At 35.0% G+C, this 112,322-nt stretch carries 104 protein-coding genes, 4 tRNA genes, 1 pseudogene and 1 riboswitch (1 of these 110 running past the window's edge); of the genes and pseudogenes, 33 read left to right on the forward strand and 76 right to left on the reverse strand.

Annotated elements, in window-relative coordinates:
• Window positions 1-173 precede the first annotated feature (173 nt).
• The 3 genes from MHB70_RS25295 to gerQ all read left to right on the forward strand — a co-directional run bounded on the left by MHB70_RS25295 (window position 174) and on the right by gerQ (window position 2,652).
• Complete coding sequence (locus tag MHB70_RS25295) at window positions 174-1,445, forward strand: serine hydrolase (RefSeq protein ID WP_000722859.1); 1,272 nt, start codon at window positions 174-176, stop codon at window positions 1,443-1,445.
• Between the two features lie 328 nt (window positions 1,446-1,773).
• Window positions 1,774-2,196, forward strand: a complete 423-nt coding sequence (gene cwlJ / locus MHB70_RS25300; protein WP_000538166.1) for a cell wall hydrolase CwlJ — start codon at window positions 1,774-1,776, stop codon at window positions 2,194-2,196.
• Between the two features lie 27 nt (window positions 2,197-2,223).
• Window positions 2,224-2,652, forward strand: coding sequence for a spore coat protein GerQ (gene gerQ, locus MHB70_RS25305; protein WP_000068641.1), 429 nt, complete (start codon window positions 2,224-2,226; stop codon window positions 2,650-2,652).
• A gap of 32 nt (window positions 2,653-2,684) precedes the next feature.
• Here the strand turns inward: gerQ and MHB70_RS25310 are convergent, their stop codons facing one another.
• The 3 genes from MHB70_RS25310 to MHB70_RS25320 all read right to left on the reverse strand — a co-directional run bounded on the left by MHB70_RS25310 (window position 2,685) and on the right by MHB70_RS25320 (window position 4,413).
• A complete protein-coding gene (locus MHB70_RS25310) occupies window positions 2,685-3,053 on the reverse strand; it encodes a DUF423 domain-containing protein (RefSeq protein ID WP_000688311.1) in 369 nt (122 codons plus the stop codon).
• A gap of 64 nt (window positions 3,054-3,117) precedes the next feature.
• Complete coding sequence (locus MHB70_RS25315; protein WP_001167342.1) at window positions 3,118-3,414, reverse strand: YwdI family protein; 297 nt, start codon at window positions 3,412-3,414, stop codon at window positions 3,118-3,120.
• A 6-nt stretch (window positions 3,415-3,420) separates the two neighbouring features.
• Window positions 3,421-4,413: a potassium channel family protein gene (locus MHB70_RS25320; protein ID WP_000994012.1), complete on the reverse strand. Its 993-nt coding sequence runs from the start codon at window positions 4,411-4,413 to the stop codon at window positions 3,421-3,423.
• A gap of 95 nt (window positions 4,414-4,508) precedes the next feature.
• Between MHB70_RS25320 and MHB70_RS25325 the strand changes: the two genes are divergently transcribed.
• From MHB70_RS25325 to MHB70_RS25335, 3 genes are all read left to right on the forward strand, one after another.
• The gene (locus MHB70_RS25325; protein ID WP_000847016.1) at window positions 4,509-5,792 is read left to right on the forward strand and encodes a purine/pyrimidine permease; all 1,284 of its coding nucleotides are present in this window, start codon (window positions 4,509-4,511) and stop codon (window positions 5,790-5,792) included.
• A 228-nt stretch (window positions 5,793-6,020) separates the two neighbouring features.
• Window positions 6,021-6,842: a Cof-type HAD-IIB family hydrolase gene (locus MHB70_RS25330; RefSeq protein ID WP_061529428.1), complete on the forward strand. Its 822-nt coding sequence runs from the start codon at window positions 6,021-6,023 to the stop codon at window positions 6,840-6,842.
• 211 nt (window positions 6,843-7,053) lie between these two features.
• Window positions 7,054-7,347, forward strand: coding sequence for a DUF3817 domain-containing protein (locus tag MHB70_RS25335; RefSeq protein WP_000953396.1), 294 nt, complete (start codon window positions 7,054-7,056; stop codon window positions 7,345-7,347).
• Window positions 7,348-7,456: 109 nt separating this feature from the next.
• Here MHB70_RS25335 and MHB70_RS25340 read toward each other — a convergent pair whose 3' ends face one another.
• The 5 genes from MHB70_RS25340 to MHB70_RS25360 are packed head-to-tail and all read right to left on the reverse strand — an operon-like array spanning window position 7,457 to window position 11,922.
• The gene (locus MHB70_RS25340) at window positions 7,457-8,134 is read right to left on the reverse strand and encodes a uracil-DNA glycosylase (protein WP_000432532.1); all 678 of its coding nucleotides are present in this window, start codon (window positions 8,132-8,134) and stop codon (window positions 7,457-7,459) included.
• A gap of 19 nt (window positions 8,135-8,153) precedes the next feature.
• A complete protein-coding gene (locus tag MHB70_RS25345) occupies window positions 8,154-9,146 on the reverse strand; it encodes an ABC transporter permease subunit (protein ID WP_061529427.1) in 993 nt (330 codons plus the stop codon).
• The gene (locus MHB70_RS25350; RefSeq protein ID WP_000207726.1) at window positions 9,139-10,056 is read right to left on the reverse strand and encodes an ABC transporter ATP-binding protein; all 918 of its coding nucleotides are present in this window, start codon (window positions 10,054-10,056) and stop codon (window positions 9,139-9,141) included. Before MHB70_RS25350 ends, MHB70_RS25345 begins: the two co-directional genes overlap by 8 nt.
• Complete coding sequence (locus MHB70_RS25355) at window positions 10,053-10,934, reverse strand: SGNH/GDSL hydrolase family protein (RefSeq protein ID WP_154698690.1); 882 nt, start codon at window positions 10,932-10,934, stop codon at window positions 10,053-10,055. Before MHB70_RS25355 ends, MHB70_RS25350 begins: the two co-directional genes overlap by 4 nt.
• Window positions 10,935-10,944: 10 nt before the next feature.
• On the reverse strand, window positions 10,945-11,922 hold the full coding sequence (locus tag MHB70_RS25360; RefSeq protein ID WP_000181953.1) for a LacI family DNA-binding transcriptional regulator: 978 nt from the start codon (window positions 11,920-11,922) through the stop codon (window positions 10,945-10,947).
• 98 nt (window positions 11,923-12,020) lie between these two features.
• Here MHB70_RS25360 and MHB70_RS25365 point away from each other — a divergent pair, with 98 nt between their 5' ends.
• Entirely contained in the window at window positions 12,021-12,647 is a 627-nt protein-coding gene (locus tag MHB70_RS25365) for a YczE/YyaS/YitT family protein (RefSeq protein ID WP_000943407.1), read from the forward strand.
• A 170-nt stretch (window positions 12,648-12,817) separates the two neighbouring features.
• On the opposite strand, the gene MHB70_RS25370 is transcribed toward MHB70_RS25365, so the two are convergent.
• The 3 genes from MHB70_RS25370 to MHB70_RS25380 form a co-directional block, all read right to left on the reverse strand.
• Window positions 12,818-14,113, reverse strand: coding sequence for a homoserine dehydrogenase (locus MHB70_RS25370; RefSeq protein ID WP_000659113.1), 1,296 nt, complete (start codon window positions 14,111-14,113; stop codon window positions 12,818-12,820).
• A 141-nt stretch (window positions 14,114-14,254) separates the two neighbouring features.
• Window positions 14,255-15,160 carry a homoserine O-acetyltransferase MetA gene (gene metA, locus MHB70_RS25375; RefSeq protein WP_061529425.1) on the reverse strand — a complete coding sequence of 302 codons (906 nt, stop codon included), beginning with the start codon at window positions 15,158-15,160 and terminating at the stop codon, window positions 14,255-14,257.
• Window positions 15,144-16,442: a bifunctional O-acetylhomoserine aminocarboxypropyltransferase/cysteine synthase gene (locus MHB70_RS25380; RefSeq protein WP_000504768.1), complete on the reverse strand. Its 1,299-nt coding sequence runs from the start codon at window positions 16,440-16,442 to the stop codon at window positions 15,144-15,146. Before MHB70_RS25380 ends, metA begins: the two co-directional genes overlap by 17 nt.
• A 92-nt stretch (window positions 16,443-16,534) precedes the next feature.
• Window positions 16,535-16,639, reverse strand: a riboswitch (SAM riboswitch).
• 312 nt (window positions 16,640-16,951) lie between these two features.
• Between MHB70_RS25380 and MHB70_RS25385 the strand changes: the two genes are divergently transcribed.
• Window positions 16,952-18,181, forward strand: coding sequence for a chloride channel protein (locus MHB70_RS25385; protein WP_061529424.1), 1,230 nt, complete (start codon window positions 16,952-16,954; stop codon window positions 18,179-18,181).
• A gap of 43 nt (window positions 18,182-18,224) precedes the next feature.
• Here MHB70_RS25385 and MHB70_RS25390 read toward each other — a convergent pair whose 3' ends face one another.
• The gene (locus MHB70_RS25390; RefSeq protein ID WP_061529423.1) at window positions 18,225-18,920 is read right to left on the reverse strand and encodes a YjjG family noncanonical pyrimidine nucleotidase; all 696 of its coding nucleotides are present in this window, start codon (window positions 18,918-18,920) and stop codon (window positions 18,225-18,227) included.
• 106 nt (window positions 18,921-19,026) lie between these two features.
• On the opposite strand from MHB70_RS25390, the gene MHB70_RS25395 reads away from it, so the two are divergent.
• Complete coding sequence (locus tag MHB70_RS25395) at window positions 19,027-19,698, forward strand: transcriptional regulator YeiL (protein WP_000868705.1); 672 nt, start codon at window positions 19,027-19,029, stop codon at window positions 19,696-19,698.
• Window positions 19,699-19,757: 59 nt separating this feature from the next.
• Here the strand turns inward: MHB70_RS25395 and MHB70_RS25400 are convergent, their stop codons facing one another.
• The 3 genes from MHB70_RS25400 to MHB70_RS25410 form a co-directional block, all read right to left on the reverse strand.
• Window positions 19,758-20,384, reverse strand: coding sequence for an FMN-dependent NADH-azoreductase (locus MHB70_RS25400; RefSeq protein WP_000246728.1), 627 nt, complete (start codon window positions 20,382-20,384; stop codon window positions 19,758-19,760).
• A 191-nt stretch (window positions 20,385-20,575) separates the two neighbouring features.
• Complete coding sequence (locus tag MHB70_RS25405; protein WP_000695807.1) at window positions 20,576-21,223, reverse strand: response regulator; 648 nt, start codon at window positions 21,221-21,223, stop codon at window positions 20,576-20,578.
• 20 nt (window positions 21,224-21,243) lie between these two features.
• Window positions 21,244-22,815, reverse strand: coding sequence for a GAF domain-containing sensor histidine kinase (locus tag MHB70_RS25410; RefSeq protein WP_000488134.1), 1,572 nt, complete (start codon window positions 22,813-22,815; stop codon window positions 21,244-21,246).
• A 134-nt stretch (window positions 22,816-22,949) separates the two neighbouring features.
• On the opposite strand from MHB70_RS25410, the gene pdxK reads away from it, so the two are divergent.
• Entirely contained in the window at window positions 22,950-23,774 is an 825-nt protein-coding gene (gene pdxK, locus MHB70_RS25415; protein WP_000174255.1) for a pyridoxine/pyridoxal/pyridoxamine kinase, read from the forward strand.
• A gap of 87 nt (window positions 23,775-23,861) precedes the next feature.
• Here pdxK and MHB70_RS25420 read toward each other — a convergent pair whose 3' ends face one another.
• From MHB70_RS25420 to MHB70_RS25455, 8 genes are all read right to left on the reverse strand, one after another.
• Window positions 23,862-24,917 (reverse strand): diguanylate cyclase, encoded by a 1,056-nt coding sequence (locus MHB70_RS25420; RefSeq protein WP_000942910.1) that lies wholly within the window; start codon window positions 24,915-24,917, stop codon window positions 23,862-23,864.
• A gap of 147 nt (window positions 24,918-25,064) precedes the next feature.
• The gene (locus MHB70_RS25425) at window positions 25,065-25,268 is read right to left on the reverse strand and encodes a YbdD/YjiX family protein (protein ID WP_000914411.1); all 204 of its coding nucleotides are present in this window, start codon (window positions 25,266-25,268) and stop codon (window positions 25,065-25,067) included.
• A complete protein-coding gene (gene cstA / locus MHB70_RS25430) occupies window positions 25,261-27,336 on the reverse strand; it encodes a carbon starvation protein CstA (protein ID WP_000854304.1) in 2,076 nt (691 codons plus the stop codon). The genes MHB70_RS25425 and cstA overlap by 8 nt, the downstream gene beginning before the upstream one ends.
• A gap of 122 nt (window positions 27,337-27,458) precedes the next feature.
• Window positions 27,459-28,175, reverse strand: a complete 717-nt coding sequence (locus tag MHB70_RS25435) for a LytR/AlgR family response regulator transcription factor (RefSeq protein WP_000698261.1) — start codon at window positions 28,173-28,175, stop codon at window positions 27,459-27,461.
• Between the two features lie 141 nt (window positions 28,176-28,316).
• Window positions 28,317-29,516 (reverse strand): MFS transporter, encoded by a 1,200-nt coding sequence (locus MHB70_RS25440; protein ID WP_000521084.1) that lies wholly within the window; start codon window positions 29,514-29,516, stop codon window positions 28,317-28,319.
• A gap of 151 nt (window positions 29,517-29,667) precedes the next feature.
• Window positions 29,668-30,408 (reverse strand): WecB/TagA/CpsF family glycosyltransferase, encoded by a 741-nt coding sequence (locus MHB70_RS25445; protein ID WP_000290755.1) that lies wholly within the window; start codon window positions 30,406-30,408, stop codon window positions 29,668-29,670.
• Window positions 30,409-30,423: 15 nt separating this feature from the next.
• Window positions 30,424-31,524, reverse strand: coding sequence for a glycosyltransferase family 4 protein (locus tag MHB70_RS25450; RefSeq protein WP_000865929.1), 1,101 nt, complete (start codon window positions 31,522-31,524; stop codon window positions 30,424-30,426).
• A 77-nt stretch (window positions 31,525-31,601) separates the two neighbouring features.
• Entirely contained in the window at window positions 31,602-33,020 is a 1,419-nt protein-coding gene (locus MHB70_RS25455) for an O-antigen ligase family protein (protein WP_000943143.1), read from the reverse strand.
• A gap of 271 nt (window positions 33,021-33,291) precedes the next feature.
• Here MHB70_RS25455 and MHB70_RS25460 point away from each other — a divergent pair, with 271 nt between their 5' ends.
• The 3 genes and pseudogenes from MHB70_RS25460 to MHB70_RS31190 all read left to right on the forward strand — a co-directional run bounded on the left by MHB70_RS25460 (window position 33,292) and on the right by MHB70_RS31190 (window position 35,355).
• Entirely contained in the window at window positions 33,292-33,924 is a 633-nt protein-coding gene (locus MHB70_RS25460; RefSeq protein WP_000924369.1) for a trimeric intracellular cation channel family protein, read from the forward strand.
• Between the two features lie 249 nt (window positions 33,925-34,173).
• Window positions 34,174-34,551, forward strand: a pseudogene (locus MHB70_RS31185) (protoglobin family protein); the annotation flags it as partial.
• Window positions 34,549-35,355: a methyl-accepting chemotaxis protein gene (locus MHB70_RS31190; RefSeq protein WP_370512683.1), complete on the forward strand. Its 807-nt coding sequence runs from the start codon at window positions 34,549-34,551 to the stop codon at window positions 35,353-35,355. The pseudogene MHB70_RS31185 and the gene MHB70_RS31190, both read left to right, overlap by 3 nt.
• 69 nt (window positions 35,356-35,424) lie before the next feature.
• On the opposite strand, the gene MHB70_RS25470 is transcribed toward MHB70_RS31190, so the two are convergent.
• A complete protein-coding gene (locus MHB70_RS25470; protein ID WP_061529422.1) occupies window positions 35,425-36,738 on the reverse strand; it encodes an ArnT family glycosyltransferase in 1,314 nt (437 codons plus the stop codon).
• A gap of 321 nt (window positions 36,739-37,059) precedes the next feature.
• On the opposite strand from MHB70_RS25470, the gene MHB70_RS25475 reads away from it, so the two are divergent.
• From MHB70_RS25475 to MHB70_RS25485, 3 genes are all read left to right on the forward strand, one after another.
• A complete protein-coding gene (locus MHB70_RS25475; protein ID WP_000412115.1) occupies window positions 37,060-37,572 on the forward strand; it encodes an acyl-CoA thioesterase in 513 nt (170 codons plus the stop codon).
• A gap of 451 nt (window positions 37,573-38,023) precedes the next feature.
• Window positions 38,024-39,478, forward strand: coding sequence for an oligosaccharide flippase family protein (locus MHB70_RS25480; protein ID WP_002040054.1), 1,455 nt, complete (start codon window positions 38,024-38,026; stop codon window positions 39,476-39,478).
• A gap of 27 nt (window positions 39,479-39,505) precedes the next feature.
• Window positions 39,506-40,327 (forward strand): glycosyltransferase family 2 protein, encoded by an 822-nt coding sequence (locus tag MHB70_RS25485; protein ID WP_000672689.1) that lies wholly within the window; start codon window positions 39,506-39,508, stop codon window positions 40,325-40,327.
• A 47-nt stretch (window positions 40,328-40,374) separates the two neighbouring features.
• Here MHB70_RS25485 and MHB70_RS25490 read toward each other — a convergent pair whose 3' ends face one another.
• Window positions 40,375-41,310: an SDR family NAD(P)-dependent oxidoreductase gene (locus MHB70_RS25490; protein WP_080451789.1), complete on the reverse strand. Its 936-nt coding sequence runs from the start codon at window positions 41,308-41,310 to the stop codon at window positions 40,375-40,377.
• A gap of 56 nt (window positions 41,311-41,366) precedes the next feature.
• Window positions 41,367-41,939 (reverse strand): TetR/AcrR family transcriptional regulator, encoded by a 573-nt coding sequence (locus MHB70_RS25495; protein WP_000075002.1) that lies wholly within the window; start codon window positions 41,937-41,939, stop codon window positions 41,367-41,369.
• Window positions 41,940-42,108: 169 nt separating this feature from the next.
• Between MHB70_RS25495 and MHB70_RS25500 the strand changes: the two genes are divergently transcribed.
• A complete protein-coding gene (locus MHB70_RS25500; RefSeq protein ID WP_000055387.1) occupies window positions 42,109-43,662 on the forward strand; it encodes an ABC-F family ATP-binding cassette domain-containing protein in 1,554 nt (517 codons plus the stop codon).
• A 194-nt stretch (window positions 43,663-43,856) separates the two neighbouring features.
• Here the strand turns inward: MHB70_RS25500 and MHB70_RS25505 are convergent, their stop codons facing one another.
• Window positions 43,857-45,296, reverse strand: a complete 1,440-nt coding sequence (locus MHB70_RS25505; RefSeq protein WP_000439393.1) for a glycosyltransferase family 39 protein — start codon at window positions 45,294-45,296, stop codon at window positions 43,857-43,859.
• A gap of 379 nt (window positions 45,297-45,675) precedes the next feature.
• Between MHB70_RS25505 and MHB70_RS25510 the strand changes: the two genes are divergently transcribed.
• Together MHB70_RS25510 and MHB70_RS25515 are read left to right on the forward strand one after the other, a co-directional pair.
• Window positions 45,676-46,059 carry a GtrA family protein gene (locus tag MHB70_RS25510; protein WP_000413274.1) on the forward strand — a complete coding sequence of 128 codons (384 nt, stop codon included), beginning with the start codon at window positions 45,676-45,678 and terminating at the stop codon, window positions 46,057-46,059.
• Between the two features lie 36 nt (window positions 46,060-46,095).
• Window positions 46,096-47,067 (forward strand): glycosyltransferase family 2 protein, encoded by a 972-nt coding sequence (locus MHB70_RS25515; RefSeq protein ID WP_000413116.1) that lies wholly within the window; start codon window positions 46,096-46,098, stop codon window positions 47,065-47,067.
• Between the two features lie 30 nt (window positions 47,068-47,097).
• On the opposite strand, the gene MHB70_RS25520 is transcribed toward MHB70_RS25515, so the two are convergent.
• Window positions 47,098-47,970, reverse strand: coding sequence for a TetR/AcrR family transcriptional regulator (locus tag MHB70_RS25520; protein ID WP_000659604.1), 873 nt, complete (start codon window positions 47,968-47,970; stop codon window positions 47,098-47,100).
• 152 nt (window positions 47,971-48,122) lie between these two features.
• Between MHB70_RS25520 and MHB70_RS25525 the strand changes: the two genes are divergently transcribed.
• A complete protein-coding gene (locus MHB70_RS25525; RefSeq protein WP_001033536.1) occupies window positions 48,123-51,239 on the forward strand; it encodes an efflux RND transporter permease subunit in 3,117 nt (1,038 codons plus the stop codon).
• Between the two features lie 28 nt (window positions 51,240-51,267).
• Here the strand turns inward: MHB70_RS25525 and msrB are convergent, their stop codons facing one another.
• The 6 genes from msrB to lytS form a co-directional block, all read right to left on the reverse strand.
• Window positions 51,268-52,233, reverse strand: a complete 966-nt coding sequence (gene msrB, locus MHB70_RS25530) for a peptide-methionine (R)-S-oxide reductase MsrB (RefSeq protein WP_000290143.1) — start codon at window positions 52,231-52,233, stop codon at window positions 51,268-51,270.
• 91 nt (window positions 52,234-52,324) lie between these two features.
• Window positions 52,325-53,368, reverse strand: coding sequence for an AI-2E family transporter (locus MHB70_RS25535; RefSeq protein WP_001166022.1), 1,044 nt, complete (start codon window positions 53,366-53,368; stop codon window positions 52,325-52,327).
• 317 nt (window positions 53,369-53,685) lie between these two features.
• Window positions 53,686-54,378: an antiholin-like protein LrgB gene (gene lrgB / locus MHB70_RS25540; RefSeq protein ID WP_000168869.1), complete on the reverse strand. Its 693-nt coding sequence runs from the start codon at window positions 54,376-54,378 to the stop codon at window positions 53,686-53,688.
• Between the two features lie 34 nt (window positions 54,379-54,412).
• Window positions 54,413-54,844 (reverse strand): antiholin-like murein hydrolase modulator LrgA, encoded by a 432-nt coding sequence (lrgA, locus tag MHB70_RS25545; RefSeq protein WP_000104898.1) that lies wholly within the window; start codon window positions 54,842-54,844, stop codon window positions 54,413-54,415.
• A gap of 132 nt (window positions 54,845-54,976) precedes the next feature.
• On the reverse strand, window positions 54,977-55,717 hold the full coding sequence (locus MHB70_RS25550; protein ID WP_061529419.1) for a LytR/AlgR family response regulator transcription factor: 741 nt from the start codon (window positions 55,715-55,717) through the stop codon (window positions 54,977-54,979).
• A complete protein-coding gene (gene lytS, locus MHB70_RS25555; protein ID WP_000933602.1) occupies window positions 55,695-57,464 on the reverse strand; it encodes a two-component system sensor histidine kinase LytS in 1,770 nt (589 codons plus the stop codon). Before lytS ends, MHB70_RS25550 begins: the two co-directional genes overlap by 23 nt.
• 327 nt (window positions 57,465-57,791) lie before the next feature.
• Between lytS and MHB70_RS25560 the strand changes: the two genes are divergently transcribed.
• Complete coding sequence (locus tag MHB70_RS25560; RefSeq protein ID WP_001028012.1) at window positions 57,792-59,087, forward strand: MFS transporter; 1,296 nt, start codon at window positions 57,792-57,794, stop codon at window positions 59,085-59,087.
• Window positions 59,088-59,146: 59 nt separating this feature from the next.
• Here MHB70_RS25560 and MHB70_RS25565 read toward each other — a convergent pair whose 3' ends face one another.
• Both MHB70_RS25565 and MHB70_RS25570 read right to left on the reverse strand, forming a co-directional pair.
• Complete coding sequence (locus tag MHB70_RS25565) at window positions 59,147-60,715, reverse strand: BCCT family transporter (protein ID WP_061529418.1); 1,569 nt, start codon at window positions 60,713-60,715, stop codon at window positions 59,147-59,149.
• Between the two features lie 365 nt (window positions 60,716-61,080).
• Window positions 61,081-62,151, reverse strand: coding sequence for a nitric oxide synthase oxygenase (locus MHB70_RS25570; protein ID WP_000047638.1), 1,071 nt, complete (start codon window positions 62,149-62,151; stop codon window positions 61,081-61,083).
• Window positions 62,152-62,366: 215 nt separating this feature from the next.
• On the opposite strand from MHB70_RS25570, the gene sodA reads away from it, so the two are divergent.
• Window positions 62,367-62,993, forward strand: coding sequence for a superoxide dismutase [Mn] (gene sodA / locus MHB70_RS25575; protein WP_000094062.1), 627 nt, complete (start codon window positions 62,367-62,369; stop codon window positions 62,991-62,993).
• 88 nt (window positions 62,994-63,081) lie between these two features.
• Here sodA and MHB70_RS25580 read toward each other — a convergent pair whose 3' ends face one another.
• A complete protein-coding gene (locus MHB70_RS25580; protein ID WP_000847857.1) occupies window positions 63,082-63,975 on the reverse strand; it encodes an NAD-dependent epimerase/dehydratase family protein in 894 nt (297 codons plus the stop codon).
• A 94-nt stretch (window positions 63,976-64,069) separates the two neighbouring features.
• Window positions 64,070-64,660, reverse strand: a complete 591-nt coding sequence (locus MHB70_RS25585; protein ID WP_000542573.1) for an AmiS/UreI family transporter — start codon at window positions 64,658-64,660, stop codon at window positions 64,070-64,072.
• Window positions 64,661-65,032: 372 nt separating this feature from the next.
• Between MHB70_RS25585 and MHB70_RS25590 the strand changes: the two genes are divergently transcribed.
• Complete coding sequence (locus MHB70_RS25590; protein ID WP_001128273.1) at window positions 65,033-65,434, forward strand: hypothetical protein; 402 nt, start codon at window positions 65,033-65,035, stop codon at window positions 65,432-65,434.
• Between the two features lie 167 nt (window positions 65,435-65,601).
• Here the strand turns inward: MHB70_RS25590 and galE are convergent, their stop codons facing one another.
• Together galE and trhA are read right to left on the reverse strand one after the other, a co-directional pair.
• Window positions 65,602-66,618, reverse strand: a complete 1,017-nt coding sequence (galE, locus tag MHB70_RS25595; protein WP_061529417.1) for a UDP-glucose 4-epimerase GalE — start codon at window positions 66,616-66,618, stop codon at window positions 65,602-65,604.
• Window positions 66,619-66,839: 221 nt separating this feature from the next.
• On the reverse strand, window positions 66,840-67,487 hold the full coding sequence (trhA, locus tag MHB70_RS25600) for a PAQR family membrane homeostasis protein TrhA (RefSeq protein WP_000995370.1): 648 nt from the start codon (window positions 67,485-67,487) through the stop codon (window positions 66,840-66,842).
• Window positions 67,488-67,651: 164 nt separating this feature from the next.
• Between trhA and MHB70_RS25605 the strand changes: the two genes are divergently transcribed.
• Entirely contained in the window at window positions 67,652-68,212 is a 561-nt protein-coding gene (locus tag MHB70_RS25605) for a DUF1836 domain-containing protein (protein WP_000427895.1), read from the forward strand.
• Between the two features lie 42 nt (window positions 68,213-68,254).
• On the opposite strand, the gene dbpA is transcribed toward MHB70_RS25605, so the two are convergent.
• Window positions 68,255-69,700: an ATP-dependent RNA helicase DbpA gene (dbpA, locus tag MHB70_RS25610; RefSeq protein WP_000037208.1), complete on the reverse strand. Its 1,446-nt coding sequence runs from the start codon at window positions 69,698-69,700 to the stop codon at window positions 68,255-68,257.
• A 188-nt stretch (window positions 69,701-69,888) separates the two neighbouring features.
• Window positions 69,889-70,920 (reverse strand): acyltransferase, encoded by a 1,032-nt coding sequence (locus MHB70_RS25615; RefSeq protein WP_000827026.1) that lies wholly within the window; start codon window positions 70,918-70,920, stop codon window positions 69,889-69,891.
• 240 nt (window positions 70,921-71,160) lie between these two features.
• Here MHB70_RS25615 and guaC point away from each other — a divergent pair, with 240 nt between their 5' ends.
• Complete coding sequence (gene guaC / locus MHB70_RS25620) at window positions 71,161-72,144, forward strand: GMP reductase (protein WP_000432439.1); 984 nt, start codon at window positions 71,161-71,163, stop codon at window positions 72,142-72,144.
• A 137-nt stretch (window positions 72,145-72,281) separates the two neighbouring features.
• On the forward strand, window positions 72,282-74,099 hold the full coding sequence (gene pepF / locus MHB70_RS25625; RefSeq protein WP_000800001.1) for an oligoendopeptidase F: 1,818 nt from the start codon (window positions 72,282-72,284) through the stop codon (window positions 74,097-74,099).
• Between the two features lie 41 nt (window positions 74,100-74,140).
• Here pepF and MHB70_RS25630 read toward each other — a convergent pair whose 3' ends face one another.
• The 24 genes from MHB70_RS25630 to MHB70_RS25745 all read right to left on the reverse strand — a co-directional run bounded on the left by MHB70_RS25630 (window position 74,141) and on the right by MHB70_RS25745 (window position 93,520).
• Entirely contained in the window at window positions 74,141-75,019 is an 879-nt protein-coding gene (locus tag MHB70_RS25630) for a radical SAM/SPASM domain-containing protein (protein WP_000713626.1), read from the reverse strand.
• A gap of 181 nt (window positions 75,020-75,200) precedes the next feature.
• A complete protein-coding gene (gene rlmH, locus MHB70_RS25635; RefSeq protein WP_001027003.1) occupies window positions 75,201-75,680 on the reverse strand; it encodes a 23S rRNA (pseudouridine(1915)-N(3))-methyltransferase RlmH in 480 nt (159 codons plus the stop codon).
• Between the two features lie 59 nt (window positions 75,681-75,739).
• Window positions 75,740-75,925: a CxxH/CxxC protein gene (locus MHB70_RS25640; RefSeq protein WP_001052826.1), complete on the reverse strand. Its 186-nt coding sequence runs from the start codon at window positions 75,923-75,925 to the stop codon at window positions 75,740-75,742.
• Between the two features lie 53 nt (window positions 75,926-75,978).
• Complete coding sequence (locus MHB70_RS25645; protein WP_061529416.1) at window positions 75,979-77,154, reverse strand: S1C family serine protease; 1,176 nt, start codon at window positions 77,152-77,154, stop codon at window positions 75,979-75,981.
• A gap of 63 nt (window positions 77,155-77,217) precedes the next feature.
• A complete protein-coding gene (locus MHB70_RS25650; protein WP_000061688.1) occupies window positions 77,218-78,012 on the reverse strand; it encodes an MBL fold metallo-hydrolase in 795 nt (264 codons plus the stop codon).
• Window positions 77,996-78,832: a two-component system regulatory protein YycI gene (locus MHB70_RS25655; RefSeq protein WP_000383715.1), complete on the reverse strand. Its 837-nt coding sequence runs from the start codon at window positions 78,830-78,832 to the stop codon at window positions 77,996-77,998. Before MHB70_RS25655 ends, MHB70_RS25650 begins: the two co-directional genes overlap by 17 nt.
• Window positions 78,813-80,159 carry a YycH family regulatory protein gene (locus tag MHB70_RS25660; protein ID WP_000061574.1) on the reverse strand — a complete coding sequence of 449 codons (1,347 nt, stop codon included), beginning with the start codon at window positions 80,157-80,159 and terminating at the stop codon, window positions 78,813-78,815. The genes MHB70_RS25655 and MHB70_RS25660 overlap by 20 nt, the downstream gene beginning before the upstream one ends.
• Window positions 80,156-81,997: a cell wall metabolism sensor histidine kinase WalK gene (gene walK / locus MHB70_RS25665; protein ID WP_000755358.1), complete on the reverse strand. Its 1,842-nt coding sequence runs from the start codon at window positions 81,995-81,997 to the stop codon at window positions 80,156-80,158. Before walK ends, MHB70_RS25660 begins: the two co-directional genes overlap by 4 nt.
• Before the next feature lie 3 nt (window positions 81,998-82,000).
• Window positions 82,001-82,708 carry a cell wall metabolism DNA-binding response regulator WalR gene (walR, locus tag MHB70_RS25670; protein ID WP_000971864.1) on the reverse strand — a complete coding sequence of 236 codons (708 nt, stop codon included), beginning with the start codon at window positions 82,706-82,708 and terminating at the stop codon, window positions 82,001-82,003.
• A gap of 283 nt (window positions 82,709-82,991) precedes the next feature.
• Window positions 82,992-83,064, reverse strand: a tRNA-Phe gene (locus MHB70_RS25675).
• A gap of 41 nt (window positions 83,065-83,105) precedes the next feature.
• Window positions 83,106-83,181: transfer RNA gene (locus tag MHB70_RS25680), tRNA-Asp, on the reverse strand.
• Window positions 83,182-83,202: 21 nt separating this feature from the next.
• Window positions 83,203-83,274, reverse strand: a tRNA-Glu gene (locus MHB70_RS25685).
• A gap of 13 nt (window positions 83,275-83,287) precedes the next feature.
• Window positions 83,288-83,363: transfer RNA gene (locus tag MHB70_RS25690), tRNA-Lys, on the reverse strand.
• A 140-nt stretch (window positions 83,364-83,503) separates the two neighbouring features.
• The gene (locus MHB70_RS25695) at window positions 83,504-84,793 is read right to left on the reverse strand and encodes an adenylosuccinate synthase (protein ID WP_000100232.1); all 1,290 of its coding nucleotides are present in this window, start codon (window positions 84,791-84,793) and stop codon (window positions 83,504-83,506) included.
• A gap of 216 nt (window positions 84,794-85,009) precedes the next feature.
• Complete coding sequence (gene dnaB, locus MHB70_RS25700) at window positions 85,010-86,359, reverse strand: replicative DNA helicase (protein WP_001286243.1); 1,350 nt, start codon at window positions 86,357-86,359, stop codon at window positions 85,010-85,012.
• A 27-nt stretch (window positions 86,360-86,386) separates the two neighbouring features.
• The gene (rplI, locus tag MHB70_RS25705) at window positions 86,387-86,833 is read right to left on the reverse strand and encodes a 50S ribosomal protein L9 (protein ID WP_000864222.1); all 447 of its coding nucleotides are present in this window, start codon (window positions 86,831-86,833) and stop codon (window positions 86,387-86,389) included.
• Window positions 86,830-88,803 (reverse strand): DHH family phosphoesterase, encoded by a 1,974-nt coding sequence (locus MHB70_RS25710; RefSeq protein WP_061529415.1) that lies wholly within the window; start codon window positions 88,801-88,803, stop codon window positions 86,830-86,832. The genes rplI and MHB70_RS25710 overlap by 4 nt, the downstream gene beginning before the upstream one ends.
• A 78-nt stretch (window positions 88,804-88,881) precedes the next feature.
• Window positions 88,882-89,817, reverse strand: a complete 936-nt coding sequence (locus MHB70_RS25715) for a YybS family protein (protein WP_000814850.1) — start codon at window positions 89,815-89,817, stop codon at window positions 88,882-88,884.
• Between the two features lie 80 nt (window positions 89,818-89,897).
• The gene (rpsR, locus tag MHB70_RS25720; RefSeq protein WP_000918874.1) at window positions 89,898-90,131 is read right to left on the reverse strand and encodes a 30S ribosomal protein S18; all 234 of its coding nucleotides are present in this window, start codon (window positions 90,129-90,131) and stop codon (window positions 89,898-89,900) included.
• 44 nt (window positions 90,132-90,175) lie between these two features.
• Window positions 90,176-90,697: a single-stranded DNA-binding protein gene (gene ssb, locus MHB70_RS25725; RefSeq protein ID WP_000981965.1), complete on the reverse strand. Its 522-nt coding sequence runs from the start codon at window positions 90,695-90,697 to the stop codon at window positions 90,176-90,178.
• A 26-nt stretch (window positions 90,698-90,723) separates the two neighbouring features.
• On the reverse strand, window positions 90,724-91,014 hold the full coding sequence (gene rpsF, locus MHB70_RS25730; RefSeq protein ID WP_001233781.1) for a 30S ribosomal protein S6: 291 nt from the start codon (window positions 91,012-91,014) through the stop codon (window positions 90,724-90,726).
• A gap of 191 nt (window positions 91,015-91,205) precedes the next feature.
• Complete coding sequence (gene ychF / locus MHB70_RS25735) at window positions 91,206-92,306, reverse strand: redox-regulated ATPase YchF (protein WP_000524664.1); 1,101 nt, start codon at window positions 92,304-92,306, stop codon at window positions 91,206-91,208.
• Between the two features lie 114 nt (window positions 92,307-92,420).
• Window positions 92,421-92,618, reverse strand: a complete 198-nt coding sequence (locus MHB70_RS25740; protein WP_000435485.1) for a DUF951 domain-containing protein — start codon at window positions 92,616-92,618, stop codon at window positions 92,421-92,423.
• Between the two features lie 20 nt (window positions 92,619-92,638).
• The gene (locus MHB70_RS25745; protein ID WP_000365117.1) at window positions 92,639-93,520 is read right to left on the reverse strand and encodes a mechanosensitive ion channel family protein; all 882 of its coding nucleotides are present in this window, start codon (window positions 93,518-93,520) and stop codon (window positions 92,639-92,641) included.
• Window positions 93,521-93,779: 259 nt separating this feature from the next.
• Here MHB70_RS25745 and yyaC point away from each other — a divergent pair, with 259 nt between their 5' ends.
• Window positions 93,780-94,376, forward strand: coding sequence for a spore protease YyaC (gene yyaC / locus MHB70_RS25750; RefSeq protein WP_001020736.1), 597 nt, complete (start codon window positions 93,780-93,782; stop codon window positions 94,374-94,376).
• A 20-nt stretch (window positions 94,377-94,396) separates the two neighbouring features.
• Here yyaC and spo0J read toward each other — a convergent pair whose 3' ends face one another.
• The 10 genes from spo0J to rpmH all read right to left on the reverse strand — a co-directional run bounded on the left by spo0J (window position 94,397) and on the right by rpmH (window position 103,440).
• Window positions 94,397-95,248, reverse strand: a complete 852-nt coding sequence (gene spo0J, locus MHB70_RS25755; protein WP_001051819.1) for a stage 0 sporulation protein Spo0J — start codon at window positions 95,246-95,248, stop codon at window positions 94,397-94,399.
• A complete protein-coding gene (gene soj, locus MHB70_RS25760) occupies window positions 95,241-96,002 on the reverse strand; it encodes a sporulation initiation inhibitor protein Soj (RefSeq protein ID WP_000516116.1) in 762 nt (253 codons plus the stop codon). Before soj ends, spo0J begins: the two co-directional genes overlap by 8 nt.
• 188 nt (window positions 96,003-96,190) lie before the next feature.
• The gene (noc, locus tag MHB70_RS25765) at window positions 96,191-97,063 is read right to left on the reverse strand and encodes a nucleoid occlusion protein (protein WP_000799019.1); all 873 of its coding nucleotides are present in this window, start codon (window positions 97,061-97,063) and stop codon (window positions 96,191-96,193) included.
• Between the two features lie 105 nt (window positions 97,064-97,168).
• Window positions 97,169-97,888 carry a 16S rRNA (guanine(527)-N(7))-methyltransferase RsmG gene (rsmG, locus tag MHB70_RS25770; RefSeq protein ID WP_001019628.1) on the reverse strand — a complete coding sequence of 240 codons (720 nt, stop codon included), beginning with the start codon at window positions 97,886-97,888 and terminating at the stop codon, window positions 97,169-97,171.
• A gap of 21 nt (window positions 97,889-97,909) precedes the next feature.
• Entirely contained in the window at window positions 97,910-99,799 is a 1,890-nt protein-coding gene (gene mnmG, locus MHB70_RS25775; RefSeq protein ID WP_000541048.1) for a tRNA uridine-5-carboxymethylaminomethyl(34) synthesis enzyme MnmG, read from the reverse strand.
• A 46-nt stretch (window positions 99,800-99,845) separates the two neighbouring features.
• Complete coding sequence (gene mnmE / locus MHB70_RS25780; RefSeq protein ID WP_000393771.1) at window positions 99,846-101,222, reverse strand: tRNA uridine-5-carboxymethylaminomethyl(34) synthesis GTPase MnmE; 1,377 nt, start codon at window positions 101,220-101,222, stop codon at window positions 99,846-99,848.
• A gap of 225 nt (window positions 101,223-101,447) precedes the next feature.
• The gene (gene jag, locus MHB70_RS25785; protein ID WP_000111507.1) at window positions 101,448-102,065 is read right to left on the reverse strand and encodes an RNA-binding cell elongation regulator Jag/EloR; all 618 of its coding nucleotides are present in this window, start codon (window positions 102,063-102,065) and stop codon (window positions 101,448-101,450) included.
• Entirely contained in the window at window positions 102,062-102,829 is a 768-nt protein-coding gene (gene spoIIIJ, locus MHB70_RS25790) for a YidC family membrane integrase SpoIIIJ (RefSeq protein ID WP_000727743.1), read from the reverse strand. Before spoIIIJ ends, jag begins: the two co-directional genes overlap by 4 nt.
• A gap of 52 nt (window positions 102,830-102,881) precedes the next feature.
• Window positions 102,882-103,229 (reverse strand): ribonuclease P protein component, encoded by a 348-nt coding sequence (gene rnpA / locus MHB70_RS25795; RefSeq protein ID WP_000728890.1) that lies wholly within the window; start codon window positions 103,227-103,229, stop codon window positions 102,882-102,884.
• Window positions 103,230-103,305: 76 nt separating this feature from the next.
• The gene (rpmH, locus tag MHB70_RS25800; RefSeq protein WP_000831901.1) at window positions 103,306-103,440 is read right to left on the reverse strand and encodes a 50S ribosomal protein L34; all 135 of its coding nucleotides are present in this window, start codon (window positions 103,438-103,440) and stop codon (window positions 103,306-103,308) included.
• A gap of 564 nt (window positions 103,441-104,004) precedes the next feature.
• On the opposite strand from rpmH, the gene dnaA reads away from it, so the two are divergent.
• From dnaA to gyrA, 6 genes are all read left to right on the forward strand, one after another.
• Window positions 104,005-105,345, forward strand: a complete 1,341-nt coding sequence (gene dnaA, locus MHB70_RS25805; RefSeq protein ID WP_000428014.1) for a chromosomal replication initiator protein DnaA — start codon at window positions 104,005-104,007, stop codon at window positions 105,343-105,345.
• Between the two features lie 178 nt (window positions 105,346-105,523).
• Window positions 105,524-106,669, forward strand: coding sequence for a DNA polymerase III subunit beta (gene dnaN, locus MHB70_RS25810; protein ID WP_001212897.1), 1,146 nt, complete (start codon window positions 105,524-105,526; stop codon window positions 106,667-106,669).
• A 127-nt stretch (window positions 106,670-106,796) separates the two neighbouring features.
• Window positions 106,797-107,009 carry a S4 domain-containing protein YaaA gene (gene yaaA, locus MHB70_RS25815; RefSeq protein ID WP_000821369.1) on the forward strand — a complete coding sequence of 71 codons (213 nt, stop codon included), beginning with the start codon at window positions 106,797-106,799 and terminating at the stop codon, window positions 107,007-107,009.
• Between the two features lie 12 nt (window positions 107,010-107,021).
• Window positions 107,022-108,149 (forward strand): DNA replication/repair protein RecF, encoded by a 1,128-nt coding sequence (recF, locus tag MHB70_RS25820; protein WP_000470741.1) that lies wholly within the window; start codon window positions 107,022-107,024, stop codon window positions 108,147-108,149.
• A gap of 39 nt (window positions 108,150-108,188) precedes the next feature.
• Window positions 108,189-110,111, forward strand: coding sequence for a DNA topoisomerase (ATP-hydrolyzing) subunit B (gyrB, locus tag MHB70_RS25825; RefSeq protein ID WP_000435980.1), 1,923 nt, complete (start codon window positions 108,189-108,191; stop codon window positions 110,109-110,111).
• An 88-nt stretch (window positions 110,112-110,199) separates the two neighbouring features.
• On the forward strand, window positions 110,200-112,322 hold the 5' portion of the coding sequence (gyrA, locus tag MHB70_RS25830; RefSeq protein ID WP_001282865.1) for a DNA gyrase subunit A. 349 nt of this gene lie beyond the right edge of the window; the window shows 2,123 of its 2,472 coding nt (coding positions 1-2,123); its start codon is at window positions 110,200-110,202; its stop codon lies off the right edge, out of view.

The following is a 112,322-nucleotide window of genomic DNA, read 5'->3' on the forward strand; positions in this document are numbered from 1 at the left end:
TTTTTATTATCCTCTATATTTCTCCTCAAAAAACTTCTTTTCTCCGCAAATTTGAACAAAAATCGACAAATTCTTTTCAAATTTCTTGTAAAATTGTAACCTTTTTATATATAAAATTATGCTAAAATGATACGAGCTATATGCTAAATACCGATGCGAAGGTGATAATCTATATGAAGAAAATCTTGTCTATTTTACTATTGCTTTTATTGTCAATTTCTTCCTTAGTAGTAACAACATCCCATGCGGAAGAAAAAATACATATTGAGGCAGCCGCTGCACTTCTATTTGATGCAGATACAGGAAAAATACTGCATGAGCAAAATCCAGATGAATTACTAGCTATCGCTAGTATGTCAAAATTAATTGTTGTTTATGCTGTTTTAGAGGCAATTAAAGAAGGGAAAATTACTTGGGATACAAAAGTAAATATTTCTGATTATGCTTATGAAGTCTCTCGTAATAACGAATTCTCTAACGTACCGTTTGAAAAAGGACGTCAATATACTGTAAAAGAATTATATCATTCTATCGTTATCTTCTCTGCGAATGGATCTAGTATTGCTTTAGCAGAACTTCTTGCAGGAAGCGAAAAAAACTTCTTAAATCTTGCAAATGACCATGCAAAAAAACTAGGGTTAAAGAAATATAAATTTGTAAACGCTACTGGGTTAAATAACGCTGATTTAAAAGGGAAACATCCTGAAGGAACTGATCCGAATGGAGAAAACTCCATGTCAGCTCGCGATATGGGTATTCTTTCAAAAACAATTATTACAAAGTATCCAGAAATGCTAGAGGATACAAAACAAAGATTTAGAAACTTCCCGGATAATCATCCGAAGCCAATTCGTATGGAAAACTGGAACTGGATGTTACCAGGTGCTGCTTTCGCTTATGAAGGGTCAGATGGTTTGAAAACAGGAAGTTCTGATACGGCTGGATATGGATTCACTATTACAGCAAAACGTGGTGATTTACGTCTTATTTCCGTTATTATTAAGACAAAATCAATGGACGAACGTTTCACAGAATCTCGTGCATTAATTGAATATGGATTTAATAGCTTCGAAAAACAAAAGCTGAAAATTGATAAAAATAATACAATCTCTGTAGTAAAAGGGAAAGCAGATCAAGTAACTGTTGCACCTGAAAAAGAAATAACAGTAATTGCGAAAAAGGGTGACAAGTCACCTTACAAAATTTCTACTGAAGCAGATAAGTCACTCGCTGAAGATGGACATTTAATTGCTCCTATTAAGAAAGATACAAAGGTGGGTTCCATCGTTTTAGAATCAACTGATAAATATGGTTTCTTAGATGGAAATAAGAGCATGAAGGTTGCTGCAAAAACGACAGAAGAAGTAGAAAAAGCAAATTGGTTCGTATTAACAATGCGTTCCGTTGGTGATTTCTTCTCAAACTTATGGTCCAAAATATTTTAATGATAAAAAGCTAGCACACGCTAGCTTTTTTATTTTCCTCTCTCAATGTAAAACTTCGTTTGGTTGTCATATCTGAGTCCTTTTCCTCATACGTATGAACTAGTAATTGTTCCACACTTCATCTAGAGATAAAGTGAAACTTTAATCAGTGGGGGTTTTGTTCATCCCCCACTGATTATTAGCCTTCACCAATCGAGCGTTTAGGGGCAGTTTGATCTCCCACCCACCTTCTTTGCTCCAGCCAAATTTCAAGGTGGGAGTCTTACTGCCCATTAATGCGGGATAAACCTCTTTCCAAAAGGTATTCCACAAAGAGAGGTGACACATAATGGGTGTTATTGCTTATAACGAAGAAGATGTAAAGTTATTAGCTAGACTGATGCGTGCTGAAGCCGAAGGAGAAGGGCAACAAGGAATGCTAATGGTCGGAAACGTTGGGGTAAATCGTGTCCGTGGAAATTGTTTAGATTTTAAAAGGATACGTAATTTACGTCAAATGGTTTATCAAAATCCTGGTGGTTTTGAGGCAACTCAAAAAGGATATTTTTATCAGCGAGCGAGGGAGCAAGATATCGCATTAGCAAGACGGACCATTCAAGGACAACGTTTTTGGCCCGCTAACTTTGCCTTATGGTTTTTTAGGCCTGAAGGTCCTTGTCCGCCAACTTGGTATGACCAACAAAATTCTGGTCGCTTTAAAAAGCACTGCTTCTTCCAGCCATCTGCCGGAGACTGTCCAAGCGTATATTAGGGAATGAAAATGAGGAGGGATTTTTGAATGGCACAGCAACAAAACCCGTACTATGGAACAGGTTTTTATCAACCATCAGGCACTTACGTACAACCGCAACAAATGACCGCGCAGCAACAGCAACAACAGCAAGCAATGCAACAACAAGCTGCTCAGGCTCAACTTGCAGTTTCTCAAGGGATGTTACCGCTCGAGCAATCATACATTGAAAACATTCTTCGCTTAAATAAAGGAAAGCAAGCTACAGTTGTAATGACTTATGAGCGTGGTAGCTCGCTCGGTACACAATCTTATACAGGGATTATCGAAGCGGCCGGACGTGATCATATCGTTATTAGTGAACCACAATCAGGGAAACGTTTTTTACTATTAATGATCTACTTAGATTATGTAGAATTCCCAGAAGAGATTACGTATTTACCTAGTCAACAAGCAACTTATGCTCCGAGACCATAAAAAAAAGCTGGCAAATGCCAGCTTTTGTTTTTTTATAACCCTTTTACTACTGCAGTTCCTACTAAAATCCACGCCACAATAAACGCTACACCACCAAGAGGTGTAATTGGACCAAAGAACTTAATACCTGTCGTACTTAGTGCGTAAAGACTACCTGAGAACATAATAATCCCAGCTACCATAAGCCAACCAGCAGTAGTTAAAAGTGATGATTGAATCTTATCCATCAATAGAGCAACTACGAATAGTCCACCTGCATGAAACATTTGATATGTAACACCTGTTTTCCAAACTTCTAACATTTTCGCAGAAATTTTATTTTCTAAACCATGTGCCCCAAAGGCTCCTAACGCAACAGATAGCCCCGCTGCAATACAACCTAGTAAAAAGAAAATTTTCATCTTAATTCCCCTTTTTTACTTTTATCATAAGCAATTTTTTCATATAAGCCAAACGATTTAATCCTTAAAAATCAAATAAAGAATTACCATTTGCCCCTTCTTCTTTTATATACACAGGTTCTCCAGAAACCGGTATAACTGGTTGAACTGGTTGAACTGTTGTTATAGGCTGCGATCTAATTACTTGCGATTGAATTTGCGGCTCTCTATACGTAGAAGATTCAACCTGTTCATCTAATAGTAAATCGCATAAAGCACGCACAACTAATAAATGATCTTTTGATTTTTGTCCTTCACTACTTTTTGCCTTTGCAATTTCATTCGCCATTTTATTTAAAATCTTATCGCTCGATATTTGCATTCCTTATCACCTCGTACTTTGTAGTTCTTTCTCAAATTGCCCCAGCTTCTCTACTGAACCAAATACTATTATCATATCATGTTCTTGCAATTTTTCCTGCCCCGTCGGATTATGTATAATATCCCCACTTCTCAAAATCGCTAAAATTGTTACATCAAATTGATTTCTCACATCACTCTCTAGTAACGATTTATTGACTAAGATAGAATCGTTTCCGACTGAAATTTCTTCAATTACAAATGATTGCTCTATTCCATACAGTACTGTATCAATATAATGAACTGTTAGCGGATTCGCAATACCTTTTGCAATATGAATTCCTGCCATACTAGATGGATTAATAACCTTATTTGCACCAGCACGCCTTAATTTTTCTTCGGTTTCTTGCTTTTCCGCTCTTGCTACAATTTTAATTGCATCGTTTAATCCTCTTGCCGTTAATGTAATAAATACATTTTCAGCATCATTTGCAACAATAGCAACTAAACCAGCCGCTTTTGAAATTCCAGCATGATGTAAAACTTGATCCTCCGTCGCATCTCCATGTATATACAAAAGCTTTTCCTTCTCTAATATGCTTTCATCTTTATCGACAACAACAAATGGAATTTTCTTTTCTTGCAATTCATGTACAACTTGAAGCCCCACTCTACCGCAACCACATACTATAATGTGATTTTGTAACTGTGCTATTTGTTTATCCATCTTCTTCCTCCGCACTGCATGAAATAAATTCCCTTCAATAATTATAGCTGCCACTACTCCAATTGCATATGTAACAATACCAACACCAACAGGAATAATAAGGAGCGCAAATACTTTCCCTGCTTGCGTTACAGGAACGGCATCTCCGTATCCAACAGTCAATACAGTAATCATCGTCATCCAAAATGCTTGAAACAAACTAATCTCTTCAATTGTCATAAATCCTAGTGTTCCTAAAATTACAACAAAGGTCATACATACAACAGCTATCCATAATTGCTTACGTGCATTCATATCGTGTTTCAACTCTTTTCTCTATCTACAATCTTTGCCAGTGGAAATAAAATACGTATATACTAGATACGGAATCTATGAAAGAGGTTGATATAATGAAGACATTTCTTTCCGCCTTACAATGGGCACTATTTATTTTAGCAGGAAGCCTTATTGTACCAATTAGTGTCGCAACTAGTTATGGTCTTGATGGCGCTGAAGCTATCGCATTCATACAAAGAACATTATTTGTTCTAGGCTTTGCTGGTCTCTTGCAAGCTATATTTGGGCATAAACTTCCTATTCAAGAAGGTCCTGCTGGCCTTTGGTGGGGAATTTTCTCCCTTTACGCAAGTTTAGGCGTCATATTATTTGGATCAAGCAATGAGACACTTAAAGTTCTTCAATATGCTTTCTTATTAAGCGGTATTATTTGCATTATTCTTAGCGTTTTTGGACTCATTGATAAACTAGTTCGCTACTTTACACCGACAGTTATTGGAACATATTTATTTCTTCTTGTCACGCAACTCAGTGGCTCCTTCTTAAAAGGAATGTTTGGTCTTGATGGACAACATACAGAAGTACAACCAAAAGTATTTATTCTTTCACTCATTGTTATTTTACTATCCTTTTTCGTTATGAAGCTACCTATTATTGGACAATATTCCGTTCTCTTCAGTATTGTCTGCGGCTGGATTTTATTTGCATGCTTCGGATTATCTAATCCTGTAACACCTGTAACAGACATAATCCGGCTTCCATCTCTATTCGTTTTCGGAATGCCTCGCGTTGAATGGAACATGGCAATTACAGTCATTTTCGTTACACTATTACTTCTAACAAATATGTTAGCAAGTATTCGTGTTGTACAAAAGGTTGTTTCTAAATACGAAACAGATGCAGCTCCAGATCGCTTTAAACAAGCTGGCATTATAACGGGAATAAATCAATTGCTAGGCGGTCTATTTTCAGCTATTGGACCTGTTGCTATTTCTGGATCAGCAGGATTTATTGCAACGACTAATATCTATAAACGCCTTCCATTTATATTAGGATCAAGCTTTATTATTGCCGTTAGTATATTCCCAAAGATCACTTCATTCTTTGCAGCAATCCCAGTTGCAGTTGGTTATGCCGCTATTTATCCTGTATTCGCAAGCATGATTGGCCTCGCCTTTCGAGAATACGAAACTGTCCAGGATAAAGAACGATTATTTAAAGTAGCCGGTCTTTCCATCTTTACAGGAGTCGGGGTTATGTTTGTTCCAGCAGGAGCATATTCCACACTTCCACCATTTCTAGCATCTTTTTTAAGTAACGGTCTCGTTCTTGGATCTGTAATGGCAATCTTGCTAGAAATACTATTTTCTCGTTCCACAGCAAAACAACTATCGTAAATTGGAAAACTTCCATTATTGCACTCTACCTTTAGAGTTGTTACGATAAAATCAAACTTTAATCATTGGGGTTTTATTCATCCCCAATGATTATTAACCAATATTATGAGCAACACACTCATAATAATTTATCTACTTCTTTTCAAAGAGGTTTGATGTCTTACTATTATTCCTCAACATCTTCATGAACATGTATTTTGATTTCAATTAAAGAAAGGAATTTTCTATATGACTTATAAAATGATTGTTTTAGATTTAGATGATACTTTATTACGTGATGACCATACTATTTCACCTCGTACGAAAGAAGCTTTAATGACTGCACAAGAGCAAGGGGTAAAGGTTGTACTTGCTTCTGGACGTCCAACGTTTGGTATGCGCAATGTAGCCAAAGAACTTCGTTTAGAAGAATACGGCAGTTTCATTCTATCTTTTAATGGTGCAAAAATTATTAACTGTAAAACAAACGAAGAAATCTTTAGTAGTACGCTATCTCCTGAAATCGTTCACAACCTATTTGAAATTAGTAAAACTGAAGATGTATGGATTCATACTTATATGGGCGATGATATCGTAACGGAAGAAAATAACCCTTATACTGAAATTGAGGGCGATATTACTGGTATGCCAATTGTTGTAGTAGATGACTTTAAAGCCGCAGTTAAAGAGCCGGTAGTAAAAGTATTAATGAATAAAGAGGCTGAACGTCTTGTTGAAGTTGAAAAGAAACTACAAAAACAACTAGAAGGCCAATTAAGCGTGATGCGTTCAAAACCATTCTTCTTAGAATTTACTGAATATGGTGTTACAAAAGGAACAAGCCTAAACCAACTCATCCAAAAACTTGGTATTAAACGCGAAGAAGTTATCGCAATGGGCGACAGCTATAACGACCAAGCGATGATTGAATTCGCAGGTCTTGGCGTTGCAATGGGTAATGCGCCAGATGATATTAAAGAAATTGCAAACTATGTAACAGATACAAATATGAACAATGGCGTTGCAAAAGTTGTAGAGAAATTCGTTTTAAAAACAGAAGTACTTATTTAATATTTTCATTCATAAAACCTATTTGAAGTCAAACACTTCAAATAGGTTTTTATTTAAATTCTCGTGCTTTTGTGACTATATTTTGAACTTTGCACTATTCTCGTAGTGTAAACTTTCTTTTTGTATATAATGAAACAAAATAGACTATTTTATTTTGAAAAAGAATACAAATTTACTATAAACAAGCATACGTTAAAGGAGGCTACTTTACATGTTATCTACACCAATCGGACGATTAAGAGCAATTGGACTAGTTGAAGGGATTTCTTTCCTATTACTATTATTTGTAGCAATGCCATTGAAATACTTCGCAGGATTTGCAACAGCTGTTAAAATTACAGGCATGGCTCATGGTGTTCTATTTATTCTATTCATCTTTGCAGTCATTCAAGTAACAATCGTACACCGTAAATCAATTTTATGGGCACTTGGGGCATTCGTTTCATCAGTTATCCCATTTGGTACTTTTGTACTAGATGCAAAATTAAAGAACGAGCAACAATGATAATAAAAAGGTAGTTAACGACTGTTAACTACCTTTTCTATTTACCCCGATTGGTGAGGGCTGATAATCAGTAGGGGGTGAACAAAACCCCACTGATTAAAGTTTCACTTTACAAATTTGGAATTTCCCAATCAATTTCTCTCTCATCCATATTAGCTAAAATCGTATTTACTTTAGAGTACGGCTTACTTCCAAAGAAACCACGTCTTGCTGACAATGGGCTTGGATGTACAGATTCGATAATATGATGATTTGGATTCGTAATTAACTTCTTCTTCGCCTGTGCATGGCGTCCCCACAATATGAAAATAACTGGTTTTTCACGTTCATTTAATAGCTCAATTACACGATCAGTGAAATACTCCCATCCTTTTCCTTTATGAGAATTTGCTTCACCTTGCCGAACTGTTAATACAGTATTTAATAATAAAACTCCTTGCTCTGCCCACTTTACTAAATAACCGTTATTTGGAATGTCATACCCATATTCATCTCGAAGTTCTTTATACATATTTAACAACGACGGTGGCGTTTTAATACCGGGTTGCACAGAAAAGCTTAAACCATGCGCTTGATCCGGTCCATGGTATGGATCTTGTCCTAAAATAACGACCTTTGTATTTTCATAACTTGTATACTCTAGAGCGTTAAAAATATCTTCTATCTTTGGATAAACAACATGTGTACTGTATTCTTCTTTCAAAAAATTAGCCAATTCGCGATAATATTCTTTCTCAAATTCTGGTGCCAATAACGGCCCCCAATCATTTTTTAAAACATTTTCCATACTGTCACTTCCTGTCTAATTAATTCAACATATCCTGTTTTGTAAATACTATGAACGAAATAATAAGGGAAACAACTGCCCAAACAGTTAAATTCATCAAAGAAAATCCCATCGATAAACCTTGTAATGCAGGTAATTTTCCTGATAAATAATCCGTTAATGATAGGTTCACACTAAAAATATATTTTGCGCCTTCCCAAGACGTTGCAAATGAACTTAAAATACCACCTGCAATTAATGCAGCTAACATAACACCCATACCAGCTGGTGTATTGCGAGTTAAAACAGAAACCATAAACGATATAGTTCCGACAACGATAGCAACAAACCAAGCTAATCCGTACGCCATTAAAATATATTGCCACTGCGGAATAAGATGTACAAAATTCGTATTTAACGTTTCCTTATCAATGACAAATCCAGTTAAAACAGGTAAATTCCATCCCGAGTACCCAAATACAAGCCCTGATAATATGTAAGCAAACAAACCTACAAGAAACAGTATGAGCGAAATGAAAAATAACATCGTCACGTATTTACTAAGTAGTATTTTCCAGCGCCGAATCGGCCGCGTAAGTAACATCTTCATCGTCCCATCACTTCGTTCTCCCGAAACGATATCAATAGCGACAATCATCACGAGAAGCGGAATAAACAATGTAATTCCTTGTTCAATAAATGCTCTGACAAAAGTCGGTGCACCCGGTGCCATCGGGTTAATATCATGATCTAAATAATATTGTTGTTGCTCAACTCTTACTTTTAACCAATCACGCCATTCTTCTGGCAACCTAGAATTGTTCAACCGGTTCTGGGAATCAACAATTTGCTGTTGTAATGAAACTTTCCAATCCTTTGTACCGAGTCTTTTTTGTGTCGTTTCTATTTCACGATACTGCGCATACACAAAAAGCGGGATCAAGATTGCTAAAATAAGCATGACAACAAAAATACGTTTCTTACGGTAAATCTTTTCTGATTCATTTAAAACTAGATTCGCAAATTCACGCATGCTGCTCACCCCTTGTGAGTTCAATAAATAAATCTTCTAGCGTAAATACAAGCTCCTTAACGCTATGCACATCTATCTCATTTTCTACAAAGTGTTTATTCCAACTACTTATAGATGCAATATCCATGCGGCATAGTAATCGCTCGCCTTCTACACTCACTTCTCTTACTTCCTCGGCCGCTTCTAGCATATCTTTCGCCTTAGAAATTGGTGTAACAATCCATTCTACACGATCACTTGCTGTTTTAATTAACTCTTCAACCTTGGCAACTGTTATCATTTTTCCTTTATGAATAATTGCAACACGATCACATATCATTTGTACTTCACTTAGCAAGTGACTTGAAATAAACACGCTCATATTTTCTTCTTTCACAAGCGTATGTATAAATTCTCTAAGTTCTCTAATCCCGGCTGGATCTAAACCATTCGTTGGCTCATCTAATATAAGCAACTTCGGATTCCCAAGGAGCGCCTGCGCAATTCCAAGGCGCTGTTTCATACCGAGTGAGTACGTTTTTACCTTGTCATGAATTCTTTCATCCAAATGAACCATTTGAGCAATTTCAATAATACGTTCATCTGATATATCACCTAACATACGAGCAAATTGCTTTAAATTTTCCCATCCTGTTAAATATGTATACAGTTCTGGGTTTTCAACGATACTCCCAATTTGACGCATCGCTTCTCTGAAATTTTCCTTAATTGAATAACCACCGATAGAAATCGTACCTTCTGTCGCCTTAATCAATCCGACTAACATTCGAATGGTAGTCGTCTTTCCAGCACCATTCGGTCCTAGGAACCCGAACACTTCTCCTTGCTTTACATCAAAGGAAATATTCTCTACAAGAGTCTTCTTTCCAATTACCTTCTTCAAGTCTCGCACGGAAAGTATCGTCGTCATTTTCCCCCTCCTTGTTCTAGTTTTAACTTACTCACAACATTTTGAACTAATCGTTCTGCCATATATGTGTACCCTACTTCATTCGGGTGAAAATGATCAGAGTATAATAAATCTTTTCCACGGTTTTGGAATAAATCAAATGTCGGTGTAATATATACATTTTTATCATTTAACGCTAACTTCTCTAAAGAAGCGTTCCAATCCACAACAATGTTTGAAGACCCTTTTAAATCTTCTACATCTTCAAAAGGATTATATAAACCTAGCCAAAAAATAGGGCTATCTGTATTTAATTTACGAATTTGTTCTATAATTTTCTTAGCTTCATTTTGGAACGTTTCCGTATCAGGACGGTATGTTTCTAAATCTATCTTTCCAAGCGATTCCCAGCCTGGAAATAAATCATTTCCGCCAATTGTTAAAACGATCACATCTGCTTGCTTAATTGAATATTGAGCACCGCTGCTTTCAATTTGTTTTAATAAATCAGGCATTTTCGCACCACTCACTGCCAAGTTAGTTAGTGCAACCTTTTGCTTATAATCTTTTTGTAAATCTTCTTTCATTCGTCCAATATAGCCAATGCCTTCTTTATCACCGACGCCGCGCGTTAACGAATCACCTAAACTAACGACTTGCAATGTTCCCGTTTTCTTTTTCTCTTTTGCTACTACATCCGTTTTCTTAATTAAACTTGAAGCTTTCGGATTTAATACATCATTTACACCTGAAACAAAGCCATATGCAAATAAACAAAAAGATGCAATTGTAATGAGTAGGATTACTTTTACTACTTTTGATCTCATGTCAAAACCCCTTTTAGCCCTCTTAGATTGTCCATAATTATACCAAACGAAATTTTGAAAAGCGATTTTCACACCTTCCCTATCACGTTGTTTCTCTATTTACTAACTTTGGTAATAACTCTATATGTTTCACATCTAATTTCTCTGCATTAATCTTTTCATATAATAATTCAAACGCTTTTATCCCGACATTTTTACTAGGATGGGAAATTGTTGTTATACCTAATATATCTGCTACCTCTTGATCGTCACATCCGATAATCGTCATATCTTCTGGAATTCGAATTCCTTGTTTTTTTGCTTCTGTTACCATTCCCGCTGCAATATGATTACAAGATACAAGAAACGCCGTCGGTTTTACAGACATACGAACCCATTCTCTGATTACGTTACGTCCATCTTCCACCGTAAAACACTCTTCAAATTTCCAAGTCTCTAACGGTGTTACGGTACTCTGTTGAAGCGAATCCGCATACGCCTTTTTTCGTCTTTGGCTATTAATGCTATTACTTCTTCCAATGCAATATCCAATACGTGTATGACCGACATCTATTAAGCTTTTCATCCCATGCGAAAATACTTTGTAGTAATCAATATGCACACTTGAAATGCATTTCGAATCTATTTCTTCACACATAACAATCGGGCCGAATTTCGTATATTCTTCAAGTTTCTCCTTACTATTGGCACGGGAACATATAATAACCCCATCAAGCTTTTTCATTTTTAACATATGTAAAATTTCTAGTTCTCTTTCTTCGCTGTAATTTGTCTGGCAAAGCATCATATTATAATTATTCTTTGCCGTTTCTTTTGATATCCCCTCAATAATAGCACTATAATATTGATCATTTACGTGTGGCAATAAAACACCAATTACATTCGTTTTTCCTTTCACTAAATGAATCGCGTTCACATTTTGCGTATAATTCAATTCCTCTATAATCGCTAAAATTTCTTTTCGTTTCTGTTCATTCACGTATGGATGATTATTTAGTACACGTGAAACGGTTGAAACCGATACCCCGGCAAGTTCAGCAATCTTTCTTATATTCGTCATCTCATTTTCCCCTTCCCCTCAAAAATTCTCACTTGACCTGGTAAGCTTTCCACAATATATCCTTTCCTAGCAAATACATTTAGAAAGGATATGCAACTATGCTTCGATTCAAATTAGAATATATATTTTTTATTGGCGGTTTACTCATTCTCGCCATCGGTATTAATATGATGACGACAATTACTTCCTTTGGACTTAGCCCTTACGATTCCTTCTTTATTGCACTATATCAAAATTTCGGGATAAGTATTGGTTTTTGGATTTTCATGATTAACTTTGCTTTTACACTTATCGTACTCTTTTGGAATAAAAAACAAATTACAATCGGCACAATTGTAACGATGATTCTTATTTCTCTTTTTGTTGACTGGATTGGTTCCATTACAATTATTATGGACGCTATCCGCTCTCTTCCAAAATATATAACACTTATTTGTGGAAATCTATTTGTCGGAGCTGGCATTGGCCTTTATGTCTCAACAAACCTTTGCGCAGCACCTCAAGAAGCTTTCGTTTTAACAGTTGCTGAGAAGAGAAAATGGACGTTTAGAAAAACAGAGATTTCATTGGCTTTTCTATTTTTAACATTAAGCTTCTTATTAGATGGACCCATCTATTTTGGAACAATTATCTTATCCTTTACAACAGGTTGGATCATTCAAGCATTTATTCAAATTGGTACGCAGATTTTAAATAAAAAAGAGCCTATTAAGCAAGCTGCTTAATAGGCTCTTTTTTATTTTATCCCGTTATTTGTGGGCAGTAAAACTTCCACCTCAAAGTCCAGCAAAGGCAAAGAAGTTAGGCGGGAGATAACTTCCCCTAAATGCCCGATTGGTGAAGACTAATGATCAACTTAGGATGGACACCCCGTTTCACTTTATGATAAGAGATACTACTTAGCATCCCCTTCAATTCGATAATTTGCTTTCACGCAATCAATTTCTTCATACCCTTGCAATGTATGTAGAATGTACTCGTAATCCGCAAGAGAAGCACGATGCGTTACAATTACAATTTCTGCTTTCCCTTTCTCTTCAAGCGGCATTTGAATAATTTTCTCAAAGCTAACTCCGCGCTCAGAGAACAATGAAGTAATTTTTGCAAATACACCAATTTCATCTTTTACATGCAGTCTTAAAAACTTTTTCACGACAATTTCGTCTGGCTCTTTTAATACTTTTTGATATTGCGGGACTACAGCACTATTTCCTGTTACCCCTAGTCTAATATTTTGCATCACAGCAACCAAATCCGAAACAACCGCTGTTGCTGTCGGTAAGCTTCCTGCTCCCGGCCCATAAAACATCGTTTCTCCTACCGCTTCACCGTACACATACACAGCATTATATTCATTTTGCACTGCCGCAAGAGGATGTGTATTGGGAAGTAAAGTCGGTTCAACTGTAACCTCTAATTTTTCGCCATCTCTCTTTGCAAGACCAATTAATTTAATTGTATAACCTAAGCTCTTACTATATTCAATATCTTCTTCTGTAATAGAAGTAATTCCTTTTACTTTCACATCTCCAAGCTCTACGTTTGTAGAGAAACCGAGAGTAGCTAAAATCGTCATTTTTCTTGCCGCGTCTAAACCTTCTACATCTGATGTTGGATCTGCTTCTGCAAATCCAAGTTGTTGGGCTTCTTTTAACACGTCGTTATATGCTCTCCCTTCATCTGACATTTTCGTCAAAATAAAATTTGTCGTTCCATTTACAATTCCCATTACTTTCGTAATAAGATCTGAAGAAAGTCCTTCTACGATGCTTCGCAAAATCGGGATTCCTCCAGCTACACTTGCTTCATAAAACAAATCAGCCTTATTATCCTTTGCTACTGCTAATAGTTCCGCTCCGTGTAACGCCATTAAATCTTTATTTGCAGTCACAACGTGCTTCCCACTTTGTAAAGCTTGTAAAATATATGCCTTTGCATCATCAATGCCACCCATCACTTCGATGACAACATCAATATTTGGATTATCTAAAATTTCATTTGCATTTTGTGTTAATAGAGTAGAAGGTACCTCTACCTCTCTCTCTTTCTCAATGTTTTGCACCAATACTTTCGTTACCTTCACTGGACAACCTACTTGGTGTATAAGTCGCTCTTGATGATCTGTAATAATACGAACTACACCGCTACCAACTGTCCCAAGACCTAATAGACCAACCTGAATTTCTTTCATAATACTGTCCACCCCTCAAAAATTGTGTTTAGATGAAATTATATGAGTAAAAAATCTGAAAAACAATGTATTTTGAACATTCGGAAAAATAAAGAGTAATCCTTACAAAGAAAACGTTGCCACGTGTTACACAATCTTTTTTTACAATACATAAGGGGTTTCTTGATACACGTAATAATTCAACCAATTAGAGAATAATAAATTCCCATGACTCCTCCACCTAACAAGCGGCTTTTCATCTGGATTATTATGTTTAAAATAATTTTTTGGCACGTCAATATTTAACCCTTTGTCACGATCTCGTTCATATTCTTGTTTTAACGTCTCACAACTATATTCACTATGTCCGAGGGCGAAAACTTGCCTTCCTTCTTGCCCAATAACAAGGTGAACACCAGCTTCTTCAGAGTTTGCTAACAACGTTAATTCTTTCCCCCCTCTAATATCACTCTCTCGTACTTCTGTATGACGGGAATGCGGGGCAAAAAACAACTCATCAAACCCCTGTAACAGTTTCACATGTTGCTCACAGACTTCATGTTCAAATACGCCGAACATTTTTTCCTTAAGGGGATACTTCGGAACGCCGTAATGATGATACAAACCAGCCTGTGCCCCCCAGCAAATATGAAGCGTGGATGTTACATTCGTTTTTGAATACTCCATAATACGTTTAAGCTCTTCCCAATAATCTACTTCTTCAAAAGAAAGAGTTTCAACTGGTGCTCCTGTAATAATGAGCCCATCAAATTTTTCATTTTCAATATCACGAAACGTTTTATAAAAGCTTGTTAAATGGTCCTGCGCTACATTACGAGACAGATGTGATTCCATATGAAGCAAATGAACATCTAATTGCAACGGTGTATTTCCAATTAATCGAAGTAATTGTGCCTCTGTGTCTTGCTTCGTTGGCATTAAATTTAATATAGCAATTTTCAATGCCCGAATATCTTGTGTTTCTGCTCGTTCCTTCGTCATTACAAAAATATTTTCTTTTTGCAATACTTTACGAGCTGGTAAGTCTTTATCAATTATGATCGGCATGTTGTTTGCCTCCGACTAATGCCGCTTCTAAATCTGCAATAATATCAGAAACATCTTCTATACCAACCGATAAACGAATTAAATCAGATGTAACACCAGCTAAACGCTGATCTTCAGCACTTAATTGTCTATGCGTCGTACTAGCAGGATGTATAACACAAGTTCTTGCATCAGCTACATGCGTTACGAGAGTCGCTAGTTTTACATTTGCGATAAATTCTTTTGCTGCTTCTAATCCACCTTTAATACCGAAAATTAAAACTCCACTAGCACCTTTTTTCAAATACTTTTGTGCTAACGAGTAATTTTCATTACTATCTAACCCCGGATAATTCACCCATTCAATACGTTCATGGTTAGCAAGCCACTTGGCAACTGCGAGAGCATTTTCGCTATGACGCTCCATTCGTAAATGCAGTGTTTCTAAGCCTATATTGCTAATATACGCATTGAATGGGCTCATACAATTTCCATAGTCTCTTAACAGCTGAACACGTGCTTTCACAATATAAGCTGCTGCCCCGAAGTTTTGAACATAGCTTACGCCGTGATAACTTGGATCTGGTTCAACAAGCTCAGGATATTTCCCTTTTGTCCAATCAAAATTTCCTCCGTCAATTACAATGCCACCTAAAGAGCTTGCATGCCCATCAATATATTTCGTCGTAGAATGAACAATAATATTTGCTCCATGTTCGAACGCTTGGCATAAATAAGGAGTCGCTAATGTGTTATCAACGATAAAAGGTACTTCCAGCTCCTTGGCTGCATCTGAAAATTCTTTGAAATTTAAAACGTTCATTGCTGGATTTCCTAACGATTCTGCATAGATGAGTTTCGTCTTATCATTAGCAAGTGCCACAATTTCATCTGCTGCTAAATTTGGATTAAAGAACGTAACATCAATGCCAAGCTTACGTAAACTTACTCCAAATAAATTAAACGTCCCCCCGTAAACTGTTGAAGAACAAAGAAGATGATCTCCACTACTACAAATATTTAAAACTGCTAGCATAATGGCTGCCTGCCCAGAAGCTGTTGCAACCGCTCCTACACCGCCTTCTAAATCTGATAACTTCTGCTCGAATGCAGCTAGAGTAGGATTGCCAATACGCGTATATATATATCCTTCTGCCTCTAAATTAAATAGTGCTGCTAAATCATCCGACGTATCGTATTTATACGTTGTACTTTGATAAAGCGGCAAAACACGTGGTTCACCATTCTTTGGTGTATAGCCACCTTGCACACAAATCGTTCCTTTTCCCCATGATTCTCCCATCTCTCATTCTCCTTTCTTTTATACAAAATAAAAAACTGCCCCTTTCCTGAAAATAAGAAAGGAGCAGTTTGAAAACACGCTCTAAAGGCTCTTTCTTATCTCTCAGGATTATTACCTGCAGGATTTGGCACAATTCCGTTATACGGCTGTTGCCAAGGTTTCATCGGGCCTGTCCCTCCACCTTTTCTTGATAAGACTATGCAATTACCGTTGATTTTATAGCAATAATTTCCTAATGTCAATCGATTTTTCCGAATGTTCTAAAATAAACGTTAACAGTTTTTATAGAAAGCAACAAAAGAAATATATTCCATTCTATTTCAAAAAAGACCTTTAAAAAACTCAAATCAATCTATAAAATTAAATAAGTAACTTAAACTATAAATTCAAAAAATCGCCCTACATGTTGAATAAGCAATCCTCTCAAAAAGATACTATACATATTCAATCCATTTCACACTAACATCTGCAACCTTTTCCTACTAAAACTTGCATAACGGAGGTATAACATGACAAATACAAAAGACATGCATTATATAATCGTCTTATATGGCATTCTTCTAGGATCCATAGTAGGCGCTACAGTCTGGCTATTTTTAGTTACGATAAATATCGGGATCCATTTTATTTGGGGTTATTTACCTAGCGTTTTCTCTTCCCCCCCTTATTACACCCTTTGCGTAACCACAATCGGCGGGATTCTTGTTGGTTTATCACAAAAATACTTTGGTACATATCCACGTCTTATGCCAGAGGTTATGGATGAATATAAAAAAACAGGTAGGATTGAATACCGTTTTGTCCATCAAGCTACTTTAACTGCGATTATTGTCTTAATATTTGGGGCTAGTCTCGGTCCAGAAGCCGCACTTGTTGGAATTATTGGCGGACTTTGCACATGGGTTGGTGATCGCTTTAAATTTGCTTTAAAGGGAATGAATGAACTAACAGAGGTTGGAATTGGTGCTACTTTAAGTGTCATTTTTAATGCACCATTATTCGGTTACTTGGCCCCAAATGAAAATGAGAGTGAGCAAATTAACGAATTTTCTAAAGGAAAAAAAGCAATAGTATACTTAACTACTACTTTTGCAGGTTTTTCTGTTTATTTACTACTGAGTAAACTCGATAATCGAGGATCCTTTATTGTTGATTTTGGAGAAGGTTCACTTTCTTTCAATGAATGGATCGCATTTCTCCCGCTTGCTAGTATTGGTGCTATAATTGGTTTCTTTTACTTCAAATTAGAATTCATATTAGAGAAGTTAATTCATCCTTTTACAAAGTACAAAATTACACTTGGAATTATCGGTGGTATTTTATTAGGAATTGTAGGCACTTTTCTTCCGTACACATTATTTTCAGGGGAACATCAATTAAAAGAATTAGTTGTTGAATGGGGGTATTTATCCTTTTGGATACTACTTCTTTCAGGAGTTTTAAAGCTATGCATTACTGCCGTTTGTTTAAATACGGGGTGGCGTGGTGGACATATTTTCCCAATTATATTTTCAGGGTCAAGTATTGGATACGCTATAGCTTCTATTCTTCCTATAGATCCAGTAGCATCTGTGGCCATCGTAACGACAGCGATTTCGAGCTATGCGTTACGAAAGCCAATAACTATAACTTTGCTATTACTTATGTTTTTCCCGCTTAATTTACTATTACCAATGCTCGGGGCAGCAGCGATTGGTAATGCATTTCCGCTTCCTAAACGGAACGAAACTACAAATTAATAAAAGTAGGCAGTAGGGACAAAAATTCCACTGCCTATTTTTGTTACACATGCCGCTTCAATAGAGCGTATAAATCTTCAAAACTATGCACTTCATATGTTGGCACAATCTCGCTATCATTTAATTTCTTTTCTGGATTAAACCAACAAGTATCAATTCCCGCTACATATCCACCTTTAATATCGGCGCTTAATGAATCCCCAATAATAAGCCCTTCCTCAGAAGCAAAGTTAGGAATCCGTTCAAAAACATAATCAAAATACTCTTTCATCGGCTTTTGAAAACCTGTATCTTCAGAAACAAAAATACCTTTAAACAATGAATGTAACCCTGCATTGCGTAAACGTTTATCTTGCGTCTTAGAAACGCCGTTTGTCACTATATATAAATCATACTCATTTTGAATTTGATTTATAAATTCAAATGCACCTTGTATGAGTTGATTTCCTTCTTCTAAGTAGCTACGGTAATTATTTTCGAATAATATCCCATCTACTTCTTCCCCGTACTCTTTGAATAAAATGGAAAACCGTGTATTTACAACTTCATCGCGGTTGATTTCGCCTTTTTCAAAAACATCCCAAAGACCTTTATTAACTTTTTTATAACGCGCTTCAGCCTCACTAGTTAGAGGAATCCCTTTCTCCTCAAAAAGCATACGTAATGCCACTTTCTCCGTCTTCTGGAAATCTAACAGTGTATCATCTACATCAAACAACAATGTTTTATATTTTTTCATAAACCCCTCACACTCTCTTTTCTACAAAAACAAATTTAAGTAAATCGTATCATTCTTTCTTGTAAAAATAATAGGCGATATCTCATACTAAATATGAGGTGAAAATATGAAAGTCAGCAAAAACAACGAAGAAATTTCTCATTACATGCAAACTTACAATCTCCACACTCTTTTTTCTTTTGATGTCTTACCGTATGCTGAGCTACATTCCTTTCAAAAGAAAGAAAAGATATGTACTGAAGGGGTTGATTTCCCTTATCTTTATTATTTAATTTCTGGGAAAGCAAAAATATATATGAGTCACAAAAACGGAAAGGTTTCATTAATTAACTTTATTCAAGCACCTTCGTTCATTGGAGAATTAGGATTAATTGGTGTAGAATCCTTTACTAAAGCAGTTGAGGTAATCGATGATTGTATTTGCTTAGCACTTCCTCTTAAAGATTGTCAGCATCTTTTATTGCAAGATGCTACCTTTTTACAGAAACTATGCAAATTCATTGGCGAAAAAACAATTGCCCGAACAGAAAGTTATGCAAAAAACAATAGTTATCCGTTCGAAAATCGATTAGCGGCGTTTATTCTATTAACAGAACAAAATAATTGCTATACCGAAAAACATACCGAAGCCTCAGAATACTTAAACGTCAGTTATCGTCACCTTTTATACGTATTAAACCAGTTTTGCCAGCAAAATTATTTAAAAAAAGAAGGCCGAACATATTATATACAAGATCGAAGTCAATTAGAAAAACTTGCTGATGAGTTAAAAATATAAAGAAACAGCATTAACGTTTATGTTAATGCTGTTTCTTTGAGTGGCGATTATAATTTCAATTAAAATTTGCTTGCTACTTTAGCTGCTTCTTCAAGACCCGCAGTAATGATTTCTTCTGCTTTATCTGGGAATTGGTTATGTCCTTCAATAACCACTGTTTCCATGTTTGTTGCACCGAAGAAGCCCATCATACTTGCTACATATTTAACAGCCATTTCTACTTCAGTCGCTGGACCTTCAGAATATACGCCACCGCGTGCGTTTAATAATGCGATTTTTTTATCTCCAATAAGTCCAACTGGACCTTCTGGTGTATATTTAAACGTTTTACCAGCACGGTTTAAATAATCAATATACGTGTGCAATACTGCTGGAATCGTTAAGTTCCATAATGGGAAACCGAAAACAACTTTATCAGCTTCTAAAAATTGATTTAAGTACTTATCAGCAACTGCTACTGCCTTTGCTTCCTCTTCCGTTAAATCAAATCCTTTACCTGCTTTGAATGTACCATTAATCATGTCTACGCCTACATATGGTAATTCTTCTTTATATAAATCAAGTTCTACTACTGTATCATTTGGATGTGCTTCTTTATAGTTTGCTAAAAATGCCTCATATAATTTCACACTAACTGCTTGTTCCGCTGGACGATTGTTTGCTTTTACGAATAAAACTGTTGCCATTATTTCTTCCTCCTAATACTCACTCTTACGTTGTTATATGTTTTTAAAAAAGGTATCCCTTGTAATTGTTGTTTTGTTGCTTACAAACATATTTTATCTTTATATCAAGACAATTTCGTCCTCACATAGACGTATTTTTCCATAAAAAAAGTCCACCTCCTAAAGGCGAACTAGGTCTTACGACTTTCGTCTTATACAATCCCATTTTTCACTGCATATAATGCTGCCTGCGTGCGATCAGATAAGTTTAATTTACTCAAAATACTACTTACATGTGCTTTAACCGTTTTTTCTGTAATAACTAAAACAGAGGCAATTTCTTTATTGCTCATCCCTTTTGCTAATAGTTGTAACACTTCGTTTTCTCTTGCTGTCAATACATCTACATGAACGAAATGTTCCTCTGCTCTCTCTTCTTGAGGCAATGTTTGAGAGATAAGGGCGCTCGCAATATCGGGATGTAATTGAATATTACCTTTATATGCGCTTCTAATAGCTTCAACAAGTTGATCCGGTTCTACATCTTTTAAAATATAACCACTTGCTCCTGCTTTTAATGCCGGTAAAACATGTGCCTGATCAGAAAAGCTAGTTAATACGATTACTTTCACATCTGGATATTCATTTTTTATACAAGCTGTCGCCTCAACGCCATCCATTTCAGGCATATATAAATCCATTAGTACAACATCAGGATTTGTTTCTCCTACTTTCACTAATGCTTCTTTCCCATTATTTGCTTCTCCAACTAACTCTAAATCTTCCTGTGTACTCAAGAAAAATGCTAACCCTTTTAAAACGACTGTATGATCATCAACTAACAATACTTTTATTTTCACAAACTTCCCTCATTTTCACATCATAATGGTACATTTACTTTTACGCTCGTTCGTTTCTTGCTACTTACAACTTTAATTGTTCCACTAACTAATTCTACTCTTTCACGCATCGTAGTCATACCGAGTGATTTTTTCTCTTTTATATCTTTTTCTACAAAGCCATTTCCTTGATCAACTATTTCTAATGATACATTTTTCTCAGTCACTGTAAAATAAACCGTCGCTTCTTTTACACCTGCATGCTTACTTACATTGTTTAACGCTTCTTGTCCAATGCGCCATAATGCCTCTTCTACCACACGAGGTAAGTCACGAACACCGGTAACTTGCTCCCTAATTTTCAATCCTAAGTTTTCACCGTACTGCTTTAGAGCAGGTAATAATCCTTTTTCTAATCCTGCCGGACGAAGCTGCCAAATTAATGTCCTCATTTCTTTTAATGCCCCTTGCGCTAGTTCACGCATGTCATGCAAAGATCGATCCACTTTTTCGTTTTGACCTTTTAAAACTGCCTCAGCACCTTTTGTCATAAAGGTTAATGAAAATAATTTCTGTGAAACAGAATCATGTAAATCTCTTGCTAATCGATTTCTTTCTTCCATTCGTACAAGTTCACGACGCTGCTCGTTTAATCTTAAATTCTCTATTATTAACGAAATATGATTCGATAGCGCTTGGATTACATCTATTGTATTCACATCAAATTCTCCATTATTTAAACTTACACATAAAACACCAAATACATGGCTTTGAATATGTATTGGCGTAGCAATAACAGCTCCATTTAGATGTACATTATGACCAATTTGACGTTTTAAAAGAACCGATTCACCTTTTACTAGCGCCTTCTTTGCCGCTTCTTTTACATCTTCTTGTAACTCTTCCTGACTAAAAGACGCTCGCAAAGATAATTCTTTTTCTTCTCTAATAAAAAACGCCACTTGATTCCATTGAAATACTTCACCTACGTGATTTACAACTTTTTCAGGTAATACATTAAACCTATGAATTGTTTTTAAATCTTGAATAAAACGTTCCAATTTCACATAATAATGTGCTCTTCGTTTTTCATTTTCATATAATTTCGTTCGTTTTAAAGCCGTCCCAATTTGGAAAGCAACGGATTGGAGCAATACTAATTCTTCTTCTGAAAAATGTGTTTTACCTGGACTCGCTACATTTAATAAGCCAAACTTTTCTCCTCCTGCTTTTAAAGGAACTGTAGCATGATGAAGAATTCCTTCTGTATCTCCCCAATTGTATTCAATTGCATTATTAATTCTTTTACATTCAATAATGTTAACAGCTCGTTCTAATTTCCCATCTACAAATCCACGTAAACACCAACATTCACCTTCACACATCGGGCGTTTGTTTTCATATGTCAGTGCCTCTGGTAACTGGTAATCGATCAACTTCGTATACTTCCCATTTTCATCCGCAAGAAAGATCCATCCTGTCGTCAAACCTGTTACACTTAGCAATTTTTCTAGCACCGCTTGCAATACATGATATGTATCATTTGATGTATTTAGTGTTTCTGCAATTTCTTTTAATATAACTAATTCATTTGTACGATTATCTCGAAACATGCTCAATCTCCTACATACAAGATTTTAAATCGCCTCTAAAGTAAATCATCTACTTTTCACTTTGTACTTATTCGTAACATTGATATAATGGTGAAAACATAGTTTTCATTATATCACTTGAGGGGGATTTCATAATGACATTAAATAAAGCACTTACTATCGCTGGTTCTGATACAAGTGGCGGTGCTGGTATACAAGCAGATTTAAAAACATTCCAAGAACTTGGCGTATATGGAATGACATCTCTTACGACGATCGTAACGATGGATCCACATAACGGTTGGGCACATAACGTATTCCCAATCCCAGCTTCTACATTAAAACCACAATTAGAAACAACAATTGAAGGTGTTGGCGTAGATGCTTTAAAAACGGGTATGCTTGGATCAGTAGAAATTATTGAAATGGTTGCAGAAACAATTGAAAAGCATAATTTCAAAAACGTAGTAGTTGATCCTGTTATGGTATGTAAAGGCGCAGATGAAGCATTACATCCTGAAACGAATGATTGCTTACGTGACGTTTTAGTTCCAAAAGCATTAGTTGTAACACCAAACTTATTTGAGGCTTACCAATTAAGCGGCGTGAAAATTAATTCTCTTGAGGACATGAAAGAAGCAGCGAAGAAAATCCACGCTTTAGGTGCTAAATACGTCCTAATTAAAGGCGGTAGTAAACTAGGTACAGAAACTGCAATCGACGTCCTATATGACGGAGAAACATTCGATCTTCTAGAATCAGAAAAAATTGATACTACCAACACACACGGCGCTGGTTGTACATATTCTGCTGCAATTACAGCAGAACTTGCAAAAGGAAAATCTGTGAAAGAAGCAGTAAAAACTGCTAAAGAATTTATCACAGCTGCTATTCGTTACTCATTCAAGATTAACGAATACGTAGGACCAACTCATCATGGTGCATATCGTAAATTCGTTGCACCGAAAGAGCTTGTCTAGCGTATAAATAAAAACACCCGCAGAGCTAATACGTTCCCTCTGTGGGTGTTTTTTTAATAAACTTTACATCTTCTGGTCATCTTACCTTTAAGATGCAGAATTGACCTGATTTCTACCATTTCTTTTTGAGTAATATAACGCGTCATCAGCCGCTTGAATAAGCTGTTCCTGTGATCCTTTATACTCTGAAATCCCTACCGACACTGTGATTTTTATTTTCGTTCCATCTAACAATTGAAATGAATGTTTTTCAACAGCTATACGGATTTGTTCCCCAAGATGAATACCATAAGATAGTCCCCTCTGCGGTATCAAAAGTGCAAATTCCTCTCCACCCTTTCGAAAAACCAAATCCGGAAATGTTGAAATTCCTCTTAAAATACACCCTATTTGTTTTAACACTTCGTCTCCTGCAGGATGCCCATACGTATCATTTACATACTTAAAGTGATCAATATCTATAAGTAGTAAACAAAGTGAATCATTTTCCATATGTTTATTACCAATATGATGATTCATCTCTAGATCAAACTGCCTTACGTTTCCTAAACCTGTCAATGCGTCTATCGTTGCGTATTGCTTCATCGTTTGAAATAGCTCATTGGATTGTAAAACATAGTTTGCACTTACGAATGTTATGTAGCCTGTAGTAATACTTGAAATTAAATACAGTACAACTACAGATATATCGTTAAATAATATATACATCGGTACTACTAAAATAGAAAGGCAGTATACGTGTAACCATATCAACTTTAACATAATGGAAATTTGCATTCTTGCAATAAAGATAACACCAATTCCACTTAATACAATTGTATAGCAAGCCAATTCAGAGGCTAAAGAGTACTCAGTAAAAACTATCCTTGTAATTAAAATCATAATAACTGTTATACTACTAGCTATCGGGCCTCCAACTATAATTGCTAAAATAACAGCTAGATAGCGTAGATCCAACATAATATCTTCAATATGTACACCAAAATGCATTAGTAATATACCTAATATTCCAGTAAAAATACCTACTACACATTTCTGCCAGAAAGAGAATCCTTCTTTTAATGGACTATCTCTTAAAAGCTGACCTCCAATAAAGATAAAGGAAAGAATGATTGTTGTGTTTACAAATAAATCCCTTAACATAAAATAATCTCCCTACTTTTTCGTCTATCCCTTTCCTTACTTTATTGTATACGAACTCCCTATAATTCCCAAAGCTTTTTATTTATTTTTGCTGTTCCACGTGAAACAGCAAAAAATAAAAAAGGACGAAGATTCGTCCCTTTTTTATTAACAACAACGTGATATCTTGCCGCCTTTCGCATTAAATCTAGCTTCTTGCGCCTCAGCGAAAAATTGCTTCTGACATACAATCTCTTCTTCTGGATGATGCTTTTTCATATGCTCCACATATGCTTCATAACTTGGTACCCCTACAAGTAAACTAATAAACTGTTTCCTTTTACCCCATACTTGCCGTAGTTTTTTAAGCATAATTCCTCGACTCACTTTCATCCCTAGGAATATATGGTGCCTCTTTTAACGGCATCGGCTTATTTCTTAATACTTGAATCCAAATTCGAATTGCAGAAATTAATACGGCGATTACAACTATCATAAAAATCCCACAAAGTGCAGCATCGATATAATCATTGAAAATAATTTGTTTCATTTGAGCGACATTTTTAGCTGGAGCTAACACTTTCCCCTCATCTAATGCTCCCTGAAACACCTTTGCATGAGATAGAAATCCTATTTTTGGATTTTCATGAAATAGCTTTTGATAACCAGCTGTCATTGTTACAATTAACAATCCGACAGTCGGGATAAGTGTCACCCAAACATACACCTTTTTCCCCATTTTGAATAAAATTGTCGTCCCAAGTAATAATGCAATACCCGCTAACATTTGGTTTGCAATACCGAACAATGGCCATAATGTATTAATTCCACCAAGTGGATCTATTACTCCTTGGTATAAGAAATATCCCCAACCTAATACACATAACGTTGTAGCTATTACATTCGCTAATGTAGAATCTGTTTTCGCAAACGGCTTATATACATGTCCTAAAATATCTTGAATCATAAAGCGACCGACACGCGTTCCTGCATCAATCGTTGTTAAAATAAATAGTGCTTCAAAAAGAATGGCAAAATGATACCAAAATGCCATCATTGCGGTCCCACCTATTACTTGTGAGAAAATATATGCCATACCTATCGCTAACGTTGGTGCGCCACCTGTACGTGATAAAATCGTTTGTTCTCCAACGTTTACAGCAAGATCTTTTAATTCATTTGGTGTAATAGCAAATCCCCATGAAGAAATAACTTGGGCCGCCTGAGATACATCCGTACCGATAAGTGCTGCCGGACTGTTAATTGCAAAATAAGTTCCTGGTGTTAATACACAAGCCGCAATCATAGCCATCGCTGCTACAAACGACTCCATCAACATTGCTCCATAACCGATTGGCTGTGCATGCCCCTCTTGCTCAATCATTTTTGGCGTCGTACCAGATGAAACAAGCGCATGGAATCCAGACACCGCCCCACAGGCAATCGTAATAAATAAGAACGGGAATAAGTTACCTGAGAAAACAGGGCCTGTTCCATCGATAAATTTTGAAACTGCTGGCATTTGTAAATCTGGTGCTACAATTAAAATACCGATTGCCAATCCAACAATTGTCCCTACTTTTAAAAATGTACTTAAATAATCACGCGGTGCCAAAAGCATCCAAACTGGTAATGCCGATGCAATAAATCCATATACGATAAGCATAATAGCAATTGTTTCACCACTAAACGTAAACATACTTGCAAGCGTTGGGTTTTCAGCTACATACTGACCTCCAATAAGAGATAGAATAAGTAGAATAATACCAATTACCGATCCTTCACCAACCCGGCCAGGTCTAATGTAGCGCATGTATACTCCCATTAAAATAGCGATAGGAATCGTTGCCGCTATCGTAAACATTCCCCAAGGGCTTCCGATAAGTGCCTTTACTACAACTAATGCTAATACTGCTAATAAAATAATCATAATGCCTAAAATACCTATCATGGCAATGAGCCCAGTCACAGGGCCTATCTCATCTTTAATCATTTCACCTAACGATTTACCATTACGTCTCATCGAAGCAAATAAAATTACAAAATCTTGTACAGCTCCAGCGACCACTACCCCGACAATAATCCAAATTGTCCCTGGTAAATATCCCATCTGTGCTGCCAAAATAGGTCCTACTAAAGGCCCTGCCCCAGCAATTGCTGCAAAGTGATGCCCGAATAATACCCACTTATTTGTCGGCACATAATCTTTTCCATCATTCAATGTATGGGCTGGCGTTTGCCGATTATTATCTAAATCAAAAACCTTTCTCGCTATAAATCTACTATAAAATCGATAAGCAACTGCATACACACATACTGCAGCTACTAAGAGCCACACAGCATTAATAGTTTCACCTTGTGATAAAGCTATTACACCAAAAGCACCTGCTCCTACTGCCGTAATAACCCCCCAAAGTAAAATCGACTTCAACGTCTTCACATACAATCCCCCCAATACTACTTCTTAGTGGAGATTGTACTAAATTTTCTGAATATTTAAGTTGAATCCTCCTTATCATGAAGGATTTTTAGTTTATCATGTTAAAATACTCTCATTACCTACTATAATTCAATTTTATTTCGAAGGCGCTTTACATAATTACGGCTGACTGGAATCGGTTGCTCATCATACCTGTCTAAATATAAATTATACGTGCCGTTATAATATGGTTTCAGTTCTTGTACATATGACATATTAATTAAATAGCTTTTATGCACACGTAAAAAATCATATACATTTAGTTTATTTTCCAATTCCTGAAGTGTATATGTTGAAATATACTGATTATTTGTTGTATAAATTGAAACCGTCTTATTCTCCTTATTTTTACTCACATATACAATATCTTCTGGGAAAACATATCTAATTCCCTCTTGACCTTCTATCGGTAGTTTTCGCAAATAACTCTTTGCTCTCTCTCCTTGCTCTTTACCCATTCTATATAAAAGAAATTGTAAATCTTCTTCACGAAATGGTCGTAATAAATAATAAAATGCTTGAAAACGAAATGCTGTAATGGATTCTTCTATATCCTCACCCATAAAAATAAATTTCGTATAGCAATTTACTTCTCGTAATAAACTCGCATATTCAAAACCAGTACCATCTATTAATTGCGAACTTAAAAAAACAAAATCTGGTGTATGTTTTTTCATTATTAACAAAGATTCTGTTCCTGTATTCGCTTCAAAACATTCTATATTTCGAATATTCTCAGTAAAGTTCTCAACTAATTTCCTTCGCTCTTCTGCCTCTTCCATGATAAGTAAAATTTTCATTTATCCAACCACCTAATTCCTTTGTCCGTATGTCCTGTTGTATACATTCTCTTTAATAAGAAACAATCCCTTTTTCTTACTATACCATTATTTATCTAAAAAAACAGAAAAAAGGAAACCACCTCGGTCCCCCCTTTCCTTTTACGCTAATTCTCGTTGCTTCGTTTCTTGCCCAAGTATAACTACAGCAAATGCTCCAATTAAAATTGATCCACAGAAGATCGTAAATATTAGCGAAAGTGAAGCTTGTGCAGCAACTAAATAGCCTACTAATAACGGGCCAATAATACCACCAATACGGCCAAATGCGGCCGCCATTCCTGCACCTGTACCACGAATAGCTGTCGGATACTGTTCAGGTGTATAAGCGTATAATGCCCCCCAGGCACCTAAATTAAAGAAGGATAGTAACATGCCTGCCACGATTAAAACTGTTAATGAATCTGCAACTCCAAACAAGTAGGCACTGCACGCTGTACCGATTAAATACGTAACTAAAACAAACTTTCGCCCAAGACGTTCAATAAACCAAGCGGCTGTGAAATACCCTGGAAGTTGAGCTAATGTCATAATAAGTACGTACTGGAAACTTTTTATTAAACTAAATCCTTTTAATACCATTACACTAGGTAACCAAAGGAACATTCCATAATAGGAAAAGACAACACAAAACCATAAAATCCATAACATAATTGTAGCTTTACGATATTCTCCAGACCAAACTGACTTTATATTTTCGATAACAGACGGTCTTTTCTCGACCTTTTCAAATCTCGGAGAATCTGGTAAATTCCATCTTAAATATAAAGCATATAGTGCCGGAACCGCACTCAACACCATCGCAACTTCCCAACCATATTTCGGAATAACGAAATATGAGATAAGAGCCGCAATTAGCCAGCCACCTGCCCAAAAACTTTCTAATAGCACAACTATTTTACCTCGTTCATGTGCTTCAACACTCTCTGATACTAGTGTAGAGGCAACCGGAAGCTCACCGCCAAGCCCCATACCAATTAAAAATCTTAAAACGAGGAACATCGCGAGTGTCGTCGTTAAAGCAGTTAAACCACTACCGATAGAAAATAGTAATAATGTAATAATAAAGACTGATTTTCGGCCTATTTTATCCGATAGTATCCCAAAAAGGAGCGCTCCTACTGCCATACCAATTGAATTAATACTACCTATCCATCCCATTTCTTGCGTACTTAATCCCCAATCTTTTTGGAGTGCCACCATTACAAATGAAAGCATTCCAACATCCATTGCATCAAATAGCCATCCAAGCCCCGCTATGCCAAGTAGCTTTCGCTTCGAAATTTCTTTTACCTTGCCCACAAGAAGTCCTCCTCACACAGGTGTCTTTACACATCATTTTACATGTGTGAATTACATAAGTAAAATACTTTCGTGTAAAAAATTCTCCTTCATCATTCCCAAAATTTAAAATATTTATCAAAAATCAACAAAAAAAAGTAGCGAGATTTCGCTACTTTTTTGAACGCATTACTTCTTTTAAAAATTCCGCTAATACTAACTGACGACGCCAGCGTGTTGGATTACTACATAACCTGTAAAACCACTCTAAATGAATCGCTTGAATCCACTTTGGTGCGCGTTTTACCTCTCCCGCCCATACGTCTAAACTTCCACCTACTCCAACAGCCATTTTCGTTTCTAAACGATGCTTATTGTTTTGGATAAAGTTCTCTTGTCTTGGGAAACCAAGTGCAACAAGTAGTAGATCTGGTTTTGCTTCTTGAATACGAGAAACGATATTCTCTTCTTCTTCTTGCTTAAAATACCCATCTTGCGTACCAACAATAGATACAGCTGAATATGTCTTCTTTAAATGATCCGCTGCAGCTTGTACAACATGTGGTTTTGCTCCTAATAAGAAAACGGATACTGGTTTATTCTCTTCTGATAACTTCGCAAACAAATTACACATTAAATCAAAACCTGCTACACGCTCTTTTACAGGTGTACCAAGCATACCACTTGCTTTTACAACCCCAATACCATCAGGTGTAATTAAATCTGTATTTAATAATGTTTTATGGAACTTTTCATCCTTTTTTGCACACATAACAATTTCAGGATTCGCTGTTACTACCTGAAAGGTATCATTTTGCTCCGATTCTAGTTGTTCCTTTAAATATTGGACTGTTTCATCCATTGTCATTGTAGAGAAAGGAACGCCTAGAATATCAACTGTTTGTACTGCCATAATTAAATATCCTCTCTATTTCAATAAAAGTTTTTTATATGCACTACGAGTATCTTCATACAAATTCTTTAGCGAGAAATGAGTAGATGCGTAATCATATAAACGATTTCCCATCTCTTCTAATTCCCCATTCAACCACTTTTCATAAGCATTTTCTAATGATTTTGCTAACGAATCTGCATCACCAATCGGTACAATCCATCCATATGTATCATCAACTATTAGCTTTCTCATATCCCCCACATTTGTTGCAATAGATGTTAAGCGTTGATTAGCTGCTTCTAATAAAACAAGAGGGAAACTTTCACTATAAGAAGTTAACAAATTAATGTGTGCAGATGCATATAATTCTTTTGAATCTGTACGAAAACCTAGAAAAACCACCTTATCCTCTAAGTTTTTTTGTTTCACCATCGCTTTTAATTCTGCTTCTATAGGTCCATCACCAAGCAAAAGTATCTTTATATTTTGGATTTTAATTTTTTGTAACGCTTCAAATAAAATACTATGTCCTTTAACAGGATGAAGACGAGCTACTTGGATCGCTGTAAATACTCCTTCATCGATACCAAATTCACTCTTATCATAAGCCTTTGCTGGAATATTATCATACTCAATTCCATTATAAATTGTACAAATTTTCTCTTCTGATACCCCAAGCTTTATTATATTTTCCTTAAAGTTTTCCGTAATTGCAAAAAACAAATCTACCTTCTTGAAAGAACGTAAATTTAATTTCGTAAATACCCATCCTTTTAATCCCCCCTTCATAAAATCTAAGGTTGGATCACTATGAACGGTCATTATCCATTTCGCTTTTATACCTTTTTTCAAGAGGGAGAGGTAGAAATTCGCTCGTGCGCCATGTGTATGCACAATGTCAAATTGATTTTCATTAATAAATGATTTTATTTTTGAAAGAATTGATAGGTCGTACCGAGATGACTGAGTAAAAACATGTACTTGAATACCAAGGTTCCTCGCTTCTCTAGCAATCGCCCCTTCTTCAAATACCATTAATTCCACTTCTTTCTGTGGAAACTGAGATAAGAGTGAAATAATATGTGTTTTCCCCCCACCTTCTTCTGCACCAGCATTAATATGCAACACTTTCATTTCTTACATCCTCCATTTTTATTTTTATTTACTATAACAAAAATAAAAGCTAACATATGCTAGCTTTTATTTTTCTATCATTCAATTTCCAAGTCAACTATTAAATATGCCATGAGTAATACTAAGTAAAAACTTACTCCAGGTGCCATTAAAATATGTCCAGCGATAAATGAGATACCTAACCCTAACAGGATTGCTGCAATTACCATTGCGTACCTCACTGTAAATATTTGTTTAAACTTAGTAAATACACATGCGATGAATTTAATACCAAAGTATACGAACGGAACTACCAGTAAAATAAATCCTATAATTCCGAATGAATAGAACCAATCATGAAAATCACGTTCAATTAATTTCGGATCTGCTTTATAGTTACCAGCATACCCCATACCTAATAATTTTTGAGACATTGGGGCTTCCTTATAAAAATCTTTATACATTTGCTCGAATATTTGACGCCCACTAAAAATAATAGCTTGAGTTTCTTCCTTTTTCTCAGCTACTTTTTCTTTCTCTTTTTCTTTCTCTCTTTCTTTTTCTTGTTCCTTTTCTTTCTCTGTCACTGGAGGTTTATGCTCTTTCGCTTCCTCTTTCTTTCTCTCTTCATTTTTCGCACTCTGTTGCTGTTCAATAAATTGGAAATGGAATCCCATATTTTTCATGAATGGCGAAAAAGGTGTATATGCCATTATGCCTACAAAAACAGTCATTGCAATAAAACCATTTAATAAATAGACATTTTTCTTTCCATCTTTACGCTGTGTAAATGCCTGGATAAAGCACATAACAACTGCAATAGCCATTGCCACAAAGATGGCTCCTACACCAACTTTCGTTCCAATTGCAAATAGTGAATAGACAACTAAAACTGAAGGAATCCAATAATATACTTTACCTATACTTTTTGTTTTTTCAATTGAATACAAAATAACAATTGGGCACATGATGGCTAAAATAGATCCTAGCTCGTTACCTGCATAAAACCAACCACGAGACCCTAATTTCAACCACGTATAACTATTGTAATCTGTTCCCGTTGCAATCGAAACTACCATTACTATTCCTATGATTAACGATGCATACGTAATATATTCAAGCATTTTTGAATGTCTTTTTTCTTTTAAAGATTTAAAAACAAACACATAACAAGTAAGCATAACAAACGGATATAAAGCTTTTGCTATAAACTTAACTTCTTCTGTAAACACCATAGGGTTCTTTGTAAATTTATTATTTATTAACCCAATAGTGAAAACAATTCCAACTAGAATTATATACGATATATATTTTATACTCTCTCTCTTCTTTGTTTGAATTAAAATATATATTCCACCTAGAAGCATAACGAATAAACGTGTAATAACTCCAATAGTCGTATCAATTTTTAAAACCATTATACAAAATGCTGTAAGCAAATCTAAAATGGGTTGCAACAAAATAAAGATTAATAGAAAATTTTCAAATTTATTACTTGTACTATTTTCCCTTAACATCTAGAACCTCCATAACTTATACCTAAATTCACTCTATACAATTATTATTATTTTTCTCATCTCAAATATGTATTATAACATATATTTTTTAATTAAACGTCTCACATTTCTATCCAACCTTACCTCATAAAAAAAGTAAATTTGCATTTTCAAACGCTTTCCTTCCTTATTTTTTCTTTTTTTCTACATGTAACGAAAATGCATTGTTATTTACATAACTTTAGTGTATATTTTTTCTCTGGAACATCTTTAGGAGGAAGGGATTACAGCCATGTTATTAATCGACATATTTACGTTTCTTGGCATTATCGCCGCTGCTATTTCTGGTACATTAGTTGGTTTAAAAAAAGATTTAGATTTATTCGGTGTCCTTTGTTTAGCTGTAGCTACTGCGCTCGGCGGCGGTATTATTCGTGATATTATGATCGGTAACCTGCCTCCTGTCGCATTTGTAAAACCTATTTACTTTTTCGTAAGCGTATTATCAGCACTATTTACTTGTATGTTTTTTGAGCGTATCAATAAACTTCAAGTCGTTATTATGCTTTCTGATGCTGTTGGCTTAGGTGTTTTTACAGCCATTGGTGCAAATGCGGCAATGTCACATCATGTTGATGCCTCATTTTTAGTTGTTTCAATGGGAGTCATTACGGGGATTGGAGGCGGTATTTTGCGTGATATATGCGCCCAAGATATCCCTTACGTATTCCGAAAAGAAATTTACGCAATCGCTTCTATATTAGGAGCAATTAGCTTCTTAATCACACATGCAATGGGGGCGCACGTATTAGCTTTCTATGTTTGTTTATTAGTAACATTCATTATTCGTGTCGTCACTGTAATATATAATGTACATTTCCCTGTTTTCTTTAAAACACATGCTAAAATTAATAAAGGTCATTAAGAGAATTCTACATAGAATTCTCTTAATTTATATACTATTCTATACACATATATAGAGTAATTGAATATAAAAATATATAATTATATTAGAAACAAAAATGAAAACGCTTCACAAACAGGGGGAAGAACGATGCTTGGGGTTTTTAAAAAACATACTCATAAAACAAACACCAGTATAATTGAATTAAGTAAGGAACAACAAATAACCTTTAACGTACCTGCTAATTCCGAATTAAGGATTCAAATGGATATGCTACATATTTCAAAGGAAGATTTACAAATTGTAAAAGTACTACAGCCCTTTATTTATGAGGAAATAGATTGGATTACAGAAAAATTCTATGCCAATATTACAAAACAACCTAATTTAATTACTATTATTGAACGTTACAGCTCTATTCCAAAGCTAAAACAAACTTTAAAAACACATATTAAAGAATTATTCAGTGGAGATATGCACGAAGATTTTATTGAACAACGTGTCAGAATTGCCAAAAGACATGTTCAAATTGGCTTACATAGAAAATGGTATACGGCTGCCTATCAAGAATTATTCCGTTCCATCATAAAGATTTTACAAACAAAGATTACAATAATCGATGATTTTTCATATTCTATAAATGTAATAAACAAATTATTCACACTTGAACAAGAGCTTGTTCTTGCAGCTTATGAATCTGAGTATGAACAAATTCAAAAAGAACATGAAAAAGAAAAAGAAATAACGGCTATGACAATTACACATATTGCAAATGAACTAGCAGCTGTATCTGAAAAAACAAGCTCTTCTATTCAAAAGTTAACTGCTAAATCCGAAACTATTGTAGAGATTGCCAAAACCGGTACATCATTAGCAACCACATCAGAAGAAAAAGCTAATAAAGGTAAAGAACAATTAAATCAGCAAAACAAACGAATGGGATACATTCAAACAAATATGGAAACTATCATTACAGATACTCATGAACTTCTCAATATTTCTAACAAAATTAACGAAATCATAGATATCGTTAAATCAATTGCAGAGCAAACAAATTTACTAGCACTAAACGCTGCTATTGAATCTGCACGTGCTGGAGAGTTTGGCAAAGGTTTTTCTGTTGTAGCTGGAGAAATCCGAAAATTATCAGAGCAAACGAAAGAATCTATCTCCAACGTTACAAAACTCGTTGAAAAAACAAATGAACAGATTATTCATGTTTCTTCTTCTGTAAAACAGATTAGTTCTCTCGTATCTGAAGGAACTGATAGTATGTACGCGACAGATCAATACTTCCATGAAATCGTAAAAGATATGTCTAATTCGAAAGAACAGAATAAAAAAATTGAAAATGAATTAGAAGCTATTTCGCAAGTAATGAAGGGCATTCAAGACGATTCTTCAAAAATGGCTCTAACAGCTGATAGTCTACAACTAGAACTAAACCGATAAGGCGAAGCTTATATTAATAACGATTTTTCATCATCTAACAATAAAAAAAGAATCCATTTTGGATTCTTTTTATTTTCTAAAAAATATTTTTTGACAATACACATAACTCATATAGACACCAAAGCTTTGTAAAATAAACAATGCTGGCATAATAATATTATAGTATGCCATATCTACTTGAAAGATTTTTAGCAATACATATCCGCTAATCAACAATAAGAACAACATGTATCCTTCATTCTTTTGTTTCTTAATAAGAAAATGTAATAAAGCTATAGCCATGAATAATGTTATTGCTATATATATCAGCTTTTCACATTTGAATAGGATAGAATTTATCCCCTCATCTGAAAACTGATTCATTACTGGTTTTAGCAGTTTAAATCTTTCACTCTCAATCTCTTTTAACTTTTGATCAATATGTTCTATTACAGTTTGATTTCCCGGTATTTTTTCCTCTTTTTGATTTTTACCGATTAAAACCGATTGAACATACGTCTCATTCGAAATCGTATATTGTGACATTCCCATCGTCTTAATTCCGTAACTCACGCCAAAATGAACACTATAAAATAGAATAAGCATCCCTATCATCTTTAATAGTATTTTTTGTTTCGTTGCGGATTGAAACAATTCAATTAACAACACATATACCGCAATAAAAATAGGAAGAAATAACCCCATTGGGAACAGCATATTGCTAAATGCAAATAAAATCGCTGAAAGCACCCACATATAAGGATGATCTAATCCTTTATATAAAAGTATGTAACAAGCAAAATAAAATAAGCATATTGCGAGCGATTCAGGCGCTAATAAGGAACTCATAAATATATTTGGAATATATAAAGCGTAAAATACGGACGCAACGCGACCACATTCTTCCCCAAAAACCATAGCGGCAATACGATAAATTAAAAACGCAGTTCCTGTACAGAACAAAATATTAAATAACTGTAAAACAAATGCCGTATCACCAAATATACGAATAACTATCGATTCATAAATGATAAAGGGTAACTGTGTTATATTCTCTATATTATTGCCAATTGCAATCTGCTTTGCAGACTCATACATCGCTTTCATATCACCGATGATCGGAACATCTACAAATAAAACCATACTAACTCTCACAACTATAGATACGCTCATAAGAAAAATAAAAAATTGTTTATCTGTAAAACGATATTGTAAAATTGATGCCACTAACAATATGAGGATGACGAAAATTGCCAATACGATTGTTACACTCGTTGTACTTCCTCCAAAAAATTGCTTACTTGTTTCAAACGCTGACCAACAACTATAAACAAAAAATGCGAGCATCGCACCAATCATTATTTTACTGAAAAAAGACGAAAAATTTGTTTGTATATGATTCATATGTCCATTGCACCTCTATCTCCATTCATAACAAAACGATTCTATCATGAATAGGTACACGGCTGATAGGGAATTTCTATGACAAATATATAGTCATTACTTTTTCACTTGCAATGTAAGCGAATCCTCTTTTACACTACACTTTAGACAAAATAAATTTTCTTTCAGTTACATGAATATACTTTCAAAAGTATTATTACTCCTCTACTCATACATTTTACTTGTTTAAATACCCGGTAAAATCAAATAGGAACTAACCTTCCTTTTATGTCATAAAGAACATGTCACTCTGATTGAAAATGTACACTAGGGGCTGAATATATGGAAAAGAAATTTATGAGAGAATCAAAAGCAATTAAAACAACACGTGTTTTTCCAAATGATTTAAACAACCATCAAACATTATTTGGTGGCAAATTATTGGCTGAAATTGATAGTATTGCTTCTATTGCAGCAGCAAGGCATAGTCGCAAGCATTGTGTGACAGCATCCATTGATTCTGTTGATTTTTTAACACCTATTCATCAAGCTGACTCTGTTTGTTATGAGGCATTTGTTTGCTATACTGGTAAATCATCTATGGAAGTCTTCGTAAAAATAATTGCAGAAAATTTATTAGAGGGAGAACGCCGTATCGCCGCTACTTGCTTTATTACATTCGTAGCATTACAAGATGGCAAACCTTCTTCTGTACCTCAAGTATTACCAGAAACTGAGGAAGAACATTGGTTGCATAAAACTGGTTCCGAACGTGCTGAGACCCGAAAAAAAGGACGTTTAAAAAGCAAAGAAATGGCTGAGGTATTAACTTTAAATAAGCCTTGGAGTGTATAAAATTTCAATATCGAAAATACCTTCTGAGCGGATAACTAACTTGTATTCGCTCATTTCTTTATAAACAGTTCAAGTCTCTCATACAATCTCTACGTCTTTTCACAAATACTATGTAATATTTTTATACATATCTTGGCTAGGCTATTTCAATATTAACTTTTTCTAGTGTATAAAGTTCTATTTATAACTCGCTTCTAATCGAGGAATAGTTGCTTTACAAAGTTTATGTAAGGTACACTTATACGGGCGGTCAGCAAACTAATTTAAAAATTTGCAAGTTGTGTAGAAAACGCCTTGTTTTTTACTATATCAAAATACAATAAAGAACGATCATTATTCTTTACCAACTAAAAACAATTTCATTTTAGTTGAAGTAATTATCCCTACTTAAAAACTTTAATATAAAACGCATTTTAATTAAATTGTATTACTTTAATGGAAAGGTGAAACTATGCAAAAGTCTATTGTTTCAAATATTTTTTATAAAATACTACTCAATACGTTTAACATTATACTTCCAATCTTAGTTGGTCCATACGCATACCGCATGCTAGGAGCCAATTCGATGGGAACCGTTAACTTTGCTGAAACTATTTTTAATTACTTTTTCATATTCGCGGTTTTTGGTGTATATCAATATGGCTTACGTGAAGTTAGCTTAATTAAAAATGATAAAAAGAAAGTTTCTCAATTATTCACAAGTCTCTATGTAATTAATGTTACAACTAGCCTTTTAGCTTTATGTGCTTTTTTAACCTTTAGTTATATTGGATATGGAAATGAAAGCTTATTTCCTGTTCTTCTTATTTTTGGCTTCAATTTTATTTCCAATCTATTTTATGTGGAATGGTTCAATGAAGCGTATGAAAATTATGACTTCATCACTAAAAAAACAGTTATTGTTCGACTAATTTATGTTGTACTGCTTTTCTGCCTAGTTCATGGAGTGGATGATTATAAAACATTCGCAGGTTTATTAGCACTATCAACATTTTTAAATCATTCTATTAGCTTTGTATATGTGAAACGCCAAGTAAAGTTTGATTTTTCTAACTTAACCATTATCCCGCATTTAAAACCGTTGCTATTAGTCGTCATTTTTTCAAATGCTAATATTTTATATACACAATTAGATCGTCTTGTGTTAGGTGAATACGCCGGAAAAGCAGAGGTCGCTTACTACGTTATGGCTTTTCAAATTATGACCATTATTAATACACTTATGTTAAGCGTTGTACAAGTAACGATTCCACGGCTTTCTTACTTATCAGGAAATGCATCTGAAAGTGAGTATGAATCTTTGTTAAACAAAATTTCAAAGGTGTATTTTATTACCCTATTTCCCGCCGCAATTGGTTTAATGCTCATTGCTCACGGAGCTGTTGTCATTTATGGTGGATCAGAATTTGCTGGGGCTGGTAATACATTAATTGTGTTCGCTTTCTATATGATTACAGTTGGTATTGAATCTATTTTATCGAATCAAATTATTTATGTTAAAAAGAAGGAAGGTATTTTAGTACGCTTCTTATTCATTTGCGGGTTTATTAACCTAGCATCTAATATTGCACTAATATTCTTCCATGTGCTTACACCAGCGACAGCAATTTTCACAACTACAATTGCTAACAGTTTATTAATTGTACTTGAATATATTTATGTTAAAAAGAAATTAAAAGTGAATTATACATTATTTGATATGCAAAAACTTAAATATCTATTTTATTCACTAACATTTGTACCAATAGCATTCGTTATTCGTATGTTCGTATCTGGGCAAATACTACAAGTTCTCCTAGTCATGGTAGCATGCGGATTAACATATGCTCTTATCCTTTTCTTAACAAAGGATGAAATTCTCTTTACTCTAATAGAAAAAATACAAGCACGATTTAAAAAAGCTTAAACGTAATTCTTAAAGGAGCTGTTAAAATTGAAATTCTCTTTAATCATGGCTACTTGTGGCAGACGTGATGATATTCTTGACTTACTAAAATCACTTGAAAAACAAACTTACCAAAACTTTGAACTCATCGTAGTAGATCAAAATGATACTCCAATCTCGGATCTCTTTGATGAATATAAAGAAAAATTTTCTATTAACTACATTTATACACCTATTAAAGGGTTATCTAGAGCTCGAAATACTGGATTAAAAGTAGCGGATGGCGATATCATCGCTTTTCCAGATGACGATTGTATTTATGAAACAAATGTTTTAGAAAGTATATTAGAAACTTTCAACTCTAATAACGATGTTCAGTTTATATCAACAAACACTACTAATGTTGAAGGAACTGGTTCTTTAATACTTGCACCTAATACAGACATTATTCTTAATAACAAATATGGATTTTTAGGTCCCTCTTTTACACTATTCTTTACAAAACAATTTGTACAAGATGTAGGTACATTCGACGAGGATTTAGGTGTTGGCTCTGGAACGATTTATGGAGCTGGTGAAGAAACCGACTTTGTTCTACGCGGTATGAAAAAAGACCACACTGGTTTATTTAGAAAAGATCTGTTCGTATACCATCCTGTAAAAGAAGAAGTTATAAATGAACAATCATTAAAACGTGCCATTTCTTATGCTGGCGGTTTTGGCAGAGTGATTCGCTTACATTATGGATTCCCTTATTTCTTACGTGCTGTTGCTGCTGCCACATTCCGTATGACACAAAATATTTCTAATGATAAACGTAAATTCCATGCAAATCGTTTACGCGGGATTATTCGTGGATATTTAAAATAAACTCATATGAAAAAGGTGTAACCATTTCTATGAAATGGTTACACCTTTTATTTCTTTTGCATAGATAAGATTGTTTCCTCTAATCCTTCGCGATAAGATGTTTTAGGTACTTTCCCAATGAGCATTTCATATTTTTCTCCACTTAATACAACCGGTTTTTCTGTCAAATAGAGCATTTCTACATATTCTTTCATCTGCTTATCAAATAAACCCATTAACTTTATTATTCCTCTTTTTACGGTCATAACTTGTTTTGTATATCCCGTCAATTCACGTATATATTGCATCATCTCTTCTCCGGTAATGACACCGCAACCTGGTATGTTCCACTGTTGTCCATAAGCCTCCTCACATAACGCTAATTCAACCATCGCTTTTGCACCATCTGGCGTAAAAATATACTCGCGTGCAATTCTCTTATCTCCAACAAAGCTAGACACTTTATTTGCAAGTACGCCATGTAAAGTATGATGAACAAGTGTGCTTTCCGCATTTGGACCGTAAAAATCAGGAAAATGAGCAATAAACATTTTGACGCTACTCTGCTTTGCCATCGCTTCAAGTTGTAATCGTATTTTCCCCTTCTTCGTATGAGGATTCTTTTCAGCATCTTCTTTAACCAGCCTTTGATTTTGCCTTCCATATGCATAAATATTATCAACGATCCCTAACTTACTATCACTCTCTTTTGCTACTTCCAATATGTTTCTTAATAGTTTATTTTGCTTCTTTTCCCAATCTGAATATGGGATATTTACAGCATGGAATATAACATCTACACCTTTCGCAGCATCTATTATATCCTCTTTTACAAATACATCTCCTGCTACTGTTTGTATATGTTCCTCTCCTTGAAATAAATTCTCCAACTTCTCCTTATTTCTTGCAAAGGCAACTACATCAATCCCTCTATTACATAACTCCTTTGTAATCGCATAACCCATTGCTCCTGATGCTCCCAGTACTAACGCTTTTCTCATCATAAGTTCCCCCTCCAATTAATTAACCACTGTTCAATTAATAACAAAAAGAAAATCACCTACATTAGAAGCGATTTTGAAATAAACTCTACATGCACTTGAGCAAGCCCCTTTAATTCTTCAAATGTTTGCCCACTTCCGCAATAATGTGCGACAAACCCATGTAATGATAAAAAGACAGACCATATCGTCATTGTATCTATTTTTTTATTACATAAAGAAAAAACAACCTTTGCAAATTTTTCATAACTAACATTTGGGCCGTCTGCCAAACATTCCTTTAACTCATCGTTTTTAATTAAAAACATCATTTCATAATGACTTTGATTTTTCAAACCAAACTCTATAAAACCAAATAAAACTGCTTTTAACTGCTCTTCTCGAGATAAGTTTCTTTTACTAATTTCATCTAACTTTTCATTTAACAATTGAAAGTCTTGTTCTACCATCGCATAAAAAAGTTCAGCTTTATTTTTAAAATGGTAATAAATTGAACCATGGCTATACCCTAGTTCCGTCGCAATTTTACGCATTGAAGTGTGCTGATATCCTTGTTGTACAAATAAATTTCTTGCTACGTTCATAATCATTTCTCTTGTTAACTCTTGTTTGACTGCTCTTCTTGGCGACATTTTTTATACCTCACGATTTAATTAACCACTGTTCAATTATATTATATATTTTTTCCAAAATAATGCAACTCCTTATTTGAAAAAATATACATTTTTGAAATGATAGCATTATATCGAAGAATTTAGTATCATGATTCAAGACACTATTTAGAATTGAACGGAGGACATTATGAGCTTATTAACTGTTGAAAAATTAGGCCATACATTTGGTGATCGTACATTATTTAAAGATGTATCCATGCGCTTACTCGCAGGAGAACACGTTGGATTAGTTGGAGCAAACGGTGTTGGTAAATCAACATTTATGAATATAATTACTGGTCAACTTATCCATGATGAAGGCCGAGTTGAATGGACACCTGGTACAAATTATGGTTACTTAGACCAACATACAATTTTAACACCTGGCCGCACAATTCGTGACATATTAGCAGATGCGTTTTTACCTTTATTTGAACAAGAAAAAGCTTTAAATGAAGTTACAGAAAAAATGGGAACTGCTACACCTGAAGAATTAGAAGAGCTTCTTGAGCAAATGGCAGAAATACAAGATGCTCTTGAAGCAGGGGGTTTCTATTTATTAGATATGAAAATTGAGGAAGCAGCGCGTGGTCTTGGAATTGACGCAATTGGTTTAGATCGTGATGTTGCCGCATTAAGTGGTGGGCAACGTACAAAAGTGTTACTTGCAAAATTACTACTTGAACAACCAGAAGTATTACTATTAGATGAACCTACCAACTATCTAGACGTTGAACATATTCATTGGTTAACAAATTATTTAAAAGAATATCCACATGCATTCCTATTAATTTCCCATGATACGGAATTTATGAATAAATGTGTCGATATTATTTTCCATCTAGAGTTTACAAAAATGACGCGTTATACAGCGACATATGAAAAATTCCTAGAACTTGCTGAAATTAATAAAAACCAACATATTAATGCTTACGAAAAACAAAAAGAATTTATTAAAAAACAAGAAGATTTTATTGCGAAAAATAAGGCTCGCTACTCAACGACAGGTCGTGCAAAGAGTCGTCAAAAACAACTCGATCGTATGGAACGTATTGATCGTCCTGAAACAGCAATTAAACCTGAATTCTCATTTAAAGAGAGTCGCGCAAGTAGCCGATTCGTCTTTGAAGGAGAAAATGTAGAGATTGGATATACACATCCGTTATTACCAAAATTAACGATGACAATCGAACGTGGTGAAAAAATTGCAATCGTTGGATGTAATGGGGTCGGTAAGTCAACACTATTAAAGACAATTTTAGGTAAGATCAAACCATTAAGCGGAAAAACAAGTCTTGGTGACTTCTTAAATCCATCATACTTCGAACAAGAAGTAAAAGCTGATAATATAACACCAATTGATGATGTTTGGAATACATTCCCTAGCATGGACCAACACCAAGTACGTGCAATGCTAGCAAAATGCGGTTTGAAAAATGAACATATTTCTCGTCCACTGAACCAATTAAGCGGTGGTGAACAAGCAAAGGTTCGTTTATGTAAGCTAATGGGAGAAGACAGCAACTGGTTACTATTTGACGAGCCGACGAACCACCTTGATGTTACAGCAAAAGAGGAACTAAAAAAGGCGATGAAAGCATATAAAGGAACAATTCTACTTGTATGCCATGAACCGGACTTTTATGAAGATTGGGTAACAAAAGTTTGGAATATAGAAGAATGGGCTCAGCAAAAAGCTTAATTCTTAATAAATATCCCCTTACATAGTATATCATTTATACAAGGGGATATTTATTTTTCTCGATAAGCTGTCCTTCCAAACACATGTAAATTCTTATCCTTCAAATTTTAAAAATAAAAAAGCAATTGCTTCCAAAAGGTTTCATATGCTCCCTTTTGAAACAATTGCTTTTTTTATTTATCCTTTTACTATATCTATATCTCTTTTTTGTTGTATATATAATTAATACCAAAAGCAGCTAGAAGTATCATAGGTATTGTAGCTGAATAATGATATCTCGGTGCCACTTCTACTATCATTTGTGCCATTGTTAGCCCAATTGTATATAAACAAATAATGAAAAGTGAAGATTTATTTTTGTTTTTTATAGCTAATAATGCTCCGAACAATGAAGTAGCTAGTAAAAAGTAATAAAAAACATTCGTTATTATATTATATCGTACTTCATGATCTAGTCCTGGCCCTGCATATGAGACAGCTTGACTATCGTTACCCAAAAAGATAATAAATTTATCATAAAATAGTTTCCCGAAATCTATATTATCGTTTTTTATCCTCTTTTTAGCTTCTTCGAGCATTTGTTTTTGAGCATCGTCTGCGCTCCATCCTGGTTTATCACTGTAATAAAATAGTAGGTCTGAATCGGCTTGGTTCCATGATCCTGAAGCCGCCTTATTAAATCCTACATGAATATTGTACCCTGGTACTGATGCTATATCTTCACCTAAACGTAATGTTATATAATGATTTATTGCCGAAGAGAGCATTAAGTATGTAATAACGATAACACCTACATATGTTATCTTGTTAATAAGCATCTTTTTATTACCGATATGTTTTGTATCTATAATAAACATCCATATTGCTAAAGCTATAATTGGTACTGCTGCAATTGGCCTTACCATATTCATTAAAGCAAGTAATACAGCTAATAGAATTGAGTACACAACAATCTTTTTAATAGTTATATTTTGGAATTTCTCATGAATAACTAACATAATTGCCCAAGTTAATAACAATATTGTACAATAAAACGGTTCTGAAATTGCAAACATATTATAAATTGTTTGCGATGGCAAGAGAATCCATAAAACACTCGCTGTTATAGCTGTTCTCACTCCACCAATTTTTCTAGCTATAAAATATATTAATCCCATTGATATTGTAGTTAAAACAACATTAATAATAGGTGGAATCATATAGCTTGACCCGAATATTTTTAGAAAAATACTTAAGAATGAAGCATAACCAAAAATATGTGGAAATAACGCTACATATCTACTGCTAATAACAAAATCTTGTCCTAACGCCTCTGCAGTATAGAAAAAGGTTGCATAATCACCAATTGGATGAATCTTGTAGGTAAGAATCCATGCCGATTTAACTATTACACAAAGAATTAACAATGCCGAAAGACATATTTTCTCGTTTACTCTTTCAAGATATAGCGATCCCTTTCTAAGTATAAAGTTTCCGATCGTACATAAAAATAAAAATCCGACTAGTATCATTACATAATTATATTTTCCAGTATTTGAGAAATAATCGAAAATTAATATAGCAACGAAAAAACTATAAATGCCATATACAGCACGCGTAGAAAAAGTTGATAACCCTGTTGAAAACCTTTCCACCAAAACTCACTCCTTAAACTATTTATAAAAAAAAAAATTATATTTTCCCAAAATATAATTTTATAGTGTCTATTCCTATCCATTCTATACTCTTTGATTAATGACGCACATTCAAAAAATATATTTGAATTACACTACCTGCTACTATACCTTAATATAATCATAATTTCCATATTTGATTTTATATTACGCAGTATTCAAATTATAAATAACAATTCCTTAATTATTAGAAAAACTATTCTATAATTTCAAAATAACATCCATTTAAAACATATAACACCTTAATACAAACTATGTTATAATTGGTAATTGTGAAATATAAACAATAACGCTGTTCACCTATTTTATTTATATATTCTATAAAAATGAGGATACTATGATGGAAAAACTCTTAAAGTTTGGTTTAGTAGGAATCTTTAATACACTCATTACAATTATTAGTTTTGGGATATTGGTAAAGCTCGGGATGAACTATCTTGTTGCGAATACCATTGCCTATTTAATTGGTGTTGCCAATAGCTATTATTGGAATAAAAATTGGGTGTTTAAACCTAATAATAAAAGCACGTCAATGTTCTTTAAGTTTCTAACTGTAAATTTAATTGTATTGGCTTTTAATACATTATGTTTGTTTATATTAGTAGATAAACTTACCTTTAATGCATTTATTGCACAAATCTTCGCAATTGGTGTTGGAATGGTTATAAATTTTATCCTTAATAAAATTTGGACATTCAACCAAACTGAACAGGCTACCAATTAAACTTAAGCAACTTATTAAAACTACGGAGGATACAACATGGAAAAATTAATTTCGGTTGTAGTTCCTATGTACTTCGAGGAAGAAGTAGCACAGGAATGTTATAATCGTTTAAAGTCCGTTATGCTTCAAAATAATATTAATTATGAATTTGTCTTTGTAAACGATGGCAGTACGGATCGTACAATGGACATTTTATCTGAGATTGCAGCAAATGATTACCGTACAAAAATTGTTAATTTTGCACGTAACTTCGGACATCAAGTAGCTGTTACAGCGGGTATTGCTGCTGCAAAAGGTGACGCTATTGTAATTATAGATGCAGATTTACAAGATCCACCAGAAGTTATTCCTGAGCTTATTGCCAAATGGGAAGAAGGATATGAAGTTGTTTATGCAAAACGTAAACAACGTAAAGGTGAAACTTGGTTTAAACTTTTAACTGCTAAATATTTCTATAAATTCTTAAACTATATGTCTGATATCGATATCCCAAAAGATACAGGTGATTTCCGAATCATCGATCGCAAAGTTGCTGATGTGTTCAATCAAATGACAGAACGAAATCGCTTTATTCGCGGTATGATGTCTTGGGTTGGCTTCCGCCAAACGTATGTTGAATATGAACGTGACGAGCGTTTTGCTGGCGAAACAAAATATCCATTAAAGAAAATGATTAAATTTGCATCAGACGGTATCATTGCCTTTTCGACAAAACCGTTACGAATTGTTATGTCTTTAGGCTTATTATCAGTTCTCATTTCTATAATTGTCTTGCTTTATACAATTACTGTGAAAATCATCGGCGATGGTACTCAAACAGGTTGGGCATCCATTATGGTTGCTATTACATTCTTTAGCGGTATTCAGTTACTTGGTCTTGGAATCGTCGGTCAGTATATTGCTCGTATTTATGACGAAAGTAAAAACCGTCCGATTTATATCGTGAAAGAAACGATCAATATTGAACAAGAAGAGGCTGCACAGAAAAAAGAAAAAGTGAATGCATAATAAAAAAGGTAACAATGAAAACTATCATTGTTACCTTTTTATATTGTAATACCCCATAAGTCTCAAACGGAACTCTTTTAAATTTGGGTATACATCTAAATTAGACAACATCCCTTGAATGACTGGGACCCTTGGATTTGGCAATCTCATTTCTGCCTCTAAAACATCTAGCGTAATAAGTAATTCATCATCTTCTAATTGATCAGCTAATGTACGCTTAAAAACAATTATTTCTTTTAAAAAATGCTCCTTAACTTGTTCTTTAATAAGCTCTGATTTACAAAGAAACTCTCCAAGTCTTTCTTCATGTAAAACAGGTTCTTCCGAAGATTCTATAAGTCCATCTACTAAATGATCCACCCTTTTTAAAATAAAAGCCGATACATAGGACAAATCAATTTCTGGCGCTTGTAAAATAATTAATTCTAAATATCCACGGCAGATCCCTTCTACCATAATTACTAAATCTAATAAATACGGCATAACCTTGTCACCATAAATAGACAACAAACTATTTCGATAAAATGCATGAGATTCCAATTTCATCCTCATCATAAATTCTTCTACTTCTTTATTAAATGGAATAGCATTTTCCCTCGCATGCATAATAATAAATTCCTTATGCTTTTGTATATCATTAAACTGACAGCACAATTGTTTTTCAAATTTTTCACGGGGTAATAGTGATTCTTTTTCAATATCCATCATTTTATTTTGAATCTTGTCATAATAATATCGAAGTGTTGCTAATAAAAGCTCATCTTTCGATTTAAAGTATAAATAAAAAGCTCCCTTAGATATACCACAAGCTGTCACAATTTCCTGCACTGATGTCGCATTTACACCCTTAGTCGCAAATAACTTCATAGCCATCTCTATAATTAAGCGCTCTTTTTCTTTCATATCTTCTCTCCTACGTTTAATCTCGCATCATATTATAAACTCGAATTTGATTTTATTATACCATCTCTTTTCATTGACTACTGACCAACCAGTCAGTTATATTATGTATTAGACTGACCAGTTGGTCAATACAATATAAAGGGAGCGCAAACATGAACAAAATCATCAATTTCTCATTAAAAAATAAGTTCGCAGTTTGGCTACTAACCATTATTGTTACCATTGCAGGGATATATTCTGGGCTTAATATGAAACTGGAAACAATTCCTGATATTACAACACCTGTTGTAACAGTAACTACGGTTTATCCTGGTGCTACACCAGAAGAAGTAGCTGACAAAGTTTCAAAACCGATGGAAGAGCAATTGCAAAATTTAAGCGGTGTAAACGTTGTTAGTTCATCATCTTTTCAAAACGCATCTTCTATTCAAGTAGAGTATGATTTTGATAAAAATATGGAAAAGGCCGAAACAGAAATTAAAGAAGCTCTCACGAATGTAAAACTTCCTGAAGGCGTAAAAGATCCGAAAGTTTCACGAGTAAACTTTAATGCTTTTCCTGTTATTTCGTTAAGTGTAGCAAGTAAAAATGAATCTTTAGCTACGTTAACAGAAAATGTAGAAAAAAATGTTGTTCCAGGATTAAAAGGACTTGATGGTGTTGCATCTGTTCAAATTTCAGGTCAACAAGTAGATGAAGTACAACTTGTTTTCAAGAAAGATAAGATGAAAGAATTAGGTTTAAGTGAAGATAATGTAAAAAATGTGATTAAAGGATCGGATGTATCTTTACCACTTGGCTTATATACATTTAAAGACACGGAAAAATCAGTTATTGTAGATGGAAATATTACAACAATTAAAGCATTAAAAGAGCTAAAAATCCCAGCTGTACCTTCAGCACCTAGCGCTCAAGGTAATCAAAATGCTGGAGCCGGTGCACAAACGCCGCAAATGAATCCAGCCGCTATGAATGGAATTCCAACAGTTACATTAGACGAAATTGCTGACATTAAAGAAGTTGGGAAAGCAGAATCTATTTCTCGAACGAATGGAAAAGAAGCCATTGGAATTCAAATTGTGAAGGCTGCTGATGCGAATACGGTTGATGTTGTAAATGCTGTGAAAGATAAAGTAAAAGACCTTGAGAAAAAATATAAAGACTTAGAAATCATCTCAACCTTCGACCAAGGTGCACCGATTGAGAAATCAGTTGAAACAATGCTTAGCAAAGCAATTTTCGGGGCTATCTTTGCGATTGTTATTATTATGTTGTTCCTACGAAATATCCGAACAACATTAATCTCTGTCGTTTCTATACCACTTTCTTTATTAATTGCTGTTTTAGTTATAAAGCAAATGGATATTACGCTTAACATTATGACGCTTGGAGCAATGACAGTCGCTATCGGACGCGTTGTCGATGACTCAATTGTTGTTATTGAAAATATTTATCGACGAATGTCGTTATCAGAAGAGAAACTACGCGGAAAAGATTTAATTCGTGAAGCTACGAAGGAAATGTTTGTCCCAATTATGTCTTCTACTATTGTAACCATTGCTGTATTCTTACCTCTTGGACTTGTAAAAGGTATGATTGGTGAAATGTTCTTACCATTCGCCTTAACTATCGTCTTCGCTTTATTAGCATCGTTACTAGTAGCAGTTACAATCGTACCAATGCTAGCTCATTCTTTATTTAAAAAAGAGAGCATGAGAGAAAAAGAAGTACATCATGAAGAGAAACCAAGTAAATTAGCAAACGGTTATAAACGCATACTTGCATGGGCTTTAAATCATAAAATCATTACATCAAGTATCGCTGTCCTTCTATTAGTTGGTAGTCTCGCACTTGTGCCGATTATCGGTGTAAGCTTCTTACCTTCTGAAGAAGAAAAAATGATTATTACAACATACAATCCAGAGCCAGGTCAAACATTAGAAGACGTTGAAAAAATTGCAACGAAAGCTGAGAAGCACTTCCAAAATAATAAAGACGTCAAAACAATTCAATTCTCATTAGGTGGCGAAAACCCAATGAGTCCTGGTCAATCAAATCAAGCAATGTTCTTCGTTCAATATGATAACGATACGAAAAACTTTGAAAAAGAAAAAGAACAAGTCGTGAAAGATTTACAAAAGATGTCTGGAAAAGGCGAATGGAAAAACCAAGATTTCGGAGCAAGTGGCGGTAGTAATGAAATTAAACTATACGTTTACGGAGATAGCTCGGAAGACATTAAGCCTGTCGTAAAAGATCTTCAAAATATCATGAAGAAAAACAAAGATTTAAAAGACATAGACTCTAGTATTGCAAAAACATATGCAGAGTACACTTTAGTAGCAGATCAAGAAAAGCTAAGTAAAATGGGTCTAACGGCCGCTCAAATTGGAATGGGCCTTTCTAATCAACATGATCGCCCTGTTTTAACAACAATTAAAAAAGACGGTAAAGATGTAAATGTATATGTAGAAGCTGAAAAACAAAATTATGATACAATCGATGATTTAACAAATCGAAAAATTACAACACCACTTGGCAATGAAATTGCTGTTAAAGATGTGATGACTGTAAAAGAAGGTGAAACTTCTAACACAGTAAAACATCGTGATGGTCGCGTTTATGCAGAAGTTAGTGCGAAATTAACATCGGATGACGTTTCAAAAGCATCTGCTGCAGTTCAAAAAGAAGTAGATAAAATGGATCTTCCTTCTGGTGTAGACGTTTCTATGGGAGGCGTTACAAAGGATATTCAAGAATCATTCAAACAACTTGGCTTAGCGATGTTAGCTGCGATTGCCATTGTATACTTCGTTCTTGTCGTTACATTTGGTGGTGCCCTTGCACCATTTGCGATCTTATTCTCGCTACCATTCACAATCATTGGTGCACTCGTTGCCTTACTAATCTCTGGTGAAACGTTAAGTGTATCTGCAATGATTGGTGCGCTTATGTTAATTGGTATCGTTGTAACAAACGCAATCGTGCTTATTGACCGTGTTATTCATAAAGAAAATGAAGGTTTATCCACACGTGAAGCATTACTAGAAGCTGGTGCTACACGCCTTCGTCCAATTTTAATGACTGCAATTGCAACAATCGGGGCTCTTATCCCGCTTGCATTAGGATTCGAAGGCAGCGGCTTAATTTCTAAAGGACTTGGTGTAACAGTAATTGGTGGATTAACAAGTTCAACGTTATTAACACTTCTTATCGTTCCAATCGTTTATGAAGTATTAAGCAAGTTTAAAAAGAAAAAAGTAAAATAATAAAAAAATAACCTCGCAATTAGCGAGGTTATTTTTTATCTCCAAACAAGATTAGGCAATCCCCATATCCTTCTTTCTCTAACTCCCGTTTTGGGATAAATCGAAGAGCTGCTGAATTTATACAATAACGAAGGCCATTTGGTCCTGGGCCGTCTGGAAATACATGCCCAAGATGTGAATCTCCTTCCTTACTTCTCACTTCCGTGCGCGTCATATTATGACTAACATCCATTTTTTCTTTCACACTAGCTGACATCACCGGTTTCGTAAAGCTCGGCCAGCCACATCCACTATCAAATTTATCTATAGAAGTAAACAATGGCTCGCCTGAAACGATATCTACATAAAGACCTTCTTCTTGATGGTTCCAATACTCATTTCGAAATGGTGGTTCTGTACCGTTTTCCTGTGTTACATAAAACTGCATCTCATTGAGTTTTTCTTTTAAATGAGCATTATCCTTTGGCCAATGTTGCTTAATAAAAGCATCTCGTCCCGATCCTTTACGATATAACTCATAGCGGAATGTATTTTTCTTATGATATCCTTGATGATATTCTTCAGCTGGATAAAATGTAGCAGCTGGCAATATTTTTGTCGCAATTGGCTTTGAAAAGCGCTCACTCTTCGCAAGTTCTTCTTTTGAAGCCTCTGCCTTTTTCTGTTGTTCTTCATTATGATAAAAAATCACTGTTTCATAAGACTGTCCACGGTCATGGAATTGTCCGCCGACGTCAGTTGGATCAATTTGTCTCCAATATATTTGAAGCAACTCTTCATACGGCATTTTATTTGCATCAAATGTAATTTGTACCGCTTCATAATGTCCCGTCGTTTCTGAACAAACTTCTTTATAGGTTGGATCTTCTTTATGACCACCTGTATAGCCAGAAACAACCTTTATAATACCTTCCATCTCTTCAAATGGCGAAACCATGCACCAGAAGCACCCGCCAGCAAATGTAGCCAATTCTATCTTTTCATTTACAGCCATTATTTCACCCCTATTCTATATTCTTCTTACAGTATGGCATAAGAAACATAATGTTATAAAAGAAAAAGCATCGAATATCGATGCTTTTTCTTTACTTCACTCTATTTTTTTCAATATCCCTCTCCATTTCATCACTCGTTACATCTAAAACATCTAATAAGAAAATGAAGATCGGAATACCGATAATAAGTCCCCACACACCTAAAAAGTGCTCTGAGAATATTAATACCATAAACGTATAGAAAATCGGTAAATTTGTTTTTTGGGACATAAACTTCGGATTCAATACGTAACTTTCAAGTGCATGAATAACTGTTACGATAATTAAAATATAAACAACGTACATAATACCGCCGATATTGTAAGCAATCATACAAAGCGGGAATAACGAAATAATAACCCCAGCTACTGGAATTAAACCAAGTAAGAAGATCATTAACGCTAAACCTAATAATTGTGGAAATCCTAATATCCATAATGCAATAACAGATAAAACACAGTTAACAACCGCAATTAAAAATTGTGCTTCAATTACTTTTCCAAATGAACGTGCAAATTTCTTTCCGAAGTACTCAATTTCATGATAGAAAATTGCAAGCCTGCTTTCTTTAAACTTTGCAGTAAAAGCAACGATACGGGCCTTTTCCAACAAGAAAAATAAACTTAAAATTAAAGAAAGTAAAACTTGAAGACCGAACTTCCCAACATTCGTAATAGATTTATACAAAATGTCTACGCCTTGTCCTACATATTTCGAAAGTTCCATATGATTGACAGCATTAACCGCATACTTAATCAATTCACTATCCGGTGGATTTCTTAAAAATACGTTAAATTGATAAATCAATTGTGAAATTTGTATCGTTAATACTGGTAAATATTTAAATAGTGTAATAGCAATTCCACCAATTAACATTACGTATAGAAATGCTATAATGAGTTTTCGATTAATGGGCATAAAATTATCTAATTTGCGAGAAATAAACTTTTGGAATCGATCCATTAAATACGTAAGAATAAACGTAATTAATATTAAATTCAACATACTTTGCAACCCATATAACACGAGAGCAAGTATTACTAATACGAGTAACCTCTGAAATCCTTTGCTTTGAAACAGGTTTTTTATTTGCATAATCGACGAGTACTCTCTCCTGTCCTATAAAGTAAAACGTTAATAAGTAGATTTCTCTCTATTTTCTACCTATAATTTATTCATTCATATGAAGATGAGCTATCATATAATTCCTAAAACCATACAGTAGCTTACTTCTTATTTTACAATACAATGACCTAATTCAAAACGTATTCTACACAGTATTAATGAAGATTTAAGGAAACTTGCATTTTGCTAACAATAGGTCTTACCACTACTGTAACATAAAAAGCAAGCCATCAGTAGGAATGTGTCCTACAAATAGCTTGCTTTTCTCATTTTTTAAGTAAGTTTTACTATCCAATGAATGGCATGAACATCGGTATGACGACAACTGTTACAACCCCAACTACTGTTACAGCAATACTTGCCATAGCTGCCTCTACTTCACCCATTTCAATTCCTACCGCAACACCTAATGCATGACCTGCTGTTCCAAGTGCTAGACCTTTCGCAATTGGATGTTTCACTCTAAATGTTTTTAAAAATAATGCTCCTAATGCGTATACGATAACTGCGTTAAAAATAACTGCAAACGATGTTATGGCTGGAATACCACCAATACTTTCAGAGATTGGTAATGCAATTGCTGTTGTTGCTGCCTGTGGTAACATTGAATTCATTACTGCTGTATCTAAACCAATTGCCTTTGCTACAATGAATACGACAATTACTGAACAAATAGATCCAACCACGATAGCCGATAAAATTTGCCACCAATATTTTTTTAACTTATCAACTTGTTTATATAATGGAATGGCAAATGCGATTGTTGCTGGCTCTAAGAAGAAACTAATCATTTTTCCGCCAGTATTATATTCTTCAAAAGTAAAATTACCTACCTTTAGAAAGACAATCCCTAATACCATTGCCACGAATAACGGTGTAAATAAGAAGAATCCTTTTGAGTGCTTAAATAATAATGTGCCGATTCCGTATGCGATTAATGAAACGACGATTCCGAAATATGGAGTCATTGTACTTGCCATGTTCATTACCCCCTAACAATATATACTAAAATGGTTACGCAACTTTTCCGTGCTTGCGTCCTTTATTGACTACTTTCAATTCTTTTGTATCTTTTGTTTCTTTGTCATCTTTTCCTAAAATAAATTGTGCAAATAACCCTGTTACAGCGAGTAAAATAATTGTTGCGACAACAATTACAGTTAGTATTTGTACAAAATATTGTCCCATTACACCAAGAGAATTAATAACTGAAATACCTGATGGGACGAAAAGGAATCCGATAATACCTGTTAAAGCTGTTCCGAGTGATTCAACCTGCTCTAATTTAATAACTTTTAAGCATAATAGACTAAATAAAATGACTAACCCGATTACCGATGAAGGCATCGGAATTGGTAAATGTGTTGCAATAATATTAGAAATTAACATAATAGCTGAGAATATGAATGCTTGTGATAAAAAACTATATACTTTTTTCGTACTCATTTTGGCCACCTCTTTCGATTTGGTACCTTTATTGTATAAGATGTACACGTTTTAGTAAGCGTTTACAAAACAGAGCGTCACATATACAGAATCAGTTACAAAAATAAGAGGATGAAATACAAAAGCTGCTTCTTAAATACGAAGCAGCTTTTTAAGTTCTTTTGCATATGTACGGCTAACAGGTACTTTTGATCCTTCTTTCATAATTAAATTATAAGTAGAATTGAACCACGGCTGCACTTCTGTAATATGATTAATATTTGCAATAAAACTACGATGAACACGCATAAAACTTGTTTGTGGTAACTTTTTTTCCAAAATTACAAGTGTATCGTGTGTTACATATGTTTCTCTCATTGTTTTTACTGTTACTTTTCCATCTACGAGTCCTACATATATAATATCTTCAATATTTACAAGTACGATTGATTCCTCAATTGGCAGTGCTAATTTATGCATCTCTGCTGTTACCTCTGTCCCCTTTATTTCTTGCTTCGTTTCTATTTTCGCTTGTTTTTGCTTTTTATATTTCTTCAATGTCTGTACAATGCGTTCTTCATCGAATGGTTTTAAAATATAATCTAACGCATCTACTTCAAATGCTTGTAATGCGTATTGATCATAGGCCGTTGCAAATACAATCGCAGGGGGATTTTTCATCTTTTTTAATATATTTGCGATTTCAAATCCATTATCATCGGATAATTGAATATCCAGAAATACAATATCTGGTTTATGGTTCATTAGTTCCTCTAATGCGTCTTCCACACAATCAGCCTCACCAATTATCTCAACTTCTTTCGTTCTTTCTAATAAGTATTTTAGCTCATCACGTGCTAACATCTCATCATCAACTACTAATACTTTTAACAACCCGTTCTTCCTCCCCTACTTTTTTTGGAATTATAAAGGTAACCTCCGTCCCCTTATTTAATTCACTTTGAATATGAAGCATCGTGTCTTTCCCAAATAAACCGACTAGACGTTCATTAATATTATATAAAGCTGTTCCAGTCCCTTTCTTTGATGAAACTACCATTTTCCCTAATTGTTCTAAACGTTCTATCTCAATTCCCTGCCCATTATCCTTCACTTCAAAGTGAACCATACCTTCTCTTTCAAACACATGCACTTCTACTTCGCATACTGGTTGTTTCTTTGGAAAAGCGTGCCGCAATGCATTTTCAACCAATAATTGAAGAACAAATGGTGGTACTAGAGTTGTCTTTAGCTCTTCCTCAATATACAGCTTTACTCCATACTTATTTGGGAACCTTGCTTGTTCTAGTGATAAGTATGCCTGTACATGGTTTAATTCTTGTTCTAGTGGAATCAATAACTGACGTGCCCCTTGCAAATTACAGCGGAAATACACACTAAGCTGTAATAATAACTTCCTTGCTTTTTCTACATCGGTTCGGCATAAAGCTGATACTGTATTAATCGCATTAAATAAAAAGTGCGGGTTAATTTGTGCTTGTAATGCTTTTATCTCCGCATCTTGCAATAATTTGCTTTGCAATTCAGCTTCACCTAATTCAAGTTGTGTAGAGAATATTTTTGCCAACCCTTCTGCTAATTCCTCTTCCACACGACTTAATTGGTTAGGATTTTTGAAATACAGTTTTAATGTCCCTATCGTATTTCCATGTGAAGTGAGTGGAATAACGATCGCCGCTTGCAAGGGACAACCTTCATGTTGACAATTAATAACCTCACGTGATTTTGCTTTCATTATTTTCCCTGTGTTTAACACTTCTTTCGATAAACCAGTTATTAAACTATGTGAAGGAATATGGTGATCTGATGCTAATCCAACATGAGCTAATATTTTCTCTGTATCTGTTAAGGATACCGCATCTGTCCCTGTAAAGCGGTGAATAATTTGTGCCACATGCTTACACGATTCTTCTGTTAAGCCTTGGCGAAAATACGGTAACGTTTTATCAGCAATACGTAATACCTTATGGGTCTGAAGTGCCTTTGCGTTCTCTTCCTGACGCAAAATAGCTTGTATCATAGAAAGTAAAATAAAACTTCCAAAACTATTTACAAGGATCATTGGTATCGCAATTGTTTTCACAATACTAATTCCATCCTCTACAATTAATAGGATCATAATCATTTCTAAAGAAACGATAACAACACTTAAAATTGCTGAAAACTTAGGTGTAATTGTACGGTTATATTTTTTGAAAATGTATCCGATATACCCTGTTATAATCCCTGCTAAAATAGAAGAAATTGCACAACTTAGCGCTGTCGTACCACCGAGCATATAACGATGAATACCAGCGATAACTCCTACCCCAACTCCTACGATTGGTCCACCAAGTAAACCACTAATACCCACACCCATAATACGTGTATTCGCAATGGTACTTGATGAAGAAACACCTTGTAGCCAATTTTCATTCATAATCGTATTTCCTGCTATTTCAATACCGGTGTAATTGCTTACAATTGTAAACACAGAAAAAATACAAATAAGCTTAAGCTTATCTACATATCCGTCCTGCCTATGGAGAAGGCGCCTAAACGTTTTAATATGAGAGAGTAAAAATCCTAAAATAACGATAAGTCCGACGCGTTCAATCATCATGAGTACTAAATTTAACATCTTTGATTCATTCCTTTTTATTTAGTTAGTTTTATTATGGGAAAATAACGAAGTAGGCGTCAAGAAGAATGAAATGTTTTTTGAAATATTTTACACATGGAAATCTCCTCTTTATTTGACAATGTAATAGAAGAGTGCTAAAAATAAAGTAATATCATACAGTCCTTTAACCCAACCCCGTGAGGTTGAGAAGGAAGTCGGAATACTATATACGTATGTTCTTTTTTAGAGATACGTATGCTTTTTGGGCCTTCTCATCATATCAGGTGAGAAGGCCTTTTGTTATTCTTCCATAGCGACTGTAGAAGAAAATAAGGAGGAATAATAATGAACATCACCACTGATGTACAAACAACAGAGGAGACGAAAGAGAAAAGATATAAAACACTGTTTGGTTCTGCACTAGGATACGCCGCAGAAGGTTTAGATATGCTGCTCTTATCTTTCGTACTCGTCTATATTTTAAAAGAGTTTCATTTAAGCCCTGTTGAAGGTGGGAACTTAACATTAGCTACGACAATTGGTATGCTAATTGGTTCTTATTTATTTGGGTTTATCGCTGATTTATTTGGTCGTATCCGTACAATGGCCTTCACCATCTTACTATTTTCACTAGCAACAGCACTCATTTATTTCGCAGCAGATTACTGGCAATTATTAATTCTTCGCTTTTTAGTTGGAATGGGAGTTGGTGGTGAATTCGGAATTGGAATGGCCATCGTAACTGAAACATGGTCAAAAGAAATGCGTGCTAAGGCAACATCGGTCGTTGCACTTGGATGGCAATTTGGTGTTTTAGTAGCTTCACTTCTTCCAGCATTTATTGTCCCGTATTTTGGATGGAGAGCTGTTTTCTTATTCGGACTAATTCCAGCTTTACTAGCTGTTTATGTACGTAAAAGTTTAAGTGAACCGAAAATATGGGAGCAAAAACAACGCTACAAAAAGGAATTGTTACAAAAAGAAGCTGATGGTATTTTAACAACTACTGAAGCAGAACATCTAAAACAACTAAAAAAATTCCCACTTAAAAAGTTATTTGCAAATAAAAAAGTAACAATAACAACAATTGGTCTTATTATTATGTCGTTTATCCAGAACTTCGGATATTATGGGATTTTCACATGGATGCCAACTATTTTAGCAAATAAATATAACTATACATTAGCAAAGGCGAGCGGTTGGATGTTCATCTCTACGATTGGCATGCTCATTGGAATTGCAACCTTTGGTATTCTGGCTGATAAAATTGGTCGTCGTAAAACTTTTGCAATCTATTATATCGGTGGTACTATATACTGTCTTATTTACTTCTTCCTATTCACAGATTCAACATTATTATTATGGGGAAGTGCATTGCTCGGATTCTTTGCAAATGGAATGATGGGCGGATTCGGAGCCATTTTAGCTGAAAACTATCCCGCCGAAGCTCGCTCTACAGCGGAAAACTTTATTTTCGGTACAGGACGTGGTTTAGCTGGATTTGGCCCTGTTATTATCGGTTTACTCGCTACAGGCGGAAATTTACTTGGAGCATTATCCTTAATTTTCATCATCTATCCAATCGGATTAATTACAATGTTATTATGTGTGCCAGAAACAAAGGGAAAAGTATTAGACTAAACGAAAAAGAGGAAGCATCTCATTTAAAATGCTTCCTCTTTTCAGTGTTTATTTATCATTTATTTTGATTTACTAGCTTTCTGGAATAAGAAAGCAGTTTTATCTTTTTCTTGTACAATGCCTTGCTTCAATGCTAATTCTCCTGCAACTTTAGGTGCCAGCCACAGCATCGGGAATAACAAAATTGATACCGGAACAGCTGTCACTACAATGAAAGATTGTAATGCATTAATGCTTCCTTCTCCCATATATAAAAGAATTGCTGCAACTGCTCCCATAATAAGCGACCAAAAAATTCGCAAGCTAATTCTAGGATCTCCATCTCCAGTCACTGCCATTGAAATGGAATAAGCCATTGAATCTCCTGTTGTTACTACAAATAAAATCGTTAATAAAAGAAATGCCGGTCCAATAATATTAGATAGTGGCAGTTGCTCTGTAATTGCAATCATAGCTGCTGGCATACCAGATTCACTTAAAGCGTTCGAGATAGATCCAGGCTTCATTAATTCATAAAATACACCCGATCCCCCCAATATAGTGAACCAGAACGTTGTAATAATAGGTGCAATAATTCCAATTGCAACGATGATTTCGCGAATCGTTCTTCCTCTTGAAATTCGACTTACTAAAATTGCCATCATTGGTCCATATCCAATAAACCATCCCCAGAAAAAGATTGTCCAAGATCCTAACCAACCTGTATCCCCGCGGTATGTGCTCATTGGTATAAACTCATTTATATAAAACCCAAACGAAGAAACAAATGAATCAATAATAAATCCACCTGGTCCAAAGAATAACACAAACACCATCAATAAAATCGCTAGTTTAACATTTAAATCACTTATTATTTGAATCCCTTTATCAATACCCGTTACCGCAGATATAGTAGAAACAGCTACCACACAAATAATAATTGCTAATTGAGTAGTAAACACGTCGGAAATTCCGAATAATGCTTGTAAGCCATAACTTGCTTGCAAGCCTAAAAATCCGATCGGACCAATTGTTCCTGCAGCTACTGCAATAATTGCAAATGCATCAATCATCGTTCCAAGCAAACTCTTTCGCAATTTCTCTCCAAAAATAGGATATAAAAGCGTACGAGGTTTTAACGGCATACCTTTATGATAATGTCCATACATCATAACTACCGCACTAATTGTACCTAAAATCGTCCAAGCTAAAAATCCCCAATGCATATAACTTTGTGCTAAAGCAGGCATGACTGCTTCTTTCGTTCCAGCAGATATACCTTCATGTATTGGTGGCACCGTCATCAAATGGTACATTGGCTCTGCCGCTGCCCAAAAAACGCCACCTCCGGCAAGTAGTGTAGACATAATAATAGCAAGCCACTTTGCCGTACTAATCTCAGGTTTTTCTAAATTACCTAGTTTGACCTTCCCATATTTCGAGAATGTCATACACATCGCAACAATAAATGTACCTAACAATAAAATCTGCCAAAAAGCCCCGAAGTACTTAATTGAAAATGCAAAACTGCGATTAATAGCTCCCTCTACATAACCTTTATTTAAGAAAACTGCGATTACAAATAATAAAAGCGAACCACCACTAATAAGAAATACAGGCCAATCTGTTTTTTGATTCTTCATCCTCATTTACACATCCTCCTTCCTCAGCAATCTAAAAAAACAACTTTATTATGTTTTCTTGTTTAAATCCAAAACACAATTATTATATAAATATAATAATTCATCAATTTTCCACATACTTATGTTGTCCCTAAAAATATGCTAAACCCCTTATTTAAAAGAAATATTCTATTCCTCTTACATAAAAAAGCAAAACAAAAGACCTTATATGTCTATAAGGTCTTCGAAACAGAAATTTGATTATAACATAAGGAACTCCCTGGTTCAAAAAGCTCCTGCCAAAAATAACCGAGAGTAAAGGCTTCCATTTGCTACATAACAGTAATTAAAAAAATTTTATATTTTACAGGAAATCCCCCCTATACTAAATATTATTTATGAAAGAAATTTGGCTTCAAAATATCATTCGGATACGGTTTATGATAAATATGAGTGGCAGCTGGCGATAATGGCGGTATTAACCATACCCAATTTCCTGTTACAACGCGACCACAGGCAGCTTCTTGCTTCTCAAATTGCTGAAATTGTTGTGCAGCAGTATGGTGGTCAACAATACTAATTCCTTGTTTTTTAAATGAATATAATACAGCAATGTTCAACTCAATTAATGCCTTGTCTTTCCATAACGTGCTATTTCTTGATGTATCTAAATTCATCATTTCTGCAACTGCTGGAAGTAAATTATAACGATCCTGATCAGCTAAGTTCCGAGCTCCAATTTCCGTCCCCATATACCATCCATTAAACGGAGCTGCCGTATAAGAAATACCACCAATCTCTAAACGCATATCTGAAATCATCGGCACTCCATACCATTTCACTTCTAAAGATGAGATTGGGTAATCTGGATGCTCAATTGGTACTTCTTTTACTTCTTCTTTTGGAATTTCTTTATATATAGGCTCTTTTCCATCAACAGAAAATACAAGCGGTAATACATCAAAATTCGTACCTTCTCCTTGCCAGCCAAGTTCCTGACAAAAATCCGTAAATGTAGCGGAATGAGAATCACCGATTACTCCCATTTCTGTTTTATATCCTGCATATCGAATTAATTGATGATTATAAATTCGTATATTATTTTCTTCACTTTCATATTGCTTAAAAATTGTAATTGTCGGTTTAACTTTCCCGTCGTTCGTTGCATATTTAATGTGATGAATTAACGCATTATATACACCTTCTTCATCATTCACTTCACGTGCATCTAATATGTGCATCTTACTCCAGAATAGCCTTCCAATACATCTATTACTATTACGCCATGCCATTCGCGAACCATGAACAAGTTCTTCAAATGTATGCTCATACGTTCCCGTTCTCTCTATTTCCATGTGAATTTCTTTTATACGCTCTTCTATGAATTGCTCTTTATTAAGCTCTTTATAGCAAGTAGTAATAAAATTACTCGCTTCCTCTATTAATTGTTTCGTTTTACTCATAAACAATCTCCTTCTATTTCAACAAACGCTACTAATTTACAGTATAAGCAAAAAGGATAATAGTCACAAACGAAAGTGAAAGTGTTACTTTTATTGTAATATTTTCAGAAAATTATAGAAATCCCTCTTGACTTCTATGAAAAATAAGTGTATTTTTGACTCAGGTAAATTTTTTTTACCTAGGCCAACTTTTAAACTAGAAAGGAGGTAATATTATGTCTTCATTTCAATTGCCAAAACTTTCATATGACTATGATGAATTAGAGCCATATATTGATAGCAATACACTTTCTATCCATCACGGAAAGCACCATGCGACATATGTAAACAATTTAAATGCTACTTTAGAAAACTATACTGAATTACATAATAAATCTTTAGAAGAGTTACTATGTAATTTGGATGATTTACCAATGGAAATTATTACAGCAGTTAGAAATAACGGTGGTGGTCATTATTGTCATAGTCTTTTTTGGGAAGTGATGAGCCCTCGAGGTGGCGGCGATCCTAATGGAGACGTTGCAAAAGGAATTGATTATTATTTCAATACCTTTGACAACTTAAAAGACCAACTGTCCAAAGCGGCCATTAGTCGTTTTGGAAGTGGATATGGATGGCTTGTTCTTGACGGTGAAGAACTTTCTGTTATGAGTACACCGAATCAAGATACACCTTTGCAAGAAGGGAAGATCCCGTTACTCGTCATTGATGTATGGGAACATGCCTATTATTTAAAGTATCAAAATCGGCGCCCAGAGTTTGTTACCAACTGGTGGCATACAGTGAACTGGGACCGGGTAAACGAGAAATATTTACAAGCAATTCAATCACAAAAACATTAGTCGTGCGTATAAGGTAAATTTGGTAATGTAAAATCAGTATTGTCGAAATCCTCCAGAATCCCCCGGATTGCCACCGGGGGATTTATGATTACTTCATTGTATTTATGTAATGGCGTAAAATATTTTTCATTTCTAGTTTCAACTCTCGGAATGGAAATCCCAATTCACGAGCCTTTTCATTATGTAACGTACAATTAATTACTTCATTATAAGGCGCTTTATTATCTCCTACTTCTTGAATGAGAGCTTTTATCCCCGTATTTTCTTCTATGAAACGAATAACTTCTCTGGTAGAAACTACCCCGTTGCTACAAGCATTAATCGGCCCTTCTATGTTTTCCATCCCACACCAAGCTAAAAACTCTCCTGCTTCTTTCTCATGTATAAATGCCAAATCTCCATCTACATGATCCACAACGATAGGCTCTTGTTTCACAACATGTTCAACATAAAATTGTAATCTTTTCGTATAATCATTTTCTCCAATAACAACTGGAAAACGCACTGCAACAACTGGGAATGCTGCATGTTGAAATACAACTGCCTCAGCTAATCTCTTACCTTCACTATAATTAAAATCATTCCTATCTCCATACGTGATTGCATACTCATATGGATTAAAGTCCTCTTCTAACAGACCTAGCGCAGGCTCATAGACAGCCATTGAAGATGTCATAATATACTTCTTAGTTTTTCCTTTTAACACTTCACATGCTCTCTTCGCTGCATTTGAGCTATAGCATAAATTATCGTATACAATATCATAACTTTTACCTTCTAAACGCTTTGCTAGTTCTTTTTCGTCTTCTCTATCTACGATGATTCTTTTTACTGCACTTCCAAAGGAATCTTTAGTAACTCCCCTCGTCGCAATCGTTACATCATGTCCAACTTGCAACAGCACTTCTACTAAATGTTTACCAAAAAATCTTGTTCCCCCTAGTACCAATACTTTTTTCACCTTCATCATCCCCGTTTTCATAAATTGTAAAATACTACCTCCCTTATTATAAATGCTAAAATAAAAAAACATGGAATCAGTTTAACGATTCCATGTTTTTTCTACATATGACGCATTAACGTACTCGATATTTAAAAATACAATAACAGAAATATAAAATAGAAATTACTGATACATAAACCCATAGTTCATATACAAATCCCTCTCCCCAAACTCCCATAAAATAAAAGAGTGAAGGCAGTGTCAATGTTACCCATGATTGTACGAAAGCAATTCTTCCAAGATATTGATTGATATTCTTTTTTTGTGTATTTAATACAAAGAATAAATACCAAAGTAATGCCCACATAAACCATGTTAACGCATTAACAACATCGTTGAATTGAACAAATGAAACGACCATATAGAATAAAGCAATAATCGCTACCCAAATACAGAACCATCCTAGACCACTACTATCCATTCCCTTTATAAAAGTAACACCTACATATAAATAGGTTAATCCAAATAAAAAGGTAGCTGCATATGAATATACCGTCCAATTACTTTGATCAGAAATCATAATCAAATAGAACGGAATGATAATTTGTAATGCCCCCACAAATAAATTAAAAACACCTGCGCTTTTCATCTCTGCTTTTCCTAATATAACAAGACTATTTAAAAATAAAGCTGCACCTGAAAGTAATAATCCTACATAACCCATATATATTCGTGTGAAAATCTTATCTTTTCACACTTTTAACCTCCCCACACTTTAAAGTGATACCTATATTATTTTTCTTCCCATTTAAAACTACATACATAATTTTTCATCTGAATAAGTCAGACTTCCTACCTTAAAAAAGAGCAAACTTAAAACGCTTTCAATAATAAATAACCCTATCAAAATATGCAATAGGATTCCTTGATTATAAACGGACTCAAACAAGGATACAAGTGTTGGAATACTTTTCAATCATACGTTTTTAATTTCTATAAAAAATGAATAGAATGATACATTTTCCCTATCTCATTCTACTAATGCCTAGCATAAAATATAGTACAATCATATCATTTTAAGGAAGGTTTGATATTTATGCCTCTTCATTATCCAAATCAACCTGTTTTTCACTCCACAGGTGTATTAACAAGAGAGCCTGCAACTGTTTCAGCAGTAGTAAACATTGTAAATTTAGATGCATTTTACGCACACTATGTAAGTATAGAGGTTTGGGATTGGTCTAACTATTCTAATCCTGTAAAATTACCTGTACTAATTGGTGAAAATGCGGAAGTAGTATTTCCATATATTTTACAAGGGAACAACTTAGCAGTTTTTTATGCTGATTTAGGTGACGCTGTTGACTTGTATGAAATTCGTATTTCTTATCCTAGCCACTCCAATATTATCGCAAATTGTTTTGGACGAAGCATACCGCCATACGCAAGCCAAGAAGGTAATACCGTATATCATAAACAACTTGTTCGAATTCATTAAGTTCTCTTTCCAAATCACCAATTTATAAAAGCATTCAATAGATTAAATTCCTATTGAAGTGCTATGGTCAGTAATACTCTCTTTCATTTTCTTTTCCTCAACGAAAACTATTACTGACCTTTGGTTCCTTTATTATACATAAATACAATAAAAATAAAGTATCCTCCTTAAATCATTTGATAGCCATTTTTATTATTTACCTGCCATCTCCAAGAATCTAAACACATTTCTTCTAATCCATATTCCGCTTCCCATCCTAATTCTCGCTTCGCTTTAGATACATCAGCAAAACATATCGCTACGTCCCCAGGACGACGCCCGATAATTTTATACGGTATTTTTTTGCCCGAAACCTTCTCAAAAGCATTAACCATCTCCAATACACTATACCCTTTCCCTGTACCAAGGTTATATGCATCTATTCCTGTAGTTTCAAGCACTTTCTCAAGTGCCTTTACATGTCCTTTTGCAAGGTCAACAACGTGAATATAATCACGAACACCTGTCCCGTCTTTTGTTGGATAGTCATTTCCAAATATATTTAATTCCTTTAACTTCCCTACCGCTACTTGTGTTACATATGGCATTAAATTATTAGGAATCCCATTTGGATCTTCTCCAATACGACCACTTTGATGCGCCCCAAATGGGTTGAAATAACGAAGTAACGCGATACTCCATTCACCATCAGCTTTTGCAACATCACGCATAATTTGCTCTATCATTAACTTTGTTTGCCCATATGGATTTGTCACGCTTAATGGAAATTCTTCCGTAATTGGTGATGTTTTTGGAATTCCATATACAGTTGCAGACGAACTAAAAATAAATTTTTTCACATTATGTTTTTGCATTACATCACATAATATAATCGTACTTATAATATTATTATAATAATATGTAAGCGGAATTGTAGTAGATTCCCCAACTGCTTTGAAGCCAGCAAAATGAATAACTGCTTCAATGTTATTTTCCAAAAAAATCTCATTCATTTTTTCACGATTTAAAACACTTTCATTATAAAATTTAAATTGTTTCCCTGTTATTTCTTTTACTCGGTTTAAAGACTCTATTGAACTATTTGAAAGATTATCTACGACTATAATTTTATAATTATTATTTAATAATTCTATACACGTATGACTACCAATATATCCTGCTCCACCCGTTATAAGTATCGTCATATATATAGTCCCCCACTTATCATCAATTATAAAATTTTATAATCTCAATACACATCTATCCTATCATATTCCAAGATATAAATTCTAAATATTTTAAATTTTCTTTTATATAAAAAGCTACATAACCTTTAAGTTATGTAGCTCTTCAACATCTATATTTTTCTATATCATTTTTTATTACCCAAAAATTTTAGTAAAAGCTATCCAAACGTTCTGATTTGTTAAATTACGTAACAATATACACTTAAAAAGTGTGCCAGGCTTCCTAATAATACGAAAACATGAAAAATTTCATGGTGTCCCATATATTTAAACTCCAACCATTTTGGCTTAGCACCGTAAATAAACCCACCAATTGTATAAAAAATACCTCCAAGTATTAAGAAAAGGATACCTCCTGTACTTAAATTCTCAGCTAGCGGTGCAAAGAATAGAACAATTAACCAACCCATCAGAAGATAAATTCCTGTTGATAACCATCTTGGGCAATTAAACCAAAACATTTTAAAAACAATACCACAAATCGCAGTTGCATAAACCAAACAAAATAGTAGTAAACCATTTGCTGAACTTAATGTAATTAAGCAAAAGGGTGCATATGTACCTGCAATTAATATAAAAATCATAGAATGATCTAACTTCCTAAAGAAATAAATAACACGTTCACTGGCTACAACACTATGATACACAGCTGATGCCATATAAAGGACCATCATCCCAATACCGAATAAAATAACAGCTGTAATTGCAGCAAAAGATGGCATCTTAACAGAAACTTTCACAAGCATAGCTAATAATGCAATAAATGCTAATACAGCTCCTCCTAAGTGAGTAAATGCATTAACCGGTTCTCTTACATAAGCATTCATATAAACACCCCTCATATAATTACATGTAGTTTTAATAACTACATGTAATTATATACGCATTATTTATACTAGTCAACATTTACAATTCACTTGTTTCGTAATACCATATTTAAAGATATACTAAACATTCAGTTCCACTAAGTGATAAAAGTGAGGGGTTTTACGTGGAAAATATAAATAAATTACTTGAATCATTACATTTAGAAAAAAATATTAAACTTGAGGATATCCCAAATGTCGACTTATATGTAGACCAAGTTGTTCAACTATTTGAGAATACTTATGCGGATACAACAAGAACTGATGATGAAAAAGTATTAACAAAAACAATGATTAACAATTACGCAAAAGGGAAACTATTCATCCCTATTAAAAATAAAAAGTATTCAAAAGAGCATATGATTTTAATTAGCTTGATTTACCAATTAAAAGGAGCCCTTTCCATTAATGACATAAAAAGCTCCTTAGAAAATATAAATGTACCTTTACTAAACGATGATACATTCGAATTAAATACTCTCTATAAAGATTATCTTGCTCTTACTGAAACCAATGTGGAAACCTTTAACCAGGACGTAAATAACCGTATTAGGGAAGTAAATGAGATTTCCTCCTTAGAAGATCAAAAGCTAGAAAAGTTTTTATTACTAACATCCTTCGTGACGATGAGTAATATGTACAGACGATTGGCAGAGAAGTTAGTGGACGATTTAAAAGAATCGTAAATAAAAAAACTATCCACCTGTTACAGTGGATAGTTTTTTTATTTACTTAATTGCTTCATGGACTTTTAATTGTTTCCCTTTAATCGTTGTATTTTTCATGGTCTTTAAAACAATTGGTCCTTTTCCATTTAATATTTCAACGTAAGAAACATTGTCCTGTATCGTAATAATTCCTATATCTTCTGCTGTAACACCTTTAATTTTAGCAATTGTGCCGACAAAATCTACCGCTCTAATTTTCTTTTTCTTCCCACCATTAAAGTACAGCTTCATAATCCCTTTGTTTAAGTCTGCACTTTTATCTTTCTTTATAATTGGTTTAGCATGTATTTTTTCCTCAAATACTGCCTTCCCTTTCATAACCTCTTCTTTTGAAGGTGCATATGCCTTTGGAATTTCAAAGCCGATGTACGCCTCAATTTCTTCTAAAAATCTATTTTCATACGGAGTTATGAATGTAATAGCTTTTCCTTTATTGCCAGCTCGTCCCGTTCTTCCCGTACGATGTACATAACTTTCTTTTTCTAACGGAATATCATAGTTAATAACATGTGTAATATTATCAATATCAATTCCTCTAGCAGCTACGTCTGTCGCTACTAAATAACGGAACTTTCCTTTTCTAAAATCGTCCATAACTTCAAAACGATCTTCTTGCACCATACCACCATGTATTTTGTCACAAGGATAGTTAACACGGTTTAACTGTCTAAATACGTGATCTACATTTTCTTGTGTACGGCAAAAAATAATACAACTATCTGGATTCTCAATTGTTGTTACATCTTTAAGAAGTGAAAGCTTCTCCTCTTCTCTCGTCTCAAAAAGTGTATGTTCAATTTTGTCTGTGGTAATCCCGGCAGCCTTAATTTCAATATGCGTTGGCGAATCCATATACGTACGGGATAACTTTTCAACATCTTCTGGAAGTGTTGCCGAAAATAGCATTGTCATTCGCTTTGTAGGTAATTCATCAATAATTGCCTCTACTTGATCAATAAAGCCCATATTTAGCATTTCATCTGCTTCATCAATGACTAAATACTTCAGACATTCTAAAGAAAGGGTACCTTTTTCAATATGATCTAACACACGGCCAGGAGTCCCTACTACGATATGTGTCTTTTGTTTTAACTCTAATTTTTGACGTGCAAATGGAGACTTACCATAAACGGCCGCAGCCTTAATTCTTTTGAAGCGGCCTATATTCGTAATATCTTCTTTCACTTGAACAGCAAGTTCTCTCGTCGGCGTCAAAACTAATGCTTGTGGCTTATTCTCTTCCCATTCCACCATTTCACAAAGTGGAATACCGAATGAAGCTGTTTTTCCACTTCCAGTTTGCGATTTTACAACAAGATCCTTCTTTTTCAATGCAACTGGAATAACCTCTCCTTGCACTTCTGTTGGATGTTCATATCCTAAACCAGTAAGTGCTCGTATTATTTCTTTACTTAATGCATAATTACTAAATTCCTTTTTACTCATATACTAACCTCATTTGAATTTTATATTTAAATAACTATACTCTCCATATCTAACGTCAAGTTATACCAAGATACTATATTAAATCAATGTTTTCAATTCATTTAAGTTTCAATTTATCTACGTATAATTCTTAAATAATAAAGGACAGCCTTAATTATAAGTCTGCCCCTCTAAATTGTATTCATCTTTTATGGAACTAATTTTTTTACAACTGGTATTCTTTGCAATACTAAAGTAATTACCATACTAAGAACAATTGTGATTGTTACATTAATAGGTATTGCCAATATTGCATGTGCATGTTCATTCACCTTTGGAAATACTCTGTACAGATAGTTATTTAATAAGAAATAGTGAAGGATATAAATACCAAGGCTCGCTTGATTTATACCGCGTAATACAAATGGTAATTTTCTTTCTGAATTTCCGAAAGAATATTTGAAAAATACAAATAAACTAATCGCCATAAGTACAACACCTGGAGAAAAGTATCCATACCAAAACTGATCCAATTGTCCGTTGGCCTGAACTGTATAATAATATGTAACAAAGAATGTAATAATAAATCCTACAATTCCTCCAATGTAAGCCAAATTCCTCCACTTTTTCACAATATCATAATTGGATAAATAATAACCAAGAAGGAAATAGCCTACATAATTTGTAACGTAAAATAATTCAATATTAAAGTTGATAGGATAATAATATTTTGCCAAATTAACGACAACAGATGCATATAACCATAAAATTAAAAAATACTCTATCTCTTTCTTTTGAGCATTCTTCACAAAAATTTTCAGTAAAGGTGTAATTAAGTATATCCCTACAATCATGTACATGAACCATAAATGTCCACCAATACTATCTGTTAGAAAATATTTTATCCCCTGTTTTATAGAACGCGGGAAATATCCTGCATAAGCTCCGTATAAATAAAATAAAACACTCCAAGCTACAAAAGGTATAATTACCTTACTTGCACGTTTCTGTATAAATTCTCCAATAGAAATATCTTTCGTACCCTTTAATAATAAAGCCCCACTAATCATCACAAAGATTGGAACGCTAGCGCGTGAAAGTGACTCAAAAAGATTCCCAGACAACCAACGCGAAACGTTATTTGCATCCAATGTGGAAACATAACCAGCGGAGACATGAATTGTAACTACTGCGATTGTCGCTAACACACGCAACCAGTCCATATACACTAATCGTTTCATTAACAGCTCTCCTAAATTTACATATTTGATTTTTCCTATACCACACATAATTTTACATTAAATCATGTTATGTTAAAACAAATTTTGACGATATAAACCTACAGTAGACTTAAATCAACTTAATTTTTTTATATAAACATTAAAACCTTTGACTTATTAGTGAAAATAATGTAAATTATCCTTTGGACGAACATTTTCAAACGAAACAAATAAAATATTCGTATTTTAGGGGTGTAAATGATGGAAAACGTATTTGACTATGAAGATATTCAATTAATTCCTGCAAAATGCATTGTAAACAGTCGATCTGAATGTGATACAACTGTCACTTTAGGAAAACATAAATTTAAATTACCTGTCGTACCTGCAAATATGCAAACGATTATAGATGAAAGAATCGCAACTTATTTAGCTGAAAATAATTACTTCTATATCATGCATCGTTTCCAACCAGAGAAACGAATCTCATTCATTAGAGATATGCAATCACGTGGATTAATTGCTTCAATCAGCGTTGGTGTTAAAGAAGACGAATACGAATTCGTACAACAATTAGCCGCTGAGCAACTTTCACCTGAATACATTACAATCGATATCGCACACGGTCACTCTAATGCTGTGATCAACATGATTCAACATATTAAAAAACATTTACCAGAAAGCTTTGTTATCGCTGGAAACGTTGGAACTCCAGAAGCGGTAAGAGAATTAGAACACGCTGGCGCTGACGCAACAAAAGTTGGTATTGGACCCGGTAAAGTTTGTATTACTAAAATTAAAACAGGCTTTGGAACTGGTGGTTGGCAGTTAGCTGCACTTCGCTGGTGTGCAAAAGCTGCAAGTAAGCCGATTATTGCTGACGGTGGTATTCGTACACACGGTGATGTAGCTAAATCTATTCGATTTGGGGCAACTATGGTTATGGTCGGTTCTCTATTCGCTGGTCATGAAGAGTCTCCAGGGGAAACAATCGAAAAAGATGGAAAGCTTTATAAAGAATACTTCGGTTCAGCTTCTGAATTCCAAAAAGGTGAGAAGAAAAACGTTGAAGGTAAGAAAATGTTCGTGGAGCATAAAGGTTCTTTAGAAGACACTTTAATCGAAATGGAACAAGATCTTCAATCTTCTATCTCTTACGCTGGTGGAACAAAATTAGATGCTATTCGTACTGTAGATTATGTTGTCGTGAAAAACTCTATTTTCAACGGTGATAAAGTATATTAATTCTTATATTGAGCTCGAAGGACAAGCATGTGTATGCCTGTCCTTCTTTTTTATGTATAAAACCGTTAAATATTTTTATTTTACTGAATTTTCTAGTATCATATTTTTAAATACTTAAAATAAGGGGGCTATAATAAATGAAAAATGTAATTGAAAATCGCCTTATTCGCGCAGAAGTTCCTACTGAACTAACATGGGATCTTTCTGATTTGTATAAATCTGATGCCGAGTGGCACGCTGCATTAAACGTATTAGAAAATGATATACAGAAACTTGGTGCATTTAAAGGACGCTTGCATACTAGCTCCACTACTTTACTAAATTGCTTACTTATAGAGGAAGAGCTTTTAATGAAATTAACAAAACTGAGCTCATATGCAAACCTAAAAGAATCTGCTGATCGGACAGATCCAGTTATTCAAGCGAACTCTTCCAAAGTTTCTGCTCTAGGAACGAAAGTACATACAGCACTATCCTTTATTCATAATGAAATTCTCTCATTTGAAGAAGGCACGATTGAAAAATATTTAATTGAGGAGATAAAACTCAACCCTTTTCGTAAATCATTACTAGAAGTGCTGAGCAAAAGGCAGCACACTCTTTCACCTGAAACAGAAGAAGCACTTGCTGCACTTGGCGAAGTTCATAGTTCTCCATACAAAATTTACGGCATGACTAAATTGGCCGATATGGATTTCAATCCTATACAAGACGAACAAGGAAACGAATTCCCTTTGTCATTTGCATTATTTGAAAGCAATTATGAATTCTCTCCAAGCGCATACATACGTAGAAAAGCATATGAATCGTTTGTTTCCACTTTGAAGCGATATAAAAATACAGTTGCCACAACATATGCTACTGAAGTAAAAAAACAAGTGACACTTTCTCGTTTACGCAAATATGAATCCGTTACTCATATGCTTTTAGAGCCGCAAAAAGTTCCACTTGAAATGTATAACAATCAACTTGATATTATTTATAAAGAATTAGCGCCTCATATGCGCCGTTTTGCAGATTTAAAAAAGAAAGTATTAGGACTCGATCAAATGCTTTTCTGCGACTTACATGCACCTTTAGATCCTGAATTTAATCCAGCAATTACTTACGAAGAAGCAGGCAAACTCATTCAAGATTCTTTAAAAGTATTAGGAGATGAATATAGTTCCATTATCGAAAAAGGCTTCAAAGAAAGATGGGTAGATCTTGCAGATAATGTAGGCAAATCAACAGGAGCATTTTGTTCAAGTCCATATGGTTCTCATCCATATATTTTAATTACATGGCAAAATACGATGCGCGGATGCTTCACATTAGCACATGAATTTGGTCATGCTGGGCATTTTTATTTAGCAAATAAAAACCAGCGCATTATGAATGTACGTCCATCTATGTACTTTGTTGAAGCACCATCAACAATGAATGAATTATTACTAGCCCAACATTTACTTGCAACAACTAACGATAAGAGAATGCGCAGATGGGTCATTCTACAACTACTTGGCACATATTATCATAACTTTGTTACTCACTTACTTGAGGGCGAATACCAACGAAGAGTATATACTCTAGCAGAAGAAGGACAAGCACTTACAGCTAAAAGTTTAACCGAAATAAAAACAAATGTCCTTTCTACATTCTGGGGGGATTCTGTAGAAATCGATGAAGGTGCCGGCTTAACTTGGATGCGCCAACCTCATTATTACATGGGCTTATATTCTTACACGTATTCTGCAGGTCTAACTGCATCTACCGCAGTAGCCCAAATGATTAAAGAAGAAGGGCAGCCCGCCGTTGATCGCTGGTTAGATGTACTTCGCGCTGGTGGTACAATGAAACCACTTGAATTAATGAAACATGCCGGAGTAGATATGTCAAAACCAGATGCAATCCGTAAAGCTGTTTCTTACGTTGGCTCCTTAATTGATGAATTAGAGCGTTCTTATCAAGAATAAAAAAATAAGCCCTCGCTTCTTTATGAGGGCTTATTTCATATTTACTTTCCAAATCTTTTACGGTATCCACATTTCCTACATAACTCTTCGACTGCAACTCTTTTCGAAAATCCATCGACAATGTTTGTTGCTCTTTCACCTTCTATAATGTTAGAAAATGAATCATTATTAATATTCCCAAGATTAATAATCCCTTCACCGTCTAAACAGCAAGGAATAACCGTTCCATTTGCTAAAATACCCGCTTGATTTCGAAGACCATGACAGAATCCTTTTCCATCATCCTCTTCTTCATGCAATGCCGGCCATTGAAATTCATAATCTTGATTAATAAAGACACGTTCCGCAATTTTTATACCTTTTCCTGGTGTAAGCTTCTCTTCAATTTGATAAGGCAGATCAAACTCATTTTCAATTATGGATAATAGCTCTCTATTTTTCTGGATTTCAGCATTTGTCTTATTATCCTGAGTTAAATTCCATAACCTTAGCGAAACAATTAAATCTGATTGACTTGTTGCTTCCCTAATGAAGGCAAGTATACTTCTTACATAGCCCTCTTTATCTTGCGAACCTGGATGTCCATCAAAACTGTGCAGGGAAAAGTTCATTTGTCTTAGAGCAGGCTTATTTAACAGTCTATGCCTTCTCTTATTAATTAACGTTCCGTTCGTTGTAATATTAACTTTAAATCCTTTTTCATGGCTTAAATCTAGCAGTTGATCTATTTTTGGATGGAGCAACGGCTCACCCTTCACGTGCAAATAAATGTAGTCTGTGTGAGGTTTAATTTGGTCTAATCTTTTAGCAAAATCCTCCACAGAAATGAATTGCTTCTGCCTTTCCGTCGGCGGACAAAAGCTGCACGCAAGATTACATACACTTGTAATCTCTAAGTAAAACTTCTTAAACTTCTTCACCTTTAATTCCTCACTTCTCTGACTACTTATAATTTTTTCCTCTTCATATTACAGCATACTTTTTTAGAAATAGAAACATACTTATTTTAGGAAATCTGCATACCACCTATTAATGTTTAAAAGACCATCGGTGATTTTTATCCAATGGTCTTTTTTACTCTTTTTATATACAAATGGAAATTTACTTATGATATGGTTCACCACGATTAATACGAAACGCTCTATACACTTGCTCAAGCAATACTAATCGCATTAATTGGTGTGGTAATGTCATTTTCGAAAAAGAAAGAGATTCATTGGAACGCTTCATTACTTCTGAACTTAGTCCAAGTGATCCACCAATTACAAAGGCAACTTTACTCTTTCCATATGTAGCAAGACGATCTAGGCTTACTGCAAATTCTTCTGATGACTTTTGTTTTCCTTCTATCGCTAATGCGATCACGTGCGTATCATCAGAAATTTTATCCAGTATACGTATACCTTCTTTTTCTTTTACAATTAACATTTCGGCTTCACTTAAATTTTCTGGTGCTTTTTCATCTGGCAATTCAATTACTTCTACTTTTGCGTACGCAGATAATCGTTTTAAATATTCTGCTATACCTTGTTTTAAATACTTTTCCTTTAATTTTCCGATTGAAATAATCGAGATATTCACATTTATTCCCCACCTTACAAACATGTTATCCACATAACTTATCCACATATCCACAAATGTTACCCACATATTGTGTGAGAATCTGTGTTCGATACAACATATGTCGCCTCATTTTGACAAAATTCACATGTTTTTTTATCTTTTTCTGAGTTATCCACATTGTTAATAACCGGTGCAACTTCACATTCATCAACAATAATATCTAACGCTAATTCAACATGTTCTAAACAACAAGGTAAATTCATATTCTTCACCTCACTTTTCTACAATAGAAAACAGGAGGTAGGCCCTCCTGTTTTTAATATTTTTGAATGCCTAATTTCACCGTTGTTGTTGCTCTTTTTGTACCACGATAAAACGTAAGAGTCATTTTATCATTAATTTTTTTATCATATAAGGCCGTACGGAACCCAATAATATCGTTTACTGGTTTTCCATCTACCGCTACAATAACATCATGTTCTCGCAAACCAGCATCCGCGCCTGGTGAAGGACTTTTCACATCTAAAATGCAAACTCCCTCTGCTACATTGCCTGGTAAATGTAATGTTTTGGACCAATAATAATTCGGAATCTCATTTAATGATCTAAGTTCAATTCCAACATAAGGTCTTCTTACTTTCCCGTACTTCTCAAGTTCATTCATAATCGGAACGGCTCTAGTAACCGGAATAGCTAATCCGATTCCTTCCACTTCTTTTGCAGCAATTTTCATTGAGTTAATACCAACTAATTGTCCTGCCGCATTTACAAGTGCACCACCACTATTACCTGGATTAATCGCTGCATCTGTTTGTAATACTTCTACTTGCCAATCGTAATGACCATCTTGGTCTAAGTCTACAGGAACAATACGCTCGTTAGCTGAAATAATGCCTTGTGTAACGGTCCCCGAAAATTGCAGTCCGAGTGGATTTCCAATCGCAATGACCGGTTCTCCTCGACGAACTTTATTAGAATCGCCAATCTCAATTATTTTTTTCACATGCTTCGCATCTATTTCTAGTACAGCTAAATCTGTGACTACATCGGTTCCTAATACTTTCCCTGGGACCTTCTTACCGTCACTTAGACTTACTTCAATACGATTTGCTCCAGCAACGACATGGTTATTTGTTACAATGTAAGCTTGTCCATCTGTCTTTTTATAAATGACACCAGATCCTGTACCGGCTTCTGAATCTGCCTCTGAAAAATTGTCTCGTTGAATATTAATAATACCAACAACAGCTTCAGAAGCGCGATCAACAGCGTCTACAAAGCTAACCTGTTTAATCCCTTGAGCTTCAGCCATGTTACTTCCACTTGCTTCAGCTTGCGGAAGCGTGCCAGCATGATTCGAAAATAAAGGCGCCCCAAATGCAAATAATGAAGCCCCTACAATTGTTCCTGCTATGCTAGAAATGACAATACCTTTATGCTTCTTTTTACCTGCACGTTTTATACGATACTTTTCTTCATCAATAAAGGACATATTTGTTCACCTATCTTCCTGAAAACAACTATATTCACCTTTATTGTTTACTAAAATGAAGAATTATACGTATTGAATTTTCGTAGGCATTTTTGGATCTGTATCATGAATTTCAAAGGATTCTCCCACTCCAAATCCTTTTTCCTCTAACACTTGCGATACTGACATACGCGCTAGTTCTTTCATATTGTTATCTAAGCTTAAATGTGCTAAATAAATATGTTTTGTCTCATCTGTAATTACATCTGCCATCGCTAACGCAGCATCCTCATTACAAACGTGACCAACGTCGCTTAAAATACGTCTTTTAATGCTCCACGGATAACGTCCCATACGAAGCATTTCCACATCATGATTACTTTCAAATACGAAAGCATTAGCTCCCTTAATAACACCTTTCATACGGTCACTCACGTATCCTGTATCTGTAATAAGGGCTAATTTTCTATTATTGTTATGAAAAGCATAAAACATCGGCTCTGCCGCATCATGGGAAACTCCAAATGACTCGACCTCAATATCACCGAATGTTTTCACATCCCCAACTGAGAAAATGAACTTTTGCTCAGTTGGAATATTTCCTATTAAATGTTCCATTGCATTCCATGTTTTCTCGTTCGCATAAACTGGTAAATCATATTTACGCGCCAATACACCTAATCCTTTAATATGGTCACTATGCTCATGTGTGACAAGAATACCTGATACATCATTTATATTCAGTTCTGCTTGTTTAAATAAAGCCTCTGTTGCTTTACCACTTAAACCTGCATCGACGAGTAATTTTTTTTCATCCGTTCCTACATATAGCATATTCCCTGTACTTCCACTTGCAAGCACACTAAAATGCATACTCATTCTTTCTCACTCCATTATGTTCTTCCGGCACTTGAGTTTCCCCTAATTCCATAACTTGTCCTTCAATTGCATTCACAAAAAAGTCCTTTTTCTGCTCTGTCTTTAAGTTCCAAGTTGGAGCTAGCACTTGTATATTAGAAGATGATTCAGCTAGAGCCGCATATCCAATCTGCGCCTCTTTCACGTGCGTATTTTCTGCAATTTTATTTTTTAAATATATATTTTCCAAAGCTGTTTGAGCAGTGATAATTTCTTGTTCTTTCGTTTTTTCACTTTCGCCCATTTCCTTCAAATCCGTTAACATTGTTTGTGTATACGAAACAAGCTCGTTTTTTTCATTTAAATCCACAACAATCATTGCATGATTATTGTGGAAAATCGGCTTATCCTTATACTTTTGGAAGAAATAAATTTTAGAGTCTTTCATTGCTCCAAATTCGTATTTCTGCCCATCAAGGACACTGTTTTTTAAGAAATCATTATATTTATCCTTAGATAATGATTTTGCATTTAAAAATGGCTCTTTCAACTTACCTTCTATCGTATATTCATTTTGCAGATGCGCTGTTTGATTTTTTAAAGATTGCACATCTTCTTCTTTAAAGTTTTTATTTTTCGCCATAATAAATGACTCTTTTTTCGGCTCTTTAGGAAAACTCCCCATAGTAATTTTAGATTCTTTTAATTGTTGATCAATTTTTGTTTCTGTCACAATTTCCAACTGATTACTATCTTGCTTTTGAATGAACTGAAAGATAAGAAAGAGGTCTAAAACAAAAAAGGTCACAATAAATATCGTTTTAATTCGATCCCAATCCATTTAGTCCTCCCTCACTCCACTCATATATTTTTTGTTTACCCTCTTCATCACATTTTACATACCATATCGGCTGTAAAATACTGATCTCTCCTCCGTTCACAGGACCTCCGTTCACGGAAGATTTCAATGACATTTTATAACCAATACCAACATCCTGAATTGAATTTTTGTCAATTTCCGGATTATTCTCTAATGATGTCATCACTGTACGACCTGATGCAAGAGAAGTGGGTGTACTAGGTAAAGGAATATTGAAATCAAAAAGAGATCTCTCATACTGCATGATTTCGCCTGAACCCCATGCTTGTTTTAATTCAGCCATTCCATCTGCATTAAATACAGGTAAACCGCCCTCGTATAAACGGAATGAGGTTTTCCCCTTATTAATATAATCAAGACGATAAGAATTTAAGTTACCACTGTGCCCACTTACAAAGTCGAAGCTTTTCTTCAAAAGCATCGCATTATCTGTAACTTTATCACTATATACTGCGGAATTTTTATATTTCAACATTAAATTCAACTTATCAATTTCCATAGATCGAATACCATCTGTAAATGTTTCCTTTGATTTCTCGGTAATAGGACTTAAATAACGCGGATCACTAAATAAAACATTTTTAAATGAATCCACATCTAACCCAGACACAAAATACTCTATCTGATTTAATTCCGTAATTCCATCTGGTAAAAACAGTTTTTTCGTATCATTTACTTGATATTCAAAATATGGTTTTGCTAATGTAATAAATCGATTTTGGTCGTTTATAACATCCTTTACATAAGCACCACTCAACATCGCTTGATATATTCTACGAGGATTATCATAAGAAATAAAATTAACTTTAATTTCTTGGTCCTTGCTTCGAGAAGGATCGATTACAATGCGATTAAAACTTCTATTAGATTCTAAATTTTTATCTTTAATATTGAACATGTCTTTAATCGTCTCAAGTGGCACATTTGTAGGAAAAACAAATTCAATCTTTTCTTCTCCGTGTACATAAGAAAGAAAATCCCCTTTAGGAACTGTGCCTGTTATTTCCCTAAAATCATGTAATTCTCCATTTTCAAGAATTTTATAAAGTGAGTTCACGTTGTTCGTATTCTCACTTACGTAATGATTTTTTTCTTTATGAACAATAACAGAGGATGGGCGAACAACTCCTGAAATCTTTATCGGATTTATCTCTTCATTACCTTGAACAAATTTTGTATTTTGCACAGAAGTGGAATCGGGAACATATGTCCATAAATTAAAAGTTAAAAATAGACTAATAACAACTAAATTAATTAGAACTATCGTTTTAAAGTTTTCCATACTCATTCCCAATCGTCCTCTTCATCTGGTGCCAGTGGCAGTGTGAAATAAATCGTCGTTCCTTTTCCTTCCTCACTCTTCGCCCAAATAGAACCACCATGTGCCTCAATCATTTCTTTTGCAATAGCTAACCCAAGACCTGTACCACCCATTTGTCTTGAACGGGCTTTATCCACACGATAAAAACGTTCGAAGATTTTATCTACGTTTTCTTTCGGAATACCCATACCTTGGTCACTTACACTAATCTCTAATAACTCCCCTCGATCACGTAAGCGATATGTTACTGTTCCACCTTCTGGCGAATACTTTAATGCGTTAGAAATAATGTTATACAACACTTGTGTAATTTTGTCCGTATCCATATCAATAAATCTAGATTTTTTAGAGAAAGATCGTTTGAAACTTACATTTTGCTCTTTAGACATTTCAAAGCGATCAATAACATTATTAAAGAAGTCAGTAAAGTCGACCCACTCTTTCATCAAACGATGTTCTGTACTATCAAGCTTAGATAGTTGCAACAGCGCATTTACAAGCCTTATCATTCTTTCTGTTTCCTCTTGTGTAACTGTTAAAAATTGCGGTGCAATATTTGGATCTTGCCATGCACCATCTGTCAGCGCTTCTAAGTAACTACGCATCGTTGTTAATGGTGTTCTTAATTCATGAGAGACGTTCGCCACAAACTCGCGGCGTTCCCCTTCTATACGCTCCTGCTCCGTTACATCGTATAATACAGCAATTAAACCATTTGCCTTCCCCGTCTCTTTTTGAATAACAGAGAAACTAGCACGTAAAATGTATGGTTCATTTCTCGTACTAAAATCTAATAAAACAGAATCAGGCTCTTCGTATAAATGATCGAGCGTAAATTCTTCCTGTATCCCCAATACTTCTAAAACCGATTGATCCAGCGCCGTTTCACGCGAAACATTTAGCATCTTTTCCGCAGGGTCATTTAATAAAATAATATCCCCTTTTCGGTCAGTAGCAATTACTCCATCTGTCATATGTGATAAAACAGATGATAATTTACGTCTTTCGCTTTCTGTTGAAGAACGAGCTTGTTGTAGCTTTTTTGATAAATTATTGAAAGATAATGCTAATTGGCCAATTTCATCATGACTATGGACCTTTACTTTTCTCGAATAATTTCCTTTTGCCATTTCAATTGCTTGCCTTCGCATATCTGAAATTGGTCTTGTAATTGTTTGAGCTAGTAAAATCCCAAGTACAGCCGTTACTAACAAAGCAATCACTGTTCCGGTAGCAAAAATTTGATTTATATCCTTCATTTGTTTGTATACATCTTCCATAGATGCAACAATACGAATGACACCAAGTACCTCCCCAGCTTTATCGCTTTGAATAGGAGTAATCATCACTTGAACTCGATGGCCAGTTCCTCCATCTTTCTCAATTTTTGATTCTAGTTTATTTTGTACAATTACCCGTTGAACAGCTATATCTGTCGATGTTCTGCCTATCTTATTTTGCTTAGCCGTGTCTGAAATCGCCATTAATTTTCTATTAGAATCAAATACACTTACTTCTTGAATATCTTTCTTACGATCCGATGCAAACTTTTGAATCGAATTTTTTATAGCGTCATCTAATGATTCTGGATCTGTTTTTTCACGACTTTTTGTAAATTCTTGCTTTAAATTATACGATAGTAAATTCGTTTGTTGTGTCAGGGAATCCTTAAAGCCTTGTACAAGACTTTTTTCTAATTCTCTTACGAAATATACACCGATTACTTGCATCGCTATTAATATTAATAGCATATATATGAGCACAAACTTTAAATGAATGGATTGAAAAAAACCAACCTTTTTCATATATTATTCCTGCTCTGGGTCACGCAAGTAATACCCTACCCCACGTCTAGTTACAATTAAAGTAGGATGACTTGGATTATCTTCAATTTTTTCACGTAAACGACGTACTGTTACATCCACTGTACGCACATCTCCAAAATAATCATAACCCCAAACTGTTTGCAATAAATGTTCACGTGTCATAACTTGTCCTAAATGTTTTGCTAAATAATGTAGCAATTCAAATTCACGATGTGTGAGCTCAATATTTTCCTCACGCTTTGTTACACTATAAGCATTTGGATTAATAATAATTGGTCCAATAACCATTTCAGTATTTTCTTCTTTTTCTGCTGCACCACCTTGTTGATGGCGGCGTAAATTCGCCTTCACACGAGCAAGTAATTCCCTCGTACTAAATGGCTTCGTTACATAATCATCTGCTCCAAGCTCAAGCCCTAATACCTTATCAATTTCAGAGTCCTTCGCTGTAAGCATAATAATCGGCATTTCTGAGTTTTTACGTATTTCACGACAAACCTCTAAACCATCTTTTCCTGGTAGCATAATATCTAATAAAACCATATCTGGCTGTTCTTCATTAGCTTTCTCAATTGCTTCATCACCATCATGTGCCATTACAATTTCAAAACCCTCTTTTTCTAGGTTGAACTTCAAAATGTCTGCAATCGGCTTTTCATCATCAACTACTAAAATTTTCTTTCCCATCATCGTCTATTTCCTCCTCATAAAAATATGGTCAATGATTCTTAAATATATTGATGTTTCTATAGTATATCCCTATATGACAGCAACCTTTATTTAAGTGTTCTCTCCTCTATTCTCATAGACTCATGTATGATCCACCTTTACACGGAATCCTATACGATCTACAGAAAAACCTCTAGCTTCAACTGCTAGAGGCTCCTCATCCTATTGTAAAATAACTACCCACATTTGTAAAACTACACAAAATAAAAAGGATATTAAGTGGGCCCACTTAATATCCTGAGAGTGGCTCGGGACGGAATCGAACCGCCGACACGAGGATTTTCAGTCCTCTGCTCTACCGACTGAGCTACCGAGCCAAAACTATATATAAAACCACTAATGGTGGTATAAACAAAAGTGGCGGTCCCGACCGGGGTCGAACCGGCGATCTCCTGCGTGACAGGCAGGCATGTTAACCACTACACCACGGGACCAAAAATAAACATAAAAAAACATGACCCGTACGGGATTCGAACCCGTGTTACCGCCGTGAAAGGGCGGTGTCTTAACCACTTGACCAACGGGCCACGAAAAATAAAATGGTGAGCCATGAAGGATTCGAACCTTCGACCCTCTGATTAAAAGTCAGATGCTCTACCAACTGAGCTAATGGCTCATACTCACCAACGTCATATTTTCGTGACGACAAGATGTATCATAACATATCATCTTTCACTTTTGCAATACTTTTTTTGTTTTTTTTATAAAAGATAAGAAAAAACTCATGCGGACATGAGTTTTTCTTAAAAATATCAATTAAACTTCGTATACGTTACGAACGATATTCGTTTGGTTACGATCTGGTCCAACTGAGAACATAGATAATTGGATTCCTGTTAATTCAGAAACACGCTCTACGTATTTTCTTGCATTTTCAGGAAGCTCATCTAATGATTTCACACCAGTAATATCTTCTTCCCAACCTGGAAGCTCTTCATATACAGGCTCACATTTCGCTAAAATGTTTAAGTTTGCTGGAACTTCATCTATAACTTCTCCGTTATATTTGTAAGCAACACAGATTTTAAGAGTTGGAATACCTGTTAATACATCAATAGAGTTTAATGATAAATCCGTTAAACCACTAACACGACGCGCATGTCTTACAACAACGCTATCGAACCAACCTACACGGCGTGGGCGACCAGTTGTTGTTCCGTATTCACGACCAACTTCACGAATTTGATGACCAATTTCATCATTAAGTTCAGTAGGGAATGGACCATCACCAACACGGCTTGTATATGCTTTACATACACCTACAACGCGAGTAACTTTCGCCGGACCAACTCCAGTTCCAACTGTTACACCACCAGCAATCGGGTTAGAAGATGTAACAAATGGGTACGTACCGTGGTCAATATCAAGCATAACACCTTGTGCACCTTCAAATAATACACGGTGATTGTTATCTAGTGCATCATTTAATACAACAGATGTGTCGCATACATATTGTGCGATTTGTTGTCCATATTCGAAGTACTCTTCAAAGATTTCTTCTACGCTGAAACCTTCTGTATCGTACATTTTTTCAAATAAACGATTTTTCTCTACTAAATTGCGCTCAAGCTTCTCTTTAAATGCTTCACGGTCTAAAAGATCAGCCATACGGATACCAATACGAGCAGCTTTATCCATATATGCAGGACCGATACCTTTTTTCGTTGTACCGATTTTGTTATCACCTTTACTAGCCTCTTCTAACTCATCTTGTTTTAAATGATAAGGTAAAATAACGTGTGCACGGTTACTTACACGTAAATTATCAGTACTTACACCACGGTCGTGTAAGTATTTTAACTCTTCAAGTAATGCTTTTGGATCTACTACTAAGCCATTTCCGATTACACAAATTTTCTCTTTATAGAAAATACCAGATGGAATTAAGTGTAACTTATATTTAACTCCGCCGAAAACAATTGTATGTCCCGCGTTATTTCCACCTTGATATCTTGCAACTACTTCCGCATGCTCAGAAAGAAAATCAGTGATTTTACCTTTTCCTTCGTCGCCCCATTGTGTTCCTACAACTACTACTGAAGACATTATTAAAGCACCTCCGCAATTTTCAAACGATCTATTCAAACAATATAATTGTACCAAAACCGAAAAAGAAGTCAACCAAAAAAGCGAACATTTTTTTATTAAAAATCATTTTCGTTCGTAAGAATTATATTTTCACCTTATGAAAGCCTTATCTTTACTCTATAAAAAAAGAAACACATCTTATTATAAGAAATGTGTTTCTTTTTTATACTGCCTTTATGCCCCATCCTCAAAGCGTCGTTCTAAGTTAACGAACTTATTAAATTCTTTAACAAACGCAAGCTCTACTGAACCTACCGGACCATTACGTTGTTTTGCGATGATAATTTCAATCGTATTTTTATTTTCCGTTTCACGGTCATAGTAATCTTCACGATACAAGAATGCTACAATATCAGCATCCTGCTCAATACTCCCCGATTCACGAATATCAGACATCATAGGGCGTTTATCTTGACGAGATTCAACACCACGGGATAACTGTGAAAGGGCAATAACAGGCACTTGTAATTCACGCGCAATCCCTTTTAATGTACGCGAAATCTCAGATACTTCCTGCTGACGGTTCTCGCCCGACTTCCCACTTCCCTGAATAAGCTGTAAATAGTCAATTAAAACCATCCCAAGACCTTGTTCCTGCTTTAATCTACGGCATTTTGCTCGAATCTCATTTACCTTAATCCCTGGTGTATCATCAATATATATACCGGCATTTGAAAGGCTTCCCATCGCCATTGTTAACTTCGCCCAATCATCAGAAGTTAATGACCCAGTACGAAGTCTTTGCGCATCAATATTACCTTCTGCACAAAGCATACGCATAACAAGCTGATCAGAGCCCATCTCCAAACTAAAGATCGCTACATTTTCATCCGTTTTCGTTGCTACGTTTTGTGCGATATTTAATGAAAATGCAGTTTTCCCTACTGACGGACGCGCCGCTACTATGATTAAATCATTTCGTTGGAAACCTGCGGTCATCTTATCTAATTCAGTAAATCCAGTTGGTATTCCTGTAACTTCACCTTTTTGATTATGCAAAAGTTCGATTTTATCGTAAGCATCCACAAGAACGTCTTTAATATTCTGGAATGCTTTAGCGTTCGTTTGATGAGATACTTCTAATATTTTTTTCTCAGCCTCATTTAAAAGGCCGTCCACATCATCTTCTCTCTCATATCCATCAGACACGATATGAGTCGCCGTTCGAATTAAACGACGTAAAAGCGCCTTTTCAGCGATGATTCGTGCATAATACTCTACGTTAGCAGCAGTTGGAACAATCTCTGCTAACTCTGCTAAGTAAGAAACCCCACCAACTTCTTCTAGTAATCCTTGATCAGCCATCGCTGACGTCATCATTACTAAGTCAATTGGCTCTCCCTTATCAGACAAGCCAAGCATCACTTCAAAGATCTTTTGATGTTTCGTTCGATAAAATGAGTCAGGTACCAATAGTTCTGATGCTGACGTTAACGCATCTTGATCAATCAATATGGCACCTAAGACTGCCTGCTCAGCTTCTATATTATGCGGAGGGGTACGATCAGCCATTACATCACTCATACGCAATCCTCCTTGTTTAATTTATTTTTATTGTTCACTAACATGAACTTTTACTTTTGCTGTTACTTGCGGATGCAATTTTACAGTCACATTTGTATAACCTAATGCACGAATTGCATCATCCATTTCAAATTTACGTTTATCAAGTTTGATTTTATGTGATTTTTGCATTGCGTCTACGATTTGTTTGCTTGTGATAGAACCAAATAAACGGCCACCTTCTCCAGATTTCGCCTTCAGTTCCACAGTTAATTTCTCTAAAGTTTCTTTCAGCTCTTTTGCATTCTCAAGCTCTGCTGCTGCATCTTTTTCTTCTTTACGCTTTTGAGCTTCTAAAGTTTTCATACTGCTGTTTGTCGCTTCAGCAGCTAATCCTTGTTTTAGTAAAAAGTTATTTGCATAACCATCTGGTACGTTTTTTATTTCTCCTTTTTTACCTTTACCTTTTACGTCTTTTAGAAAAATTACTTTCATGATTGTGTGCCTCCCTGTAAATAGTCATCAATAACAAATCGAAGCTTCCCCTCAGCTTCATCTACTGTAACATTTTTCATTTGTGTGGCTGCATTCGTCAAATGCCCGCCACCTCCTAGATTCTCCATAATTAGCTGCACATTCACTTCACCTAAAGACCTGCCGCTAATTCCAATGAAATTCTCCCCACGTTTCGCTATAACAAATGATGCAATAATACCCGTCATCGTTAATAGCGTGTCCGCTGATTGTGCAATAAGCACTTGATCGTAATAGTCATCACTATCAACTTTTGCAATAGCAATTCCATTTTTATAAATGTACGCATTTTTAATAGCTTTTGCAACTCGTAAATACTGATTCATATCTTCTTTTAACAATTCTTGTACAAGTACAGTATCTGCACCATGCGAGCGTAAATAAGAAGCTGCATCAAACGTACGAGCACCCGTCCGGAACGTAAAACTTTTCGTATCAACAATAATACCAGCTAACAATGCCGTCGCTTCTAACATTGTCATCTTTAAATTTTTCGGTTGATACTCAAGTAATTCTGTAACAAGTTCTGCCGTCGAAGAAGCATATGGTTCCATGTAAACAAGTAATGGATCTTCAATAAAATCTTCTCCACGACGATGATGGTCAATCACCACTACATTTTCAATTTTACGAACCAGTTTTTCCTCCATCACCATAGAAGGCTTATGTGTATCCACAACAACAAGTAAGGACTCATCATTTGCAAATTCCATCGCTTGATCTGGGGTAATAAAATGAGACCATAGTTCTTCATTTTGTTTCACTTTATCCATCAGACGTTTAATTCCCTTATCGGAATCATTTTCATCTAACACAATATATCCTTTGCGCTCATTTAATTGAGCTACCTTTAAAATACCAATCGCAGCACCAATTGCATCCATATCAGGGGCCCTATGTCCCATTATAATGACATTACTACTTTCTAATACTAAATCCTTCAATGCATGCGAAATAACTCTAGCACGTACACGAGTACGCTTTTCAACTGGATTTGTTTTACCGCCGTAAAATTTAACTTTACCTGTCGCTTGTTTAATAGCTACTTGATCCCCACCACGTCCAAGCGCAAGGTCTAAACCAGATTGAGCCATTGCTCCAAGCTCTGATAAAGGCATATCACCTGATCCGACACCCACACTTAACGTAAGTGGTATATTCCTTTTAGATGTTTCTTCACGCACTTGATCTAAAATGTTAAACTTGCCTTTCTCCATTTGTGCTAAAATACTTTCATTTAGTACAACGAAGAACCTCTCTGAAGATGCACGTTTTAAATAAGCGCCATACTTAACAGCCCATTCATTTAGACGTGACGTCACAAGACTTGTTATATTCGTACGTAATTGATCATCTAATCCTTGTGTAACTTCATCATAGTTATCTAAATAAATAACAGCTAAAACAGTGCGTTGATCTTCATACATCTTTTCAATTTCTGTTTGTTCCGTTACATCAAAGAAATAAATTAGCTTTTCTTCTTTCCTTACAAAAACACGGAACTTTCGATTATTTAAAGAAACTATATCGTCAGAAGTTTCCCCCTTAATAAAAAGGAGTAATGTTTCTGATACATCGTAAAGGTGCCAACCGGCTAATGCATGCTGTCCCAAACATGATGATAAATAAGGATTTGCCCAATCAATCCCATAATCCTTATTGTATAACAAAATACCAATTGGCATTTGGTTAAATGCTTCATTACTCACTTTCTTTACCCTTGTAATCATATCTGTCGTATGTTTTTCAAAATTTCTTTGGAAAGTAAGTTCGAATCGTATAACGACAAAAAGTACAATACAAAAGATAAAAAAGGCTGATATTCCCATAATTAAATGAAAGTAACAGAGGAGTGAAATTAGCACAAATACAAAAAATGCCAATACATAAACAGGATATAAAAACCACTGTTTCTTATAAAATTCAGGCATGTATACAACTCCTATAAAGTAAAACTAACTCACCTTCCAGTTAGTTTTACAGATTAAAATAGTATAAGGAATATTATTTTATCCCCCTATTTTAGAACGCAATGAAATCCCTAAGTCAATTATACCTAAGATTGTTACAAGAGGAAACATCATCGGAATAAACATGCATACAATAAAACTAATAATAGGAACACCTTTAGTAAATCCTTTTCTATGCGCTAAAAAGGTGATAAATGTCAGACCTTGCAGTACGAGCAATAGTGCAAATATGACATATAGGTTGGAAAATACCATATATAAATATGATGCTGGTTCTACCTTTATAAAAGTTGCTAACAAAATAAATATAACGTAATACCAGACAATGCTCTTTGGCAATTGTATATCTTTAAATTTAGGCCAAGATATAACGTCATACTTTAACTTCCTCAAGACACTACCCGATAGGAGCACTGTAATCCAAGAAAAACAAACAGAAACCATTACAAGTAAACTCGGGAATAGTGTTTGTAATATCTCATTGAATTGTCCAAATAACTCTTTTTGTTCTTTACTAATTGGCATACCTGCAGCGCTTACCATCTTTTCACTTTGCGCCATACTTTCATTAAACATATTTTGTATTTGCTTCATTAAATCTATGTTAAAAAACTTTATACTTGCAACATAAATGAGCACAAAACCAATTAAATATGCAAGGGTTCCTGCCATCAAGATCTCTATTGGCTTTTTTCTTTTTTTATACATGGATCCTAAAACAATCCCTATCAATCCAAACATTATTGTCTTCACTAGATTCAAGGGCTGGCTCACAATAACGGTAATAAAAAGCGCAGCTGTAAAAATTATAAAAGCATTGGATAACCTATATTTTATCGTAAACAATATAAACGGTAATGGTAATGCGAAAGTTACAACTGTACCTAAAACCGGAACGTATAAAGACACAAGCAATAATATCGCGTATATAGCTAATAACGCTGCGCCTTCAGTAATAAATTTTGTTTGTTTCATGATTTAACCTCTCTTTCAAAAAAGAAAAGCATAGCAAAATGCACAGTAGAGTCCGACTCTACTGTGCATTTCATACGCTATTATTCACCAACATATGGTAAAAGTGCCATTTGACGAGCACGTTTAATTGCAACTGTAAGTTTGCGTTGGTATTTTGCGCTTGTTCCTGTTACACGACGAGGTAAAATTTTACCACGTTCAGAAACGAAACGTTTTAATAAATCAACATCTTTATAGTCAATGCGAGTGATGCCGTTAGATGTGAAGAAACACACCTTACGACGTTTCGCACGTCCACCTTTGCGTCCTGCCATGTCTATTCCCTCCATTCTTTGTTAAAAATAGCCGATTCATACCATTAAAATGGTAAATCGTCGTCCGAAATGTCAATCGGTTGACCAACATTCGAAAATGGATCGTCATTCTTCGTAAATCCAGAGTTTCCAGTGTTACCTGAGTTGCCTGAATTACTAGATTGACCAAATGGGTTAGAGCTTTGGTTACCGAAACCAGCTCCTGATGGTTGCTGATTGAATGAACCACGTTGCTCCCCACCGCCATTACGCGGCTCTAAAAATTGTACGCTCTCCGCAAGAACTTCTGTTACATATACACGTTTACCATCTTGTCCATCGTAATTACGAGTTTGAAGACGTCCGTCTACGCCTGCTAAGCTACCTTTTTTCAAATAATTTGCCACGTTTTCTGCTTGTTTACGCCATATTACACAATTAATAAAGTCAGCTTCACGCTCACCTTGTTGATTCGCAAATGCGCGATTCACAGCTAACGTAAAAGTAGCTACTGCAACACCATTGGGCGTGTAACGTAAGTCAGGGTCCTTAGTTAAACGACCAACGAGGATAACACGATTCATCAATCGAACCACTCTCCCTTATATATCAATTATTTTTCTTCTTCTTTAACAACGATATGACGAAGGATATCTTCGTTGATCTTAGCTAAACGGTCGAATTCGTTAATCGCTTCTGCGTTAGAGTTCACGTTTAAGATCATGTAGAAACCTTCACGTAAGTCGTTGATTTCGTAAGCTAAACGACGCTTACCCCACTCTTTCGTGTTAATGATTTCTGCACCATTGTTTGTTAAAACACCTGCAAAACGTTCAACTAAAGCTTTTTGAGCTTCTTCTTCAACGCCAGGACGAATGATGTACATAATTTCGTACTTTCTCATTACACTTTCACCTCCTTTTGGTCTAAACGGCCCATAATGGGCAAGGAGCAATTAATTTATAGTAATTACTCACGAGTTTAGATTATATCATAGTAAGTTATATGAATCAACTCACCAATACGTAAAAAACTTGGCAAACACATAATATATTTGCCAAGTTCATATCTTTATTTTTCCTAGGAAATATTAAATTAAACGTTAAAACGGAAGTGCATAACATCTCCGTCTTTTACGATATACTCTTTTCCTTCTAAACGTACTTTTCCAGCTTCTTTTGCAGCTGTCATAGAACCGTTTGTCATTAAATCATCATAAGAAACTGTTTCTGCACGAATAAATCCACGCTCAAAGTCTGTATGAATTACGCCCGCACATTGTGGTGCTTTCATACCTTGTTTAAACGTCCATGCACGCACTTCTTGCACACCAGCTGTGAAGTAAGTAGCAAGTCCTAATAAGTCATATGCAGCACGGATTAACTGATCTAAACCAGATTCTTCAATGCCTAGTTCTTCCAGGAATACTTTTTTCTCTTCCTCATCTAACTCAGCGATTTCTGATTCAATTTTTGCACATACAACAATTACTTGTGAATTTTCATTTGCTGCAAATTCTTTTACCATTTGTACGTATTTATTTTCAGAAGGATCCATAATATCATCTTCACTTACGTTTGCTACGTATAGCATTTCTTTCGTTGTAAGTAAATGAAGGCCTTTAACAATCTTCATTTGCTCTTCTGTAAATTCAACAGTACGAGCTGGTTTCCCCTCTTCGAAAGCTTCTTTTAAACGCACTAAAATTTCATGCTCATATACTGCTTCTTTATCTTTTTGTCTTGCTAATTTCGCAACACGCTCGATACGTTTATCAACAGACTCTAAGTCTGCTAAGATTAGCTCTAAGTTGATTGTTTCAATATCATCAATTGGATCTACTTTTCCTGAAACGTGCGTAATATTTTCGTCTTCAAAACAACGAACAACTTGGCAAATTGCATCTACTTGGCGAATGTGAGATAAGAATTTATTTCCTAACCCTTCGCCCTTACTTGCACCTTTTACGATACCTGCAATATCAGTAAACTCAAATACAGTCGGAACAGTCTTTTTCGGTTCTACTAATTCCGTTAATTTATTTAAACGCTCATCTGGTACTTCTACAATTCCTACGTTTGGATCAATTGTACAGAATGGATAGTTCGCAGATTCTGCTCCTGCTTGTGTAATTGCATTAAATAAAGTGGACTTCCCTACGTTAGGTAATCCAACAATCCCAGCCGTTAATCCCATATTTTTCACTCCTATGTCTCAATCTTTCATCATTATAGATAGTAACGAAAAAAATGACAAGTTTCCTCCAAACGAAAAAAGCAACAGCCACCTACTGCAACTGTTACTTTTTCTCTATTCTTCGTGCTTCACAAGTATTTTTTTCACCTTACGATCAAACTCTCTTCGAGGAATCATTACTGAATGGTCACATCCCTCGCACTTAATGCGGATATCCATTCCCATACGAATAATTTTCCAACGATTCTCACCACATGGGTGGGCTTTCTTCATTTCCACAACGTCGTACAAGTTATATTCCTTTTGCTCCACTCTCCAAACCCCTCTCGATACTAAAGTGCTTTTCCACTAACCAGTTCTTCACGATTATATAAAACCATACGTGGATATGGAATTTCAATTCCATGTAAATCTAGACGATTTTTAATCTCTTTACGAAGTGCTCTTGCAATAACTGCATGTTGCATCGGTTCTACTTCAGCAATAACGCGTAATATAACTTCTGATGCAGCTAATGTTTGCACACCTAATAATTGAGGCGTCGTTACCATTTTTTCGTATTGTGCAGGTAACTCTATTAATAAATCCTCAATAACTTGCTCTGCTTTCGCAATGTCAGCCTCATATGAAATAGATACATCAACAAATGCTACACTATTACTAACTGAGTAGTTAGTAACTTGAACAATACTTCCGTTTGGTAAAGTATGAATTTCACCTGTCCAACTCTTTACTTTCGTTGTACGGAGTCCAATTTCTAAAACGACTCCTTCAAATTGACCGATTTTAACATAATCGCCAACTGAAAACTGATCTTCTAGCAAAATAAATAAACCTGTAATAACGTCTTTCACTAAACTTTGAGCACCAAATCCGACTGCTAAACCAATTACCCCGGCACCCGCTAATAAACCTGATGCATTAATATTAAACACACCTAAAATCGCAATTAGCATAATGAACATAACAACGTATGCTACAATATTTTCAAGTAATTTCGCTACCGTAACTGTACGACGTTCTGAAATTTGGATTGGAGAACGGCTCCCCATGCGAAACGCATTTCGTACAACCGCTCTTGCAACTCGCACAACAACTGCACCAATTGTTAAAATAATACATATTTTTAATGTCGCAACTCCAATATGAGCCCAACGATCAGCATCCAATAAATACTGTTTCGTAGAATTAAACCACTTCGTTAATAAATCCATGTATCTCTACCTCTCCAGCCAAAATTTCTTTTTAGTTATTCTTCTTATTGTATCAGAAGTCTCTCTGATTGCTGAAAAAATTTATAACTTTAATTGCATTTGTTAACTTCTATCCAGGTATAAAATGGAACGAATATATATATACTAGTACTATTATTTCCGTTTTCATTTACATTTTGCAAAAAGTACGCACTTATAGTTTTCCATTTTATTCGCCATATAACATATTTTGAAAATTTATTAAAAGGATGGGTGCTTCATGAATATTGGAAGTTTTCGCTTACCTTTTTTCGAAAAAGAAACTCAAAATGTTATGCACCAAGACTTAGAAGCCTCCGAGACAATCAGTAACTTCTTGCTTTCCCATATTCCTATTCAAACTAATATACCACTTATTCTCGTTTGTATCGGAACAGATCGTTCCACCGGTGATGCACTCGGCCCATTAGTTGGCACTAAGCTAGAACAAGTAGAAATCAAAAACTTCCAAGTGTTCGGTACACTAGATGAACCAGTGCATGCACTGAATCTAGAAGAGAAAATTCAAAATATACAGAAAGAAAATCCTACTTCCTTTATAATTGCCGTTGATGCATGTTTAGGAAAGTCTCAAAATATCGGTTCAATTACTACTGGAAAAGGACCTAGTAAACCTGGTGCTGCGATGAATAAGAAATTACCTGCAGTTGGTGATTTGCATATACACGGCATCGTCAATTTAAATGGTTTTATGGAGTTTTTTGTTCTTCAAAATACGAGATTAAGTTTAGTGATGAAAATGGCCGATGTAATCGCACAAAGTATAAAAGAGACGGATCAAAAATTATCTGCATTAAAAAAAGCAAACCATCTATAAATAATAAGATGGTTTGCTTTTTAATTTTTATGTGATAATAATTCTAAAATACGATTTAAATCTTCTTTATTAAAAAATTCAATTTCGATTTTACCTTTTTCTTTTTTCGTCTCTTTAATTTTCACATCTGTGCCAAACTTTTCTCTTAAGAACGTTTCACGTTCTACGAAAAATATATTTCGCTCTTTTTTCACTTGTTTTGTTTCACGTGAAACGTGTTGATTAATCTCTTGGACGATTTTCTCTAATTGACGAACATTTAATCCTTCTTTTTCAATGCGTTTCAATAAGGACTTCAATTGTTCTTCATCTTTGATTGTAAGTAAAGTTCTCCCATGAGCCATTGAAAGTTGACCATTTGCAATCATATCTTGTACGAAAGAAGGGAGGCTTAATAACCGAGTATAGTTTGCAATGTAAGGTCTACTTTTACCAAGACGTTTCGCTAATTGTTCTTGCGTTACATTTAGCTCATTCATTAACATCTGGTATGCCATTGCCTCTTCCATCGGATTTAAATCTTCTCGTTGTAAGTTTTCTAACAAAGCAAATTCCATCATTTGCTGCTCGTTTAATTGCCTTACAACGGCAGGTACCTTTTCAAGTCCAGCCTCTTTGGCAGCACGATATCTTCTTTCACCTGCAACAATTTCATATCCTTTAATACTCTTTCTAGCAATTAACGGTTGTAATATGCCGTGTTCTTTAATAGAAGCCGCTAATTCCTCAATCGCAGCTTTATTAAAGTGCTTACGCGGTTGGTATGGATTCGGCCTTAATTCAGTTACGATAATCTCCTGAATCGTTTCTTCTTCTTTCACATCTAAATCAGGAAAAAACACATTAATCCCTCTTCCTAAACCTTTAGCCACCTGCAATCACTTCCTCTGCTAAATCTATATATACTTCTGCCCCTCTTGATTTAGCGTCATACTGCATAATCGGTTTCCCATGACTTGGTGCCTCACTTAAGCGAACATTACGTGGAATAATGGAACGGTATACTTTATCCCTAAAGTATTTCTTCACTTCATCTATAACTTGAATCCCTAAATTTGTACGGGCATCTAGCATTGTTAACAATACACCTTGAATTGCTAGATCTTTATTTAAATGTTTTTGTACAAGTCGAACTGTATTTAATAGCTGACTTAATCCTTCGAGTGCGTAATATTCACACTGAACAGGAATAATAACAGAATCTGCTGCTGTTAATGCATTAATCGTTAATAACCCTAAAGACGGGGGACAGTCGATAATAATGTAATCATATTCATCACGAACTGGCTGTAATGCCCTTTGCAAACGTACTTCCCGGGAAATAGTCGGTACCAATTCAATTTCAGCACCAGCCAATTGAATTGTAGCGGGTAGAACATCTAAGTTTTCAGTTGCGGTTTTCCGTATAACTCCCTGAACATCTGCATCTTCCACAAGAACATTGTAAATACATTGGTCTAATTCTGACTTTTCAATTCCCACACCAGTCGTTGCATTTCCTTGAGCATCAATATCTACGAGAAGGACTTTCTTACCTACTTGCGCCAATCCAGCCCCTAAATTAACAGATGTTGTTGTTTTTCCAACACCGCCTTTTTGATTAGCAATAGCAATGATTTTTCCCATGATGTCACCTACTTTCAACCTTTCTATCTTATTCTAGTAACAATTACGTTTATTGTAACATGAAATAAAAGTTTTTCTTTTCCGTCCTTATTAAACTTCAAAATTTATTTCTAAACTCCTTCTTCATTAACAAGAAAATATAGCAAAAGAGACCTCTCCAGTAGGATAAGGTCTCTAACACATCATTATTATTTTTTCTTCGGAACTTTAATCGTAATTTGATAGTACTCATCAAATTCTTCTTCCTCAGAATTAACATTTAAACCACTGTCAGCCACCATTTGTAATGATTGCCTAATTGTATTCATAGCAATTCTCGCGTCTCGGCTTACTGCTTTTTGCTTCGCCTTGCGCTTCGGTTTTACTTCTTCTAGTAATTTCGCGATTCGTTCCTCTGTTTGTTTTACATTGAGTTGTTTTTCCACAATTTCTTGTAAAACTTTCAGTTGTAATTCCTCATTTTTTAAAGGAATGAGAGCACGAGCATGACGTTCTGTAATACTTTTTTCTAACAATGCACTTTTTATTTCTTCAGGCAACTTTAACAATCGCAACTTATTTGCGATTGTAGATTGTCCTTTTCCAAGTCGTTGTGCCAATGCTTCTTGCGTTAAATTATGTAACTCAATCAGCTTTTGATATGCCACAGCTTCCTCGATTGCTGTTAATTCCTCACGTTGCAAATTTTCAATTAACGCTACAGAAGCCGTCTCTGTATCATTTAAGTTCTTTATGATCGCAGGGACCTTTTCCCAGCCTAACTTCGTTGCTGCGCGAAAACGTCTTTCTCCAGCAATAATCTCGTACTTATCATCCTCATACTGCCTCACAACAATCGGCTGAATGAGCCCGTGTGTACGAATCGTTAATGCCAACTCGTCGATACGTGCATCGTCAAAAACCGTTCGTGGTTGATAACGATTAGGAGTAATATTTACGATCGGAATTTCTTGTATTTCTTCATATACCTTTTTATCTATTTCTTCATGGCTTTCGTCTTGTAATTCGAATTCGCTCTCTTTATCTCCAAAGCCAAATAAACGAGAAAACGTATTTTTCATACATATTCCACCACCTTTTAGGCCTATTGACTATTCTACATAAAATGTTTCCTATGAAACATTTACGTTTTCATTTATATAATTTAATCTTACGTCTAATAAGATTTATTTTTCAATAGGTAATTTATTGGGTGTTCCCGGTTTGCGTGGATATTTCTTTGGTGTCTTGCGCTTTTTCTCGATTAATAAAATATTACGTTCACTTTCTTCAAACGGTAATTGGAACGTAGACATCTCTTTTAACTCTCCGCCAAGCACCTCTAAAGCATACTTGCCATTTTCAATTTCTTCGTTTGCTGCTGCACCCTTCATCGCAATGAATGTTCCTCCGACTTTTACAAGTGGTAAACATAGCTCACTTAATACAGAAAGACGCGCAACTGCACGTGCCATTACAATATCGTACGATTCACGTACACCTTCTTTTTTCCCAAATGTTTCAGCACGATCGTGACAAAATGCAACGTCACTTAATTCTAGCTTTTGTGCTAAATGATTTAAGAAATTAATACGTTTTTGCAATGAGTCTACAATTGTTACTTTTAAGTGCGGGAAACAGATTTTTAAAGGAATACTTGGGAATCCAGCCCCTGCACCAACATCACAAATTGAGAATGGTTTTGAAAAATCATAATAAAAAGCAGCTGTAATAGAATCAAAAAAGTGTTTTAAGTATACTTCTTCTTTTTCCGTAATAGCCGTTAAGTTCATTTTTTCATTCCACTCTACTAATGTTTCAAAGTAGATTTTGAACTGCTCTAACTGCCTAGAAGAGAGGGTGATACCCTTCTCTTCTAGCATAGATTGAAATTGTTCTATGTTCATCTAGCGATAGCTCCTTACTATTTATTGGTTCGATACGCGCGCAATTTTTCCTTGTTCAATATACACAAGTAAAATGGAAATATCTGCTGGATTTACGCCGGAAATACGTGAAGCCTGCCCCATTGAAAGTGGACGAACATCTTTCAATTTCTGTCTAGCTTCTGAAGCAAGGCTAGAAATTGCATCATAATCAATATCCACAGGGATTTTTTTATTTTCCATTTTCTTCATACGCTCTACTTGCTGTAATGATTTTTCAATATATCCTTCGTACTTAGTCTGAATTTCAACTTGTTCCGTAACTTCATCACTTAATTCTACTTCGCTTGGTACTAAAAGATGAATATGCTCATATGTCATCTCTGGACGACGTAATAAGTCACTTGCACGTATTCCGTCTTTCAATTCACTTCCACCAATGCTACGAATTAATTCTTGAACTTCAGGACGTGGTTTAATAATAATGCTACCTAAACGTTCCTTTTCCTGTTCAATTTGTAACTTTTTATTTGTAAATCGCTCATAGCGCTCTTCTTTAATTAATCCGATTTCACGACCAACTTCAGTTAAACGAAGATCCGCATTATCGTGGCGTAATAATAGACGGTACTCTGCACGAGATGTTAATAAACGATATGGTTCATTTGTACCTTTCGTTACAAGATCATCAATTAAGACACCAATATAAGCATCCTCGCGCCCTAAAATAACTTCTTTTTTACCTAAAGATCGACATGCCGCATTAATTCCAGCCATAAGCCCTTGTCCTGCCGCTTCTTCGTAACCAGAAGTTCCGTTAATTTGTCCTGCTGTATATAAATTTTTAATGTTTTTCGTTTCAAGTGTTGGCCATAATTGCGTTGGCACAATTGCATCATACTCAATTGCATAACCTGTACGCATCATTTCGACATTTTCCAGCCCCGGGATTGTTCTAAGCATGTCACGCTGTACATCTTCTGGTAAGCTTGTAGATAGACCTTGTACGTATACTTCTTGCGTATTGCGTCCCTCTGGCTCTAAGAAAATTTGATGACGTGGTTTATCATTAAATCTTACTACTTTATCTTCAATAGAAGGACAGTATCTAGGTCCTGTTCCTTTAATCATACCAGAATACATAGCTGAACGATGTAAATTTTCATCTATTAAACGATGTGTTTCCGTACTTGTATATGTCAACCAACATGGAATTTGATCCATAATAAATTTCGTCGTTTCAAAAGAGAACGCACGTGGTTTATCATCACCCGGTTGAATTTCTGTTTTACTGTAGTCAATTGTATTGCTGTTTACACGAGGAGGTGTACCTGTTTTAAATCTAACAAGATCAAATCCAAGCTCCTCTAAATGCTCAGATAATGTAATAGATGGTTGCTGATTATTTGGACCGCTCGAATATTTTAAATCACCCATAATAATCTCACCACGTAAAAATGTTCCAGTTGTAATTACGACTGTTTTTGCTGTATATTCAGCACCCGCTTGCGTAATTACCCCTTTACATACGCCATCTTCAACGATTAAACGCTCTACCATTCCTTGGAACAAAGTTAAATTTGGTGTTTCTTCAATTGTTTTCTTTAATTCATGTTGGTAAGAGAACTTATCTGCTTGTGCTCGAAGTGCACGTACAGCTGGTCCTTTACCTGTATTTAACATACGCATTTGAATATGCGTTTTATCAATATTGCGTCCCATTTCTCCGCCTAATGCATCAATTTCACGAACAACAATCCCTTTTGCTGGTCCACCAACAGAAGGGTTACATGGCATAAACGCTACCATATCTAAATTAATTGTTAACATTAATGTTTTGGAGCCCATTCGTGCTGCCGCAAGACCAGCTTCACATCCTGCATGACCTGCACCGATTACTATAACATCGTATGAACCGGCATTGTATCCCATTATTTATTCCTCCTAATAATCTCTATCTTTCTGAAACATCGCCATATTATTTTCCTAAACAAAATTGAGAGAACAACTGGTCAATTAAGCTTTCATGGACAGTATCACCAGTAATTTCACCAAGTATTTCCCACGTTCTCGTTAAATCAATTTGTACCATATCAATCGGAACACCATTTTCTATTGCCTCAATTGCATCTCCAATTGTCTTTTCTGCTTGTGTTAATAGTCCGATATGCCTTGCGTTAGAAACATATGTCATATCTGCAGAATCAATTGTTCCTTCAAAGAATAGCTCAGCTATCGCCTGTTCAAGCTCATCTATTCCTTGCTCCTCGATTAAGGATGTTGTAATAACACGATTTCCCGCAGCCAATTCTGCAACACGTTCCATATCAATTCCTTGCGGTAAATCCGTCTTATTCACAATAACAATGAAATCTTTTCCTTGTACCGCACGGAATAAATCTTCATCTTCATTTGTTAAAGCCTCACTATAATTTACGACAATTAACACTAAATCTGCTTGGCTCATCATTTCTTTTGAACGTTCTACCCCAATTCGTTCAACAACATCTTCCGTTTCACGAATCCCGGCTGTGTCTATAAGTTTAAGTGGTACACCACGCACATTAACGTACTCTTCAATAACATCACGAGTTGTTCCTGCAATATCAGTTACAATTGCCTTTTTCTCTTGAACGAGACTATTTAATAGCGATGACTTCCCAACGTTAGGTCTACCGATGATTGCAGTAGCAATACCTTCACGTAAAATCTTCCCTTGCTTCGATGTTTCTAATATTTTTGCAATTTCAGCACGAACATGTGTCGCTTTCTCAATTAAAATATTATGTGTCATCTCTTCCACATCATCATATTCTGGGTAATCTATGTTTACCTCAACATGAGCTAGCGTTTCTAATATGTCCTGACGCAGGCGGCCAATTAATTTAGATAATCGCCCCTCCATTTGATTAATCGCTACGTTCATTGCACGATCTGTTTTTGCACGGATTAAGTCCATGACAGCTTCTGCTTGTGATAAATCAATACGACCATTTAAAAAAGCACGTTTTGTAAATTCACCAGGCTCTGCTAATCGTACTCCTTGCGCTAAAATAAGCTGCAATACTTTATTTACCGAAACAAGTCCACCGTGGCAGTTAATTTCTACTATATTTTCGCGTGTAAAAGTTCTTGGTGCACGCATAATAGACACCATAACTTCTTCAATAACTTGATTTGTATCTAAATCAACAATATGACCATAATGAATTGTGTGAGAAGGAACCTCTGTTAAGTCCTTCCCTTTAAAAATACGATTAACTTTTTCAACCGCATCATCCCCACTTACTCGAACAATGGCAATTGCGCCCTCTCCAAGCGCTGTGGAAATCGCAGCAATTGTATCAAATTCCATGTCCTTTCACCTCACTTGCTTATTTATCTCTATTTCAACACGATTATTTTCTTCACTAAATTATTAGAATACCATAACGAACCTATCTACAAAAGAATAATAACTCATTTTATTATGTCCTCATGTAAAAAACACTAAACTTATTCACAGTGGATAAGTTTAGTGTTTTTAGTTATCCACATCTGTTTTCCCCTCAAAAAAACCGGCACTCATTTGAGTAACCGGTCATTTGGAAGATATTACAACATGCCGATGTGGTTCATTTCCTTCAGAAGTTGTATTGATATCTTGATGATTAGATAATGCTTGATGGATAATTTTTCGTTCAAAAGATGGCATCGGCTCTAAAACAACTCTTTTTTTCGTTTTAGACACTTGTTTTGCTAATCGATAAGAAAGCGATTCTAACGTACTTTTTCTTTTACTACGATAATTTTCAGCATCTAGTGTGATACCAATATATTGTTTCGTATGGCGATTCGCGACAAGTTTTGTCAAATACTGTAAAGAGTTCAACGTATTACCTCTTTTTCCAATTAAAACACCTACATTATCACCAGAAATTGTAAATTCAACTTCGCGTCCCTTTACAATTTTACTAATCTCGACTTCCACACCCATGTTGCGAATAACATTTTTTAAATACTCTTCACATTCTTGAATGGGATCTTTCTTCAATACAACTTCTACTACTGCAGGACGATTCCCAAATAAGCCTAGGAATCCCCTTTTACCCTCATCGATAATATTTATATCAACTTGATCTTTTGAAGTGTTTAATTGCCTTAAAGCATCTTCTACTGCCAGCTCGACTGTTTGTCCTTTAGCAGTAATTACACTCACTTACCTGCTCCTCCAGCCTTACTAGCCTTAATTTCTGGCCCTTTGATAAAGTACATTTGAGCGATACCAAAGATATTACCAACAACCCAGTAAAGTGATAATGCCGCTGGGAAGTTAATTGCAAAGATTAAAATCATAATCGGCATAAGCCAAATCATCATTGCCATTTGTGGATTTTGACCAGCAGTTCCTGCCATTGCAAGCTTTTGCTGAATAAATGTCGTAATCGCTGCAACAACCGGTAAGATATAGTAAGGGTCTGCCTGTCCTAAATCAAACCATAAAAATGTATGTTTACTAATTTCTGATGTTCTCATAATCGCATGGTAAAATGCGAATAAAATAGGCATCTGAACAAATATCGGTAAACAACCGGCTAATGGATTTACACCATTTTTTTGATATAACTGCATCATTTCTTGTTGTAATTTTTGCTGTGTTGCTTGATCTTTAGAGCTATGTTTTTCTTTTAACTTCACCATTTCTGGTTGTAATGCTTGCATTGCTTTCGTACTCTTCGTTTGTTTGATCATTAGTGGTAATAATGCAAAACGAATGATAAGAGTTGTAACGACGATTGCTAAACCATAATTCTTACCGAATAATTCAGCAAAATACGTAATTAACTGAGATAGTGGATATACAAAATATTCATTCCAAATCCCAGTGCTTTTCGGTGTAATTGGCTGATTTACTTCACTACAGCCAGCAGTAATTGCCATTAACGCAACAACCATGGCTAGTAAACCTAATTTCTTTTTCAAAGCCTACTCCTCCTTGTATCGGTATGTATATAGTGTAATTCATTTCCTTACGCTACTTTTTTATTTTTTTCATACCAGAGCGTTTAAAGACATGAATTAAGCTTTTCTTTACTTCTTCATATGTCATCTCTGCACAAGGCTTCCTTGCTATTATAACAAAATCTTTTCCAGAATCTATCTCATCTTTCAATTCTGTAATGGACTGACGGATCATACGCTTAATTCGATTACGAACTACTGCGTTTCCTATCTTCTTGCTAACAGAAAGACCGATGCGAAAATTTGGCTGTTCTTCTTTATTTAGTTGGTATACAACAAACTGACGGTTCGCATTTGATTTTCCTTTTTGAAAAACCTCCTGGAATTCATCATTCTTCTTTATACGATTTTTTTTCTTCATATCAATTGACACTCCTGTATTTCATCAGCGGAAATTCACTATTATTAGAAAAAAAGACCACTGAACGATCAGTGGTCTACGCAGATAATACTTTTCTTCCTTTACGACGACGAGCTGCTAGCACTTTACGTCCGTTCGCTGTGCTCATACGGCTGCGGAAACCATGTACTTTGCTGCGCTTACGTTTATTTGGTTGGTAAGTTCTTTTCATTATATGACACCTCCCTGAGGAATATCTGTTAAAGACAGTCTTATAAATTATAGTTAATCAACTAGGAAAATGTCAATGGTTCTCGAAATTTTCATCAAATATTCATTTTGAACCTGTTCACATTCTTTTTCACAGTTCTTATATTTCCTTGTGGATAAATGTTTTTTTATGTTTTTTATATCCACAAACTTTTTTCTTACTTTTACACAGTATATCGTATTGTGGACAAGTTTATTCCACAAGGTATTGATTTTGTGGATAACTTTCTTAATTTCATTGCTATAGCTACTTTTTTTTGATATTATAGTTGTGTTTTCACTTTGAATAAGTTTCCCACATGTTTATTTTATCCACAATTTGTGTATAACATGTGGACAGTTTTAATCACATGTGGGTAAATAGTTGTCCACATTTGCTTTTTTTGTCGAAAACCCTATCTCATATACAAACGACGTTTTTAGGTTTTAAAAGACGTTTCGTATAAATATACATTTACTATTTATTGGGTTGTACATTTGTTGCGCAACCTTATTCTTTTACCATCTTAGTAAAGGAGGGACACCTTTGGAAAACATCTCTGATTTATGGAATAGTGCCTTAAAAGAACTTGAAAAAAAGGTCAGTAAACCTAGTTATGAAACGTGGTTGAAGTCAACAACAGCACATAACTTAAAGAAAGACGTATTAACGATTACAGCTCCAAATGAATTTGCTCGTGATTGGCTAGAATCTCATTACTCAGAACTCATTTCGGAAACACTTTATGATTTAACAGGGGCAAAATTGGCTATTCGCTTTATTATTCCCCAAAGTCAAGCTGAAGAGGATATCGATCTTCCTCCTATAAAAAAAAATCGAGCACAAGATGATTCTACTCATTTACCACAGAGCATGTTAAATCCAAAATATACATTTGATACATTTGTTATTGGCTCTGGTAACCGTTTTGCCCATGCTGCTTCATTAGCTGTAGCTGAGGCTCCAGCTAAAGCATATAATCCTCTCTTTATTTACGGGGGCGTTGGGCTTGGAAAGACGCATTTAATGCATGCGATCGGTCATTATGTAATTGAACACAATCCAAACGCAAAAGTTGTATATTTATCATCCGAAAAATTTACAAATGAATTCATTAACTCTATTCGTGATAATAAAGCAGTCGATTTTCGTAATAAATATCGCAATGTAGATGTTTTATTGATAGATGATATTCAATTTCTTGCTGGAAAAGAACAAACTCAAGAAGAGTTTTTCCATACATTTAATGCATTACACGAAGAAAGCAAACAAATTGTAATTTCAAGTGATCGGCCACCAAAAGAAATTCCAACTTTAGAAGATCGTCTTCGTTCTCGCTTTGAATGGGGACTCATTACGGACATTACGCCACCAGATTTAGAGACGCGAATTGCGATTTTACGTAAAAAAGCAAAAGCTGAAGGACTTGATATACCAAACGAGGTTATGCTGTATATCGCAAATCAAATCGATTCAAACATTCGTGAATTAGAAGGTGCGCTCATCCGAGTTGTAGCTTATTCATCTTTAATTAACAAAGATATTAATGCTGATTTAGCAGCTGAAGCACTTAAAGATATTATTCCAAATTCTAAACCAAAAATTATTTCTATTTATGATATCCAAAAAGCTGTCGGGGGCGTTTACCAAGTAAAATTAGAAGATTTTAAAGCGAAAAAGCGTACAAAATCAGTTGCGTTTCCTCGTCAAATTGCAATGTATTTATCACGCGAACTTACAGATTCCTCTTTACCTAAAATAGGTGAAGAATTTGGTGGACGTGACCATACAACCGTTATCCATGCCCATGAAAAAATTTCTAAGCTACTAAAAACGGATACGCAATTGCAAAAACAAGTCGAAGAAATTAATGATATTTTAAAGTAGTAGCTGAATAGTGTGAATAACTCTCCTTGTTTTACGCACAGTCTATCCACATGTAGATAGACTGTTTTTACATCTTTCAACGGGGTTATCCACATATCCACAAGCCCTATTACTATTACTACTATTTTTTATCTTTATTAATTAAATAAAATCTTATACTTACCGGAGGTTTTTCTTTATGCGTTTTACAATACAAAAAGACTATCTTGTAAGAAGTGTACAGGATGTAATGAAGGCTGTTTCTTCTCGTACAACAATTCCAATTCTTACAGGAATTAAAGTTGTCGCTACTGAAGAAGGGGTTACATTAACAGGAAGCGATGCAAACATCTCTATTGAATCGTTTATTCCCGTCGAAGAGGACGGAAAAGAGATTGTAGAAATAGGACAATCAGGAAGTATTGTTTTACAAGCAAAATATTTTAGTGAGATCGTAAAAAAACTACCGAAAGACACTGTCGAAATTTCTGTGGAAAATCATTTTATGACAAAAATAAAATCTGGAAAATCAGAGTTTAACTTAAATGGTTTAGATTCTGCTGAATATCCATTATTACCACAGATTGAAGAACATCATGTTTTTAAGATTCCAACAGACTTACTTAAACATATGATTAGACAAACTGTATTTGCAGTTTCTACTTCGGAAACAAGACCGATCTTGACAGGTGTAAACTGGAAGGTATATAACAGCGAATTAATTTGTATTGCAACAGATAGTCACAGACTAGCGCTTCGAAAAGCAAAAATCGAAGGATATAATATTGCAGATGCGTTTCAAGCAAATGTTGTAATTCCAGGTAAGAGCCTAAATGAATTAAGTAAAATTCTAGATGAGTCGGAAGAAATGGTAGATATCGTTATTACGGAGTATCAAGTATTATTCCGTACAAAACATTTATTATTCTTCTCAAGATTGTTAGAAGGAAATTATCCTGATACAACACGTCTAATTCCAGCAGAGAGTAAGACGGATATTTTTGTGAATACAAAAGAATTTCTACAGGCTATTGATCGTGCTTCACTATTAGCAAGGGACGGCCGCAATAATGTTGTAAAATTATCAACGTTAGAACAAAAAATGTTGGAAATCTCTTCTAATTCTCCGGAAATCGGAAAAGTAGTGGAAGAAGTTCAATGTGAAAACGTAGATGGAGAAGAATTAAAAATATCTTTTAGTGCAAAATATATGATGGATGCATTAAAAGCTTTAGATAGTACAGAGATTAAGATTAGCTTTACTGGGGCAATGAGACCATTCTTAATTCGTACAGTAAATGATGATTCAATTACTCAATTAATTTTACCAGTTCGTACTTACTAGATAGAAAATAAGGGTTGCTAGTTTAAAGATGCTAGTAGCCCTTATTTGATTTTGGGGTATTACTTTCCTAATGCTAGTTTATTTAGTACAATGAAAGAATGAACACTTTGAGAAAGTGAGCGATTTTATGAAACGTATTAAAATTTCAACAGAGTATATTACACTAGGACAATTTTTAAAGTTAGCTGATGTAATCGATACAGGTGGCGCTGTAAAATGGTTTTTACAAGAATATGAAGTGTACGTGAATCAAGAACTTGAAAACAGAAGAGGTCGCAAGTTATATGCGAACGATATTATTGAAATTCCGGGTAGCGGAACTTTCCAAGTTCAGGCATAAAGGGGGAGCCCTTTGTTTATTTCAGAAATACAATTAAAAAACTATCGCAATTATGAAAAATTAGAGCTTTCCTTTGAAGATAAAGTGAATGTAATTATCGGCGAAAATGCGCAAGGGAAAACAAATTTGATGGAAGCTATTTATGTGTTAGCGATGGCGAAATCTCATAGAACCTCCAATGACCGCGAGCTTATCCGTTGGGATGAAGATTTCGGTCAAATTAAAGGGAAATTACAAAAGAGAAATAGTTCTTTGTCTTTAGAATTAAATATTTCGAAAAAAGGTAAAAAGGCAAAATTAAATCAACTTGAACAACAAAAGTTGAGTCAATATATTGGCGAAATGAATGTTGTCATGTTTGCCCCAGAAGATTTAAATCTTGTAAAAGGAAGCCCTCAAGTAAGAAGACGCTTTTTAGATATGGAATTAGGACAAATAGCTCCTGTTTATTTGTATGAATTAAGTCAATATCAAAAAGTGCTCACGCAACGAAACCACTTGCTAAAAAAAATGCAAGGGAATAGTAAAAATGAGGAAACGATGTTGGATGTATTTACACTGCAACTGATTGAACACGGTGCAAAAATATTGCAAAAGCGTTTTGATTTTTTACATTTACTGCAAGAATGGGCAGCCCCAATTCATCGTGGTATAAGCCGTGGATTAGAAGAATTAGAAATTATTTATAAACCGAGTGTAGATGTATCAGAATCAATGGATTTGTCGAAAATAAAAGAAGTATACTATGAAAGTTTTCAATCTGTGAAACAACGTGAAATTTTCCGTGGTACGACTTTAATTGGTCCTCATCGTGATGATTTACAATTCTTCGTTAATAGTAAAAATGTTCAAGTCTTTGGTTCGCAAGGACAACAACGAACGACTGCACTATCCCTAAAATTAGCTGAAATTGAATTGATTTATTCAGAGGTTAAAGAATATCCAATCCTTTTGCTGGATGATGTTTTATCAGAATTAGACGATTATCGTCAATCACATCTGTTAAATACAATTCAAGGAAAGGTGCAAACATTTGTTACAACGACGAGTGTCGACGGAATTGAACACGAAACATTGAAAGACGCGAAAACAATTCATGTAACGAACGGCACGGTAGATTGTGAAATAGATAGGGCATAAACCCCTGTTTAAATGGAAAAGTAGGTGATCTTTGTGTCAATGGAACAAAAACAAATGCAAGAAAATGCATATGATGAAAGTCAGATACAGGTACTTGAAGGACTAGAGGCAGTTCGGAAACGTCCAGGTATGTATATTGGATCTACGAGTGGGAAAGGACTTCACCACCTTGTATGGGAAATTGTTGATAATAGTATCGATGAAGCATTAGCAGGATATTGCGATGAAATTAACGTTAGTATTGAAGAAGATAATAGTATTCTTGTAACGGATAATGGCCGTGGTATCCCAGTTGGTATACAAGAAAAAATGGGACGTCCTGCAGTTGAGGTTATTATGACTGTCCTCCACGCTGGTGGTAAATTTGGCGGTGGCGGTTATAAGGTTTCTGGTGGTTTGCATGGTGTTGGTGCATCTGTTGTAAATGCCTTGTCAACAGAACTAGAAGTATTTGTACATCGTGACGGTAAAATTCATTACCAAAAATACGAAAGAGGTATTCCGGTTGCAGATTTAAAAGTCATCGGTGATACAGATAAAACTGGAACAATAACTCGCTTTAAACCGGATCCAGAAATTTTTAAAGAGACGACAGAATATGAATTTGATACGCTAGCGACTCGTATGCGTGAGTTGGCGTTTTTAAATCGTAATATTAAATTAACAATTGAAGATAAACGTGAACATAAACAAAAGAAAGAGTTCCACTATGAAGGTGGAATTAAATCATATGTTGAACATTTAAATCGTTCAAAACAACCAATTCATGAAGAGCCTGTATATGTAGAGGGTTCAAAAGATGGTATTCAAGTTGAAGTTGCGCTTCAATATAACGAAGGATATACAAATCATATTTACTCATTTACAAATAATATTCATACGTATGAAGGTGGTACACATGAGGTAGGATTTAAAACTGCCCTAACACGTGTGATTAACGATTATGGCCGTAAAAATAACATTTTAAAAGATGCGGATAGTAATTTAACTGGTGAAGATGTTCGTGAAGGTTTAACAGCAATCGTGTCAATTAAACATCCAAATCCACAATTCGAAGGGCAAACGAAGACGAAACTTGGAAATAGTGAAGCGAGAACGATTACGGAGTCAGTATTCTCAGAGGCTTTTGAAAAGTTCTTACTGGAAAATCCCAATGTTGCACGTAAAGTTGTAGATAAAGGAACGATGGCAGCGCGTGCGCGTGTAGCAGCTAAAAAGGCTCGTGAGCTAACTCGCCGAAAGAGTGCTTTAGAAGTTTCAAGTTTACCAGGGAAATTGGCAGACTGTTCTTCTAAAGATCCAGCAATTAGTGAAATTTATATCGTAGAGGGTGACTCTGCGGGTGGATCTGCAAAACAAGGACGCGATCGTCATTTCCAAGCGATTTTACCACTGAAAGGTAAAATTATTAATGTTGAAAAAGCACGCTTAGATAAAATTTTATCAAATGATGAAGTTCGTACAATTATTACGGCGATCGGTACAAATATCGGTGGAGACTTCGATATTGAAAAAGCACGCTATCATAAAGTTATTATTATGACCGATGCCGATGTTGATGGTGCGCATATTCGTACCCTATTATTAACGTTCTTCTATCGTTATATGCGTCAAATCATTGAGTGTGGCTATATATATATTGCGCAGCCACCTTTGTTTAAAGTACAACAAGGTAAAAAAATTCAATATGCTTATAACGATAAAGAACTTGAAAAGATATTAGCTGAGCTACCAGCCCAGCCGAAACCAGGAATTCAACGTTATAAAGGTCTTGGAGAAATGAATCCAACTCAGCTATGGGAGACGACAATGGATCCAGAAGTACGTTCGTTACTTCAAGTTTCTCTTCAAGATGCAATAGAAGCAGACGAAACGTTTGAAATTTTAATGGGTGATAAAGTGGAACCACGTCGTAACTTTATCCAAGAGAATGCAAAATACGTGAAAAACCTTGATATTTAAATGAGTAATGACAGGAATCTAAGCATTCCTGTCTTCTACATATAAATCAATGTATGTGTAACGGAAATGTAAGAGGAGGTGCTCGTTGATGTCAGACAATCAACAACAAGCACGAATTCGAGAAATTAATATTAGTCATGAAATGCGTACCTCATTTTTAGATTACGCAATGAGTGTTATCGTATCTCGTGCATTACCAGATGTTCGTGATGGATTAAAACCTGTGCATCGTAGGGTTTTATATGCGATGAATGATTTAGGAATTACAGCTGATAAAGCGTATAAGAAATCAGCACGTATTGTTGGTGAAGTAATTGGTAAGTATCACCCCCACGGTGATTCAGCTGTTTATGAAACGATGGTACGTATGGCGCAAGATTTCAGTCAACGTTATATGCTTGTTGATGGGCATGGTAACTTCGGTTCTGTAGATGGAGATTCAGCAGCGGCAATGCGTTATACAGAGGCAAGAATGTCTAAGATTTCTATGGAATTAATACGTGATATTTCAAAAAATACAATTGATTATCAAGATAACTATGATGGTTCGGAAAGAGAGCCGATTGTATTACCAGCGCGTTTCCCTAATTTATTAGTAAACGGTACGACAGGTATTGCTGTTGGTATGGCAACAAATATCCCGCCGCATCAGCTTGGCGAAGTAATTGATGGTGTGCTGGCATTAAGTCATAACCCTGATATTACTATCGCGGAATTGATGGAATATATTCCTGGGCCAGACTTTCCGACGGCAGGTTTAATTTTAGGGCGAAGTGGAATTCGAAGAGCTTACGAAACAGGTCGCGGTTCTATTATGCTTCGTGCTAAGGTTGAAATTGAAGAGAAGTCAAACGGTAAACAATCTATTATCGTAACGGAACTACCTTATCAAGTTAATAAGGCACGATTAATTGAAAAAATCGCAGAATTAGTTCGCGATAAGAAAATTGAAGGTATTACAGATTTACGTGATGAATCAGATCGTAATGGTATGCGTATCGTTATGGAAGTACGTCGTGATGCTAATGCTAATGTACTATTAAATAATTTATATAAACATACAGCGCTTCAAACAAGTTTTGGTATTAATATGTTATCTCTTGTAAATGGAGAGCCTCAAGTACTAAATTTAAAACAAAACTTATATCATTATTTGGAGCACCAGAAGGTAGTAATCCGTAGACGTACTGCTTATGAATTAGAAAAAGCAGAGGCACGTGCTCATATTTTAGAAGGGTTACGAATTGCTTTAGATCATCTTGATGAAGTTATTACGTTAATTCGTAGTTCAAAAACGGCAGATATTGCAAAGCAGGGCTTAATGGAACGTTTCGGTTTAAGTGAGAAACAAGCGCAAGCAATTTTAGACATGCGTCTGCAACGCTTAACTGGATTAGAACGTGAAAAAATCGAGCAAGAATATCAAGACTTAATGAAGTTAATTTCTGAATTAAAAGCGATTTTAGCAGATGAAGAGAAAGTTCTTGAGATTATTCGTGAAGAATTAACAGAAGTAAAAGAACGTTTCAATGATAAGAGACGAACAGAAATTACAATTGGCGGTATGGAATTTATTGAAGATGAAGATTTAATTCCTGAGCAAAACATTGCGATTACGTTAACTCATAACGGTTATATTAAGAGGTTGCCAGCTTCTACGTACAAAACACAGAACCGCGGGGGACGTGGTGTACAAGGAATGGGTACGAATGATGATGACTTTGTTGAACATTTATTAACAACGTCCACCCATGATCATATTTTATTCTTTACAAACAAGGGTAAAGTATACCGTACGAAAGGATATGAAATTCCAGAGTATAGTCGTACTGCGAAAGGGCTACCGATTATTAACCTATTAGGGGTAGATAAGGGTGAGTGGATCAATGCCATTATTCCAATTCGTGAGTTTGGTGATGACCAGTTCCTATTCTTTACAACGAAACAAGGTATTTCTAAGAGAACGCCACTTTCATCATTTGCAAATATACGTACGAACGGTTTAATTGCAATTTCGCTTCGTGAAGAAGATGAAGTGATTTCTGTACGTTTAACATCTGGCGATAAAGATATTATCGTAGGGACAAGCAACGGTATGTTAATTCGCTTCAATGAACAAGATGTGCGTTCTATGGGCCGTAATGCAGCTGGTGTAAAAGCTATTACACTAGGCGAAGAGGACCAAGTAGTAGGTATGGAAATTGTTGAAGA

Origin of the sequence: Bacillus sp. FSL M7-1020, from assembly GCF_038050415.1 — a bacterium.
GTDB classification, from domain to species: domain Bacteria; phylum Bacillota; class Bacilli; order Bacillales; family Bacillaceae_G; genus Bacillus_A; species Bacillus_A toyonensis.

What these genes read in the sequence shown, in the direction of transcription:
- MHB70_RS25395 (WP_000868705.1), top strand. Translation starts at nt 19,027, where the DNA reads ATGAAAGTCAGCAAAAACAACGAAGAAATTTCTCATTACATGCAAACT.
- MHB70_RS25520 (WP_000659604.1), bottom strand. Translation starts at nt 47,970, where the DNA reads ATGAAAGAAAAAGAGCGCTTAATTATAGAGATGGCTATGAAGTTATTT.
- noc (WP_000799019.1), bottom strand. Translation starts at nt 97,063, where the DNA reads ATGAAAAATACGTTTTCTCGTTTATTTGGCTTTGGAGATAAAGAGAGC.
- rnpA (WP_000728890.1), bottom strand. Translation starts at nt 103,229, where the DNA reads ATGAAGAAAAAAAATCGTATAAAGAAGAATGATGAATTCCAGGAGGTT.
- rpmH (WP_000831901.1), bottom strand. Translation starts at nt 103,440, where the DNA reads ATGAAAAGAACTTACCAACCAAATAAACGTAAGCGCAGCAAAGTACAT.
- MHB70_RS25475 (WP_000412115.1), top strand. Translation starts at nt 37,060, where the DNA reads ATGGAAAAGAAATTTATGAGAGAATCAAAAGCAATTAAAACAACACGT.
- lrgA (WP_000104898.1), bottom strand. Translation starts at nt 54,844, where the DNA reads ATGAGTACGAAAAAAGTATATAGTTTTTTATCACAAGCATTCATATTC.
- MHB70_RS25385 (WP_061529424.1), top strand. Translation starts at nt 16,952, where the DNA reads ATGACAAATACAAAAGACATGCATTATATAATCGTCTTATATGGCATT.
- gyrB (WP_000435980.1), top strand. Translation starts at nt 108,189, where the DNA reads ATGGAACAAAAACAAATGCAAGAAAATGCATATGATGAAAGTCAGATA.
- MHB70_RS25650 (WP_000061688.1), bottom strand. Translation starts at nt 78,012, where the DNA reads ATGAGTATGCATTTTAGTGTGCTTGCAAGTGGAAGTACAGGGAATATG.
- rplI (WP_000864222.1), bottom strand. Translation starts at nt 86,833, where the DNA reads ATGAAAGTAATTTTTCTAAAAGACGTAAAAGGTAAAGGTAAAAAAGGA.
- MHB70_RS25340 (WP_000432532.1), bottom strand. Translation starts at nt 8,134, where the DNA reads ATGGAAAATGTTTTAAAAAATGATTGGGGGCCGTTATTGGCACCAGAA.
- lrgB (WP_000168869.1), bottom strand. Translation starts at nt 54,378, where the DNA reads ATGGCAAGTACAATGACTCCATATTTCGGAATCGTCGTTTCATTAATC.
- trhA (WP_000995370.1), bottom strand. Translation starts at nt 67,487, where the DNA reads ATGAATGCTTATGTAAGAGAACCGGTTAATGCATTTACTCACTTAGGA.
- MHB70_RS25590 (WP_001128273.1), top strand. Translation starts at nt 65,033, where the DNA reads ATGCCTCTTCATTATCCAAATCAACCTGTTTTTCACTCCACAGGTGTA.
- MHB70_RS25500 (WP_000055387.1), top strand. Translation starts at nt 42,109, where the DNA reads ATGAGCTTATTAACTGTTGAAAAATTAGGCCATACATTTGGTGATCGT.
- dnaB (WP_001286243.1), bottom strand. Translation starts at nt 86,359, where the DNA reads ATGAGTGATGTAATGGCTGATCGTACCCCTCCGCATAATATAGAAGCT.
- MHB70_RS25450 (WP_000865929.1), bottom strand. Translation starts at nt 31,524, where the DNA reads ATGAAAGTGTTGCATATTAATGCTGGTGCAGAAGAAGGTGGGGGGAAA.
- rpsR (WP_000918874.1), bottom strand. Translation starts at nt 90,131, where the DNA reads ATGGCAGGACGCAAAGGTGGACGTGCGAAACGTCGTAAGGTGTGTTTC.
- yyaC (WP_001020736.1), top strand. Translation starts at nt 93,780, where the DNA reads ATGAATATTGGAAGTTTTCGCTTACCTTTTTTCGAAAAAGAAACTCAA.
- walK (WP_000755358.1), bottom strand. Translation starts at nt 81,997, where the DNA reads ATGAAAAAGGTTGGTTTTTTTCAATCCATTCATTTAAAGTTTGTGCTC.
- MHB70_RS25645 (WP_061529416.1), bottom strand. Translation starts at nt 77,154, where the DNA reads ATGTCCTTTATTGATGAAGAAAAGTATCGTATAAAACGTGCAGGTAAA.
- MHB70_RS25315 (WP_001167342.1), bottom strand. Translation starts at nt 3,414, where the DNA reads ATGCAAATATCGAGCGATAAGATTTTAAATAAAATGGCGAATGAAATT.
- MHB70_RS25390 (WP_061529423.1), bottom strand. Translation starts at nt 18,920, where the DNA reads ATGAAAAAATATAAAACATTGTTGTTTGATGTAGATGATACACTGTTA.
- sodA (WP_000094062.1), top strand. Translation starts at nt 62,367, where the DNA reads ATGTCTTCATTTCAATTGCCAAAACTTTCATATGACTATGATGAATTA.
- MHB70_RS25350 (WP_000207726.1), bottom strand. Translation starts at nt 10,056, where the DNA reads ATGACGACGATACTTTCCGTGCGAGACTTGAAGAAGGTAATTGGAAAG.
- MHB70_RS25560 (WP_001028012.1), top strand. Translation starts at nt 57,792, where the DNA reads ATGAACATCACCACTGATGTACAAACAACAGAGGAGACGAAAGAGAAA.
- MHB70_RS25325 (WP_000847016.1), top strand. Translation starts at nt 4,509, where the DNA reads ATGAAGACATTTCTTTCCGCCTTACAATGGGCACTATTTATTTTAGCA.
- ychF (WP_000524664.1), bottom strand. Translation starts at nt 92,306, where the DNA reads ATGGGATTAACGGCTGGGATTGTTGGATTACCTAACGTAGGGAAGTCC.
- MHB70_RS25410 (WP_000488134.1), bottom strand. Translation starts at nt 22,815, where the DNA reads ATGTTTCGAGATAATCGTACAAATGAATTAGTTATATTAAAAGAAATT.
- MHB70_RS25295 (WP_000722859.1), top strand. Translation starts at nt 174, where the DNA reads ATGAAGAAAATCTTGTCTATTTTACTATTGCTTTTATTGTCAATTTCT.
- mnmE (WP_000393771.1), bottom strand. Translation starts at nt 101,222, where the DNA reads ATGGAATTTGATACAATTGCTGCGATTTCCACAGCGCTTGGAGAGGGC.
- gerQ (WP_000068641.1), top strand. Translation starts at nt 2,224, where the DNA reads ATGGCACAGCAACAAAACCCGTACTATGGAACAGGTTTTTATCAACCA.
- MHB70_RS25510 (WP_000413274.1), top strand. Translation starts at nt 45,676, where the DNA reads ATGGAAAAACTCTTAAAGTTTGGTTTAGTAGGAATCTTTAATACACTC.
- mnmG (WP_000541048.1), bottom strand. Translation starts at nt 99,799, where the DNA reads ATGGGATACAATGCCGGTTCATACGATGTTATAGTAATCGGTGCAGGT.
- pepF (WP_000800001.1), top strand. Translation starts at nt 72,282, where the DNA reads ATGAAAAATGTAATTGAAAATCGCCTTATTCGCGCAGAAGTTCCTACT.
- MHB70_RS25380 (WP_000504768.1), bottom strand. Translation starts at nt 16,442, where the DNA reads ATGGGAGAATCATGGGGAAAAGGAACGATTTGTGTGCAAGGTGGCTAT.
- MHB70_RS25495 (WP_000075002.1), bottom strand. Translation starts at nt 41,939, where the DNA reads ATGTCGCCAAGAAGAGCAGTCAAACAAGAGTTAACAAGAGAAATGATT.
- lytS (WP_000933602.1), bottom strand. Translation starts at nt 57,464, where the DNA reads ATGTTAAATTTAGTACTCATGATGATTGAACGCGTCGGACTTATCGTT.
- pdxK (WP_000174255.1), top strand. Translation starts at nt 22,950, where the DNA reads ATGACATTAAATAAAGCACTTACTATCGCTGGTTCTGATACAAGTGGC.
- MHB70_RS25445 (WP_000290755.1), bottom strand. Translation starts at nt 30,408, where the DNA reads ATGGCAGTACAAACAGTTGATATTCTAGGCGTTCCTTTCTCTACAATG.
- MHB70_RS25365 (WP_000943407.1), top strand. Translation starts at nt 12,021, where the DNA reads ATGCTTCGATTCAAATTAGAATATATATTTTTTATTGGCGGTTTACTC.
- MHB70_RS25400 (WP_000246728.1), bottom strand. Translation starts at nt 20,384, where the DNA reads ATGGCAACAGTTTTATTCGTAAAAGCAAACAATCGTCCAGCGGAACAA.
- MHB70_RS25455 (WP_000943143.1), bottom strand. Translation starts at nt 33,020, where the DNA reads ATGTTAAGGGAAAATAGTACAAGTAATAAATTTGAAAATTTTCTATTA.
- MHB70_RS25330 (WP_061529428.1), top strand. Translation starts at nt 6,021, where the DNA reads ATGACTTATAAAATGATTGTTTTAGATTTAGATGATACTTTATTACGT.
- MHB70_RS25710 (WP_061529415.1), bottom strand. Translation starts at nt 88,803, where the DNA reads ATGCCTGAATTTTATAAGAAACAGTGGTTTTTATATCCTGTTTATGTA.
- dnaN (WP_001212897.1), top strand. Translation starts at nt 105,524, where the DNA reads ATGCGTTTTACAATACAAAAAGACTATCTTGTAAGAAGTGTACAGGAT.
- MHB70_RS25585 (WP_000542573.1), bottom strand. Translation starts at nt 64,660, where the DNA reads ATGGGTTATGTAGGATTATTACTTTCAGGTGCAGCTTTATTTTTAAAT.
- MHB70_RS25570 (WP_000047638.1), bottom strand. Translation starts at nt 62,151, where the DNA reads ATGAGTAAAACGAAACAATTAATAGAGGAAGCGAGTAATTTTATTACT.
- cwlJ (WP_000538166.1), top strand. Translation starts at nt 1,774, where the DNA reads ATGGGTGTTATTGCTTATAACGAAGAAGATGTAAAGTTATTAGCTAGA.
- MHB70_RS25490 (WP_080451789.1), bottom strand. Translation starts at nt 41,310, where the DNA reads ATGATGAGAAAAGCGTTAGTACTGGGAGCATCAGGAGCAATGGGTTAT.
- MHB70_RS25695 (WP_000100232.1), bottom strand. Translation starts at nt 84,793, where the DNA reads ATGTCTTCAGTAGTAGTTGTAGGAACACAATGGGGCGACGAAGGAAAA.
- rsmG (WP_001019628.1), bottom strand. Translation starts at nt 97,888, where the DNA reads ATGAACATAGAACAATTTCAATCTATGCTAGAAGAGAAGGGTATCACC.
- MHB70_RS25420 (WP_000942910.1), bottom strand. Translation starts at nt 24,917, where the DNA reads ATGTTAAGGGATTTATTTGTAAACACAACAATCATTCTTTCCTTTATC.
- guaC (WP_000432439.1), top strand. Translation starts at nt 71,161, where the DNA reads ATGGAAAACGTATTTGACTATGAAGATATTCAATTAATTCCTGCAAAA.
- rpsF (WP_001233781.1), bottom strand. Translation starts at nt 91,014, where the DNA reads ATGAGAAAGTACGAAATTATGTACATCATTCGTCCTGGCGTTGAAGAA.
- metA (WP_061529425.1), bottom strand. Translation starts at nt 15,160, where the DNA reads ATGCCGATCATAATTGATAAAGACTTACCAGCTCGTAAAGTATTGCAA.
- MHB70_RS25470 (WP_061529422.1), bottom strand. Translation starts at nt 36,738, where the DNA reads ATGAATCATATACAAACAAATTTTTCGTCTTTTTTCAGTAAAATAATG.
- MHB70_RS25535 (WP_001166022.1), bottom strand. Translation starts at nt 53,368, where the DNA reads ATGCAAATAAAAAACCTGTTTCAAAGCAAAGGATTTCAGAGGTTACTC.
- MHB70_RS25460 (WP_000924369.1), top strand. Translation starts at nt 33,292, where the DNA reads ATGTTATTAATCGACATATTTACGTTTCTTGGCATTATCGCCGCTGCT.
- MHB70_RS25425 (WP_000914411.1), bottom strand. Translation starts at nt 25,268, where the DNA reads ATGCTTAAAAAACTACGGCAAGTATGGGGTAAAAGGAAACAGTTTATT.
- MHB70_RS25310 (WP_000688311.1), bottom strand. Translation starts at nt 3,053, where the DNA reads ATGAAAATTTTCTTTTTACTAGGTTGTATTGCAGCGGGGCTATCTGTT.
- MHB70_RS25525 (WP_001033536.1), top strand. Translation starts at nt 48,123, where the DNA reads ATGAACAAAATCATCAATTTCTCATTAAAAAATAAGTTCGCAGTTTGG.
- MHB70_RS25655 (WP_000383715.1), bottom strand. Translation starts at nt 78,832, where the DNA reads ATGGATTGGGATCGAATTAAAACGATATTTATTGTGACCTTTTTTGTT.
- MHB70_RS25345 (WP_061529427.1), bottom strand. Translation starts at nt 9,146, where the DNA reads ATGCGTGAATTTGCGAATCTAGTTTTAAATGAATCAGAAAAGATTTAC.
- MHB70_RS25565 (WP_061529418.1), bottom strand. Translation starts at nt 60,715, where the DNA reads ATGAGGATGAAGAATCAAAAAACAGATTGGCCTGTATTTCTTATTAGT.
- MHB70_RS25335 (WP_000953396.1), top strand. Translation starts at nt 7,054, where the DNA reads ATGTTATCTACACCAATCGGACGATTAAGAGCAATTGGACTAGTTGAA.
- MHB70_RS25745 (WP_000365117.1), bottom strand. Translation starts at nt 93,520, where the DNA reads ATGGATTTATTAACGAAGTGGTTTAATTCTACGAAACAGTATTTATTG.
- MHB70_RS25640 (WP_001052826.1), bottom strand. Translation starts at nt 75,925, where the DNA reads ATGAATTTACCTTGTTGTTTAGAACATGTTGAATTAGCGTTAGATATT.
- MHB70_RS25515 (WP_000413116.1), top strand. Translation starts at nt 46,096, where the DNA reads ATGGAAAAATTAATTTCGGTTGTAGTTCCTATGTACTTCGAGGAAGAA.
- MHB70_RS25615 (WP_000827026.1), bottom strand. Translation starts at nt 70,920, where the DNA reads ATGAAACGATTAGTGTATATGGACTGGTTGCGTGTGTTAGCGACAATC.
- MHB70_RS25660 (WP_000061574.1), bottom strand. Translation starts at nt 80,159, where the DNA reads ATGAGTATGGAAAACTTTAAAACGATAGTTCTAATTAATTTAGTTGTT.
- walR (WP_000971864.1), bottom strand. Translation starts at nt 82,708, where the DNA reads ATGATGGGAAAGAAAATTTTAGTAGTTGATGATGAAAAGCCGATTGCA.
- dbpA (WP_000037208.1), bottom strand. Translation starts at nt 69,700, where the DNA reads ATGAGTAAAAAGGAATTTAGTAATTATGCATTAAGTAAAGAAATAATA.
- MHB70_RS25480 (WP_002040054.1), top strand. Translation starts at nt 38,024, where the DNA reads ATGCAAAAGTCTATTGTTTCAAATATTTTTTATAAAATACTACTCAAT.
- MHB70_RS25370 (WP_000659113.1), bottom strand. Translation starts at nt 14,113, where the DNA reads ATGAAAGAAATTCAGGTTGGTCTATTAGGTCTTGGGACAGTTGGTAGC.
- MHB70_RS25715 (WP_000814850.1), bottom strand. Translation starts at nt 89,817, where the DNA reads ATGAAACAAACAAAATTTATTACTGAAGGCGCAGCGTTATTAGCTATA.
- galE (WP_061529417.1), bottom strand. Translation starts at nt 66,618, where the DNA reads ATGACGATACTTATAACGGGTGGAGCAGGATATATTGGTAGTCATACG.
- msrB (WP_000290143.1), bottom strand. Translation starts at nt 52,233, where the DNA reads ATGGCTGTAAATGAAAAGATAGAATTGGCTACATTTGCTGGCGGGTGC.
- MHB70_RS25580 (WP_000847857.1), bottom strand. Translation starts at nt 63,975, where the DNA reads ATGAAAACGGGGATGATGAAGGTGAAAAAAGTATTGGTACTAGGGGGA.
- MHB70_RS25320 (WP_000994012.1), bottom strand. Translation starts at nt 4,413, where the DNA reads ATGAATGCACGTAAGCAATTATGGATAGCTGTTGTATGTATGACCTTT.
- soj (WP_000516116.1), bottom strand. Translation starts at nt 96,002, where the DNA reads ATGGGAAAAATCATTGCTATTGCTAATCAAAAAGGCGGTGTTGGAAAA.
- yaaA (WP_000821369.1), top strand. Translation starts at nt 106,797, where the DNA reads ATGAAACGTATTAAAATTTCAACAGAGTATATTACACTAGGACAATTT.
- MHB70_RS25435 (WP_000698261.1), bottom strand. Translation starts at nt 28,175, where the DNA reads ATGAAAATTTTACTTATCATGGAAGAGGCAGAAGAGCGAAGGAAATTA.
- MHB70_RS25360 (WP_000181953.1), bottom strand. Translation starts at nt 11,922, where the DNA reads ATGACGAATATAAGAAAGATTGCTGAACTTGCCGGGGTATCGGTTTCA.